The organism is Lachnoclostridium phocaeense (assembly GCF_959599685.1).
In the GTDB taxonomy this organism is placed as follows: Bacteria; Bacillota; Clostridia; order Lachnospirales; family Lachnospiraceae; genus Claveliimonas; species Claveliimonas monacensis.
The window spans coordinates 57,672-167,295 of record NZ_CAUGIN010000003.1; the positions used below are offsets into that span (position 1 = coordinate 57,672).

Annotated in this window: 98 protein-coding genes and 1 pseudogene (1 of these 99 running past the window's edge); 86 read left to right on the plus strand and 13 right to left on the minus strand. The window is 50.2% G+C overall.

Features of this window, described 5'->3' with window-relative positions; all coding sequences use genetic code 11:
* From Q5911_RS02005 to recN, 20 genes are all read left to right on the plus strand, one after another.
* Positions 1 to 785: the 3' portion of an ABC transporter substrate-binding protein gene (locus Q5911_RS02005; protein WP_303180582.1), read on the plus strand. Its footprint begins 529 nt before the window's first position; the window shows 785 of its 1,314 coding nt (coding positions 530-1,314); the start codon falls outside the window, past its left edge; it ends in the stop codon at positions 783 to 785.
* Between the two features lie 84 nt (positions 786 to 869).
* Positions 870 to 1,805 carry a radical SAM protein gene (locus tag Q5911_RS02010; RefSeq protein WP_303180584.1) on the plus strand — a complete coding sequence of 312 codons (936 nt, stop codon included), beginning with the start codon at positions 870 to 872 and terminating at the stop codon, positions 1,803 to 1,805.
* Between the two features lie 11 nt (positions 1,806 to 1,816).
* Positions 1,817 to 2,707, plus strand: a complete 891-nt coding sequence (locus Q5911_RS02015) for a carbohydrate ABC transporter permease (RefSeq protein ID WP_303180586.1) — start codon at positions 1,817 to 1,819, stop codon at positions 2,705 to 2,707.
* A gap of 11 nt (positions 2,708 to 2,718) precedes the next feature.
* A complete protein-coding gene (locus tag Q5911_RS02020) occupies positions 2,719 to 3,528 on the plus strand; it encodes a carbohydrate ABC transporter permease (protein ID WP_303180588.1) in 810 nt (269 codons plus the stop codon).
* A 169-nt stretch (positions 3,529 to 3,697) separates the two neighbouring features.
* Positions 3,698 to 5,653, plus strand: a complete 1,956-nt coding sequence (locus Q5911_RS02025; protein WP_303180714.1) for a molybdopterin-containing oxidoreductase family protein — start codon at positions 3,698 to 3,700, stop codon at positions 5,651 to 5,653.
* Positions 5,643 to 6,524 (plus strand): hypothetical protein, encoded by an 882-nt coding sequence (locus Q5911_RS02030; RefSeq protein WP_303180590.1) that lies wholly within the window; start codon positions 5,643 to 5,645, stop codon positions 6,522 to 6,524. The genes Q5911_RS02025 and Q5911_RS02030 overlap by 11 nt, the downstream gene beginning before the upstream one ends.
* Positions 6,524 to 7,132 carry a molybdenum cofactor guanylyltransferase gene (gene mobA, locus Q5911_RS02035; RefSeq protein ID WP_303180592.1) on the plus strand — a complete coding sequence of 203 codons (609 nt, stop codon included), beginning with the start codon at positions 6,524 to 6,526 and terminating at the stop codon, positions 7,130 to 7,132. The genes Q5911_RS02030 and mobA overlap by 1 nt, the downstream gene beginning before the upstream one ends.
* A complete protein-coding gene (locus Q5911_RS02040) occupies positions 7,125 to 8,333 on the plus strand; it encodes a molybdopterin molybdotransferase MoeA (protein WP_303180593.1) in 1,209 nt (402 codons plus the stop codon). The genes mobA and Q5911_RS02040 overlap by 8 nt, the downstream gene beginning before the upstream one ends.
* Positions 8,315 to 8,752 (plus strand): molybdopterin-guanine dinucleotide biosynthesis protein B, encoded by a 438-nt coding sequence (gene mobB, locus Q5911_RS02045; RefSeq protein ID WP_303180595.1) that lies wholly within the window; start codon positions 8,315 to 8,317, stop codon positions 8,750 to 8,752. Before Q5911_RS02040 ends, mobB begins: the two co-directional genes overlap by 19 nt.
* Positions 8,753 to 8,846: 94 nt before the next feature.
* A complete protein-coding gene (locus Q5911_RS02050; protein WP_303180597.1) occupies positions 8,847 to 10,451 on the plus strand; it encodes a peptide chain release factor 3 in 1,605 nt (534 codons plus the stop codon).
* Positions 10,452 to 10,574: 123 nt separating this feature from the next.
* Positions 10,575 to 10,958, plus strand: a complete 384-nt coding sequence (locus tag Q5911_RS02055) for an Asp23/Gls24 family envelope stress response protein (RefSeq protein ID WP_033125536.1) — start codon at positions 10,575 to 10,577, stop codon at positions 10,956 to 10,958.
* Positions 10,959 to 11,357, plus strand: a complete 399-nt coding sequence (gene nusB, locus Q5911_RS02060) for a transcription antitermination factor NusB (protein WP_303180600.1) — start codon at positions 10,959 to 10,961, stop codon at positions 11,355 to 11,357.
* 23 nt (positions 11,358 to 11,380) lie between these two features.
* A complete protein-coding gene (xseA, locus tag Q5911_RS02065; RefSeq protein ID WP_303180602.1) occupies positions 11,381 to 12,616 on the plus strand; it encodes an exodeoxyribonuclease VII large subunit in 1,236 nt (411 codons plus the stop codon).
* On the plus strand, positions 12,601 to 12,840 hold the full coding sequence (gene xseB, locus Q5911_RS02070; RefSeq protein WP_076777493.1) for an exodeoxyribonuclease VII small subunit: 240 nt from the start codon (positions 12,601 to 12,603) through the stop codon (positions 12,838 to 12,840). Before xseA ends, xseB begins: the two co-directional genes overlap by 16 nt.
* Positions 12,827 to 13,732, plus strand: coding sequence for a polyprenyl synthetase family protein (locus Q5911_RS02075; protein WP_076777492.1), 906 nt, complete (start codon positions 12,827 to 12,829; stop codon positions 13,730 to 13,732). Before xseB ends, Q5911_RS02075 begins: the two co-directional genes overlap by 14 nt.
* A gap of 12 nt (positions 13,733 to 13,744) precedes the next feature.
* Positions 13,745 to 15,643, plus strand: a complete 1,899-nt coding sequence (gene dxs, locus Q5911_RS02080) for a 1-deoxy-D-xylulose-5-phosphate synthase (RefSeq protein WP_226393995.1) — start codon at positions 13,745 to 13,747, stop codon at positions 15,641 to 15,643.
* Positions 15,644 to 15,679: 36 nt separating this feature from the next.
* A complete protein-coding gene (locus Q5911_RS02085) occupies positions 15,680 to 16,489 on the plus strand; it encodes a TlyA family RNA methyltransferase (RefSeq protein ID WP_226393996.1) in 810 nt (269 codons plus the stop codon).
* A gap of 3 nt (positions 16,490 to 16,492) precedes the next feature.
* A complete protein-coding gene (locus tag Q5911_RS02090) occupies positions 16,493 to 17,323 on the plus strand; it encodes an NAD(+)/NADH kinase (protein WP_303180606.1) in 831 nt (276 codons plus the stop codon).
* A 4-nt stretch (positions 17,324 to 17,327) separates the two neighbouring features.
* Positions 17,328 to 17,777 carry an arginine repressor gene (argR, locus tag Q5911_RS02095; protein ID WP_076777488.1) on the plus strand — a complete coding sequence of 150 codons (450 nt, stop codon included), beginning with the start codon at positions 17,328 to 17,330 and terminating at the stop codon, positions 17,775 to 17,777.
* Between the two features lie 27 nt (positions 17,778 to 17,804).
* On the plus strand, positions 17,805 to 19,478 hold the full coding sequence (gene recN, locus Q5911_RS02100; protein WP_076777487.1) for a DNA repair protein RecN: 1,674 nt from the start codon (positions 17,805 to 17,807) through the stop codon (positions 19,476 to 19,478).
* Between the two features lie 144 nt (positions 19,479 to 19,622).
* On the opposite strand, the gene Q5911_RS02105 is transcribed toward recN, so the two are convergent.
* The 4 genes from Q5911_RS02105 to Q5911_RS02120 are packed head-to-tail and all read right to left on the minus strand — an operon-like array spanning position 19,623 to position 29,372.
* A complete protein-coding gene (locus Q5911_RS02105; RefSeq protein ID WP_303180610.1) occupies positions 19,623 to 21,077 on the minus strand; it encodes a glutamate synthase subunit beta in 1,455 nt (484 codons plus the stop codon).
* A gap of 21 nt (positions 21,078 to 21,098) precedes the next feature.
* Positions 21,099 to 25,619 (minus strand): glutamate synthase large subunit, encoded by a 4,521-nt coding sequence (gltB, locus tag Q5911_RS02110; protein ID WP_303180613.1) that lies wholly within the window; start codon positions 25,617 to 25,619, stop codon positions 21,099 to 21,101.
* A 33-nt stretch (positions 25,620 to 25,652) separates the two neighbouring features.
* Complete coding sequence (gene asnB / locus Q5911_RS02115) at positions 25,653 to 27,233, minus strand: asparagine synthase B (RefSeq protein ID WP_303180615.1); 1,581 nt, start codon at positions 27,231 to 27,233, stop codon at positions 25,653 to 25,655.
* Between the two features lie 45 nt (positions 27,234 to 27,278).
* Positions 27,279 to 29,372 carry a glutamine synthetase III family protein gene (locus tag Q5911_RS02120; RefSeq protein ID WP_303180617.1) on the minus strand — a complete coding sequence of 698 codons (2,094 nt, stop codon included), beginning with the start codon at positions 29,370 to 29,372 and terminating at the stop codon, positions 27,279 to 27,281.
* A gap of 478 nt (positions 29,373 to 29,850) precedes the next feature.
* Here Q5911_RS02120 and Q5911_RS02125 point away from each other — a divergent pair, with 478 nt between their 5' ends.
* The 10 genes from Q5911_RS02125 to rpsU all read left to right on the plus strand — a co-directional run bounded on the left by Q5911_RS02125 (position 29,851) and on the right by rpsU (position 43,116).
* On the plus strand, positions 29,851 to 31,077 hold the full coding sequence (locus tag Q5911_RS02125) for a glutamine synthetase family protein (RefSeq protein WP_330391081.1): 1,227 nt from the start codon (positions 29,851 to 29,853) through the stop codon (positions 31,075 to 31,077).
* A gap of 36 nt (positions 31,078 to 31,113) precedes the next feature.
* Positions 31,114 to 31,695 carry an ANTAR domain-containing response regulator gene (locus Q5911_RS02130; protein WP_076777482.1) on the plus strand — a complete coding sequence of 194 codons (582 nt, stop codon included), beginning with the start codon at positions 31,114 to 31,116 and terminating at the stop codon, positions 31,693 to 31,695.
* A gap of 92 nt (positions 31,696 to 31,787) precedes the next feature.
* Positions 31,788 to 32,855 carry a SpoIVB peptidase gene (gene spoIVB / locus Q5911_RS02135; protein ID WP_303180621.1) on the plus strand — a complete coding sequence of 356 codons (1,068 nt, stop codon included), beginning with the start codon at positions 31,788 to 31,790 and terminating at the stop codon, positions 32,853 to 32,855.
* A gap of 114 nt (positions 32,856 to 32,969) precedes the next feature.
* Entirely contained in the window at positions 32,970 to 33,761 is a 792-nt protein-coding gene (gene spo0A, locus Q5911_RS02140; RefSeq protein WP_076777480.1) for a sporulation transcription factor Spo0A, read from the plus strand.
* A gap of 75 nt (positions 33,762 to 33,836) precedes the next feature.
* On the plus strand, positions 33,837 to 35,273 hold the full coding sequence (glgA, locus tag Q5911_RS02145; protein ID WP_076777479.1) for a glycogen synthase GlgA: 1,437 nt from the start codon (positions 33,837 to 33,839) through the stop codon (positions 35,271 to 35,273).
* A 109-nt stretch (positions 35,274 to 35,382) separates the two neighbouring features.
* Complete coding sequence (locus Q5911_RS02150) at positions 35,383 to 36,033, plus strand: vitamin B12 dependent-methionine synthase activation domain-containing protein (RefSeq protein WP_303180716.1); 651 nt, start codon at positions 35,383 to 35,385, stop codon at positions 36,031 to 36,033.
* On the plus strand, positions 36,030 to 38,417 hold the full coding sequence (locus Q5911_RS02155) for a homocysteine S-methyltransferase family protein (protein ID WP_303180624.1): 2,388 nt from the start codon (positions 36,030 to 36,032) through the stop codon (positions 38,415 to 38,417). The genes Q5911_RS02150 and Q5911_RS02155 overlap by 4 nt, the downstream gene beginning before the upstream one ends.
* A 125-nt stretch (positions 38,418 to 38,542) precedes the next feature.
* On the plus strand, positions 38,543 to 40,057 hold the full coding sequence (locus Q5911_RS02160; RefSeq protein ID WP_076777477.1) for a 4Fe-4S dicluster domain-containing protein: 1,515 nt from the start codon (positions 38,543 to 38,545) through the stop codon (positions 40,055 to 40,057).
* 124 nt (positions 40,058 to 40,181) lie between these two features.
* On the plus strand, positions 40,182 to 42,818 hold the full coding sequence (gene alaS / locus Q5911_RS02165) for an alanine--tRNA ligase (RefSeq protein WP_303180626.1): 2,637 nt from the start codon (positions 40,182 to 40,184) through the stop codon (positions 42,816 to 42,818).
* 121 nt (positions 42,819 to 42,939) lie between these two features.
* Complete coding sequence (gene rpsU / locus Q5911_RS02170; RefSeq protein ID WP_004054229.1) at positions 42,940 to 43,116, plus strand: 30S ribosomal protein S21; 177 nt, start codon at positions 42,940 to 42,942, stop codon at positions 43,114 to 43,116.
* 40 nt (positions 43,117 to 43,156) lie between these two features.
* Here the strand turns inward: rpsU and Q5911_RS02175 are convergent, their stop codons facing one another.
* On the minus strand, positions 43,157 to 43,741 hold the full coding sequence (locus Q5911_RS02175) for a Maf family protein (protein WP_226394005.1): 585 nt from the start codon (positions 43,739 to 43,741) through the stop codon (positions 43,157 to 43,159).
* 132 nt (positions 43,742 to 43,873) lie between these two features.
* On the opposite strand from Q5911_RS02175, the gene Q5911_RS02180 reads away from it, so the two are divergent.
* The gene (locus tag Q5911_RS02180; protein WP_226394006.1) at positions 43,874 to 44,416 is read left to right on the plus strand and encodes a prolyl-tRNA synthetase associated domain-containing protein; all 543 of its coding nucleotides are present in this window, start codon (positions 43,874 to 43,876) and stop codon (positions 44,414 to 44,416) included.
* 25 nt (positions 44,417 to 44,441) lie between these two features.
* Here Q5911_RS02180 and Q5911_RS02185 read toward each other — a convergent pair whose 3' ends face one another.
* A complete protein-coding gene (locus Q5911_RS02185; protein ID WP_303180635.1) occupies positions 44,442 to 45,587 on the minus strand; it encodes a DUF4317 domain-containing protein in 1,146 nt (381 codons plus the stop codon).
* A 146-nt stretch (positions 45,588 to 45,733) separates the two neighbouring features.
* On the opposite strand from Q5911_RS02185, the gene Q5911_RS02190 reads away from it, so the two are divergent.
* Both Q5911_RS02190 and Q5911_RS02195 read left to right on the plus strand, forming a co-directional pair.
* Positions 45,734 to 46,930: a D-alanyl-D-alanine carboxypeptidase family protein gene (locus tag Q5911_RS02190; protein WP_303180637.1), complete on the plus strand. Its 1,197-nt coding sequence runs from the start codon at positions 45,734 to 45,736 to the stop codon at positions 46,928 to 46,930.
* A gap of 119 nt (positions 46,931 to 47,049) precedes the next feature.
* A complete protein-coding gene (locus tag Q5911_RS02195; protein ID WP_303180640.1) occupies positions 47,050 to 47,925 on the plus strand; it encodes a metallophosphoesterase in 876 nt (291 codons plus the stop codon).
* On the opposite strand, the gene Q5911_RS02200 is transcribed toward Q5911_RS02195, so the two are convergent.
* A complete protein-coding gene (locus Q5911_RS02200) occupies positions 47,922 to 48,800 on the minus strand; it encodes a DegV family protein (RefSeq protein ID WP_226394010.1) in 879 nt (292 codons plus the stop codon). The genes Q5911_RS02195 and Q5911_RS02200 overlap by 4 nt on opposite strands.
* A gap of 167 nt (positions 48,801 to 48,967) precedes the next feature.
* Here Q5911_RS02200 and Q5911_RS02205 point away from each other — a divergent pair, with 167 nt between their 5' ends.
* The 5 genes from Q5911_RS02205 to Q5911_RS02225 all read left to right on the plus strand — a co-directional run bounded on the left by Q5911_RS02205 (position 48,968) and on the right by Q5911_RS02225 (position 54,421).
* Positions 48,968 to 49,552 carry a TetR/AcrR family transcriptional regulator gene (locus Q5911_RS02205; RefSeq protein ID WP_303180643.1) on the plus strand — a complete coding sequence of 195 codons (585 nt, stop codon included), beginning with the start codon at positions 48,968 to 48,970 and terminating at the stop codon, positions 49,550 to 49,552.
* Between the two features lie 72 nt (positions 49,553 to 49,624).
* Positions 49,625 to 50,419, plus strand: coding sequence for a segregation and condensation protein A (locus Q5911_RS02210; RefSeq protein ID WP_076777468.1), 795 nt, complete (start codon positions 49,625 to 49,627; stop codon positions 50,417 to 50,419).
* A 1-nt stretch (position 50,420) separates the two neighbouring features.
* Positions 50,421 to 50,990, plus strand: a complete 570-nt coding sequence (scpB, locus tag Q5911_RS02215) for an SMC-Scp complex subunit ScpB (RefSeq protein WP_303180647.1) — start codon at positions 50,421 to 50,423, stop codon at positions 50,988 to 50,990.
* Positions 50,991 to 51,056: 66 nt separating this feature from the next.
* Entirely contained in the window at positions 51,057 to 52,310 is a 1,254-nt protein-coding gene (locus Q5911_RS02220; RefSeq protein ID WP_303180650.1) for a D-alanyl-D-alanine carboxypeptidase family protein, read from the plus strand.
* Between the two features lie 122 nt (positions 52,311 to 52,432).
* Positions 52,433 to 54,421 carry a 2-isopropylmalate synthase gene (locus tag Q5911_RS02225; RefSeq protein WP_303180652.1) on the plus strand — a complete coding sequence of 663 codons (1,989 nt, stop codon included), beginning with the start codon at positions 52,433 to 52,435 and terminating at the stop codon, positions 54,419 to 54,421.
* Between the two features lie 14 nt (positions 54,422 to 54,435).
* Here Q5911_RS02225 and pepI read toward each other — a convergent pair whose 3' ends face one another.
* Positions 54,436 to 55,329, minus strand: a complete 894-nt coding sequence (pepI, locus tag Q5911_RS02230; RefSeq protein ID WP_303180654.1) for a proline iminopeptidase — start codon at positions 55,327 to 55,329, stop codon at positions 54,436 to 54,438.
* Positions 55,330 to 55,595: 266 nt separating this feature from the next.
* Here pepI and Q5911_RS02235 point away from each other — a divergent pair, with 266 nt between their 5' ends.
* The 16 genes and pseudogenes from Q5911_RS02235 to Q5911_RS02305 all read left to right on the plus strand — a co-directional run bounded on the left by Q5911_RS02235 (position 55,596) and on the right by Q5911_RS02305 (position 69,547).
* The gene (locus Q5911_RS02235) at positions 55,596 to 57,383 is read left to right on the plus strand and encodes an aminopeptidase P family N-terminal domain-containing protein (RefSeq protein WP_303180656.1); all 1,788 of its coding nucleotides are present in this window, start codon (positions 55,596 to 55,598) and stop codon (positions 57,381 to 57,383) included.
* A gap of 28 nt (positions 57,384 to 57,411) precedes the next feature.
* Entirely contained in the window at positions 57,412 to 58,497 is a 1,086-nt protein-coding gene (locus Q5911_RS02240; protein WP_303180658.1) for a M24 family metallopeptidase, read from the plus strand.
* A 118-nt stretch (positions 58,498 to 58,615) separates the two neighbouring features.
* Positions 58,616 to 59,554 carry a MurR/RpiR family transcriptional regulator gene (locus Q5911_RS02245; RefSeq protein ID WP_076777462.1) on the plus strand — a complete coding sequence of 313 codons (939 nt, stop codon included), beginning with the start codon at positions 58,616 to 58,618 and terminating at the stop codon, positions 59,552 to 59,554.
* Entirely contained in the window at positions 59,547 to 60,776 is a 1,230-nt protein-coding gene (locus tag Q5911_RS02250; protein ID WP_303180659.1) for an NAD(P)/FAD-dependent oxidoreductase, read from the plus strand. The genes Q5911_RS02245 and Q5911_RS02250 overlap by 8 nt, the downstream gene beginning before the upstream one ends.
* A 33-nt stretch (positions 60,777 to 60,809) precedes the next feature.
* The gene (locus tag Q5911_RS02255) at positions 60,810 to 61,250 is read left to right on the plus strand and encodes a YcxB family protein (RefSeq protein ID WP_076777460.1); all 441 of its coding nucleotides are present in this window, start codon (positions 60,810 to 60,812) and stop codon (positions 61,248 to 61,250) included.
* Between the two features lie 26 nt (positions 61,251 to 61,276).
* The gene (gene cmk / locus Q5911_RS02260) at positions 61,277 to 61,933 is read left to right on the plus strand and encodes a (d)CMP kinase (RefSeq protein ID WP_281725582.1); all 657 of its coding nucleotides are present in this window, start codon (positions 61,277 to 61,279) and stop codon (positions 61,931 to 61,933) included.
* A 16-nt stretch (positions 61,934 to 61,949) separates the two neighbouring features.
* Positions 61,950 to 62,216: pseudogene (locus Q5911_RS14895) on the plus strand (4-hydroxy-3-methylbut-2-enyl diphosphate reductase); the annotation flags it as partial.
* Positions 62,197 to 63,297, plus strand: coding sequence for a 30S ribosomal protein S1 (rpsA, locus tag Q5911_RS02270; RefSeq protein ID WP_303180661.1), 1,101 nt, complete (start codon positions 62,197 to 62,199; stop codon positions 63,295 to 63,297). The pseudogene Q5911_RS14895 and the gene rpsA, both read left to right, overlap by 20 nt.
* Before the next feature lie 199 nt (positions 63,298 to 63,496).
* Complete coding sequence (gene rsxC, locus Q5911_RS02275) at positions 63,497 to 64,819, plus strand: electron transport complex subunit RsxC (RefSeq protein WP_076777457.1); 1,323 nt, start codon at positions 63,497 to 63,499, stop codon at positions 64,817 to 64,819.
* Between the two features lie 28 nt (positions 64,820 to 64,847).
* On the plus strand, positions 64,848 to 65,801 hold the full coding sequence (locus tag Q5911_RS02280) for an RnfABCDGE type electron transport complex subunit D (protein ID WP_226394017.1): 954 nt from the start codon (positions 64,848 to 64,850) through the stop codon (positions 65,799 to 65,801).
* On the plus strand, positions 65,801 to 66,385 hold the full coding sequence (locus Q5911_RS02285) for an RnfABCDGE type electron transport complex subunit G (RefSeq protein ID WP_303180663.1): 585 nt from the start codon (positions 65,801 to 65,803) through the stop codon (positions 66,383 to 66,385). The genes Q5911_RS02280 and Q5911_RS02285 overlap by 1 nt, the downstream gene beginning before the upstream one ends.
* Positions 66,386 to 66,397: 12 nt before the next feature.
* Positions 66,398 to 67,114, plus strand: a complete 717-nt coding sequence (rsxE, locus tag Q5911_RS02290) for an electron transport complex subunit RsxE (protein ID WP_303180664.1) — start codon at positions 66,398 to 66,400, stop codon at positions 67,112 to 67,114.
* A gap of 11 nt (positions 67,115 to 67,125) precedes the next feature.
* On the plus strand, positions 67,126 to 67,707 hold the full coding sequence (locus Q5911_RS02295; RefSeq protein ID WP_076777453.1) for an electron transport complex protein RnfA: 582 nt from the start codon (positions 67,126 to 67,128) through the stop codon (positions 67,705 to 67,707).
* Positions 67,708 to 67,720: 13 nt separating this feature from the next.
* On the plus strand, positions 67,721 to 68,512 hold the full coding sequence (locus tag Q5911_RS02300; protein WP_076777452.1) for an RnfABCDGE type electron transport complex subunit B: 792 nt from the start codon (positions 67,721 to 67,723) through the stop codon (positions 68,510 to 68,512).
* Between the two features lie 14 nt (positions 68,513 to 68,526).
* Positions 68,527 to 68,979: a DUF2752 domain-containing protein gene (locus Q5911_RS14995; RefSeq protein ID WP_442913468.1), complete on the plus strand. Its 453-nt coding sequence runs from the start codon at positions 68,527 to 68,529 to the stop codon at positions 68,977 to 68,979.
* Positions 68,980 to 69,019: 40 nt separating this feature from the next.
* Positions 69,020 to 69,547 (plus strand): hypothetical protein, encoded by a 528-nt coding sequence (locus Q5911_RS02305; RefSeq protein ID WP_303180665.1) that lies wholly within the window; start codon positions 69,020 to 69,022, stop codon positions 69,545 to 69,547.
* Positions 69,548 to 69,630: 83 nt separating this feature from the next.
* Here the strand turns inward: Q5911_RS02305 and Q5911_RS02310 are convergent, their stop codons facing one another.
* Complete coding sequence (locus tag Q5911_RS02310; protein WP_303180666.1) at positions 69,631 to 70,620, minus strand: FAD:protein FMN transferase; 990 nt, start codon at positions 70,618 to 70,620, stop codon at positions 69,631 to 69,633.
* Between the two features lie 209 nt (positions 70,621 to 70,829).
* Here Q5911_RS02310 and Q5911_RS02315 point away from each other — a divergent pair, with 209 nt between their 5' ends.
* The 16 genes from Q5911_RS02315 to Q5911_RS02390 all read left to right on the plus strand — a co-directional run bounded on the left by Q5911_RS02315 (position 70,830) and on the right by Q5911_RS02390 (position 85,973).
* Entirely contained in the window at positions 70,830 to 71,201 is a 372-nt protein-coding gene (locus tag Q5911_RS02315; protein ID WP_076777449.1) for a NusG domain II-containing protein, read from the plus strand.
* Positions 71,202 to 71,213: 12 nt separating this feature from the next.
* A complete protein-coding gene (locus Q5911_RS02320; RefSeq protein ID WP_076777448.1) occupies positions 71,214 to 71,708 on the plus strand; it encodes a Gx transporter family protein in 495 nt (164 codons plus the stop codon).
* 17 nt (positions 71,709 to 71,725) lie between these two features.
* The gene (ruvA, locus tag Q5911_RS02325; protein WP_076777447.1) at positions 71,726 to 72,340 is read left to right on the plus strand and encodes a Holliday junction branch migration protein RuvA; all 615 of its coding nucleotides are present in this window, start codon (positions 71,726 to 71,728) and stop codon (positions 72,338 to 72,340) included.
* 15 nt (positions 72,341 to 72,355) lie between these two features.
* Entirely contained in the window at positions 72,356 to 73,363 is a 1,008-nt protein-coding gene (gene ruvB, locus Q5911_RS02330; RefSeq protein WP_226394023.1) for a Holliday junction branch migration DNA helicase RuvB, read from the plus strand.
* Positions 73,364 to 73,430: 67 nt separating this feature from the next.
* Complete coding sequence (gene zapA / locus Q5911_RS02335) at positions 73,431 to 73,844, plus strand: cell division protein ZapA (protein ID WP_076777445.1); 414 nt, start codon at positions 73,431 to 73,433, stop codon at positions 73,842 to 73,844.
* A gap of 54 nt (positions 73,845 to 73,898) precedes the next feature.
* Complete coding sequence (locus tag Q5911_RS02340; RefSeq protein WP_303180668.1) at positions 73,899 to 76,109, plus strand: peptidase U32 family protein; 2,211 nt, start codon at positions 73,899 to 73,901, stop codon at positions 76,107 to 76,109.
* A gap of 8 nt (positions 76,110 to 76,117) precedes the next feature.
* Complete coding sequence (locus Q5911_RS02345) at positions 76,118 to 77,593, plus strand: FtsW/RodA/SpoVE family cell cycle protein (protein WP_303180669.1); 1,476 nt, start codon at positions 76,118 to 76,120, stop codon at positions 77,591 to 77,593.
* Positions 77,594 to 77,630: 37 nt separating this feature from the next.
* A complete protein-coding gene (locus Q5911_RS02350; protein ID WP_303180718.1) occupies positions 77,631 to 78,974 on the plus strand; it encodes a peptidoglycan D,D-transpeptidase FtsI family protein in 1,344 nt (447 codons plus the stop codon).
* A gap of 53 nt (positions 78,975 to 79,027) precedes the next feature.
* The gene (locus Q5911_RS02355) at positions 79,028 to 79,351 is read left to right on the plus strand and encodes a hypothetical protein (protein WP_076777443.1); all 324 of its coding nucleotides are present in this window, start codon (positions 79,028 to 79,030) and stop codon (positions 79,349 to 79,351) included.
* Between the two features lies 1 nt (position 79,352).
* Positions 79,353 to 80,366, plus strand: coding sequence for a DUF2953 domain-containing protein (locus Q5911_RS02360; RefSeq protein ID WP_303180671.1), 1,014 nt, complete (start codon positions 79,353 to 79,355; stop codon positions 80,364 to 80,366).
* 21 nt (positions 80,367 to 80,387) lie between these two features.
* Positions 80,388 to 80,798 carry a GerW family sporulation protein gene (locus tag Q5911_RS02365; protein WP_076777441.1) on the plus strand — a complete coding sequence of 137 codons (411 nt, stop codon included), beginning with the start codon at positions 80,388 to 80,390 and terminating at the stop codon, positions 80,796 to 80,798.
* Between the two features lie 340 nt (positions 80,799 to 81,138).
* Positions 81,139 to 81,324, plus strand: coding sequence for a 50S ribosomal protein L28 (gene rpmB, locus Q5911_RS02370; RefSeq protein WP_076777440.1), 186 nt, complete (start codon positions 81,139 to 81,141; stop codon positions 81,322 to 81,324).
* Positions 81,325 to 81,472: 148 nt separating this feature from the next.
* Positions 81,473 to 81,832 carry an Asp23/Gls24 family envelope stress response protein gene (locus tag Q5911_RS02375; RefSeq protein WP_076777439.1) on the plus strand — a complete coding sequence of 120 codons (360 nt, stop codon included), beginning with the start codon at positions 81,473 to 81,475 and terminating at the stop codon, positions 81,830 to 81,832.
* 44 nt (positions 81,833 to 81,876) lie between these two features.
* The gene (locus tag Q5911_RS02380; protein ID WP_442913469.1) at positions 81,877 to 83,535 is read left to right on the plus strand and encodes a DAK2 domain-containing protein; all 1,659 of its coding nucleotides are present in this window, start codon (positions 81,877 to 81,879) and stop codon (positions 83,533 to 83,535) included.
* Between the two features lie 98 nt (positions 83,536 to 83,633).
* A complete protein-coding gene (gene recG / locus Q5911_RS02385) occupies positions 83,634 to 85,664 on the plus strand; it encodes an ATP-dependent DNA helicase RecG (RefSeq protein ID WP_303180677.1) in 2,031 nt (676 codons plus the stop codon).
* A 63-nt stretch (positions 85,665 to 85,727) separates the two neighbouring features.
* The gene (locus Q5911_RS02390; protein WP_303180679.1) at positions 85,728 to 85,973 is read left to right on the plus strand and encodes an alpha/beta-type small acid-soluble spore protein; all 246 of its coding nucleotides are present in this window, start codon (positions 85,728 to 85,730) and stop codon (positions 85,971 to 85,973) included.
* A gap of 564 nt (positions 85,974 to 86,537) precedes the next feature.
* On the opposite strand, the gene Q5911_RS02395 is transcribed toward Q5911_RS02390, so the two are convergent.
* Genes Q5911_RS02395 through Q5911_RS02405 form a run of 3 tightly spaced genes read right to left on the minus strand, consistent with a single transcriptional unit; the run spans position 86,538 to position 88,866 of the window.
* Entirely contained in the window at positions 86,538 to 86,987 is a 450-nt protein-coding gene (locus Q5911_RS02395; protein ID WP_303180680.1) for a hypothetical protein, read from the minus strand.
* A 16-nt stretch (positions 86,988 to 87,003) separates the two neighbouring features.
* The gene (locus tag Q5911_RS02400) at positions 87,004 to 87,681 is read right to left on the minus strand and encodes a hypothetical protein (protein ID WP_303180682.1); all 678 of its coding nucleotides are present in this window, start codon (positions 87,679 to 87,681) and stop codon (positions 87,004 to 87,006) included.
* A 12-nt stretch (positions 87,682 to 87,693) separates the two neighbouring features.
* Entirely contained in the window at positions 87,694 to 88,866 is a 1,173-nt protein-coding gene (locus Q5911_RS02405; RefSeq protein WP_303180684.1) for a ParM/StbA family protein, read from the minus strand.
* A gap of 209 nt (positions 88,867 to 89,075) precedes the next feature.
* On the opposite strand from Q5911_RS02405, the gene Q5911_RS02410 reads away from it, so the two are divergent.
* The 7 genes from Q5911_RS02410 (at position 89,076) to recD2 (ending at position 97,558) form a co-directional block, all read left to right on the plus strand.
* Positions 89,076 to 89,381 (plus strand): hypothetical protein, encoded by a 306-nt coding sequence (locus Q5911_RS02410; RefSeq protein WP_303180685.1) that lies wholly within the window; start codon positions 89,076 to 89,078, stop codon positions 89,379 to 89,381.
* A gap of 337 nt (positions 89,382 to 89,718) precedes the next feature.
* Positions 89,719 to 90,297 carry a single-stranded DNA-binding protein gene (locus Q5911_RS02415; protein WP_303180687.1) on the plus strand — a complete coding sequence of 193 codons (579 nt, stop codon included), beginning with the start codon at positions 89,719 to 89,721 and terminating at the stop codon, positions 90,295 to 90,297.
* A 121-nt stretch (positions 90,298 to 90,418) separates the two neighbouring features.
* Positions 90,419 to 90,688 carry a hypothetical protein gene (locus Q5911_RS02420; protein ID WP_303180689.1) on the plus strand — a complete coding sequence of 90 codons (270 nt, stop codon included), beginning with the start codon at positions 90,419 to 90,421 and terminating at the stop codon, positions 90,686 to 90,688.
* Positions 90,689 to 92,025: 1,337 nt separating this feature from the next.
* The gene (locus Q5911_RS02425) at positions 92,026 to 92,562 is read left to right on the plus strand and encodes a hypothetical protein (protein WP_303180691.1); all 537 of its coding nucleotides are present in this window, start codon (positions 92,026 to 92,028) and stop codon (positions 92,560 to 92,562) included.
* Positions 92,559 to 94,421 carry an AAA family ATPase gene (locus Q5911_RS02430; protein ID WP_303180693.1) on the plus strand — a complete coding sequence of 621 codons (1,863 nt, stop codon included), beginning with the start codon at positions 92,559 to 92,561 and terminating at the stop codon, positions 94,419 to 94,421. The genes Q5911_RS02425 and Q5911_RS02430 overlap by 4 nt, the downstream gene beginning before the upstream one ends.
* A gap of 116 nt (positions 94,422 to 94,537) precedes the next feature.
* Positions 94,538 to 95,146, plus strand: coding sequence for a hypothetical protein (locus Q5911_RS02435; protein ID WP_303180695.1), 609 nt, complete (start codon positions 94,538 to 94,540; stop codon positions 95,144 to 95,146).
* Between the two features lie 114 nt (positions 95,147 to 95,260).
* Complete coding sequence (gene recD2 / locus Q5911_RS02440; RefSeq protein WP_303180697.1) at positions 95,261 to 97,558, plus strand: SF1B family DNA helicase RecD2; 2,298 nt, start codon at positions 95,261 to 95,263, stop codon at positions 97,556 to 97,558.
* A gap of 67 nt (positions 97,559 to 97,625) precedes the next feature.
* Here the strand turns inward: recD2 and srtB are convergent, their stop codons facing one another.
* Positions 97,626 to 98,417: a class B sortase gene (srtB, locus tag Q5911_RS02445; protein ID WP_303180699.1), complete on the minus strand. Its 792-nt coding sequence runs from the start codon at positions 98,415 to 98,417 to the stop codon at positions 97,626 to 97,628.
* Positions 98,418 to 98,602: 185 nt separating this feature from the next.
* Here srtB and Q5911_RS02450 point away from each other — a divergent pair, with 185 nt between their 5' ends.
* The 9 genes from Q5911_RS02450 (at position 98,603) to Q5911_RS02490 (ending at position 109,483) form a co-directional block, all read left to right on the plus strand.
* Entirely contained in the window at positions 98,603 to 100,084 is a 1,482-nt protein-coding gene (locus tag Q5911_RS02450; RefSeq protein ID WP_303180701.1) for a hypothetical protein, read from the plus strand.
* A 360-nt stretch (positions 100,085 to 100,444) separates the two neighbouring features.
* On the plus strand, positions 100,445 to 100,978 hold the full coding sequence (locus Q5911_RS02455) for a hypothetical protein (protein WP_303180704.1): 534 nt from the start codon (positions 100,445 to 100,447) through the stop codon (positions 100,976 to 100,978).
* Between the two features lie 107 nt (positions 100,979 to 101,085).
* A complete protein-coding gene (dnaE, locus tag Q5911_RS02460; protein WP_303180705.1) occupies positions 101,086 to 104,928 on the plus strand; it encodes a DNA polymerase III subunit alpha in 3,843 nt (1,280 codons plus the stop codon).
* A 99-nt stretch (positions 104,929 to 105,027) separates the two neighbouring features.
* Entirely contained in the window at positions 105,028 to 105,519 is a 492-nt protein-coding gene (locus tag Q5911_RS02465; RefSeq protein WP_303180707.1) for a hypothetical protein, read from the plus strand.
* An 11-nt stretch (positions 105,520 to 105,530) separates the two neighbouring features.
* Positions 105,531 to 106,373, plus strand: a complete 843-nt coding sequence (locus Q5911_RS02470) for a single-stranded DNA-binding protein (RefSeq protein ID WP_303180708.1) — start codon at positions 105,531 to 105,533, stop codon at positions 106,371 to 106,373.
* A complete protein-coding gene (locus Q5911_RS02475) occupies positions 106,357 to 107,157 on the plus strand; it encodes a hypothetical protein (RefSeq protein ID WP_303180709.1) in 801 nt (266 codons plus the stop codon). Before Q5911_RS02470 ends, Q5911_RS02475 begins: the two co-directional genes overlap by 17 nt.
* Before the next feature lie 11 nt (positions 107,158 to 107,168).
* Entirely contained in the window at positions 107,169 to 108,623 is a 1,455-nt protein-coding gene (locus Q5911_RS02480) for a hypothetical protein (protein ID WP_303180710.1), read from the plus strand.
* Positions 108,624 to 108,743: 120 nt separating this feature from the next.
* On the plus strand, positions 108,744 to 108,911 hold the full coding sequence (locus Q5911_RS02485; RefSeq protein WP_303180712.1) for a hypothetical protein: 168 nt from the start codon (positions 108,744 to 108,746) through the stop codon (positions 108,909 to 108,911).
* 14 nt (positions 108,912 to 108,925) lie between these two features.
* A complete protein-coding gene (locus tag Q5911_RS02490; protein ID WP_303180713.1) occupies positions 108,926 to 109,483 on the plus strand; it encodes a hypothetical protein in 558 nt (185 codons plus the stop codon).
* The last annotated feature ends 141 nt before the right edge of the window (positions 109,484 to 109,624 follow it).

Consider the following 109,624-nt stretch of genomic DNA (forward strand, 5'->3'; position numbering starts at 1 on the left):
TAATAAGGATCGCGCAGAAGGCAACAGCCGACACAGATGGAGACGGCACAATTGACAGATACGGGATTGCACAGGGCTGGGGGCAGACCTTCTATCAGGATCTGAACTGGAACTGGTATTCTTTCCTGTATCAGGCAGGTGGCGATGTGTTTGATGATGATGGAAAATGTATTCTGGACAGCGAGGAAGGAATTGCTACTGCACAGTTTCTCTATGATCTAAAAAACACACAGAATGTACTGCCGGAAGACACAATGTCTCTCACAAATAATGAGGCATATGAAAAGTATTTCCTTACAGGAAATGCGGCTATCACATTTGTAAGCGGCGGATCCAGTGTGTTTGAACAGCTGGAATCTGCCGAAGATCCGTTTGAGTTTGGGTTCTCTTATGAGCTGAAAGGACCAAACGGTGATATGGGGGCCAGAGCAAGTGTTGATCAGCTCGTACTGATGTCAGCAGCGGAGAACAAAGATCTGGCATTTGACTTTATAAAATATGTGACAGGACCTGAGGGCGGAGATAAGTACCATGAATTGGCTAACGCCTATCCAAATATGGTAGATGAGGAATGGTACGGTGTGCCTGAGTTGGAGGAACCCTATACGCAGGCGGTGGAGACATCTATCCGTCCTATAAAAGCGGCAAGGCGCGCGACAGAAGTATACGATTATCTCTGGAAAGATCTTCAGGAAATGATGAACGGTACTATGACACCCGAGGAAGCAATGAAAGATGTTACGCAGTATGCAAATTCATTAGACTATAGCGCACCTGAAGAATAGTGAGATTGAATGAGGCAAAGGCGGGTAAGTCTTTGCCTTATTTTTATGGAAAGCCTGTACATTGTAATTTAAGGAGAATCAGACATGTACACTGAAGTATATATGGATATATTGAATAAATGCAATGCCAGATGTTTTTACTGTAAGACAGGTCAGAGTAATCTTACCGGATACAGCAGGAGGTTTCCTGCATACTATATGGATCTGGCAGATTTTGACAGACTTGTCACACATCTTCTGGATCATAAAATTATTACAAAGGACTGCCTTTTCAGAATTTATAACTGGTATGAGCCCTCACTGAATCCGCACCTTCCGGAAATAGTCAATTATATGTACGAAAGAGGCCTTCGCCTGGATATGAGCACGAACGCAGGACAGCTCCCGGATTTCAGCAGGATAAAAAGCTGTTCACATTATTATGGGATGCTGTTCTCCATGCCGGGCTTTAGTCAGAAGTCCTACGACAGAATTCATGGCTTTTCGTTTGAGAAGGTAAAAGATAATATAGAGAGGACCATGTACAGCCTGCGCAAGAAAGGGTTTAGAGGGGACGCTTACATCAATTATCATCTTTACCAGTTTAATATCGGAGAAATCTATGCTGCAAAGGAATTTGCCGACAAGCTGGGGATCCGTCTTCACAGTATCTTTGCCTATTTTAATGGAACCAAAGGCTTTCACGAATATGTGACGGGAACTATGAGCCGGGAAAAGATGAGCCGTTCATCTAAAGATCTGTTTTTTTATTTTATAGAGGATCTGTTGAATGAAAAAGAGAAATATCTGGAGATGTTTAAGGAGCCTCCCTCTATTACGCTCAGCGAGTATGGTAATATTCTGCCTGGAAGAGGGAGCAATGATGAAGATGCAGTAGCCAGCATTTTTGACATGAAAAGCTGCGAGGAAGTTGAGGAGCTCTACAGAAGACTTCGGAGAGAAAAAGAACCAGGGTCGGAAAAAATCGGGCTCTGGGCAATGAGCTACAAGCTGTCGATGAATCATCTGTTTGGGCTGTGAGGGAAGGTGCAATGAAACAGAAAAAACTAAAAAGAGATTACAGCGGATATCTGTATATTCTGCCATTTTTCCTGCTCACAGCCATATTTTGGTTTGTGCCGATTTTTATTTCCGGAGGATTCAGTCTGACAGAGTACAATGCCCTGACGACACCGCATTTTGTGGGACTGGAAAATTACAAATCTCTTTTTTTGGATAAAACATTTCAAAAATGTATCAAAAACACATTGATTTTTGTGGTTACAGTTGTCCCGGCACAGACAGTTCTCGGATTGTGTATTGCTGTGTGGGTTAACAAAAGAAGAAATACGTTTTTGGGGAAATTTGTAAGAAATGGAATGTTTATACCGAGTTTGGCCGCTTCCAGCGTGATCAGCATCGTCTGCAGGATACTGCTGAACAATGAGAGCTCACCGCTGTCGGGTCTGCTTGCTTTGTTTGGCATCAACAGTACGATGATTCTGGGATCCCGTGTCATGGTGCTTCCGGCGCTGATTATCATAGACACATTAATGGGACTTGGCTATTATATGGTTCTGTATCTAGCCTATCTGGTAGATATACCGGACAGCTATTATGAAGCTGCGAAGCTGGACGGAGCAACAGATTTTCAAATGATGACAAAATTGACAATCCCGCTGATGAAACCTACAATTATTATGGTGGTTTTCCTTGGAGTGATTTCCACATTCCAGTCCTTCGATCTTGTCTATGTCATGACAGGCGGCGGACCCGGCAATGCGACTACAATGACAGTCATGGTGTATTTGTATTTATACAGCTTTAAGTACGCAAAGATAGGATATGGAATGGCAATAGGAAATATTATGATTGTTATGGTGGGACTGCTTACTTTTCTGCAGCGCAGACTGATCAATAATAAAGAAACAGAACTATATTAGGAGGACAACATATGAAAAAAGTAGTAAACTGCTTTACAACAATCGTTGTTGTCGGGCTGACACTTATAATGCTTCTTCCTCTTGCCTATATGCTTATTGTATCTCTGCAGAAGACGTACTCTCCTTATCTGATCAGCTTCGATGTGACGACATACACTTTCGATAATTATTTGAAAATATTTGAGATAAGCGGATTTTCAAGATGGCTTGAAAACAGTATTTTTGTTTCTGTATCGGGAGTGATTCTGACGCTGTGCGTCTGCAGTCTTGCTGCATTTGCTTTTGCAAAGAAAAGGTTTCCCGGAAATGACAGACTGTTTTTTGTGTTTTTCCTCACTATGTGTATTCCGTTTCCGGCTACAGTAGTTCCGCTGTGGCTTATGACTGGATGGGCGGGAATGATCGATACATTCTGGCCGCTTATCCTTCCCATTCCCTCTATGCTGGGAGTTGTGCTGATCAGACAGGCGATCCTCTCGGTCCCAAAGGAGATGTTTGAATGTGCCAGGCTGGACGGCTGCAATGATTTCCGCATCTTTGCAAAGATCGTGACACCGATTATAAGGCCAATACTCATTACGGTGGGTATCCTCTATTTTTCCAGAAGCTGGAACAGTCTGCTGTGGCCGCTGATTGTGTCCAATACAGATATGACAAAAACGCTTCCAGTCGGATTGGCAGCTATCCAGGGAACTACGGATGTAAATTACGGAATTACGATGGCAGGCGCAATGATGAACTTCCTTCCGCCGTTCCTTGTCTATATATTTATGCACAGATACTTTTTGGCGGGAATCACCGGAAACGGATTGAAGAATTAAGGGGGAATAAGCTATGGCGAAAAATACACATTCAGTTATATGCAGATTTTGCGGAAGCCAGTGTCATCTTCTTGCCAGTACTGATGATGACAACCAAATAGAAAAAATCTTGCCTGATCCGGAATACGGAACCATCTGGTGTCACACGGGAAAAAATATTCTGGAAATGATGCGTCACAGGGAGCGGATTCAGACGCCTCTCAAAAGGACTGGAGAGAAAGGTGAAAACCAGTGGAAGCCAATAAGCTGGGAGGCAGCATTTGAAGAAATTGGGGAACGCTTCAGAAGATCTATTGACAAGTATGGCGCAGATTCTTTCCTTGGAATACGAGGATATAACAAGCCGTATTTTAATCCTATTTTTGAAAGATTTATCAATGTGATAGGAACAGTTAACAGTATGGGAGCGGCTAACATGTGTCATATGGCCGGAATGGGCGCAAGCCGGGAAACGTTTGGATTTGCGTCCAACCAGGCAATTACAGACGCTACCCGATTTATAATTCTCTGGGGCAGCAATCCATACAGTACAGATAAGAGGACTGCTCATAAAATCAAACTAGCCATGAAGAAGGGAGCTAGGCTGATTGTGATCGACCCATGCTGTACCCGCCATGCAAAGGAGGCGTATATGTGGCTTCCCATACAGGCTGGAACCGACATGCTCCTTGCGCTTGGTCTTATACATATCATTGTCGAAGAGGGATGGGAAGACAGGGAGTTTATTACCTCCTATACAGAGGGGTATGAGCAGCTTCAAAATCATGTCAGACAATATACACCGGAATATGTCGCAAAAAATACCGGCATCCCGGAAAAAATGCTCTATGATCTTTCCAGGATCATAGCGCTGGAAGGGCCTGGCGTTATTTTTCAGGGAAATGCACTGGACCATAATTACGATGGATTCCAGAAATGCAGAGCGATAAACATCCTTCTGGCAGTTACAGGAAATATAGACAAGGACGGAGCCATGACAGCAAGACCTGGAATGTCAGAGCGAAAAGCAAAGCAGTACAGGCAGATTGCCATGCCTGATATCTGCCCATTTAATGACCAGAAAAGGCGGGAAGCTATTGTGGGATATTCCTCGCATTATCTTGACCAGTTTAACGAATCAGGAGGATCAGACCTGGCAAGAGCTATATGTGAAGGAGAACCGTATCCCATCAGGACTGCTTATATACTGGGAGGAAATCCGGCTATGATATGGGAAAACAGAGAGGTGCTGGTGAAGGCTTTCTGTGAGTTGGATTTTCTTGTAGTGACGGATTTCTTTATGACTCCTACGGCAATGCTGGCCGACATTGTGCTGCCTGCTGCCATGTATCCGGAATATGAAAGTGTATATATTGACGGCAGCGACACAGTATTTTACAGTCCAAACATCTGTCCGGAGAGCAATCAGAAAAGCGATTATGAGATTATTAATGAGCTTGCAAAAAGCATGGGATACGGAAAGTATTTCTGGAACACGATGGATGATTACTGGAATGATTATCTGAATCCCTTTGATCTGTCCATGGAGGAAGTTAGAAGAAGGAAAATCATATCATGCCAGGATGATGCCAGAGCCCGACAATCAGAAACAGGACGATTGAGAAAGGAAGGATTTCCCACCGATAATGGAAAAATACATATCTATTCACGGCGAATGGAAGAGAAAGGGAATGATCCGCTCCCGGTTTACAGGGAGATGGTTCGTACCACAAGGGAATATCCATATATTTCTACAAACTACAAATCAGAATTCTTTTATCATACAGCAGGTCGGATGGTGGATGGTCAGAGAAAGCATGAGCCGGAGGCAGTTGCCCTTGTGAGCGGTGATATAGCCGAAGAGCAGAAGATACAGAACGGCGATATGATCGTAGTGGAGACGTCCTGGGGAAAGGTGGAGCAGGAAGCCAGGGTTGTAGAGGAAATGGCTAAATTGACAGTTGCCCTGGCGCATGGATGGTGGTATCCCGAGAAAGAAAAGTCGCCATTCAGACTGCGGGCATGCTCCAATAATATCGTACCTGACAATGCGCTTCGGGGACAGGAGCTTCCGTCTTTTACAACACGGGGAATCCCCTGCAGAGTTTACAAAAAATGTAGAGAGGTCAGCAGCCATGAAATATAATGAATTTGGAAATCCTGTAAATTATGATGATATTTATATAACTGAGAATAGCGGGTATAAGAAGGTATATATAGAGGTGGGGAATCCACCGGCTGTTCAGGATGCCATATCGTCGCTTCTTGCAAAAGAAATACTGAGCAGAAACGCAGAAATTGTATTTGAGATTGCAGATGCAGAAGGCTTTCAGACAGAGGAGCTTGTTTCCGCTCTTAAGCAATGTCCGTTGGAGATTGGTGTGACTGTCCGTTTATTTCTCCATGGATTTTCAAAATATTCTTATGAAAAAAGCGGCCTGTGCGATTTTGAGAGAGATAGAAGAGCAATAGAAGAAATATGCCGGAAATTATCTGAAGGAGAAGGAGGGGGCGATAAAAGTACGGCAAGAACGATAAAAACAGAGATACAATACCTTCTTTATCAGTTTAATATGATGGATGTAAGAAAAGCAGCTGCCTTTGCTGAGAATCTGGGAGCTTCTTTTTGCTGTGTTTATGCCAGCTTTCCATCTGACAAGAAGAAACGCCGGTATTTAGCTCTTGAGATGCCTGTAGAAGAAATGATACATGAGGCGGAGGGCTACTTTTTTACTTATCTTGATGATCTGGAAGACAGAGAAGTTTTATATAAAGAGTTCAGGGGGCCGCAGACAGTCCGCGTCAACAAAGAAGGGCACATTTGCCTGGAGTGGTATGATGAAAGTGCAGACAGGGAGCTTCCCCTGGAGAGTGTGAAGGAAGTGTCTGATTTGGACAGGGCTTTCAGGGATAATTTCGGTCGTGCGGCAGCTGTCAGGTATAGCGGTGACGTATGGCTGTGGAACAAAATGGCGCAGGCAAACAGAAATTATCTTTTTAGAATAGGTGTGAAATAATGGGAGAAGTGGCAGGATATATACTGGCCGGAGGAAAAGCGAAAAGATTTAAGGGTATAGACAAGATGCTGCTGAAATGGGAGGAAAAAACATTTGGAGAGCATATTGTTGAATCCCTGGACAGACTGGAAAGCATTTATGTGTCAGTGTCAAAGAAGCCCAGGAATATAAGGGGAGCAGCCGCATATGTGGAGGACATCTATCAGGGCACAGGTCCTGTGGGAGGGATCCTCAGCGGTCTGATTAGTTGTCCTCAGGACGCCCTTTTTGTAGTTCCTTGCGACACACCGGGAATAGATAGAACGCTGGTCGACAGGATGCTGAGTGAATATGGAAAATATGGGACTCCGGTTTTCCCTTGCATAGATAAAAGCCTACAGCCACTTCCTGCAATCTATACAAAAGCTATGCGTCCTGTCCTTGAAAGGATGGTACAGAGCGGAGAATATAAACTCCGCTCCTTTTTCAATATGGAGGAAATGGTCTGCTACAATGTACTGGATTTCAGAAAGGACGAAATATTTTTGTATAATGTGAACTCAGAGGAGGACTACGAACAATTGATGGAGAAAATGGATCGTGAAGGGAGAAGACAGAAGGATGGATAAGACAGTTACACTTAGTGAAGCTGAAGAGCTTTTAAACCAATGGATTGGTGCATTAAAGGGAGTGGAAACCATCGATTTGTCTATGGCCGGAGGACGTATCCTGGCAACGGACGTTACGGCTGATACAGATCAGCCGCCGTTTGCCAAATCACCGATGGACGGTTATGCAGTGCGCTCAATGGATATAGAAAATGCAAGCAGAGAAAATCCAAGCATGCTGCATGTTGTAGAGAAGGTATATGCCGGACAATTTCCTTCCCTTTCTGTGGGGGAGGGAGAAGCAACCCGAATTATGACAGGAGCACCTGTCCCGAAGGGCGCAGATACAGTTGTACGGCAGGAAGACACAGATTACGGCGAAGAGAAAGTGGCAGTTTATAAAAGCCAGAAAAAACATGAGTTTTATTGCTCTCAGGGTGAGGATTTTAAAAAAGGAGATATACTGATTAGGCGGGGGAGCCGGCTTGATGCTGTAAGAATTGGTATTATGGCAGGGGCAGGTATACCCTCAGCGACAGTCAGGAAAAAAGCCCGGGCAGCAGTTCTTACGACCGGCTGTGAGCTGTGCCAGCCTGGCCAACGTTTAAGAAAAGGACAGATTTACAATATGGGTTTGTATATGATTGCCCAGAGACTGCGGGAATGGGGAGTGGGGCCGGTTCTGTGCAAAGTGATCCAGGATGAGGAAAAGAAGCTGAGAGAATCCATAGAAGAGGCAGCAGAGCAGGCAGACCTCATTATCACAACCGGAGGCGTATCTGTGGGAGAAAAGGATATTGTAAAACAAGTTCTGGCAGCTATGGGGGCAAATATTGTTTTTGATAGAATTAAAGTAAAACCAGGTTCACCTTCTGCATTTTCTATGTATAAGGGATGCCCGGTCCTGAGTCTGTCGGGAAATCCATTTGCAATGACCGTACATATGGAGCTGCTTGTGAGAAGAGCCGTGGCCCTTTTGTATGATAGTAGGGATCTGCTTCCGGTTCTGGAAGAAGCGGAATTGTTGGAGGACTTCCCAAAGAAAAGCCTTCATGAGCGCTATGCAAGAGGCAGGGTGAAAAGTGGCCAGGTATGGATTCCCGCTCACAGGGAAAAGCCGGGAATACTGAGTTCTATGGAAAGCTGCAATTGTCTTGCCAGAATACCGGGAGAGGGAAAAGAAATGAAAAAGGGAGAAAAAATATGGATCCAGAGACTTTGAGTAAGCAAACCGTTGTATATTCAATAGCAGGATACAAAAACTCCGGCAAGACAACTGTAATGGAACAGGTGATCACAAAGCTCTCCGAGCGGGGATTTAAAGTTGCGTCGATTAAACATGACGGACATGATTTTGAAATTGACAGGGAGGGAACGGACAGCTTTCGACACCGCAGGGCAGGTGCATATGCCAATGCCATCTATTCGGCAGGCAAGTTCTGCATTGTAAAAACTGAAGAAGTGACTGCAGAGAAGCTGTGTTCTTTTTTCCCCGAGGCGGATGTCATACTGATTGAAGGATTAAAGAATAGCAGCTATCCTCAATATTTTTGTAATTATCCTACAGAAATACCTGACTCAGATGCGATTGTTAAAGAAATAGTTCAATTGCTGCAAAAGAACCATATTGAAAGAGATTAAAACGATTGCGCACACAGCATGACCTGTGGTAAACTGTTTATTCGGAGTAAAACGACTATCTGATGTAGATGAAATATAGAGGAGAGCTTATATCATGCCGGAATTGACAAAACAGATGAAAGATGAAATCAAAAGGCGCCGCACCTTTGCCATCATTTCCCACCCGGATGCGGGAAAGACGACCCTGACAGAGAAGTTCCTGCTGTACGGAGGAGCCATCAACCAGGCGGGAAGCGTAAAGGGAAAGGCCACAGCAAAGCACGCCGTGTCGGACTGGATGGAGATCGAAAAGGAGAGAGGTATCTCTGTCACCTCCTCTGTCCTGCAGTTTGAGTATGACGGATACTGTATCAATATTCTGGACACACCGGGACACCAGGACTTCTCGGAGGATACCTACCGGACTCTGATGGCAGCGGACTCAGCCGTCATGGTGATCGACGCCTCCAAGGGTGTGGAGGCCCAGACGAGAAAGCTGTTCAAGGTCTGCACTATGCGACACATCCCCATCTTTACCTTTATCAACAAGATGGACCGGGAGGCCATGGACACCTTTGAGCTGCTGGACGACATCGAGAACGAACTGGGCATCGCCACCTGCCCCATCAACTGGCCCATCGGCTCGGGAAAGAGCTTCAAGGGCGTGTACGACCGGAAGGAGAGAGAGGTGGAGCTCTTCTCCGACACAAAGAAAGGAACCACCCAGGGAGAGGTCAAGAAGGTGAAGATCGATGACCCGGAGATCACCTGGCTCATTGACGACAACCAGAGACTGCAGCTAGAGGAGGAGATCGAGCTCCAGGACGGAGCGGGCGCCGAGTTTGACCAGGAGCTGGTCAGCCGGGGCGAGCTGTCGCCGGTATTTTTCGGCTCTGCCCTGACCAACTTCGGCGTGGAGACCTTCTTGCAGCACTTCCTTGACATGACCTCATCCCCGCTTCCGAGAAAATCTGACAAGGGGGACATCGATCCCATGGAGGAGCCGGATTTCTCGGCCTTTGTGTTTAAGATCCAGGCCAACATGAACAAGGCCCACAGGGACAGGATCGCCTTTATGCGCATCTGTTCCGGCAAATTCGACGCCGGTATGGAAGTCCATCACATCCAGGGAGGGAAAAAGGTGCGTCTCTCCCAGCCTCAGCAGATGATGGCCAGCGAGAGAAAGATCATCGAGAACGCCTATGCGGGGGACATTATCGGCGTATTTGACCCGGGCATTTTCTCCATCGGAGATACCCTGACTGCCTCCCCGGAGAAGTTTGCCTTTGAGGGGATCCCCACCTTTGCGCCGGAGCATTTTGCGAGGGTTCGCCAGGTGGACACTATGAAGAGAAAGCAGTTTATCAAGGGGATCAGTCAGATCGCCCAGGAGGGAGCCATCCAGATCTTCCAGGAGTACAACACCGGTATGGAGGAGATCATCGTGGGCGTGGTGGGCGTCCTGCAGTTTGACGTGCTCAAGTACCGACTGGAAAATGAGTACAAGGTGGAGATCCGCCTGGAGACGCTTCCCTATGAGCACATCCGGTGGATCGAGAACGAAGAGCTGGATCTGGACCGCCTTGTGGGCACTTCGGACATGAAGAAGATCAAGGACTTAAAGGACCGTCCCCTGCTCCTCTTTATCAACGAGTGGAGCATCCGCATGACTCTGGACCGGAACGAGGGACTTGTCCTCTCGGAGTTCGGCCGCTCGTAGGAGGCGGAGTTCGTACGCGGAGGTTGTTCGCAGGAGAAAGTGTTGGCATTTGCATATAAATTTGTTATAATGTATATTAATAATGTAATGTGAATTTGTAACACATAGATGGAGGGCATTTTTATGGGAAAAGACGAGAGAAGTACCTATACAATAAAAGAAGATGAAAATCTCGGCGAAGTAAAGATCGCCGACGAGGTGGTGGCCATCATCGCCGGCCTTGCCGCCATGGAGGTGGACGGAGTGGCGTCCATGTCCGGCAATGCCACGAGAGAGCTGATCAGCAAGCTTGGCATGAAGTCCCTGTCAAAGGGCGTGAAGGTGGACGTGCTGGAGGGGATCGTCACAGTGTCCCTGAAGCTGAACCTGAAGTACGGCTACAATGTCATGGACATCTGCCAGAAGGTGCAGGAGAAGGTGAAGGCAGCCATCGAAAATATGACAGGCCTTACGGTTGCGGACGTGAATATCCGCATCGCGGGCGTGGATGTTCCGGAGGAAGCGTAAGTGAAGAGATCAGAGTCTAGGGAACATATATTTAAGCTGGTGTTTGGACTGGAGTTCAACGCCGAAGACGAGATGCCCCAGCAGCTGGAGCTGTATTTTGACCAGCTTGAGGAGGCGAAGGAAAAGGACAGGGAATATATCCAGAAGAAAGCCCAGGCTGTCGCTGAGCACAAGGAGGAAATTGATAAGCTGATCAACGAGCACACGACAGGCTGGAAGACCACCAGGATGAACAAGGTGGATCTTACGATACTGCGCCTGGCTGTCTATGAGATGAAGTGGGATGATGACGTGCCCGTGTCTGTGGCGATCAACGAGGCAGTGGAGCTTGCCAAGCGGTTTGGCGGGGACGAGAGCCCCTCTTTCATAAACGGCGTTCTGGCCAGGATCGCAGACTGAGACGAGAGGTGCATTGACAGATCATGGCGGGAAATGTTTATACAGTAAAACAGGTAAATGCCTATATCCGGAATATGTTCACCCAGGATTTCATGCTGAACCGTATTTACGTTAAAGGCGAAGTGTCAAACTGTAAGTACCACACGTCGGGTCATATATATTTTTCATTGAAGGATGAGTCCGGAACGATTGCCTGTGTCATGTTTGCAGGGCAGCGTGGAGGGCTCTCTTTTCGTATGGCGGAGGGACAGCAGGTGATCGTCTTCGGCTCGGTCAGCGTGTATGAGCGGGGCGGCACATACCAGCTCTACGCGAGGCAGATCCGGCTGGACGGAGAGGGCGTTTTATATGAGAAATTCCAGGCTCTGAAAAAGGAGCTGGAGGAGATGGGCATGTTTGCCCCTGAGTACAAGAAGCCCATCCCGCCCTTTGCCATGCGGGTGGGCGTGGTGACGGCATCCACAGGGGCGGCTGTGCGGGATATCATGAATATCAGCAGGCGCCGGAACCCCTATGTGCAGCTCATCCTCTACCCGGCCCAGGTGCAGGGTGAGGGGGCAAAGGAGAGCATTGTAAAGGGAATACGCATGCTGGAGCAGGCCGGCGTGGACGTGATGATCGTGGGAAGAGGCGGCGGCTCCATCGAGGATCTGTGGGCCTTCAACGAGGAGGTGGTAGCCAGAGCCATCTTTGACTGCTCTGTGCCGGTGATCTCCGCGGTGGGTCACGAGACAGACACGACTATTGCCGACTATGTGGCGGATCTGCGGGCTCCCACTCCCTCGGCCGCGGCGGAGCTGGCGGTGTGGGATATCCGGCTCTTTGACCAGCGCCTGCAGGAGACGGCTCTGCAGATGAACCGGCAGATGGACCGGGTGCTCCAGGTGAGCCGGCTGCGGCTTCAGAAGTACGAGGCCAGGCTCCAGTATCTCCACCCCGGCAACAAGCTGCGGGAAAAGCGCCAGATCCTGGTGGATCTGGAGGATGCCATGCGGCGTGATATCGAACAGAAGGTACAGAGGGCAAGACACCAGCTTGCCATTTATATTGAAAAAATGCGGGGCCTGTCCCCAGCCGGAAAGCTGAATCAGGGCTACTCCTATGTGGAGAAGGAGTCTGGAGGCAGCCGGGAGGCGGTAAAGAGCATCCGCCAGGTGGAAAAAGACATGGAGCTGCACATCTATGTGTCGGACGGTGTGATCCGGGCCAGAGTGGAGGATGTGCAGGATGAAGGAGGAACGGCATGGAAGAGAGAATAGAAGAACAGACGGCTCCCGTGGAGGACGAGAAGACACTGGAGCAGCTTTTCTCGGAGCTGGAGGCAGTGACGGGAGCGCTGGAGGCAGAGTCTTCCCTGGAAAAGTCCTTTCAGCTCTACCACAGGGGAATGGATATGCTGAAGGCATGCAGTGACAGGATAGACCGAGTGGAAAAACAGATACAGGTTCTGGATGAAAAAGGAGAGGCCCATGAGTTGCAGTAAGATAGATTATGAGAGAGAAAGAGACCGGAAGGTAGAGGAGATAGAAGACATACTTAAAAATTATCTGCCCCGGAAAGAGGGAATGCAGAAGGTCATCATGGAGGCGATGGAGTACAGCCTTATGGCAGGCGGCAAGCGGCTTCGCCCCATGCTGATGCAGGAGACTTACCGCCTGTTCGGCGGAGAGAGCGGGATCATTGAGCCATTTATGGCGGCTATAGAGATGATCCACACCTACTCTCTTGTGCACGATGATCTGCCGGCCATGGATAACGATGAGTACCGCAGGGGACGAAAGACCACCCATGTAGTCTACGGGGAGGATATGGGGATCCTTGCGGGGGATGCTCTTTTGAACTTTGCCTTTGAGACAGCGTCCCTGGCTTTTGAGCAGTATCCGGACAAGGCGCTGCTGGCAGGCAGAGCCCTCCGTGTCCTGGCCGGGAAAGCGGGCATCTACGGTATGATCGGCGGCCAGGTGGTGGATGTGAAAGAGACGGGACATGCCGTCTCCCGGGAGGTCCTGGATTTTATCTATGAACTGAAGACGGGAGCCCTCATCGAGAGCTCCATGATGATCGGAGCCATCCTTGCCGGAGCTTCGGATGAAGATGTGAAGAAGGTGGAGAAGATCGCCTCAAATATAGGATTTGCCTTCCAGGTCCAGGACGATATCCTGGATGTGACCAGCACAAGCGAGGTGCTTGGCAAACCGGTCCACAGTGATGAGAAGAACGAGAAGAGCACCTATGTGACCCTGGTAGGTCTTGCGGAGGCGGGGAGACTGGTGGAGTCCGCTTCCATGGAAGCGGTGGGGCTTCTTGGAGAGCTTCCCGGAGAAAACGGGTATCTGGCGTGGCTCATCGAAAAGCTGATCCACAGGGAAAAATAAGGAGCGACAGGTATGTTGTTAGATCGGATCGAGAGAGAAAATGATATTAAAAAACTGAAGCCCCAGGAGCTGGAGGAGCTGGCCGGCGAGATCAGGCAGTTCCTGATAGAGAAGATCAGTATGACAGGGGGACATCTGGCCTCCAATCTGGGCGTGGTGGAACTGACCATTGCCATGCACCGGGTATTCCAGCTCCCGGAGGACAAGATGATCTGGGATGTGGGGCATCAGTCCTACACCCACAAGATCCTGACCGGGCGCAGAGCCGGGTTCGATGATCTGCGCAAGTATGGAGGCATGAGCGGTTTCCCGAAGAGAAAAGAGAGTGCCTGCGACGCATTTGACACAGGCCACAGTTCCACTTCCATCTCAGCCGGACTTGGATATGTGCAGGCCAGGGACCTGCTCGGGGAAGACTACAGCGTCATCTCTGTCATTGGAGACGGAGCCATGACAGGCGGCATGGCCTATGAGGCGCTGAACAACGCGGCCCAGATCAAGACGAACTTTATCATTGTACTGAATGACAATTATATGTCTATCTCAGAGAATGTGGGGGGCATGTCCGATTACCTTGCCCGGCTCCGGACAGCCGACATCTATACAGGACTGAAAAAAGGGGTTACCAACACCCTGCACAGGATCCCGGTGGCAGGGGACTCCATTATCGAGCAGATCCGGAGAACCAAGAACAGCATCAAGCAGCTTGTGGTGCCGGGCATGCTTTTTGAGGATATGGGGATCACTTACTTAGGCCCCATTCCAGGACACGATATTCCCATGCTGTGCCGGGCCCTGCGGGAGGCAAAGAAGGTAGAGGGGCCTGTGCTCCTCCACGTCCTCACCCAGAAGGGCAAGGGGTACAAGCCTGCAGAGCAGGAGCCGGCCCGCTTCCACGGCACCGGACCATTTGACATTGAGACAGGGAAACCATTAGGGACTGCAAAAAAAGATACCTATACGGATATATTTTCGAAAGTAATCTGTGACATAGGGAAAAGGGATCCGAAAGTGGCGGTCATCACCGCTGCCATGGCTGACGGCACCGGGCTTTCCGAGTTCCGGCGCCGCTTTCCCAGACGGTTTTTTGACGTGGGGATCGCGGAGGGCCATGCGGTCACCTTTGCTGCCGGACTGGCGGCAGGGGGGATCAAACCCGTATTTGCCGTGTATTCTTCCTTCCTCCAGAGAGGATATGACCAGATCATACATGATGTGGGACTGCAGAATCTGCCGGTTGTCTTTGCGGTAGATCGGGCGGGTCTTGTGGGAAGCGACGGGGAGACCCATCAGGGGATCTTTGACCTGTCCTACCTGGGCGGTATTCCCAATATGACAGTCATGTCCCCCAAGAACCGCTGGGAGCTGGCGGACATGCTCCGCTTTGCCGTTGACTATGACGGTCCGGTGGCCCTCAGGTATCCGCGGGGCACAGCCTATGACGGCTGCGAGGAGTTCCGGGCGCCTATTCAGTACGGCAGGAGCGAGGTGATCTACGAGGAGGAGAGCATCGCTATCGTGAGTGTAGGACACATGTTTGAGGAGGCTCTGAAAACTCGCAGGCTCATCAAGGAGACGGGGTATAACTGCACCCTCGTCAACGCCAGATTCGTCAAGCCTGTAGATGAGCAGATGATCGAGGAACTGGCAAAAAACCACAGCCTGATCGTCACCATAGAGGAAAATATCCTCTGCGGAGGCTTCGGGGAGCGGGTGACAGAGTATGTCTCCGAGCATGATCTGCCTGTACAGGTGCTGAACCTGGCGCTGCCGGACGACTATATTGAGCACGGCAGCGTGGACGTTCTGCGCAGGGAGGTCCTCCTGGACGCCCCCTCCATGACAAAGCGCATTGTGACAGAGTATATTCTTGCTTGCACCCGGAAGACAGTCGGCAAGAGAGAAATATAAACAAACAGGATGATAGAAATAGACAGGAGAACAGCCATGAAAGAGCGTCTGGATGTATTGCTTGTGAAAAGGAACCTGGCCGGTTCCAGGGAGAAAGCCAAGGCCATCATCATGTCCGGCATCGTGTATGTGGACGGGCAGAAGGAAGATAAGGCGGGAACCACCTTCCCGGAGGACGTGCAGATCGAAGTCCGCGGCCATACCCTTCCCTATGTCAGCAGAGGAGGACTGAAGCTGGAGAAGGCACTGAAGTGCTTTGATGTGTCCGTGGAGGGCAAGGTATGCACGGATGTGGGATCATCCACCGGAGGATTTACAGACTGCATGCTGCAGAACGGCGCAGTCAGGGTATACGCCATCGATGTGGGACGGGGCCAGCTGGACTGGAAGCTCCGCCAGGACGAGCGGGTTGTCTGCATGGAGAAGACAAATATCCGCTACGTGAAGCCGGAGGACCTGGGTGAGCCTATCGACTTTTCCTCCATAGACGTGTCCTTCATCTCGCTCTCAAAAGTGCTGGGGCCGATCCGGGACTATCTGACGGACAATGGGCAGATCACAGCTCTCATAAAGCCCCAGTTTGAGGCCGGCAGAGAAAAAGTGGGAAAGAAAGGCGTTGTGCGGGACAAGAGTACCCACATAGAAGTCATTGACAATGTGATTGCCTACGCCCTGTCTATCGGATTCAGAGTCCTGGACCTGACATTCTCCCCTATCAAAGGACCTGAGGGAAACATTGAGTATCTGGTTCACCTGGAAAAATGCCAGCCACAGGAGGCGGCTGTAGAGGAAAAGATCGATGTGAAGACTGTTGTGTCAGAAGCATTTGAAGCACTGCGAGGTTAGAAGATGGAACGGTTTTATATAGTGACGAACGATGGGAAAGACAGGGATGGGCGTGTAACCGAGAAGATCCGGCGGATCCTTGAGGGCGCGGGCAAGACCTGCCTGTTCTCAAAAAGGGATGACAGAAAAAATATCATCCGGGAGTCTGTCCCGGAAGACGCGGACTGCGCCATTGTCATCGGCGGGGACGGAACCCTTATAGAGGTGGCCAGAATATTAAAAAGCGAGATCCCGATCCTTGGCATCAATATGGGAACGCTGGGATATCTGACAGAGGTAGACCCGCCCAGGCTGGAGGAAGCATTGGCCCAGATCCTGCAGGGCGACTACTATATTGAGGACAGGATGATGCTGGAGGGACATTTCCAGGGAATGAAACCGGATGTGGCCCTCAATGATATCGTCATCTCACGTAAGGGAAACCTGAGGGTCATACATTTTGATCTCTATGTAAATGGATCTCTTCTGAATTCCTATGAGGCGGACGGCATGATCATCTCCACCCCTACCGGTTCCACGGCCTACAATCTGTCAGCAGGGGGGCCGGTGGTGGAGCCCACGGCATCCCTCATCGTCCTCACACCCATCTGCTCCCACGCCCTGAATACAAGCAGCATTGTTTTGTCTGCGGATGACGAGATCGTTGTGCAGATTGGAATGGGGAGAAACGGAAGAGAAGAGGAAGTGTTTGCCACATTTGACGGCGCGGATGTGGTGGAGATGCGCACCGGAGACCGGATCCTGGTACGCAGATCAGAACACGTGACTAAGCTGATGAAGCTGAGCAAAGTCAGCTTTCTTGAAATCATGCGCAGAAAGATGAAAGGAAATTAGTACCATGAAGATCAACCGACACGCAAAGATTGTAGAACTCATCAGTAAATACAGGATCGAGACACAGGAGGAACTGGCAGAATACCTGAACAAGGAAGGATTTAAGGTAACTCAGGCCACTGTATCCAGGGATATTCGCGATCTGAAACTGACCAAGGTTCCCACGGATGACGGGAGACAGAAATATGCGGTCCACCAGAAGGGTGAATCGGAGATGAGCGAAAAATATATCCGCGTACTGAGAGACGGATATGCCTCTATGGATATGGCCCAGAATATCCTTGTGATCAAGACGGTAGTGGGCATGGCCAATGCTGTATGTGCTGCTCTCGATGCCATGAAGTGGAGTGAGATCATCGGGAGTGTGGCGGGAGATGACACCATTATCTGTGTGATCCGCAGTGTGGATGATACCATCGCCGTCATGGATAAGATCAGTAAAATCATTTCTTAAAGGCTTATAGAAGATACAGGAGGCTGTATGTTACAGAATTTACATGTGAAAAATCTCGCCCTGATCGACGAGGTGGAGATTGACTTCCAAAAGGGGCTGAATATACTGACAGGGGAGACCGGAGCGGGGAAATCCATCATCCTCGGTTCGGTCAGTCTCGCTCTTGGGGCCAGATATTCCACGGACATCCTGCGGAAAGGAGCGCAGTATGGATTTGTGGAACTGACCTTTACTGTTGAAGATAAAAAGCAGGAAGAGAGACTGAAAAAGCTGGATATTTTCCCGGAGGAGGGGACTGTTGTCCTGAGCCGGCGGCTCATGGAGGGGCGCAGCACCAGCAAGATCAACGGGGAGACGGTGCCCATCTCTCTTCTGAAGGAGGCGGCAGGGATCCTGATCGACATCCATGGACAGCACGAGCACCAGTCTCTCCTCTACAAGAAGAGACAGCTGGAGATCCTGGATGCCTTTGCCTCTGAAAAGATCCTGGAGGCAAAAGAGAAAGTCTTCGTCTCTTTCCAGGAGTACAAGAAGTGGAAAAAAGAGCTGGAGGAAGCAGATCAGGATGAGGCCGCGCGGGCCAAAGAGGCTTCCTTCCTGGAATTTGAAATAGGGGAGATCGAGGAGGCGGCTCTGCAGGACGGAGAGGACGAGGAGCTGGAAGAGAGCTACCGGCGCATGGTCAACAGCAGAAAGATTGTGGAGGGCGTCCATGAAGCCCACGGCTACACCAGCGAAGATGGGGATAGCGCAAGCGAGTCTCTGAGTCGCGCCATCAGAAGTCTTGCCGAAGCAGCAGGTCTGGATGAAGCTGCAAAGGAACTGTACGACCAGCTTTTGGAAGTGGACAGCCTTCTGAATGATTTCAACAGAGAGCTTGCAGACTACGAAAAGTCTCTTGACTTTTCTGACGAAGATTTTGCAGAGACTGAGAACAGGCTCAATGAGATCAACCGACTCAAGACAAAGTACGGCAGTACAATAGAGCAGATCAGGGCGTACTGTGAGGAGAAAAAGAGCCGTCTCCTTGTCCTGAATGATTATGACCGCTATCTTGAGGAACTGAAGGAGAAATATGAGCGTGCTCTCAAGCATCTGGAGAAGAACACAACAGTACTGACAAGACTCAGAAAGGAGCAGAGCCTTCTCTTTTCCGAGAAGATCACAGAGGGACTTAAGGATCTGAATTTTGCGGATGTGCGGTTCCAGATTGATTTTTCCAGTCTGCCGGAGTACACGGCAAACGGAAAGGATGACATCTCCTACATGATCTCCATGAACCCCGGTGAACCCCTGAAGCCGCTGGCTGAAGTCGCTTCCGGCGGTGAGCTGTCCAGGATCATGCTGGCCATCAAGACTGTGATGGCAGATAAAGATGAGATCCCCACCCTGATCTTCGATGAGATCGATGTGGGGATCAGCGGCAGAACGGCCCAGAAAGTATCCGAGAAGATGGCTGTCATCGGAAGAACCCATCAGGTCATCTGCATCACCCATCTGGCTCAGATCGCCGCCCAGGCGGATGCCCACTATCTGATCGAGAAGACAGTGGATGAGGGAAAGACCCACACAGATATCCGCCAGCTCTCCAACGAAGAGTCGGTGGAGGAGCTGGCAAGGATACTGGGAGGCGCAAAGATCACGGATACTGTCCTTGAGAATGCAAGGGAGATGAGAGAGCTGGCCCGCAGCGGGAAATAAAACAGTATCCAGAAAAAGGAAAACGCCCATCCGCTCGGCAAAGCAAGGTGGGCGTCTGCGTCATTCAAGACACAACTAACACTTTTCTTTAAGAGCTGCCATATCGGTTTTGAGCCGACAGGCAATACATCTTTGACACTTCTCTTACATATTCGTATATCCCATCAGATATTCATCCACTTCTCTGGCGCATTCCCGGCCTTCGGCAATGGCCCAGACCACAAGGGACTGGCCTCTGTGCATGTCGCCTGCGGCAAATACCTTTTCGGTGTTTGTCCTGTAGGAGGAGGGGGCAGTGGCGGCCACGCCTCTGGGTGTGAGGTCAAGCTGGAAGGCGTCTGACACGTAGGACTCACATCCGGTAAAGCCTGCCGCGATGAGGAGCAGGTCTGCCTCCAGTATCTCTTCGCTTCCCTCAATCTCTGTCATTTTTCCGTCCTTGAAGGCGAGCTTCACAGTTTTCACTCCTGTGAGCTGGTTTTTGTCGTCTGTCAGGAACTCCTTGATGGTCGTCTCGTAGATCCGGGGATCGTGGCCAAAGCAGTAGATGGCCTCCTCCTGCCCGTAATCGGTCTTGCAGACTTTGGGCCACTCCGGCCAGGGATTGGATGGGGTGCGCTCATCCGGGGCCTTGGGCATCATCTCGATCTGTGTGACAGAGGCGCAGCCCTGGCGGATGCAGGTTCCCACGCAGTCGTTGCCGGTGTCTCCACCGCCCACGATGATGACCTTTTTGCCCTTTGCAGACACCCAGGGAGTGCCGTCCAGCAGGTGCTTTGTGGCCCTTGTGAGGAAGTCCACAGCAAAGTAGATGCCCTCCGCCTGACGGCCTTCACCGTTTAGGTCCCTGGCTCTCTTGGAGCCGCAGCACAGGACCACAGCGTCGTACTCCTCCAGCAGCTTCTGTGCCGGGATGTCGGCGCCGATGTTGGCTCCGGTCACGAATTCTATGCCCTCCGCAGTCATAAGATCCACCCGGCGCTGCACGATGGATTTGTCCAGCTTCATGTTGGGGATGCCGTACATGAGGAGCCCTCCCACACGGTCCTCCCTCTCAAAGACAGTCACATGATGGCCTCTCTGGCCCAGCTGGTCGGCGGCTGCCAGGCCGGCAGGACCGGACCCAACCACGGCCACCTTTTTATCCGTGCGCACCGCCGGGATGCGGGGCTTCATATTTCCCTCAGCAAATCCTGTCTCTATAATGAAGAGCTCATTGTCGCGGATGGTGACCGGATCGTCGTTCATGCCGCACACACAGGCCTTTTCGCACAGAGCCGGGCAGACTCTCCCGGTAAATTCCGGGAAGCTGCTGGTCTTGCGCAGGCGGGAGAGGGCCTGGGAGTAGTTGCCGTGGAACACCTCGTCGTTCCACTCCGGGATCAGATTGTGGAGCGGGCAGCCTGTCACCATGCCCTTCAGCTGCAGTGCAGACTGGCAGAAGGGGACGCCGCAGTTCATGCATCGGGCCCCCTGGAGCCTTCTTTCCTCAGGGGAAAGAGGGGGGTGAAATTCATTGAAATTCCTGATGCGCTCCTCCGGAGCACAGGACGAATTATCCATTCTTTTATATTCTAAAAAACCAGTTGGTTTTCCCATAGTCAGTCTTCCTCCTTTGGACTATTTCTGGATCTCGTAAAATGCTTCCAGCGCCGCGTCTTCGTGGGAGAGACCCTTCTCCTCGTACTTGCTGATGGCGTGGAGCATGCGCTGGTAATCATTGGGAAGGATCTTTTTAAATCCCGGCAGGTAGTCTCCGAAATGCTCAAGGATATCCTTTGCCAGAGCGGAAGAGGTCTCCTTCTCGTAGTCCTTCAGTATATTTTTCAGCTCGGCGATGTCGTGCTTTTCTGTCACCTCAGACATGGTCACCATATCCTTGTTCAGCTTTTTGTAGAGCTGATGATCCATATCCAGCACGTAGGCTGTGCCGCCGCTCATGCCCGCGGCAAAGTTTTTGCCGGTCTTTCCAAGGATGACCGCGCAGCCTCCTGTCATGTACTCCAGCCCGTGGTCGCCGCAGCCCTCGGCCACCGCTGTGGCGCCGGAGTTGCGGACGCAGAAGCGCTCGCCGGCCACGCCGCAGACATAGGCCTTTCCTGATGTGGCGCCGTAGAGAGCTACATTTCCTATGATGATATTCTCGGAGGCCTTAAAGGTGCTGCGCCTGGACGGATACACGATCAGCTTGCCGCCGGACAGGCCCTTGCCAAAGTAGTCGTTGGCGTCCCCCTCCAGCGTCATGGTCAGACCCTTGGGGATAAAGGCGCCGAAGGACTGTCCGCCGCCTCCGGTGCAGTGTACCTTGAATGTGTCATCCTTGAGCGTATCCTTGAAGGTAGCCGTGATCTCGGATCCCAGGATGGTTCCCACAGAGCGGTTCACGCTGTTCACGCGGATGCTCTCGCTGTGCTTCCTGCCGGTCTTCAGAGCCTTTTCAAAGCGGGGCAGGAGAATGGCCTCGTCCACGGTCTTCTCCAGCTCAAAGTCAAATACATCTTCCGGGTTGAAGTGGACCGCGCTGCCCTCCGGTGCGGAGCAGAGGATCCTTGAGAGGTCTACCTTTTTCGCCCTAGGGATACTGCAGTTCTCACGAACCTTCAGGCATTCCGTGTGTCCCACCATCTCGGAGAGTGTGCGGAAGCCAAGCTTTGCCATGATCTCCCGCAGCTCCTGGGCCATGAAGAGCATGAAGTTCATGACGTACTCCGGTTTGCCCTTAAAGCGCTTGCGTAAGGCTTCATTCTGGGTGGCAACGCCCACAGGGCAGGTGTCCAGGTTGCAGACCCGCATCATCATGCAGCCCATGGTCACAAGGGGAGCAGTGGCAAAGCCGAACTCCTCAGCTCCCAGCAGGGCGGCGATGGCCACATCCCGGCCGCTCATGAGCTTGCCGTCCGTCTCGATGACCACACGGCTCCTCAGGTGGTTCTGTATCAGCGTCTGGTGTGTCTCAGCAAGGCCCAGCTCCCAGGGAAGCCCCGCGTGATGGATAGAGCTCTGGGGCGCGGCTCCTGTTCCTCCGTCGTAGCCGGAGATGAGCACCACCTGGGCGCCCGCCTTGGCCACGCCTGAGGCGATGGTCCCGACACCCGCCTCGGACACAAGCTTCACCGCGATCCGGGCCTTCCTGTTGGCGTTCTTCAGGTCGTAGATGAGCTGCGCCAGGTCCTCGATGGAGTAGATGTCGTGGTGAGGCGGAGGGGAGATGAGGGATACACCGGGGGTGGAGTAGCGTGTCTTCGCGATCCAGGGGTATACCTTTTTCCCGGGCAGGTGTCCGCCCTCGCCGGGCTTTGCGCCCTGGGCCATCTTGATCTGGATCTCCTTTGCGCTCACCAGATACTCGCTGGTGACGCCAAACCGGCCGGAGGCCACCTGCTTGATGGCGCTGTTCTTCTCTGTGCCCAGGCGCTCCGGCTTCTCGCCGCCCTCGCCTGAGTTGGATTTGCCTCCCAGACGGTTCATAGCGATAGCCATACACTCGTGGGCCTCCTCAGAGATGGAGCCGTAGGACATGGCCCCTGTCTTAAAGTGCTTGACGATCTCAGAGGCGGGCTCCACCTCGTCGATGGGGATGCCCCCGTCCTCCGGGAACTGGAAGGAGAGGAGCCCCCGCAGGGTGTGGGGACGGGTCTCGTCGTCCACCATGGCTGTATATTCCTTAAATCTCTCATAGTCGCCGTTCTGTGTGGCCTGCTGGAGGGCGATGATGGTGGCCGGATTGTAGAGGTGGTCCTCCTTGTCCCCGCCGCTCCGAAGCCGGTGGAAGCCGGTGCTGTCCAGGGTAGTGTCCACGCCCAGGTCCAGTGGGTCGAAGGCCTTGTTGTGGCGGGCGATCACGTCGTCATTGATATCCTTCATGCCGATGCCGCCCACCCGGCTGACTGTGTTGGTAAAATACTTGTCTATGACCTCCCTGCTGATGCCCACAGCCTCGAAGATCTGGGCAGACTGATAGGACTGGAGGGTGGAAATACCCATCTTGGCCGCGATCTTTACGATACCGTGGAGCACAGCCTCGTTGTAGTCGTGGATGGCTGTGTGGTAGTCCTTATCCAGGATACCCCTGTCTATGAGCTCGGAGATGCACTCGTGAGCCAGATAGGGATTGACAGCCCGGGCGCCGTAGCCAAGGATGGCGGCGAACTGGTGCACGTCCCTGGGCTCGCCGCTCTCCAGGATGATGGAGACAGCGGTCCTCTTCTTTGTCCGGATCAGGTGCTGCTCCATGGCGGAGACAGCCAGGAGGGAGGGGATGGCCACATGGTTCTCATCCACGCCCCGGTCAGAGAGGATGATGATGTTGGATCCCTTCGTGTAGGCCCGGTCGCAGCTGACAAAGAGCTGGTCCAGCGCCTTCTCAAGAGAGGTGTTCTTGAAATAGAGAAGGGAGACCACGGCGCTTTTAAAGCCCGGGCGGTCCAGGGACTTGATCTTCATCATGTCCACACCGGTGAGGATGGGGTTCTTCACCTCCAGCACAGTACAGTTGCCGCTCGCCTCCTCCAGCAGGTTTCCGTCTGAGCCGATGTACACCGTGGTGTCTGTGACGATCTCCTCCCGGAGAGAGTCGATAGGCGGGTTGGTCACCTGAGCAAAGAGCTGTTTAAAATAGTGGGAGAGAGGCGGATGCTTCTCCGACAGCACAGCCAGGGGAATGTCGGTCCCCATGGAGGCTGTGGCCTCGGACCCGTTTGTCGCCATGGGAAGGAGCACATCCTTCACGTCCTCGTAGGTGTAGCCGAAGACCTTGTAGAGCTGGTCCCTTCTCACCTGGCTGTGGACCGGCACCTTCCCGCCCGGGACCGGGATGTCCTTTAAGTAGAGCAGGTTCAGGTCCAGCCATTCGCCGTAGGGCTGGCGGGTGGAGTAGTACTCCTTGCACTCCTCGTCAGAGATAAGCTTTTTCTTCTTCGTGTCCACGAGGAGGATCTTTCCCGGCTGCAGCCTGGATTTCTCCACCACGTGCTCCGCCGGGAGATCCAGCACGCCCACCTCGGAGGAGAGGATGAGGTGCCGGTCGTCTGTGATGTAGTACCTGGAGGGACGAAGTCCGTTCCGGTCCAGCACAGCGCCCAGGATATCTCCGTCTGAGAAGAGGATGGCCGCAGGGCCGTCCCAGGGCTCCATCATGGTGGCGTAGTAGTGGTAGAAATCTTTTTTCTTCTCATCCATGTACCGGTCATGCCTCCAGGGCTCCGGGATGGTGATCATGACGGCCAGGGGAAGGTCCATACCGTTCATGTAGAGGAACTCCAGGGTGTTGTCCAGCATGGCGGAGTCAGAGCCGCTGCTGCCGATGACCGGGAGTACCTTGTCGATGTCGTCTGAGATGACAGAAGAGTGCATGGTCTCCTCCCTGGCCAGCATGCGGTCCGCGTTGCCCCGGATGGTGTTGATCTCCCCGTTGTGGAGGATCAGGCGGTTGGGGTGAGCCCTCTCCCAGCTGGGTGTCGTGTTGGTGGAGAAGCGGGAGTGGACCATGGCGATGGCCGTGCGATAGTCCGTATCCTGCAGGTCGTCGTAGAACCGGCGGAGCTGTCCCACAAGGAACATGCCCTTGTACACGATGGTGCGGGAGGAGAGGGAGGCCACGTAGGTGTCCTCGCAGCTCTGCTCGAACTCTCTTCTGGCGATGTAGAGACGGCGGTCAAAGTCGATGCCCTTCGGGCAGTCCGCCGGCCTCTCCACAAAGCACTGCATGATGTAGGGCATGCGCTCTCTGGCGTAGTCTCCCAGTATCTCCGGGTGGACCGGCACCTTTCTCCAGCCAAGCAGTCTAAGGCCGCTTTTTTCCAGAATGACCTCAAACATTTTCCGGGAAAAATTCCGCTTCAGTGTGTCCTGGGGGAAGAAGAACATGCCTACGCCATAATCCCTCTCATCTCCCAGGGAAATGCCTGCCTGTGCGGCGGCTTTGGAAAAAAAGGAGTGGGAAATCTGCGTCAGGATCCCCACTCCGTCACCAACCTGTCCAGTAGCGTCTTTGCCTGCGCGGTGTTCCAGTTTTTCTACGATCGTAAGGGCGTCATCCAGGATCTTGTACTCCTGGATGCCGTCTATACTGACAACAGCTCCGATGCCGCAGGCATCGTGCTCAAAACTGCTCTGATATAAATTTTGATTTTCCTGGTTCATAAGAAAACTCCTTTCGTATTGCGGCGCTTTTGTCTAAACGCCGCTTGCTCCGTAGTTGGAGAGTACTCTTGCGGAAGGATCATCCACATCGCAGCCCTCCCACTCCTTGTTGGGCATCCAGAAGTCCGTGATCATCTCAGACTGTCCGGGATAGTATTTCTCAAAAATCTCCCGGTACAGGAGGGACTCCTTTGTGAAGGGAGCTGCATGTGAATATTGTTTCCGTTTTTCTTCAAATTCTTCATCGAAATAGCAGCCCTCTGCGTATTCCTTCAGATAGTCCACCATGGAGTGGCCCACTGCGTCGGAGAAGGCGGCCTTCTCACGCATCAGGATGTCGTGGGGGAGATAGTCGCCCTCAAAGGCATGGCGGAGAAGATATTTTCCTTTGTTATAGATGTTCATCTTCTTAGATGGATCCACGCTCATGACGTAGGAGACAAAATCCAGGTCGCCGAAGGGAACACGTGCCTCCATGGAGTTCACGCTGATACACCGGTCAGCCCGGAGCACATCGTACATGTGGAGCTCGTGGACTCTCTTGACAGACTCCTTCTGGAAGGCCTCCGGTGAGGGGGCGAAGTCTGTATATTTGTAGCCGAAGAGCTCGTCTGAGATCTCTCCGGTCATGAGGACCCGCACATCTGTCTTCTCGTGGATGGCCCTGCAGAGAAGGTACATGCCCATGGAAGCGCGGATGGTAGTGATGTCAAATGTGCCGAGAGCTTTGATGACATCCGGCAGGGCATGAAGCACATCCTCCTTTGTGATGATGACCTCTGTATGGTCGCTGCCGATATAGTCCGCCACTTCCTTTGCGTACTTTAAGTCAATGGCGTCCTCGCTCATGCCGATGGCAAAAGTGCGGATGGGGCGGCCAAGGATGCGGGCTGACACAGTGCACACGAGAGAGGAGTCCAGGCCTCCGCTTAAGAGGAAGCCAAGGGGAGCGTCCGCGTCCAGTCTCTTGCGGATGCCTTCCACCAGCTTGTCGTGGATGTTCCTGCAGACCTCCTCCGTGTCATCCGTACAGACAGAGGAAACCGCAGTGATATCGCGGTAGCAGATGAATTCGCCGTCCTTATAGTAATGTCCGGGCGGGAAGGGCATGATCTTATCGGTCAGTCCCACCAGGTTCTTGGCCTCGCTTGCGAAAATAGCGGCGCCGTCTTTGTCATAGCCATAGTAGAGAGGGCGGATCCCGATGGGGTCCCTTGCCGCTATGTATGATCTCGTGTCGCCGTCAAAGAGGATGAGAGCGTACTCTGCATCCAGCATGCCAAACATGTCTGTCCCGTATTCCTTGTAGAGGGGGAGAAGGATTTCGCAGTCGCTGTCACTCTTAAAGCTATAGCCTTTCTCCTCCAGCTTTTTTTTCATTTTTCTGAAGCCATATATTTCTCCGTTGCATACAAGGGTATGACCGCAAAGGGAGAAGGGCTGCATCCCTTCTCCTGTAAGTCCCATGATCGCAAGTCTGTGAAAACCGAGAAGGCCGAAGCCGGTATCGATGATCCGGCTGTCGTCCGGTCCTCTCGAGATGGTGCGGTCAAATCCCTCCTTGAATAGATCGTGATCGGCACTGGGTGAACAGTACCCCATGATTGAACACATAGATGTTACCTCCGGGATTTGATTTTTATAAATCAGGCGCTCTGCCTAGATGATGCCAAAGAGCAGCTTTCCGTAAGTCGGGAATGGCCATACAGATGTGTCTGTCATGGTCTCCAGCAGGTCCATGTCGCCGCGGAGGGCGTCCATGGCCGGGATGACCATATCTCTGTAGTAGAAGGCCTCCTTCTCGAAATCGGAAATGGTTCCTGCCTCGCTGACAACCCTCTTCAATGTCTCCAGCTTCTCGTAGGCGGAAGCAGTGAGAGAGGAGATCTTCTTGACTGTGCTGTATTCATAGGATGTGTCGATCTCAGCTCCGAGAGAGCGCTTTGCGAGTACAGTATCCGTGAGTGAGTGTGCGTATCCACTGACTGCCGGGAGGATATCCCGCTCAGCCATCTCGGCCATGGTCAGGGCCTCGATGTGCAGCACCTTCACGTAATTTTCCATCATGATCTCATAGCGGGACTGCATTTCTTCCTCGCTGAACACCTTGTGGGAGGTGAACAGCTTCACGTTTTTCTCGTGGAGGAAGCAGGGCAGTGCATCCGGCGTGGTGCGCAGGTTCAGAAGACCTCTCTTTTCGGCCTCCTCAAGCCATGCGTCGTCGTAGCCGTTTCCGTTGAAGATGATCCGCTTGTGGTCCCGGATCGTATCCCGTATCAGGTCGTGGAGGGCGGTCTCGAAATCGTCCGCGCTCTCCAGGATGTCGGCGAACTGCTTCAGCTCTTCTGCCACCGCCGTGTTCAGGATCACGTTGGGGCCTGAGATGGAAGCGGAGGAGCCCAGCATACGGAACTCAAATTTATTTCCGGTAAAGGCAAAGGGTGATGTCCTGTTCCGGTCTGTGGAGTCCTTGGGGAACTTGGGAAGAACGTGTACGCCGACACGCATCAGCTCTTTTTCCTTTCCGTCGTAGGACTCTTCGTTTTCAATGGCCTTGAGGATTTCGGTCAGCTCATCGCCAAGGAACATGGAGATCACTGCCGGCGGCGCCTCGTTTGCCCCGAGTCTGTGGTCGTTTCCGGCTGAAGCGGCGGACAGGCGCAGGAGATCCTGGTACTCATCTACAGCCTTGATGACCGCGCAGAGGAAGAGGAGGAACTGAGCGTTCTCGGAGGGCGTGTCGCCGGGCTCAAGGAGATTGATGCCGGTGTCCGTGGAGATAGACCAGTTGTTGTGCTTGCCGCTTCCGTTGATGCCCTCAAAGGGCTTCTCGTGGAGAAGGCAGACAAGGTCGTGCTTCTTGGCGATCCGCTGCATCAGCTCCATCATCAGCTGGTTGTGGTCTGTGGCAATGTTGGTAGTGGTGAAGATGGGCGCCAGCTCGTGCTGTGCGGGAGCCACCTCGTTGTGCTCTGTCTTGGCCAGGATTCCCAGCTTCCAGAGTTCTTCATTGAGTTCCTTCATATATGCCTGGACGCGGGATTTGATGGTGCCGAAGTAGTGGTCCTCCAGTTCCTGCCCCTTGGGCGCCGGTGCGCCGAACAGCGTTCTACCGGTGTAGATCAGGTCTTTTCTTTCCTCATAATACTTTTTATCTACCAGGAAATATTCCTGCTCCGGGCCTACCGTTGTCTTTACGGATTTCACATCCTCATTTCCGAAGAGATGCACAACCCGGAGAGCCTGGCGGTTGATGGCCTGCATGCTCCGCAAAAGAGGCGTTTTCTTGTCGAGCGCGTGGCCGCTGTAGGAGCAGAAGGCCGTGGGAATGCACAGGACACCGTTCTTGATGAAGGCGTAGGCTGTGGGGTCCCAGGCTGTGTATCCTCTGGCCTCAAAGGTGGCCCGAAGTCCTCCCGACGGGAAGGAGGAGGCGTCCGGTTCACCCTGCACCAGCTCTTTGCCGGAAAATTCCATGATGACTTTTCCGTCCACATCCGGGCTGATGAAGCTGTCGTGCTTTTCGGCTGTTATGCCTGTCATGGGCTGGAACCAGTGGGTGTAGTGTGTGACTCCCTTTTCAATCGCCCAGTCTTTCATGGCGTTGGCGACTACGTTGGCAATATTTATGTCCAGGCTCCTTCCGTCTTTCATTGTACGCTGAAGCTGCTTGAAGGTCTCCTTTGGAAGGCGTTCCTTCATGACAGACTCATCAAAAACCATTGAACCAAATTTTTCTGCTGCTGTACTCATGACTCTCTGACTCCTTTTCATTTTAATTAGAATTAAAAAAACGGCAATGGAGACTCCTTCGTCCCAGTGTGGCCATCCCCGGGGCGAAAGAAGCGACTCCATTGCCGCATACAAAAAGTAAAAGAAAAAACGGCGCGCAGAAAAAAAGGGGTAATTTCTGCGACACCGTTGCCGTTCTTTGCCTGTAACTATACTGCCGGGGGAATGATTTGTCAAATGTTTTCTTGTATTTATTTCCGTACAATCCACAAGGACGTCCCCTCAAAAGTTGACATGGAAAAGGAAATCCGCTATATTTTTTACTGTAATGACATAGTGTGCAGGTGAAAATGCATATCCTGTGTCAGAAGAAATATGAGAGACAGAGAATATGGGCAAAGGCGTTCATCTGAAGGTAGAGAAAGTTCTCGCGTATGCGTATCTTTCTCTTTCAGAAGGCGCCTTTTTATCATATGCAGATATAAAAGGAGGATTGAATATGGATATGTATCAGTACGAAAAGGTTATGACATTCGTGGATGAGGAGGATGTGAAATTTATCCGGCTTGCCTTTTTTGACGCCTTTGGCGTGCAGAAAAATATTTCTATCATGTCCGGTCAGCTGGAGCGGGCCTTTAAGGAGGGGATCTCTTTTGACGCCTCCGCTGTGGCAGGCTTTGGCGGTGAAGTGAAGAGCGACCTCTTTCTCCACCCGGACCCGTCCACCTTTTCTATTCTTCCGTGGCGGCCTTCCACAGGCAGGGTGGCCAGGATGTACTGCGACATCCGTTACCCGGATGGAACCCTGTACGAGAAGGACAGCCGTTATATATTAAAGAAAGCCGTGGAAAAAGCAAAGGAGAAGGGGCTGAAGATCGATTTTGGAACGGAGGTGGAATTCTACCTTTTCCAGACGGATGAGAATGGGAATGCCACAAAGATCCCCTTTGACAGAGCCGGTTACATGGATGTGGCCCCGGAGGACAAAGGGGAGAATATCCGCCGGGAGATCTGCTTTACTCTCATCGACATGGGCATCGAGCCGGAGGCCTCCCACCACGAGGAAGGGCCGGGGCAGAACGAGATCGATTTCCAGTACAGCGATCCCCTCACTGCCGCAGACAATACGGCTTCCTTTAAATGGGTGGTGAGTACAGCCGCCATGGGCAACGGACTGTACGCCGACTTCTCCCCGAAACCTATCAAGGAATATGCGGGCAACGGCATGCATATCAATATGTCAGTGAGATGCGAGGATGGATCGGACTGCAATGGACAGTTTATGACAGGCATCCTGGAGCATATACGTGAGATCACCCTGTTCCTGAATCCTTCAGAGGACTCCTACCGGAGGCTGGGGGAGAAGAAAGCGCCCAAATATGTGACCTGGTCCCCGGAAAACCGCTCCCAGCTGATCCGCATCCCGGCCGTGAAGAGCGGGAAGAAGAGGATTGAGCTTCGCTCCCCCGATCCCACAGCCAATCCTTATCTCGCCTTTGCCCTTCTGATCTACGCCGGCATGGACGGCATTGAGAGAAAGCTGCCTCTTCAGAAACCGGCCAATGTCAATCTGTACACAGCAGACCACGATGTGACAGACCAGCTGAAAAAACTGCCAGAGAGCCGGGGGGAGGCCTGGGACGCGGCAGCTGCAGGCACCCTCGTGAAACGGGTGCTGCCGGAAAGCTATCTGGCTGCCTACAAGAACCCGCCTGAGACACACTGACAGATATATGGACAAAGATAAAGGAGTGGGAAGAACATGACAGCAGAAAAAGCGGCATACCGCGTACTGGTGGCTTCTGCGTCAGACAAGATGGCTTCCGTGGTGAAGGATGTGCTCCCCGGCCCTCAGTACAGAGATATCTCTTACGTGTCCACCATGGGGGATGCAAAACGGATGCTGGTCAGCCAAACTTACGATATCCTCATCATCAACACACCGCTGAAAGATGATTTCGGCATACAGGCAGCCGTTGACATAGCAGAGCAGCATGAGACAGGGATCCTGCTTCTGGTCAAGGCAGAGATGTACGAGCAGGTGTCCTCCCAGGTGGAGGACTACGGCATCGTCACCCTGGCAAGGCCCACCACGCGGCAGAGCCTTTACACATCCGTCAAAATGCTGAGCGCGGTCCAGATGAAGATCAGAAAACTGGAGAAAGAGATGCGCAGGATGAAGGAGCGGATGCAGGAACAGCAGACCATTGACCGGGCCAAATGGCTTCTCGTGGACCAACGGAAGATGAGCGAGCCGGATGCCCACAGATATATAGAAAAAGCAGCCATGGACCGGTGCGTGAAAAAGATCCGGATCGCGGAGGAGATCCTCAGGGAGAACTGACAGCCATTTATTACCAGTGTAAAAGTTTTCCTCCTTCGCATACTAACGATAAAACGCCTCCACATGAGGGGCGGCAGTATGGAGACGATAGTATGCGAAGATATTGGTACAGACGAATTTTGATCATGATCCTTGTGTTCACCATTTCGGTGGGAGGAAGCTGGTACCTGATCGAGGAGAGCAGGGCCAGTCTGGAAAAAGAAGTAAATGCGGACACTTCCGATGAGCTTTTGATCCCCGGAGGTATGCCTGTGGGGATCTATCTGGAGACAGAGGGAGCGCTGGTGCTGGGGACAGAGAAGATCGAGGGGGAGGATGGACAGGAGTATGAGCCGGCTGCAGATCTGGTACAGGAGGGAGACTATATCATTGGCCTCGACGATGAGAAGATCTCGAACAAATTCCAGCTGGTGGAGGCAGTGGCCGCATTGGACAAAGAGGAAGTGGTGCTGAAAGTGCGCCGGGATGAGCAGGAAATCGCCATCCGCATGAAGGCGGTCCGCTGCGGCAGGGATGAGTACAAGCTGGGGATCTGGGTGCGGGATAATGCCCAGGGACTTGGCACAGTCACTTTCCTGAATGCGGACAGCCAGTTCGGGGCGCTGGGGCACGGCATCAGGGATACAGATACCGGCCAGCTTCTGGACGCCTCCGACGGTCTTCTCTACACCACCAGCATCAAGGATATTAAGAAGGGAAAAGACGGGACCCCGGGAGGCATGGAAGGCGTGATCATCTACAACAATTACAATATTCTTGGAAGTATTAATGAGAACACAGAGGACGGCATTTACGGTACGCTGGACAGAGTGGATACCCTCTTCACAGACACCCGGCCTCTGGAACCAGCCGGCGACGAAAGTGAGATACAAGAGGGGGAGGCCGTCATTCGCTGTGCGGTCAGCGGCACGGTGGAAGATTACAAGATCCGTATTACAAAAGTTGACAGGAATGCCCAGGAAGCGAACAAAAAGATCATGCTGGAAGTGACAGATGAAAAGCTGCTGGAGCTCACAGGAGGGATCGTCCAGGGAATGAGCGGCAGTCCCATTATCCAGAACGGGAAGCTGATCGGAGCGGTGACCCACGTGTTTGTGAACAGCCCGGAGGAGGGATACGGCATCTTTATCCAGGACATGTTGAAACATATCGAAAGTTAAGAAAATAGTGGGAAGGTGTCGAGATCTTCCGACCCTAAATCCTTGATTTCGCATTTTTGTAATTCTATAATTTTCCTTGACAGTTTTTCAAGAATAGATAGGAGGATTTATGGAATGGGAGAGATTCGTGTAGCAATCGCCGACGACAACGAGAGAATTCTGGAGCTGCTTGGCGAAATCGTCAGCAGCGATAAAGACCTGAGCCTTGTGGGGAAGGCGGACAACGGTGAGGATATGTGCCGGGTGATCCGGGAAAAAGAGCCGGATGTTGTCCTTCTTGATCTGATCATGCCTAAAATGGACGGACTTGGCGTGATGGACGCCGTCAACCATGACAAAACTTTGAAAAAACGCCCGTATTTTATCATAGTCACAGCTGTGGGCCAGGAGCGGATTACAGAGGACGCTTTCAACAAAGGGGCCATGTACTATGTTATGAAGCCTTTTAAGAATGAGGTGATCCTGGAGCGGATCAAGCAGGTCACCCAGAAGGGGAGGACGAGCTATATCCACGGCCTGGATGCTGCTGCCCAAAGTCCGGAGCAGGAGGAGGCCAACCTGGAGACAAGGGTGACGGACATGATCCACGAGATCGGCATTCCCGCCCATATCAAGGGGTATCACTATCTGAGGGACGCCATTATGATGGCAGTGGAAGATATGGATGTGCTGAACGCCGTGACGAAAGTTCTCTATCCCACAGTGGCCAAGCATCACCAGACAACGGCCAGCCGGGTGGAGAGGGCTATACGGCATGCCATCGAGGTGGCCTGGAGCAGAGGAAAGCTGGACACTCTGGATGAACTGTTCGGATACACGGTGAGCAATGGCAAGGGAAAGCCCACAAACTCCGAGTTTATCGCGCTGATCGCAGATACACTGCGCCTGGAATATAAAAACAGATAACCCTTTTCATCTGAATAAAAATACGGTATAATAACTATATATACCTATATACCGTAAGGATGGGAGGAAAATATCATGAAACAAATACTTTTTGCAGCGTCCGAGGCCGTGCCTTTTATCAAGACAGGCGGACTGGCAGACGTAGTTGGATCTCTGCCGAAATATTTTGACAAAGAAAAATATGATGTCCGTGTCATGCTGCCGAAATATCTCTGTATGAAAGAAGAGTGGAGAAATCAGCTGCAGTACAGGACACATTTTTACATGGATCTGAACTGGCGTACAGAGTACGTGGGAATTCTCGAGCTGCAGTACGAGGGAATTACATTCTATTTTATAGATAATGAGTATTATTTCAGCGGGTGGGCGCCCTACGGCGACATGTATGCGGATATTGAGAAATTTGCCTTTTTCTCCAAGGCTGTGCTGAGCGCGCTTCCGGTGATCGGTTTCCGCCCGGATATCATCCACTGCCATGACTGGCAGACCGGACTGATCCCCATCTTTCTTGATAATTTCCGCTACGGAAACGAGTACTACCGTGGGATCAAGACCATCATGACCATCCACAACCTGAAATTCCAGGGCACCTGGGATACAAAGAGAGTGCAGGATATTACAGGCCTTCCTTCCTACTATTTTGTGCCGGACAAGCTGGAAGCATACAAGGACGCCAATTACCTGAAGGGAGGTATCGTGTATGCTGACCGCATTACAACTGTCAGCAGTACATATGCCGAGGAGATCAAGACACCGTTCTACGGGGAAAAACTGGATGGACTTATGAACGCCCGCGCAGGCAGCCTGTCCGGTATTGTGAACGGTATTGACTATGACGACTACAATCCGGAGACGGACAAACATATTGCCCGCAATTACTCTGTCAAGAATTTCAGGAAAGAAAAGGTAAAGAACAAGGTCGCTCTCCAGGAAGAGCTGAATCTCGAGCGGGACAATCATGTGATGATGATCGGTATTGTCTCCAGGCTGACAGATCAGAAAGGATTCGACCTGATCGACTGCGTGCTGGATGAGCTCTGTCAGGATGCCATCCAGATCGTGGCTCTGGGAACCGGGGAGGCAAAATACGAAAATATGTTCCGTCACTATGCGTGGAAGTATCCGGGAAAAGTTTCTGCCAACATTTACTATTCAGAGCCTATGTCCCACAAGATCTACGCGTCCTGCGACGCCTTCCTCATGCCGTCTCTCTTTGAGCCCTGCGGCCTGAGCCAGCTTATGAGCCTGCGCTACGGCACCCTGCCCATCGTCCGTGAGACCGGCGGTCTGAAGGATACGGTGGAGCCTTACAATGAGTACGAGAAGACCGGAACCGGCTTCAGCTTCAGCAATTACAATGCCCACGAGATGATGGCCACCGTCCGCTATGCGGAGCAGATCTTCTACGACCGCAAGAGAGACTGGAACAAGATTGTTGAGAGAGCCATGGAGCAGGATTTCTCATGGAACCATTCTGCAAGAGAATACGAGAAGCTTTACGACGAACTATAGAATGCATGACAGGATGATTTTAAGCTGCCGCACCTGTTTATCTGGCGCGGCAGCTTCTTTATTCTGACGCACAAGAAGACAAAAACAGAAAGGACAGAACATGAGCATGATGGACGCGAGAACCAAGGAGGCGGTCCGCTATCTGGGATTTGGGAGACAGGAGGCGGACGAGGCGACGCTGGCCATGGTGGCCCGCTCCTTTGAGGAGCTGAAAACCGCCGCCTCTCCCAGGATCGTCTGGCGTATCTTTGACCTGAATCCGGAGGGGGAGGATTCCCTCAATATAGGCGGGATGAAGATCCACAGCAAAAGCCTGTGCAGGAATATGAAAGGATGCTGTCAGGCAGTAGTCCTTGGAGCGACGCTGGGAGTCGGGGTGGATCTTCTCATGCGCCGTCAGTCCCTCACTGACATGGCAGGTGCTGTGGTGACCCAGGCCTGCGCAGCTGCCATGCTGGAGGAATATCTGGACGGGGAACAGGAAGAGATCGGCCGGGAGCTGGAGCGGGAGGGGAAATACCTGCGGCCCAGATTCAGTCCCGGTTACGGTGATTTCTCCATCACCCACCAGGAGCAGATCCTGTCCATGCTGGAGGCGCCAAAAAGGATCGGCCTTTCCATGACGGAAAGCTCTATGCTGACTCCGGTAAAATCCGTCACAGCTGTGATCGGAGTATCTGCCGAGCAGGAGCCCTGCCACAGGAAAGGGTGTGAGGCATGCGAAAAGAAAGACTGTATATATCGGAGGAACGAAGGATGATACTGGAAAGACTAGGAAAAGAGCTGCTTTTTTTTGACGGCGGCATGGGGACGCTCCTGCAGGAGAAAGGGCTTCGCCCGGGAGAACTGCCGGAAGTCTGGAATCTGGAGCACACAGAGGAGATCGTGGACATACACAGGCAGTATTTTGAGGCTGGCAGCGACATTGTCCTCACCAACACCTTCGGCGCAAACGCCCTCAAATTCCACAGCGGTGACTATGATCTGGAGGATATCATCACAGCAGCTGTGGTAAGCGCCAAGGAGGGGGCTTATCTTGGGGTTCGCGATGACAGGGAGGTCTATGTGGCCATGGATATAGGTCCCACAGGAAAACTCTTAAAGCCTCTGGGAGATCTGGATTTTGAGACCGCGCTGGCAGCTTTCGGGGAGGCCGCCAGGTACGGGGAGGCCGCCGGTGCCGATCTCATCCACATCGAGACGATGAGCGACATGTATGAGATGAAAGCCGCTGTGCTGGGGGCGAAAGAGAACACCTCCCTCCCGGTCTTTGCCACCATGATCTTTGACGAGAAAGGGAAGCTCCTGACAGGCGGAGATGTGGCAGCTGCTGTCGCCATGCTGGAAGGCCTCCGGGTGGATGCTCTTGGCATCAACTGCGGACTGGGACCGGAGCAGATGCTTCCCATCCTGGAGGAGATCATGAAGTATACCTCTCTGCCGGTAATCGTCAAGCCAAATGCAGGCCTGCCCAGACAGAGAGACGGCCGCACCGTGTATGATGTTGCCCCGGAGGAATTTGCCGCTTCCATGAGGCGGATCGTGGAGATGGGGGCCTGCGCGATCGGCGGCTGCTGTGGCACTTCCCCGGCTCACATCCGGCAGATGACCGGCCTGTGCAGGGGAATGGAAGCAGGGCTGCCTGCCAGGAAGACAGATACCATTGTCTCCTCCTACGGAAGAGCGGTGGTGCTGGGTGAGAAACCGGTGATCATCGGGGAGCGCATCAACCCCACAGGGAAAAAGAAATTCCGGCAGGCGCTGAAAGACCATGACATGGATTACATTCTGAAGGAGGCTGTTGCACAGCAAGAGCAGGGAGCCCACATCCTTGACGTCAATGTGGGACTGCCGGATATTGACGAGACAGCCATGATGAAGGAAGTGATCGGGGAACTCCAGAGCATCACAAGCCTTCCCCTGCAGATCGACACAGTAGAGCCTTCTGCCATGGAAGCTGCCATGCGGATGTACAACGGCAAACCTATGATCAATTCCGTCAACGGCAAGCAGGAGTCCATGGACCAGGTCTTTCCCCTTGTGAAAAAGTACGGAGGCGTGGTGGTGGGACTGACCCTGGACGAGGCGGGGATTCCTGCAGACGCCGAAGGGAGGGCGAAGATCGCCGGAAAGATCATAGCAGAGGCTGCCAAGTACGGAATCTTGCCGAAAGATATTGTCATCGATGTGCTGGCTATGACGGTCAGCTCTGACCCGGAGGGGGCTAAAACGACTCTGGAGGCCCTCCGCCTTGTGCGGGAGAGATACGGTGTCCGCACGGTGCTGGGTGTCTCCAATATATCCTTCGGGCTTCCCTGCCGCCCGGCCATCAACGCTCATTTCTATACCATGGCTCTTCAGAGCGGCCTTACAGCCGGGATCATCAATCCCGCATCAGAGGAGATGAGGAAATCCTACTATGCCTACTGTGCTCTGATGGGCTATGACAGCAACTGCGAGGATTATATCCGGGAGTTTGGGAATGCCCGGGCAGATCAGAGTGCCTCACCTGTGGCATCCTCCCTCACGTTGAAAGATGCGATCGAGAAGGGGCTGAAAGAAGACGCTTCCGCCCTCACCAGAGAGCTGGTAAAAGAGCGGGAGCCTCTGGAGATCATCGACAGTGAGCTGATCCCGGCGCTGGACCAGGTGGGGAAGGGCTTTGAGCAGGGCACTGTCTTTCTCCCCCAGCTTCTTATGAGTGCGGATGCGGCTAAAAATGCCTTTGCTGTGCTCAGAGACAAACTGGAGGAGAGCGGCAGCTCCGCAAAGAAGAAGGAGAAGATCATTCTGGCCACAGTCAAGGGAGATATCCATGATATTGGAAAGAATATTGTGAAAGTGCTCCTTGAAAATTACAGTTTCGATGTGATCGATATGGGGAAAGACGTTCCGCCTGAGGATATTGTCAGGCGCGCACTGGACGAGGATGTGCGTCTGGTGGGTCTCTCCGCCCTTATGACCACCACTGTGGGAAGCATGGAAGAGACTATCCGCCAGCTCCGGAAGGAGAAACCGGACTGCAAAGTGATGGTTGGAGGCGCTGTGCTGAACCAGGAGTACGCGGATATGATCGGGGCGGACTTCTATGGGAAAGACGCCATGCAGTCTGTCTACTACGCCCAGCGTCTGTTTGAAAAATAGGACGGAAAATGTTTCTTATTTTATACACGCTGTCTCCTTGACAGAAAATTAACATTTGGCTATAGTGGTAGTGTTAAATGACCCTTTTTGAGGGGGCAAGTTCTATTACAGGAGGAGACCGCTTTATGATGAGAGGATTGGATACAACGGTGAGGAGACTGCGCCGGAAAGTATTCGAGGAGGTTGCCAGGCTTGGATTTAAGTCCAACCCGGAGACATTGAACGATGACATGGAAGCCATTCCGTACAAAATGGTAAACGAGGACACAAAAATAAAATACAGGGAGAGTGTGTACAGAGCCAGGGCGATTGTCCGGGAGAGACTCCGGCTGGCCATGGGACTGTCGCTCCGTCCGGAAAATAAACCTGTCCATCTGACAGCAGGTGTGGAGGCCAGTAATATCTCCGATAAATATTATGAGCCGCCGCTTATGCAGGTTATCCCATCTGCCTGTGAGGCCTGTGAGGAGAAGGGATATGAGGTCAGCAATATGTGTAAGGGATGTCTGGCCCACCCCTGTATGGAAGTCTGCCCCAAAGGAGCGATTTCCTTTGTGAAGGGGAAATCCTATATTGACCAGTCCAAATGTATCAAGTGCGGCAAGTGCAAATCCGTCTGTCCCTACGACGCCATCGCCAAGAAGGAGCGTCCCTGCCAGAAGGCATGCGGCGTGGGTGCGATCACGTCCGACAAGATGGGCCGGGCCTACATCGACAGCGATAAATGCGTGTCCTGCGGCATGTGCATGGTCAGCTGTCCATTTGGCGCTATCTCCGACAAGTCACAGATCTTCCAGCTGGCGAGAGCACTGAAAGAAGGAGATCATATTATCGCCGAGATCGCGCCTGCATTCTATGGACAGTTTGGAGATAACATCACGCCGAGAAACCTGAAGGCTGCTCTCATGGAACTGGGCTTCAAAGAGGTGTATGAGGTGGCGCTGGGCGCAGATATCGGAGCTATTGCGGAGGCCCACCACTATGTGGAGAAGGTGACGACAGGAGAGCTGCCCTTCCTTCTCACATCCTGCTGCCCATCCTGGGCAATGCTGGCCAAGAAGTTCTTCCCGGATCTGATCGATGAAGTGTCCCAGGAGCTGACTCCCATGGTGGCCACAGCCAGGACTATCAAACAGGAGCACCCGAATGCCAAAGTGGTCTTCATCGGCCCCTGTGCGGCCAAGAAGCTGGAGGCCATGAGAAGAAGCGTTCGCAGTGATGTGGATTTCGTAGTAACTTTTGAGGAGCTTCAGGCCATGTTTGACGCAAAGGATATTGATCTCAGCCAGTATGCTGCCGAGTCCTCCTTCCACAACGCCACCGGAGCAGGACGTGGTTACGCAGTGGCAGGCGGCGTGGCTGACGCCATCAAAAAATGTGTCAATACCTACTATCCGGACGTGGAGGTACATATTGAGCACGCGGAGGGACTGGCTGACTGTAAGAAGATCCTGACCCTGGCCAAGGCAGGGCGGATGAACGGCTGCCTTATCGAAGGCATGGGCTGCCCGGGCGGATGTGTGGCCGGAGCAGGAACCAATATCCCGGTTGCAAAAGCGCAGAAGAAGATCCAGGATTTCGTAAAGGCATCCTCCAAACAGGTGCCGCCCAAGGAACTGGAAGAGATCGAGCTGAAATAAGACGGATAAGAGATGAGAGCGGAACAGCAGCCGCATGCGGCATAAGTCTGACAGGCCCCGGCGTTGACAAACGCCGGGGTTCTCTTTATAATTAGATGTTAGTTTGAAAAATTAGGAGGAAACTATGCAAAAATACGGTGTAAATGAATTAAGAAAAATGTTCCTTACATTTTTTGAGAGCAAGGAGCACCTTGCGATGAAGAGTTTCTCGCTTGTGCCCCACAACGATAAAAGCCTTCTTCTGATCAATTCCGGTATGGCGCCCCTGAAACCTTACTTCACAGGTCAGGAGATCCCGCCCAGAAAGAGAGTGACCACCTGCCAGAAGTGCATCCGCACAGGCGATATTGAAAATGTGGGAAAGACGGCCCGCCACGGTACATTCTTCGAGATGCTGGGCAATTTCTCCTTTGGAGACTATTTTAAGAAAGAATCCATTGCCTGGACATGGGAGTTCTTAACAGAAGTGGTAGGTCTTGACCCGGACCGCCTGTACCCTTCTGTGTATGTGGATGACGATGAGGCCTGGGAGATCTGGAACAAACAGATCGGGATTCCCGAGGAGCGCATCTTCCGTTTTGGCAAAGAAGATAACTTCTGGGAGCACGGAAGCGGACCCTGCGGTCCCTGCTCAGAAGTCTACTATGACCGGGGCGAGAAGTATGGCTGCGGAAAGCCGGACTGTACAGTAGGCTGTGAATGTGACCGGTATATGGAGATCTGGAATAATGTATTTACCCAGTTTGACAATGACGGCCAGGGCCACTATACAGAGCTGGAGCAGAAAAATATTGACACAGGAATGGGACTGGAGCGTCTTGCCTGCATCGTACAGGACGTGGACTCCATGTTTGATATAGACACCATCCGTGCTCTCCGTGAGCACGTGTGCCGCCTTGCAGGCAAAGAATATGAGAAGGATTACGCCACAGATGTCTCCATCCGTGTCATCACAGACCATATCCGTTCCGTAACCTTTATGATCTCCGACGGTATCATGCCCTCCAACAGCGGAAGAGGCTATGTGCTGCGCCGGCTTCTCCGCCGCGCCTGCCGTCATGGCCGTCTCCTCGGCATCCAGGGCGAATTCCTTGTGGAGCTGGCCCAGACCGTTATAGACGGATCCAAGGACGGATATCCGGAGCTGGATGAGAAGAAAGATTTCATCTTCAAGGTGATCACAAAGGAAGAGGAGCAGTTTAACAAGACGATCGACCAGGGACTTTCCATCCTGGAGGGCCTGCAGGCTCAGATGGAAGCGTCCGGAAGCACGGTCCTCTCCGGCGAGGAGGCTTTCCGTCTCTATGACACGTACGGCTTCCCTGTGGATCTTACAAGAGAGATCCTGGAAGAAAAGGGATTCTCCATTGACGAAGAGGGATTTGAAAAGGCAGCGAAAGCCCAGAAAGAGCGGGCGAAGGGAACCTTCGGCGAGACAAACTATATGGGCGCTGATGTGACCGTGTACGAGTCCATCGATCCTTCCGTGACCAGCACATTTGTGGGATATGACCATTTAACATACAGCTCTAAGATCACAGTCCTCACTACAGAGGATGAAGTCGTGGACGCACTCTCTGACGGCGAGAAAGGCACCGTGTTTGTAGATGAGACTCCGTTCTACGCTACAAGCGGCGGCCAGGAGGCGGACAATGGCGTGATCCGCACAGAGGACGGCGTGTTCCAGGTGGAGGACACCATCAAGCTCCTGGGAGGAAAGATCGGCCATGTAGGCCATGTTGTGAGCGGTATGCTGAAAGTGGGAGACAAGGTTTCCCTGGAAGTCAATGAAGAGAAGCGTGCGCTCTCCGCAAGGAACCACAGCGCAACACACCTTCTTCAGCAGGCGCTCCGCCAGGTGCTGGGAACACATGTGGAGCAGGCGGGATCTTCTGTCAACGAATACAGACTCCGCTTTGACTTTACCCATTTCTCAGCCATGACAAAGGAAGAGCTGAAAAAGGTGGAAAACATCGTCAATCAGCAGATCATGAACTGCCTGCCGGTAAAGGCTGAGAACATGCCCATCGAGGAGGCAAAGAAGACAGGAGCGGCTGCCCTCTTTGGCGAGAAATACGGCGACATCGTCCGGGTTGTGAGCATGGGCGATTTCTCCAAAGAGTTCTGCGGCGGAACCCATGTGGATAACACGGGTGTCATTACTGCCTTCAAGATCATTTCTGAGACAGGTGTGGCTGCCGGCGTGCGCAGGATCGAGGCCCTCACATCCAAGGGGCTTCTCCGGTACTATGATGAGCTGGAAGAGAAGCTGGAAAGGTCGGCAAAGCTCCTCAAGACCACACCGGACAAGGTGGAGGAGAGACTGTCCCACATGATCTCTGAAAACAAAGAGCTCCACAGCCAGGTTGAGAGCCTGAAGAGCCAGCTGGCCAAAGAGTCCATGGGAGATGTGACAGACCAGGTGACAGAGGTGAAGGGAATGAAGTTCCTGGCAGCCAAGGCACCAGGCGCTGACATGAACGGCCTCAGAGACCTGGGCGATCAGCTGAAGGAGAAGCTGGGAGAAGGCGTTGTTGTGCTCGCTTCTGATGCAGGCGGCAAAGTAAACCTGATGGCCACAGCCACAGACGGAGCTGTCAAAGCAGGAGCCCATGCAGGCAACCTGATCAAGGCCATCGCATCCTGCGTCGGCGGAGGCGGAGGCGGCCGCCCGAATATGGCTCAGGCAGGCGGCAAGAACCCGGCTGGCATTGATGAAGCCCTGGAGAAAGCAAAAGAAGTACTGGAAAACCAGCTCTAAAACGAAAAAAATGATTGACGTCCAGGAAAAATGTGCTATAATCTAATGTAGTGCAATAAATATACCCGAACAGTCGTATGATGCACAATATAGGGCTGGAGGGGAGGTTAGGTGTGAGACTATGTCAAATGTAATCGTTAAAGAAAACGAGACGTTGGACAGCGCTTTACGCAGATTTAAAAGAAACTGCGCAAAGGCTGGTATTCAGCAGGAAATTCGGAAAAGAGAGCATTACGAGAAACCAAGCGTAAGACGCAAAAAGAAATCCGAAGCTGCAAGAAAACGTAAATATAACTAATGTGCAAAATAAAGATGACACGCTTTTGCGTGTCATCTTTTTATATCTCTTCCATCTCTCTCAGCTCATGGTACAGCTTTGCGATGGGAAGTCCCACCACATTGTTGTAATCTCCCTGTATCTCCTTTATATGAACGGCAAAAGGCCCCTGTATCCCGTAGGAGCCTGCCTTGTCCATGGGATCGCCAGTCCGGATGTAGGAGAGCAGCTCTTCTCTGCTCACCGGGTAGAAAGTAACCTGGGTGCAGACGTGGAACGTGCGCGTATATTTCTTTTCGCCTTTCATCTGGATGAGGCAGACACCGGTGTAGACCTGATGTGTCCGGTCTGCCAGCATGGAGAGCATGGCCAGGGCCTCCTCCTGGTCAGTCGGTTTTCCCAGGATCTCGCCCTGGTAGGCCACCACGGTGTCCGCCCCGATGACAGTGAAGTCTTCCGTCATGGAGCCTAAGGACTTGTCAAAGATATCCCGGGCTTTCAGGGCTGCCAGTCCTTCCACGATCTTAGCAGGACTTTCTCCTTCGATCCTTTCTTCTGCGCCGGAAGGGCACACGTCAAAAGTAAATCCGGCCTGAGCAAGAAGCTCCTTTCTTCTGGGAGATGCAGAGGCAAGTATATATTTCACTGCTGATCACAACCTTTCCTTACTGTTTTTTGATACCGGCCGGGCAAAAATTATTCTCTGTCTTGCGAAAGACCGGGCCGGTGCACTATAATAGCTATTATAAGACAAAAATGAAATGGAGGAAAGACCCCTATGTATATCAGCGAAATCACAACCACTCCACCGGACAATGTGTCTGAGAGAGTTCCACTGGAACAGGAAGTGTACAAGGTTTTTAAAAAGCTTGGCATCCCCTATGAGAGAGTAGATAATGACCCTGCCTCTTCTATGGAGGAGTGCGCCGAGATCGGCGAAGTTCTGCAGGCTCCGGTGCGGAAGGATGTCTTTCTGTGCAATCAGAAAAAGACCTCTTTCTTCCTTCTTCTCATGCCTGATGACAAACCATTCGACACATCGTCCTTCAGCAAAAAGCTGGGCGTGTCCCACATGTCTTTTGCCCCGCCGGAGCTGATGGTGAAACATATCGGCTGCACGCCCGGCTCTGCCAGCGTGGTAGGTCTTCTGAATGACGAGGACGACTATGTGCAGCTCATCATCGACAAGGAGGTGGCGCAGGCAGAGTGGTTTGTCTGCAATACAGGCATCAACACTACCCACCTGAAATTTAAGACCCAGGATCTTTTAAAGAAGTTTCTCCCCTACACCCATCACAGGCCAAGAATCGTGGAACTCTAAAAAGGTTCATACAGCAGGGAATCCGTTATCCTTCTATCCCTGTCTCCGGGTCCATCCTGACTTCAATGCCGTTGACTTCCACCTGGTCATCCACAGGGATCACCAGGCATTTCCGCCCGTCTACGATCCTGACGTCCACCAGGTCTGTCCGGTCCGGATTGACATTGATCACAATGTCCGGGGTCTTGATGTTAAATTTCTTTGTGCTGGCAATGTTGGAGGCCAGAAGCGAGGCCTTTTCGCCCACTGTCTCGTCAAATTCCCGGTCGAATCCTTCCAGGTTCTCCTCCGGCACGCCGCTCAGAGAGAACAGACGCCGGACTTCCAGCTTGCCCAGCTCCAGGGGGTCCAGCTCCTCTTTATTCTCCTCGATCAGTGTGTTCAGATTTTCATGGATGTTGCGGATCACGCTGTAGGAGCAGTCCTCGCCCAGTGTGTCCGCGATCATGGCCTGGAACGACTCTTTCTGCGTACCGGCGCTTAAGACCTGGCTGCATCCCAGTACCTGGGTGAGAAAGACTTCCTGCAGCTCCTCCGGCTTCTTGGAGTAGTAGAGAAGGCTGTGCACATCTTGGGCCCTGTCATTGAAAGCGGGGAAGAGGAATCCACTTATCGGGTCGTTTACGATCCAGTCCCGGATCCGGTCCTCGATGCTGTTGTGCTCTGCGTTGTAGCAGAGCCCTGCTTTGGACAGAGAGACCGGACAGATGCTGCACAGTATGTAATCATAAACCGTGTCAGAGGCGTCGTACATCTCCATTCCGTCAGACGCCTTTCCCGGCACGTCGTAAGCAGCGTGGATGAGAAGGATCAGATAGTGCTCCCCAAAATCATAGTTCTCGATCACCTTGTCATAAAATTCAGCGACAAGCATATCATCCGTGAGTTTGCCGTCCTTGAGCTGCATCAGGAACTCCTGGGCGCCGCCTTTTAACTCTTCATCCAGCGGAAAACTCATGTTGAGAAGATTCTTCCCCACTGTGCCGGACAAAGTCCTCTTAAACAGGTCAAAATACTTGAATTCTTCCTCCTCGGGAAGGGAGAGGAAGGCCTCCTTAAATTCCAGTTTCTTTTCCTTGTCTCCGTCCACGTAGCAGCCGCAGATGCGTGTGATAGCACAGTTCTGCGGTGAAAACTGCTTCCGGATTTCCAGAACTTCTTTTTTATTCATGAAATACCCCTTTTCTTTATAAAATCAGCCGTCATCTCTCTTCTGCGAGATAAATTCCGGAGTAATTATTTTAACACAGATGGGAATAAGTGAAAAGAATAAAAATATATTAGTAACAGACGATATATGCAAGGAGAGATGTGCATATGAAGCGATTTTTGACAGCTCTTCTGTGCGGGGCGCTGCTCCTTCAGCCTGTCCTTATCAAGGCTGCCCCCGAGGCCGGCACAGAAGCCGGTGCAGAAGAGCCCCATACAGCCGGACCGGAGGTGAGCTCACCCTCCGCGTTTCTGGCAGAGGCATCTACAGGGAAAGTGATCTACGAGAAGAACGCGGATGAAAAGCGTCCTCCTGCCAGTGTGACCAAGATCATGACCCTGCTTTTGATCTTTGACGCCCTCTCGGAGGGTAAGATTTCTCTGGCAGACCAGGTCACTGTATCCGAGTATGCGGCCTCCATGGGAGGATCGCAGGTGTTTCTGGAACCTGGTGAAGTGCAGACCGTGGACACGATGATCAAGTGCATTGCAGTGGCCAGCGCCAATGACGCCTGCGTGGCCATGGCAGAACATGTGTGGGGCAGCGAGGAGGAGTTCGTCAGGCATATGAACGAGAGGGCTGCCGGTCTGGGGATGGAGAGTACCAGCTTTGTCAACTGCAATGGCCTGGATGCCGACGGGCATCTGACCACGGCGCGGGATATTGCGGCCATGTCCAGAGAACTGATCCTTACATACCCGCAGATCCGGGATTACGCCTCCATCTGGATGGAGGATATTACCCATACTACAGCAAAGGGAAGCAGCACGTTCACGCTGGCAAACACAAACAAGCTGATCCGCCAGTACGCCTACGCCACCGGCCTTAAGACCGGTTCCACAGACGACGCCGGCTTCTGTGTGTCCGCCACAGCCAAGAAGAATAATATGGAGATGATTGCAGTGGTCATGGGAGCCGAGACGTCCAAAGAGCGGTTTAAAGATGCAGTGACTCTTCTGGACTATGGTTTTGGAAGGGCTGTGAAATATGTGGATGAGGGAATACAGGCGCTGGATCCTGTGGATGTGGAAGGCGGCCGGGAGAGGCAGGTGCCTGTCCGGCAGAAGGAGCCTTTTCAGTATGTGGACACCGGCGGGGCTGATCTGGCGGCCATTGAAAAAAAGTATGAGACAGAAGAGAAGCTGAAGGCCCCTGTAAAGACCGGGGACTTTGCCGGGAGCGTCGTGTACTCTCTGGATGGCACCGAGATCGGCAAAGTGGACATTGTGGCGGCAAAAGACGTCCCCAAAGCCAGCTACCTGAACTGCCTGGAACAGACGCTGGAGCTGTTCTTTCCGGCATAGTAAACAGTGAAAGGATAGGCGGGAGCTGCGGAAGATAAGTTGCAAAATATCAGTACAGACTATATAATCATTACCAGAACTGCCCGAATGACACAGGGCATACGACGGAGGAAAGGAAAATGTGGAAAAAGCCTTTGGCCCTGCTTGGCACATCCGCCCTCATATGCGCCGGGGAGATGGCAAGAGAATTATCAACCTTCCGTGTGAGGCGCTACAGGATGGAAGTGCCGGGGATAGAAAGAGGAAGAGAGATCAGATGTCTCTTTCTCTCTGACCTGCACGGAAAAGAATACGGAAAAGAGAATAAAAAGCTTCTGGAGCAGATCGAGAAGGAGCGCCCGGACTTTATCCTGGCAGGAGGCGACATGCTGACCCGGACACAGCCGGAGACCGACCAGACAGCTATCGCCCTCATGCGGCGCCTTGTCTCTGTGGCGCCCGTCTGTGCGGCAAACGGGAACCATGAACAGAAGATGAAGGAGAACAGGGAGCTGTACGGAGACAGATATGATAGATACCGGGACGCACTGAAAGAGGAAGGGATCCGTGTCCTGGAAAATGAGACCTGCCTGTTCCGGAAGGGTGGCTTTTTGGCCTCTATCACCGGCCTTGAGATCCCGCTTTCCTGCTACAGCCACTTCGGCAGAGAGGAGCTGCAGGTGGAGGAAATCAATAAGAGAGTCGGAGAGCTGCCCAAAGAAGGATACCGCATACTTATGGCCCACACGCCGGCCTATATGGATACATACTGGGAATGGGGAGCGGACCTTGTCCTTTCCGGGCATCTTCACGGCGGCGTGGTGCGCCTGCCTGTCCTGGGAGGGGTTATCACACCTCAGATGCAGCTCTTTCCCAGGTATTCGGGGGATATGTACACAAAAAAAGACGGGCAAAGCTGCGTGGTCAGCCGGGGGCTGGGTACCCACACAGTCAATGTCCGTCTCTACAATATGGCAGAGCTTGTCTGCCTCTCACTCATCGGAAAACGGGATTAAGGCCGGTGCACCCGGAACACACCTACTCCCAGAGCCCCTGCCCCTGTATGGCAGCCAATGCTCATGGTGAGAGGGTAGTGGACGATCTCCATGTCCGGGAAATATTCTCTGTATTTTTCTTTCCAGAATAAAAAATCCTCCTCGCTCATGGCCGTCTCAGCCATGCCCAGCTTGAGGACACCGGCGTCCCTCAAGTGGGAAAAGCGGGTGTCTATGTCTTTTTCTACCGCCTTGCACATGGTGCGGAAAGCAGCCTTCATGCCACGCACTTTGGCGAAAGCATCCAGCTTGTCTCCCTGGATCGTGAGGACGGGCTTTAAGTTCAACACGGTGCCCACCGCAGCCGCAGCAGGAGTGATGCGTCCGCCCCGTTTCAGGTACTTCAGCGTGTCCACGGCAATGTAGATACTGGCGTCCAGCGCCTCCTCTTCAAGATGCTCCTTGATCTGGCGTCCTGTCTTTCCTTCTTCCGCCAGAAAGTGGGCATCCAGCACGGACTGGGTCTGGGTTACGGAGATCCGGTGGTTGTCCACCACATGCACACGCCCCTCAAACTCTCCTTCAGATGCAAGAGCCAGCGCGCTTGCACAGGAAGTGGAGAGGCCGCTGGACATGGGAATATATACCAATTCTTTGTAATCCCGCAGAAGGGAGGACCACATATCCATCACATCCCCGGGGGAGGGGAGAGAAGTGCTGACAGCGGCATCGGAGGCAAGCTGCCGGTAAAACTCTTCGGCTGTAATACTTTTTCCCTCATAAAAAGTCTCACCATCGATCAGGACAGGCATAGGGATGATATGGATGTCGGGAAAAGGCTCGCATCCCGGCATGATCCCGCAGTTGCTGTCCGTCATAATAGCAATGTCTGACATAGTATTCTCCTTTGCAGTTCCAAGATATAGCTTTACAAAACATAAAATATCTTACACATTGACCGATATTTTAACAGATGTTAAAATATTATAGCAGATGGTTTAATAAAACTCAATTACAGACCAATCTGTTTTGTCAGTTATTTATACAGTTTGAGGGAAATGTTATGGAAGACAGACGCATCACCAAGACAAAGAGAAATCTGAAAGGCACGCTTATCTCCATGCTGCCGGAGCAGCCTTTCGAGCAGATCTCCATTACGGAGCTCTGTGCAAGGGCAGAGATCAGCCGTATCACCTTTTACTCCCACTACAGTGATAAATATGCTCTGGTGGACGAGATCTTCCAGGATATGGTTGCCCTAGGCACGGAAGACTATGAGAAAATGCAGCAGGAGAACAATCCGGGCCGGGATGAGGTGATCAGCTACTGCAATATCCTGGACGCCATTATGGAGCTGTACTACAGCCACTATGATTTTTTTCGCTATACTGCTCCGGAGCACAATCCCTACCTGGCTTTTGCCTTTTACAGCATTGTCCTTGAGACAGTAGAAGATCACACAAAGCGGATGAAAAACCGGAGCCGTCTTCGGTTCTCTCCAAAGCAGATCGCTGGTTTTCTCTGTTATGGCATCATCGGCTTTTTCAACGAGGGGCACGCAGAGAAGATTCCTGTGGACAGACTCAGGCGGGAGGCAAAAGAGTTGCTCATGGGCGTACTGCGGTCCAGGGTGCTGATCCAGCTTTAGAAAAACTGTTGAGAAAAGCGCAAAGGTCATATATAATAGTAAAGCTAAGTTCAAAAAGAGCGGAGGGTGTCTGTGGGATTAGAGGTAAAGCTGCAGGTGTTTGAAGGTCCTCTGGACCTTCTTCTGCACCTCATTGATAAAAATAAAATAGATATCTACGACATTCCTATTGTGGAGATCACGAATCAGTATATGGAATATATCCGCGCCATGGAACAGGAAGACCTGAACGTGATGAGCGAATTCCTTCTCATGGCTGCCACGCTGCTGGATATCAAGTGCCGGATGCTTCTTCCCAAGGAAGTGAATGAGGAGGGGGAAGAGGAAGATCCACGGCAGGAGCTGGTGGACCAGCTGCTCCAGTACAAGATGTACAAATATATGTCCTATGAACTGCGGGACAGGCAGGTAGAAGGAGAACGGTCCCTGTACCGGGAGCCGGATATACCGGAGGAGGTGCAGGACTATGTGGAGCCGGTGGATCTGGACAGGCTTCTGGACGGACTGACACTGTCAAAGCTGAACAGGATCTTCCGGGAGATGATGCGCAGGCAGACGGAAAAGATCGATCCCATCCGAAGCCGTTTTGGAAAGATCGAGAAGGAGGAGGTCTCTCTGCCGGAGAAGCTGGGCTATGTGGAGGAGTACGCTGGGGCCCACCTCTCCTTCAGTTTCCGACAGCTGCTCTCAAAGCAGGGGTCCAAGGTGCAGCTGGTAGTCACCTTTCTGGCTGTGCTGGAGCTGATGAAGACAGGCAAGATCAAAGTTATGCAGGAGCAGCCTTTTGACGATATCCTTATCACCTCCATGATATGCGGCAAAAAGGAGACACAGAAAGAAGAGCAAAGGGAAGAAGGGGAAGTGTAAAGTGGAGATCAGCAGATTAGAGGGGATCATAGAGGCGATCCTTTTTACGATGGGGGACTCGGTAGAGCTCTCCAAGATCGCGTCAGCCATTGGCCATGACGAGGAGACGACCCGGAAAGTGATCCACAATATGATGGATAAATATGAGACCGATGACAGAGGGATCCACATCATCGAACTGGAAGACTCCTTTCAGATGTGCACAAAGCCCCAGATGTACGAGTACCTCATCAAGGTGGCAAAGCAGCCAAGAAGATATGTGCTCACAGATGTACAGCTGGAGACTCTCTCTATCATTGCCTACAGGCAGCCGGTCACCAAACTGGAGATCGAAAAGATCCGTGGCGTCAAGTCAGACCACGCAGTGAACAAGCTGGTGGAGTACGATCTTGTGTGTGAGGTGGGAAGGCTGGATGCGCCAGGCAAGCCCATTCTGTTTGGAACGACAGAAGAGTTTCTGCGGCGTTTCAGCATCCATTCTCTGGAAGATCTTCCGGGCCTCAATCCGGAACAGCTCGAGAATTTCAAGCACGAAGCGGAGGAGGAAGCTCAGCTCAAGCTGGACGTATAGACATATTTCCCGGACAGAAGACATACATATAAGTTAACTGTCTATGTTCTTCGGGTCGTGATATATATGATAAAACGAAAAAAGAAAGCCGGTCTTTTTCTGGCATCTGTTCTTCTCACCCTGGTCCTGGCGGCCTGCCCTTGCATCTGCCGGGCGGCTTCTCAGACGGATGAAGAGGAGACGCCGGAGGAACTGGCACAGCTCTACGCCCGGTCGGCGGTCCTTATGGATGCTGACAGCGGGCGTGTTTTATTTGAGAAAGACGGGAAGACAGCCCGGCCTATAGCCAGTACCACAAAGATCATGACATGTATCCTGGCACTGGAGGAAGGAAAACCGGATCTGGTGTGCTCCGTGTCAGAAAAGGCAGCTTCCCAGCCGGAAGTCCGCCTGGGTGTGCGGGAGGGAGAGACCTATCTGCTGGAAGATCTACTTTATTCCCTCATGCTGGAATCCCACAATGACAGCGCAGTGGTGATCGCGGAAAACACAGCCGGGAGTGTGGAAGCGTTTGCCGGGCTGATGAATAAAAAGTCAGAGGAGATCGGCTGTCAGGACACCTATTTTATCACTCCCAACGGGCTGGATGCGTCCGACGAAGGGGGAACCCACTCTGCAACGGCAGAGGATCTGGCCCGGATCCTCAGATACTGCATCATGGAATCGCCAAAGAGGGAGGCATTTCTTACTGTCACAAGAACAGACAGCTACTCTTTTACAGACCTCTCAGGGCAGAGGAGCTTCTCGCTTCAGAATCACAATGCCTTCCTCTCCATGATGGAGGGAGCGCTCACCGGGAAAACAGGCTTCACGGCGGATGCCGGCTACTGCTATGTGGGAGCCCTGGAAAACGGCGGGCGCACCTTTATCGTAGCGCTTCTGGCCTGTGGATGGCCGAATAACAAAGGGTACAAGTGGGAGGACACAAAAAAGCTGATGCAGTACGGAATCAATCATTACCAATATGAGACCATTACTCTGGACCAGTCTCTTCCTTCTCTTCCTATATCCGGCGGAGCGCCGCCCTCCGGAAGCCTGGGCAGTGATGCACTGGCCCTCCTGTCCTCTGAACCGTTTCAAAAAGAGCTTCTCATGGCAGGCGAGGAGGCTGTCACCGCACAGGTCAAACTCCCGGCAGAACTGGATGCGCCTGTGGAAGAGGGACAGGAGGTGGGGGAGATTCTTTACCGCATAGGAGAATTCGAGGTGGGGCGGCAGAAAGTGGAAGCAGCCATCAGTGTGCCGGAGAGAGACCTTCTGTGGTGCCTGGATCAGATCATTGTCCGGTTTTTTGCAGGAAAGAATAAAATAAGTCAATAAAAATGATTAAATTTGTCACTATTATTTTGGGTATATGTGTGATAGGATAGACGAGTATTAAAAAAGAACAACAAAGTTGATAAATATTCAGCTTTTGTGCTGCTGAAAGGAAGAGATGGAACATGAAAAATTTTGAGAAGTATGAACGGCAGTATTTTATGCCGCCGGAAGTCACCTATGACTGGGTGAAAAAAGAATACATAGACCAGCCGCCTATCTGGTGCAGCGTGGATCTGCGGGACGGCAACCAGGCTCTTATCGAGCCCATGAGCCTGGATGAAAAGCTGGAGTTCTTTGAACTGCTTGTCAAAGTGGGATTCAAGGAGATCGAGGTGGGCTTCCCGGCTGCCTCCGAGACAGAGTATAACTTCATGCGCGCTCTGATCGAGCGGAATATGATCCCGGATGACGTGACGGTCCAGGTACTGACCCAGGCCAGGGAGCACATCATCAAGCGGACCTTCGAAGCTGTAAAGGGAGCGCCTCACGCGGTGATCCACCTTTACAATTCTACGTCTGTAGCGCAGAGAGACCAGGTGTTCAAAAAAGATAAAGAGCAGATCAAGAAGATTGCCATAGACGGAGCAGAGCTTCTGAAGAAGCTGGCAGACGAGACAGAGGGGAACTTTACTTTTGAGTACAGCCCGGAGAGCTTTTCGGGTACAGAAGTAGACTACGCAGTGGAAGTGTGCAACGCTGTCCTGGACGTGTGGAAGCCCCAGGCAGACAACAAGGCGATCATCAATATCCCCACAACTGTGGAGAACGCCATGCCCCACGTCTTCGCTTCCCAGCTGGAGTACGTGCACAAACATCTGGCCTACAGAGAGAACGTGATCCTCTCCCTTCACCCCCACAACGACAGAGGCTGCGGCGTGGCCACAGCTGAGCTGGGTATCCTGGCAGGGGCGGACAGGATTGAGGGTACGCTCTTTGGAAACGGAGAACGGACAGGAAATGTGGATATCATCACTCTTGGTATGAACATGTTCTCCCACGGCGTGGATCCGAAGCTGGACTTCTCCAACATGGAGGAGATCAAAGAGGCCTATGAGCGTCTGACAAGGATGACGGTGGATGTGCGCCAGCCCTATGCAGGCGAGCTTGTCTTCACTGCGTTTTCCGGATCTCATCAGGATGCCATCGCCAAGGGCATGTCCTGGAGAGAGGAGAAGAAGTGCTACAAGTGGACAGTACCCTATCTGCCCATCGATCCCCAGGATGTGGGAAGACGGTATGACTCAGACGTTATCCGCATCAACAGCCAGTCCGGAAAAGGCGGCGTGAACTACATCCTGAAGCAGAGCCACGGCATCAATCTTCCGGAGAAGATGCGCGAGGAAGTAGGCTACCTTGTAAAGGGCGTTTCCGACAAAGCCCACAAAGAGCTGACGCCGGAGTGGGTATACCAGATCTTTACAGACAACTATGTGAATGCCAAGACCATCTTCTCCATCGATGAGTGCCATTTCCGCCAGGCGGACGGCATCATCGCGGACGCCACCATCCACCACGGCAACGACGAGCAGGTGGTGACCGCCTCCGGAAACGGCCGCCTGGACGCTGTCAGCAACGCTATCAAGCAGTACTTCAATATCAGCTACGAGCTGCGCTACTACGAGGAGCATTCGCTCACAAGAGGATCTTCCTCCAAGGCGGTAGCCTACGTAGGGATCGTCTCCCAGGAGAAGACCTTCTGGGGCGTTGGGATAGACGCGGACATCATCCGAGCCTCCATTGAGGCCCTCATCGTGGCTGTGAACAAGATAGAGGAGCTCAGCACTGCGGAGCCGGTGAAGGATGCCCGCATGATCGAGATCATGAACTACATACAGGCCAACTACATTGACGTGACACTGGATGACCTGGCAGAGAAGTTCTATCTCTCCAAGCCCTACCTCTCCAAGTATATCCGGGAGAAATCAGGGATGACCTTCGGTGACCTTGTAAAGAAGATCCGCATGAAGAAGGCAAGAGCGCTCTTAAAGAGCAGCAGCATGACAGTGGAAAATATTGCCCTGTCTGTTGGGTATCAGAATGTGGAGCATTTTAACCGTCTCTTTAAAAAAGCATACAATATGACGCCGGTACAGTTCCGGAACATGAAATAGAAAAAAACGGCTGCTTACACGCAGCCGTTTTTTTCTGTCTGATCCAGCCATTCTGCAAGAAGGCGTATATATTTTTCAGTGTCATCCACAAAGCACATGTGGCGGCATCCCTCAAAGAGTTCCCACCTTGCGTCTGGTATGCGGTCATACATAGTCTTGGCAATAAGAGGCGTACAAAGGTCATCTGTACCGCTGATAATGAGAGCCGGACAGCTGATCCGGTCCAGCTTGTCCGTGTACTCCCAGTTCCCAAGGGAACCTGTGGGATTATACTCGTTAGGGCCCCAGCCGTAAAGATAGGCCTCCTTCCCGGTCCTTTTGGGTCTGCTCAAACATTCTGGCACATCGCCGAAGAGAGAATCACAATGGCGCTCCATAAAACGACTGTTGGCAGCCAGGTATCCGGGCGAATCAAAATGGCCGGTCCGCTCTGCTTCTGCGATGGCCTCCTGGTCCTCCTCTGAAAGCAGGCGAATCATCCGGTGCTGTTCCCTTGCCCACAGACTGGCAGAAGGAAGCGTACTGGAGAGGATGACTGAGGCAACGCCTTTGGGATGATAGTCGCAGAGATACTCGATAGCCAGCATACCGCCCCAGGACTGCCCCAGAAGGTGGACTTCATCCAGACCCAGGTGTTTTCTCAGCTCTATCAGCTCGTTGTCCCAGGTCTTCTGGCACCAGAGTTCCGGGTGACCTTCCACATAAGAATTTCCACATCCAAGCTGGTCGTAGGAGATGATGGACCGACCGGTGTCTGCCAGGACGTCCAGCACTTCAAAGTAATTGTGAGTAGATCCAGGGCCGCCGTGAAGAAGGAGAAGAGGCTTTCTTTTGTCTCTGCATTCACCGACGATCCGATAATAGGTCTGATACCCCAGATAAGGCATATATCCTTCTGTGATCTTCATGTCATTTACCTCCTGATGATCTGTCTGTTCAGTACAGCATAAGAATAGCATAAAAGGATTTTGTTTGACAAGGCATGACAAGGGGATCTGATCCATAAAAGTCAATGTTTTCAAAAATTTTGGGCGGCGGTTTTGAGTTTACAAACCATGGTTTATACTGTAAAATAATCCCGTCCGCGCCTGGTGCGCCTTTGAAGGCCGCCCTGCGGGGACAGATAGTGGATTGATAATTAATGCAAAATTATAATAATGGAGGCGAAAAGGTCATGGATATAACCGAGAGAGTTCGGAAACTGCACGAGATTATGTGTCAGAACAAGGTGGATGTCTACATCGTGCCCACGGCTGATTTCCATCAGAGTGAGTACGTGGGAGAGTACTTTAAGATAAGAGAATTTCTCACCGGATTTACCGGATCTGCGGGCACGGCCGTCTTTACAGCGGACGAGGCTTATCTCTGGACGGACGGCAGATATTTTATCCAGGCTGCAAAGGAGCTGGAGGGGACGCCGGTCAGGCTCATGAAGATGGGCGAGCCTGGAGTGCCGGACATTGAGCATTTCTTAAACGACAGTCTTCCGGAGAGGGGCGTCATCGCCTTTGACGGAAGATGCGTTTCCCTGGGTGACGGGAAGCTCTACGAGCAGATCGCCGCTAAAAAGCAGGGATCTGTCTTTTGCGAGAGGGATCTGGCGGCGGACATATGGGAAGACCGCCCGGCTCTCTCAGAGGAGCCGGCATGGGAGCTTGCGCTCCAGTATGCGGGTGAGGACCGCGGCTCAAAGCTTGAGAGGATCCGCGGGTTTATGCGGGAGGTGGGAGCGGACTGCCATATCTTGACCACGCTGGATGATATATGCTGGACGCTGAACATCCGAGGAAACGATATCGAATTTTTCCCGCTGGTGCTATCCTACGCAGTGATCGGGATGGATCGGATGGATCTCTATGCAGACGCGTCCAAGTTTTCTGATGAGCTGCGGCAGAAGCTGGAGGGGGACGGCGTTGTGTTCCACCCCTACAACGACATCTATGAGGATGTGAAGAAGCTGGACGAAGGCGCTACTGTCCTCATCGACCCGGCAAGACTGAACTACGCGCTCTGGAAAAACATACCCGGGAAGATGGGAAAGGTGGAGATGCGCAACCCGGAGATCCTCTTCAAGGCCGTCAAAAATCCCACGGAGATCGACAATATCCGTAAAGCGCAGCTCAAGGACAGCGTTGCCCACGTTAAATTCATGAAATGGGTCAAGGAGAACTACGACAAAGAGGTGATCACAGAGCTGATCGCCTCCAGGAAGCTGGATGAACTGCGGGCGCAGCAGGGAAATTTTATCCGTCCAAGCTTTGAACCTATCGTATCCTTTGGCGAACACGGGGCCATCGTGCACTATACATCCTCGCCAGAGACAGACGTGCGCCTGGAAGGCGGAAGCTTTCTTCTGACCGACACGGGCGCGGGCTTTTATGAAGGATCTACCGATATCACGAGGACCTACGCTCTGGGCGACGTGACGGACAAGATGAAGGAACACTTCACGCTGACGGCTATCAGCAACCTTCAGCTTGCATCGGCAAAATTTTTGTACGGCGCCACCGGGATGACGCTGGACATGCTCGCCAGAAAGCCGTTTTGGGACAGGAACCTGAACTTCAACCACGGGACGGGCCACGGCGTCGGTTATCTTCTGAACATACACGAGCCGCCTACAGGCTTCCGCTGGCAGTTCCGGGCAGGTGAGATTCAACCCTTTGAGGATGGCATGGTGGTCACGGATGAGCCAGGTATCTACCTGGAGGGCGAGTACGGGATCCGACTGGAGAATGAGCTGCTGACACGGAAGGGGCTTTGGAACGAGTACGGGCAGTTCATGTATTTTGAGACAATCACATTTGTCCCGATGGATCTGGACGCCATCCTGCCGGGTATGATGACAGAAGAGGAGAGACGTCTTTTGAACAACTACCACAGTGCGGTGTATGAGAAGGTTTCCCCTTTCCTCGACGAGGAGGAGAGGGCATGGCTTAAAAATTACACAAGAGCTGTGTAGGCAATAATAATAGAGAGGTGTGTATGGTATGAACAAGGGAAGAATTGAGAAAATCTTAAAGTCAATGGAAGAAAACAACATTCCTCAGATGATCATCTCTGATCCGGTAGCGATCTTCTACCTGACAGGAAAGTGGATCCATCCGGGCGAGAGGATGCTGGCTCTGTACCTGAATGTGAACGGGAACCACAGGATGATCATCAACAAGCTGTTTCCCCAGGAGAGGGATCTGGGCGTTGAGCTTGTGTGGTACGACGACGTGGAGGATGCGGTGGAGATCCTGAGCCGCTGCGTGGACAGGGATGCCGTCATGGGCGTGGACAAGAACTGGCCAGCCAGATTTCTCCTCCGCCTCCAGGAGCTGGGCGGCGGAAGTAGCTTTGTCAACGCCTCCTGGATCGTTGACCAGGTCCGCATGATCAAGGATGAGGAGGAGAAGCAGCTGATGCGGATCTCCTCCCGGGTCAACGACAGCGTGATGGAGAAGGTCATTCCCCTTGTGGCAAAGGGGCTGAGCGAGATGGAGCTGGATCACAGGGTTCGGGAGATTTACAAGGAGGCAGGCTGTGAGGGCGTGTCCTTTGACCCCATCACCGCCTACGGAAAGAACGGGGCGGACCCCCACCATGCCACAGATGACACAAAGGGAAAACGGGGCGATTGCGTGGTCATCGACATCGGCGGCTTCAAGGACAACTACGCTTCTGACATGACAAGGACCGTTTTCATCGGAGAGGTGTCAGACCGGGCGAGGGAGATCTACAACATCGTCCTGGAGGCCAACCTGAGGGGGATCGCCGCCGCGAAGCCGGGCAACCGGATGTGCGACGTGGACCTTGCCGCGAGAAATTACATCGAGGAGAAGGGCTACGGACAGTACTTCACACATCGCACCGGACACTCTATCGGTCTGGAGGACCACGAATTCGGCGACGTATCATCTGTCAACACAGACATCATCAGACCGGGACAGTGCTTCTCCGTGGAGCCGGGCATCTATCTGCCCGATGAGGGTATCGGCGTGCGCATCGAGGATCTTGTCCTCATTACAGAGGACGGCTGCGAGGTGCTCAACCGCTTTACAAAGGATCTGATCGTTGTGCCGGAAGAGTAAGGATTTCTACTTGCGGACCGGACCGACAGGATTTATAATAGTACAGTGAATATACACAGAGGACAGGAACCGGAGGTTCTATGTCCTCTTGTGACTATAAAGAAAAGGGACCTGTAAAATGGGAACAAACAACGAATTACTGCAGAAAATTGATGATGGTTACGCAAAATTCAGCAAGGGACAAAAAAAGCTGGCGGATTATATCCGCAGGGATTACGACAAGGCTGCCTTCCTCACAGCAGCCAAAATGGGACAGGTAGTGGGAGTCAGCGAGTCTACCGTAGTACGCTTTGCTACAGCCCTTGGGTACTCCGGCTATCCGGCTTTTCAGAAGGCCCTTGAGGAGATGGTCCGCACCCGCCTGAATTCCATCCAGCGCATGGAAGTGACCTACGGGCGTATCACCCAGGGAGAGATTCTGGCTTCTGTCCTTCAGTCTGATATCGAAAAAATCAAACTTACCATGGAAAGTATTGATCACGAGGCGTTCGAGCTGGCTGTGGAAACCATCCTAAAGGCAAGAAAAGTGTATGTGGTGGGTATACGGAGCTGTGCGCCTCTGGCCAGTTTCTTAAGCTTCTACCTCAATCTGCTCTGTGAAGATGTGACGGCTGTGAGCACCAACAGCTCCAGTGAGATCTTCGAGCAGCTCATCCGCATCGGCGAGGAGGATGTGATTATCGGCATCAGCTTTCCGAGGTATTCCATGCGAACCCTGAAGGCGCTGGAGTTCGCCAGCAACCGGAAGGCAAAGGTCATTACCCTGACAGACAGCATCCACTCACCCATGAATCTTTACTCCTCCTGCAACCTGATCGCCAGGAGCGACATGGCCTCCATTGTGGACTCTCTGGTGGCCCCCTTAAGCGTGGTCAATGCACTGGTGGTTGCTCTGTGCATGAAAAAGCAGAAGGAGGTGGTCTCCACTCTGGAAATGCTGGAGGAGATCTGGGACGAATATCAGGTGTACAGCGGGGATGAGCTGGACAAGGTAAGCGGCAAAGTGGAGCTGTCTCCAGCAGGAAGAAATGAGGACAAAGAGGCAAATCATGAGTAAAGTTCTGATCATCGGCGCCGGCGCGGCCGGCATGTATGCGGCTCTTGCAGCTGTCCGGCAGGGACATCAGGTCCACCTGTTCGAGAAAAACGACCGGGCGGGCAGGAAGCTTTTTATTACAGGCAAGGGACGGTGCAACCTGACAAATGACTGCGATACAGAAGAGATGCTCCAGGCGGTAAAGAGCAATCGGAAATTTCTCTACAGCAGTTTTTACACCCACACAAACCAGGATGTGATCCGTTTCTTTGAGGAGAACGGCATGCCTGTAAAGACAGAGAGGGGCGGGCGCGTCTTCCCCTCTTCCGATCACTCCTCTGACGTGATCCGCATCCTGGAACAGCAGATGAAGGCTTTCCAAGTACACCTTCATCTCCACGCTGAGGTAAAGAGTCTTCTTGTGGAGAACGGGCAGGTCGCCGGTATTACCCTCGCTGATGGCAGGGAGGAAAAGGGTGACGCCTGTATCGTGGCAACAGGCGGATTTTCCTATCCCCTGACAGGATCCACGGGGGACGGATACCGGTTTGCCCGGGATGCGGGACATAAAGTAACCCCTCTTTTCCCTTCCCTTGTGCCGGTGGAAGCCAAAGAAAAGTGGGTGGGAGATCTGATGGGGCTCTCCCTGAGAAACATACAGCTGACTGTGAAGGACGGTAAGAAAGAGGTGTACCGGGATTTCGGTGAAATGCTCTTTACTCATTTTGGCCTCAGTGGCCCTGTCATCTTGAGCGCCACAAGCGAAGTGGGGCCGAGGCTGGAGAAAGGTCCCCTGACCTTCCACATTGACCTGAAGCCCGCCCTCTCCCAGGAGCAGCTGGACCAGAGGATACTCAGAGATTTCGGGGAACAGAAGAACAGACAGTTCAAGAACTCCCTGGGGAAACTTCTCCCCTCCAAACTGATCCCTGTGGTGGTGGAGCTGTCAGGCATCCCTCCGGAAAAGAAGATCCACGATATTTCCCGGGAGGAGAGAAGAGCCCTTGTATGTCTGATCAAGGATCTGACGGTGACGGTCGTGTCCCTGCGGGGCTGGAGCGAGGCCATCATTACGAAGGGCGGCGTCTCGGTGCGGGAGATCGATCCGGCCACCATGGAGTCAAAAATAACAAAAGGGCTCTATTTTGCGGGGGAAGTGCTGGATCTCGACGCGGTGACGGGAGGATTTAATCTTCAGATCGCCTGGTCCACTGCCTACATGGCAGGGAGCAGCATCCCCTAGCACAAAAGAATCTACAGGAAAAGGAATGATATTATGGAACCAATATACTATATGGAATACAGCGAATCTTTCAAAATTGTGAACGAAATGTACACGGCTCTCTATAAATACAGAAACACAAAAGCCTGGGGGCCCTTCAAGATCCAGGACATCAGGACAAAGGCCTACGAGGGTGCAAAGAAACGCTGGGCGGAGCTGAAGAAGATCAGCCGGAAAGAGCGTCTTGTGAAAGTCAGCTTCTATGAGGATCGTTTCACCTGCGTGACGGGGGATGTTACTCAGGAGTTTACCTACGATGAGATAGAAGGCATATACGAGACAGATACCACCCTTGCTCTGGTGGCCGGAAAGAAAAGGAAAAAAGACGGGTTCATCGCTCTGAAAAAGGGAAGCGTAAAGGGACACAGCCTGGCGGACCTGAAAGAATTCCTTCTGAAAAAATGCACAAAGGCCGGCAGCGTAGAGCATCTCTAAAACAGACAGAACAAGGAGCAGAAGTTATGGGTTACAATATAGCGATCGACGGACCGGCAGGTGCGGGAAAGAGCACCATCGCCCGGCTTGTGGCAAAAGAAAAAGGATATATCTATGTGGACACAGGAGCCATGTACAGGGGACTGGCAGTACACTTTCTGAACAGAGGTATCTCCCCTGAGGAGACAGATAAGATCAAAGAAGCGTGCCGGGATGCGGAAGTCTCCATCGGCTACGAGGACGGACAGCAGCAGATCTACCTGAACGGAGAGAATATCACTTCCAGGCTGCGGCTTGAGGAAGTGGGGAATATGGCTTCCAAAAGTTCCGCCATCCCGGAAGTGAGGGAAAAGCTGCTCTCCCTGCAAAGAGAGCTGGCCCGCAGACAGGATGTGGTGATGGACGGAAGAGACATCGGCACATGTGTCCTGCCGGACGCAGACGTGAAAGTCTACCTGACGGCCAGCAGCCGGACCAGGGCAAAGAGAAGATATGATGAGCTGACTGAGAAAGGGATCCCCTGTGATCTGGCACAGATCGAGAAAGACATCATCGACAGGGACACAAGAGATATGAACCGGGAGATCTCCCCTCTGCGTCAGGCAGAAGACGCTGTGCTGGTGGACAGTTCGGACATGACTATAAGGCAGGTGGCAGATGCCATTCTCGCTCTCTGCCGCTGAAATATACGCAGAACTCCAAACGACATATAATTACATTAAATTCAAAGATTTAGTTGAAATTATCTCGAAAAAGGGGTATGATATAACTGTTTTAGATACGATTTACTGTGCTGTAAAACGGCATTGTGGATCATGCATGTAACAATACGTACTACATACAGACACTTGACGATTTTGATATGAATCAATTAAGGTCCGTGGAAACAGTAGGTATTACAGCAGGGCATCCACGCCCAACAAAATAATTGAGGAGGTTCAAAATAATGTCAGAATTAACTTTTGAACAGATGTTGGAAGAGTCTTTTAAGACAATACGTAACGGGGAAGTGGTAGATGGTACAGTCATCGACGTAAAGCCTGATGAGATCATTTTAAATATAGGTTACAAGGCAGATGGCATCATTACAAGAAGCGAGTATACCAATGAGCCTAACGTGGATCTGACTACGATCGTAAACCCGGGCGATACTATGACAGCAAAGGTATTAAAAGTAAATGACGGCGAAGGTCAGGTGCTGCTCACTTATAAACGGCTTGCGGCTGAGAAGGGAAATGAGCGTCTCAGAGAAGCATTTGAGAACAAAGAAGTGCTGAAGGCTCCCGTTACCCAGATCCTCGGCGGCGGACTTTCCGTTGTGATCGATGAAGCCAGAGTATTTATCCCTGCAAGCCTGGTTTCCGATACTTATGAAAAAGATCTGAACAAATATCAGGATCAGGAGATCGAATTTGTTATCAGCGAATTTAATCCGAGAAGAAACCGTATCATCGGTGACAGAAGACAGCTCCTCGTTGCAAGAAAAGCAGAGAAGCAGAAAGAGCTGTTCGAGAAACTGCAGGTTGGCGACAGGATAGAAGGTACAGTCAAGAATGTGACAGACTTCGGCGCCTTTATCGATCTTGGCGGCGTAGATGGGCTGCTCCACATCTCTGAGATGTCATGGGGAAGAGTGGAGAATCCGAAGAAGGTATTCCAGGTTGGCGAGAAGGTAACTGTTCTCGTGAAGGATATCCATGACACGAAGATTGCGCTCAGCCTGAAATTCCCGGAGACCAATCCATGGGCAAACGCAGCGGAAGATTACGCTGTGGGCAAAGTCATCACAGGCAAAGTTGCCCGTATGACAGACTTTGGCGCTTTTGTTGAGCTTGCACCGGGAGTAGATGCTCTGCTTCACGTTTCACAGATTTCCAGAGCTCACGTTGACAAACCTTCTGATGTTCTTACAGTCGGACAGGAGATCACAGCTAAGATCGTAGATCTCAACGAGGAAGAGAAGAAGATCAGCCTGAGCATGAAAGCTCTTGAGAGTGCACAGCAGGCAGAGGAGACATCAGCTGAAGCCGAGACAGAAGAAGAGTAAAGCGTATTTTCGCACAAATATATAATGTATAAAAAGATGGAGACTATGTTATAGTCTCTTTCTTTTCATGTGCAGTATTGTTAAAAATGCGACAAGATGTACTTCGAAATATACAAGAAAAATGCCGGAAAAACTAGAAGAAGCCGGGTTTTTCTTGTATAGTATATACAGATTATAGTAGGAAGGAAGGAAAAAAGAGATGGCATTGTTGACATTTAAGGGTGGTATACACCCGGATGATGGCAAAAGTCTGGCAAAAGACAAGGCTATTGTTGAAATTAAGCCAAAGGGAAACCTGGTTTATCCGCTTTCTCAGCATATTGGCGCCCCGGCCTCTCCAGTTGTAGCAGTGGGCGATCATGTATTAAAGGGACAGAAGATCGCGGAGGCCGGCGGATTTGTATCTGCCCCCATCTATGCGTCTGTCTCAGGGACAGTCAAAGCGATCGAACCCCATTTCAACCCCACAGGGGCAAAAGTAAACTGTATTGTCATTGAAAACGACGGTGAGTACACAGAAGTGGAGTACGCTCCGGTGAAACCGCTCGGCGAGATGACAAAAGAGGAGATCTTGAACGCCATCGGCGAAGCCGGTGTTGTCGGTATGGGTGGCGCAGGTTTCCCGACAAGGGTAAAGCTCTCACCGAAGGAGCCTGAGAAGATCGACTATATTATTGCAAACTGTGCAGAGTGCGAGCCCTATATTACAGCAGATTACCGCAGGATGATGGAGACACCGGAACTGCTGGTCGGCGGTATGAAGGTAGTCCTTTCCCTGTTTGACAACGCAAAGGGTATTTTTGCAGTGGAGGACAACAAGCCTGACTGTATCGCAAAACTAAAAGAACTGGTAAAAGATGAGCCCCGTATGGAAGTGATGGCGCTGAAGACAAAGTACCCCCAGGGAGCTGAGCGTCAGTTGATCTACGCTACCACAGGAAGAGCCATCAATTCCTCCATGCTTCCGGCGGACGCAGGCTGCGTTGTGGACAACGTAGAAACTATGATCAACATTTACCAGGCAGTTGTAAAAGGGCTTCCTTCTATGGAGCGTATCGTGACAGTCAGCGGAGATGCTGTAAACGAGCCGGGCAACTTTAAAGTACTGTTTGGTACAAACCAGGCAGAGCTGGTGGAGGCTGCCGGCGGATTTAAAGGGGAGCCGAAGAAAGTGATCTCCGGCGGTCCTATGATGGGATTTGCCATGTTCACACTGGACACTCCTGTCACAAAGACTTCTTCCTCCATTCTCTGTCTTTCCAGAGATGCGGTGGCAGAAATGGAGCCTTCAGCATGTATCAACTGCGGACGCTGTGTGGATGCCTGCCCAAGCAGACTGATCCCCTCCAGACTGGCAGACTACGCAGAGCATCACGATGAGGAGAAGTTTGAAAAGTTCAGCGGACTCGAGTGTGTGGAATGCGGCTGCTGCAGTTATGTATGCCCTGCAAAACGTCAGTTAAAGCAGTCCATTGGTTCTATGAGAAAAATTGCGCTTGCTAACCGCAAGAAAAAGAAATAAAGAATAAGAGAGGAAGAGGTGAACAAACGTGGAGAATTCATTTAACATTTCATCTTCACCACATATACGTTCCAAAGTGACCTCCGGCAATATCATGCTCATGGTAGTCATTGCACTGCTTCCGGCAACTGCATTCGGAGTGTACAACTTTGGACTGCCCGCCCTGATCATGATGGTCAGCACAACGGCGGCGGCTGTGCTTACAGAATATATCTATGAAAAACTGATGCATAAAAAAGTCACGATCGGAGATTTCAGTGCGGTTGTCACTGGTATGCTCCTTGGTCTTAATATGCCTCCTACAGCTCCCTGGTGGATGGGTGCTCTGGGCAGCGTATTTGCCATCCTGATCGTAAAGCAGCTTTTCGGCGGACTTGGACAGAACTTTATGAACCCGGCTCTTGGTGCCAGATGTTTCCTTCTTCTGTCCTTCACCGGCCCCATGACAAGCTTTGTCTATGACGGTGTTACAGGACCCACACCGCTTTCCTATGTGAAGAGCGGAGCTCTGGATCAGGTCAACACTATGGACATGCTGATTGGAACCATTCCCGGAACCATCGGTGAGACATCTGTCATCGCCATTATCATCGGCGCGATCTTCCTGATCCTGATGGGCGTTATTGATCTGCGCATACCGGGTACATACATTGTGACCTTTGTGATCTTTGTCGGTATCTTTGGTCATGTGGCACATCCGGAGATCGGATTTTTTGATCCCACTTACCTGACAGCCCATCTGTGCGGCGGCGGTCTCATGCTGGGCGCCTGGTTCATGGCGACGGATTACGTCACATCCCCCATCACCAAGAAGGGGCAGTACCTGTACGGTATCTGCCTGGGTGTTCTGACAGGTCTGTTCCGTATCTTCGGCGGATCTGCAGAGGGTGTTTCCTATGCCATCATCATCAGTAACCTTCTGGTTCCGCTGATCGAGAGGGTTACTCTTCCAAAACCGTTCGGTAAAGGAGGAGAGAAATAATGAATAAGATCATCAAAAATACAATTATTCTTACAGTGATTACACTGGTATCCGGCCTTCTTCTCGGACTTGCCTACGAGGTGACAAAAGCTCCCATCGCACAGTCCCAGGAGAACGCGAAGAAAGAGGCATGGCAGGCTGTGTTCCCGGATGCGGACCTGGATGCCTTTGAACAGATGGATGTTGATACTGATATCGCTTCCCAGGCTGCGGCTGATCTGGGGGTTGACGCTACAGTTGATGAGGTCTGCGCAGTAGACGGCGGCGATGCAGGTTATGTTGTCACCGTGACAGACGGTGAAGGTTACGGCGGAGACATACAGGTCGTTGTGGGTATCACGTCAGACGGAACAGTCAGCGGTATTTCCTTCCTCTCCATCAGCGAGACGGCAGGACTTGGCATGAACGCCACAAACGAGTCCTTCTACGGACAGTATGTAGGTGTGCAGACAGAGAAGTTTGCAGTTTCAAAAGACGGCGGTGATGGGGAGCCGATCGATGCCATCAGCGGTGCCACCATCACATCAAGGGCAGTGACAGGTGCCGTTAACACAGCGCTTGCTTACTTCCAGAATGCGTTTTAGGAGGTAGTAAAGATGAATACATGTGTTGAGAGACTGAAAAATGGTCTTATAGATGAAAACCCTATTTTCGTTCTGATGCTTGGTATGTGTCCCACGCTTGCGGTGACAACCTCAGCTATGAACGGTATCGGTATGGGACTGTCGACCACAGCCGTGCTTGTTATGTCCAACATGCTGATTTCCATGCTGCGTAAGATCATACCGGATTCTGTCCGTATGCCTGCGTTTATCGTAGTCGTGGCATCCTTTGTGACAATTGTTGATTTTCTCATGGAAGGTTTTACACCAGCTCTTTACGACTCTCTGGGGCTTTATATTCCCCTGATCGTCGTAAACTGTATCATCCTGGGCCGCGCGGAGAGCTACGCTTCCAAGAACAAAGTTCTTCCATCCATCTTTGACGGACTGGGCATGGGGCTTGGATTCACGGTAGGACTTGTGGCGATCGGTCTTGTGCGTGAGATTATCGGTGCAGGCCAGGTTTTCGGCTATCAGATCCTTCCGCTGGCAGATGAGGCTACCGGAGCTGCCGGATACACACCTGTCACGATCTTCATCCTGGCTCCTGGCGCGTTCCTTGTACTTGCTTTCCTTGCGGCTATTCAGAACAAAGTGAAGATCAACATGGAGAAGAAGGGCAAAGATGCTTCCAAGATCCAGTCTGGCTGTGGCGCAGACTGCGCTACATGCGGCGGATGTCCGTCAGCAGCCGGAAAAGATAAGGAATAGGAGGGTGAAAGATGGATTTAGCAAATTTAGTATTAATAGCAGTCGGTTCTGCGCTTGTCAGCAACGTAGTGCTCAGCCAGTTCCTCGGAATCTGTTCCTTCCTCGGTGTATCCAGAAAGATCGAGACTTCCGTTGGTATGGGTGGAGCCGTTATCTTCGTTATCACCCTGGCATCTCTGGTGGCAGGACTTCTGCATCAGTTTATCCTGCAGCCGCTTGGTTTTGAATATCTGAACACCATTGTGTTCATTCTTGTCATCGCGGCTCTTGTACAGATTGTAGAAATGTTCCTGAAGAAATTCGTTCCGTCGCTTTACAGCGCTCTGGGCGTTTATCTTCCTCTGATCACGACAAACTGTGCCGTTCTCGGTGTTGCTCTTAACAACGTACAGGATGGATACAACCTGCTTGAGAGTGTTGTAAACGGTTTTGCCACAGGCGTCGGCTATCTGATCGCCATTGTCCTGCTGGCTGGTATCAGAGAGAAAATGGAATACAACGATATCCCGGAATCCTTCAAGGGAATGCCGATCGTTCTTCTTACATCCACACTGATGGCGATTGCGTTCTTCGGATTTTCAGGACTGATATAGGAGGAAAAAAACTATGAGTATAACAGGAATTATCTTGGCTGCAGTCATTGTAGGCGGTACTGGTTTATTCATCGGTATTTTCCTCGGACTTGCAGACAAACAGTTTGCAGTAGAAGTAGATGAAAAAGAAGAGCAGATCCTGGGCGTGCTGCCGGGCAACAACTGCGGCGGATGCGGATACCCGGGATGTTCCGGACTTGCAGCGGCCATCTCAAAAGGAGAAGCTCCGGTTAACGCCTGTCCTGTAGGCGGTGCCCCTGTGGCAGCCAAAGTAGGCGAGATCATGGGAGTGGATGCTGGTGAGCAGATCCGGGAAGTGGCATTTGTAAAATGTGCAGGAAACTGTGAAGTAGCGAAACAGACATACAACTATAATGGTGTACATGACTGTATCATGGTTAACATGATGCAGAACGGCGGACCGAAAGGTTGTACGTTCGGATGCCTCGGCGAGGGTTCCTGTGTGCAGGCCTGTCCCTTTGACGCCATCCATGTGGTGGACGGCGTGGCTGTCGTTGACAAAGAAGCCTGCAAGGCCTGCGGCAAATGTATCGCCGTATGTCCGCGTCATCTGATCGAGCTTGTTCCGTACGAGCAGAAGCATCTTGTACAGTGCAGCTCCAGGGACAAAGGTAAGGATGTCATGTCTGTATGCTCCGTGGGATGTATCGGATGTAAGATGTGTGAGAAGGTCTGCGAGTTCGACGCTGTCAAAGTGGTAGACAATATTGCCCACATCGATCCTTCTAAGTGCACTAACTGCGGAAAGTGTGCGGAGAAGTGTCCGAAGAAAGTGATACTGTAAAAGGGTTTTACATGATGAAACATATCCGATCCAGTGCGAAGCTACTCTGGACAGATATAAAGAATATAAAATGGGCGGTTATTTGTATAATCGCCTGTTTTATATTTTTATATATTTTGTTCGGGAGCATATGTCCGATCGCAGGTCTGACCGGCTTCCCCTGTCCGGCCTGCGGCCTCACCAGGGCGGGATTTTTGGTCCTCACTCTGGACTTTCGCGGCGCATGGGAGATGCAGCCCTTTATCTTCCCCATCATACTGTGGCTTACGGCAGCCTTTGTACAGAGGTACGTCTGTCTCGGGGCGCGTCTCTTTGGATGGATGAAGTGGGCGGGTATTCTCCTCATCTGCGGAATGATCGTCTTCTATGTCATATCCATGTGCAGATATTTTCCTGACAGAGCGCCCTATATTTACCATTCTGATAATCTCATCCAAAAGATTGTCATTTACAGACAATTATGGTAAAATGTGCACAAATCATCATGTGTCTCAAGGAGGAAACAAAATGGATAATAATTATAACAATCAGCCGGATAACGGACAGGACAATATATATTCCGGAAATGGAGACAGCGCGGGGAATACCCAAAATCAGCAGGAGCAGCAGTACACGGATCCCAACGCTGGATACAGCTATGGCGGCAGTCAGGGACAGGGAGGATACTACAGCCAGAGCGGCCAGACTCAGTACCAGGACCAGAGCCAGTATCAGTACCAGAATTACAATTACAGCCAGAACTATAATCAGCAGTATGGAGGAAACGGCGGTTACAATCCCCAGCAGTATGGCGGCATGGACACAAGCCCCATGTCTATGGGAGACTGGGTACTCACTATCCTGGCACTGATGATCCCCTGCGCAGGCATCATTCTCTATTTCGTATGGGCTTTTGGTAAAAACGGAAACATCAACCGCAGAAATTACTGCCGGGCTGCCCTGATCATCGAGGCGGTGGTCATTGTTCTTACCATTCTTGTCATGTTTGTCTTTGGAGCTGCGCTCTTCAGCGCTTACCCGACATATGGCTATTGATCTTAAGCCGCGATGGTACTTTGATGAACGATAGACTGCATATGAAAAAGGAACTTACTCAACCTGAGAAGTTCCTTTTTATCTTATTTCTGAAAGTTATTTGAGTAGGTAATCCGATTGTCCGTGTCCACGAATACGGCCTCCACATTCTCCAGCTGGTTGACAAGGTTCATGCCTTTTTCAGGACCCAGCAGAAAGCAGGTGGTGCTCAACGCATCGGCAGTGAGAGAGGAGTCAGTGATGATGGACACGCTAGCCAGACCATTATTGCAGGGATAGCCGGATGCGGCATCTAAGATATGGTGGTACAGAGAACCGTCCTTCTCAAAATATCTCTGGTAGGTTCCTGATGTGACAATGGATTTGTCATCAATCCTGACAGACGTAAGCGGGATGCCGCTCTTGTCAAAAGGCTTCTGAATGCCTATATGAAAGGGCGAACCATCCGGCTTGTCGCCCACTGCCAGCACATTGCCGCCCAGATTTATGAGAGCGTGGCGCACTCCCTCTCCCTTCAGGTACTCCTTCAGCCTGTCCGCTATGTATCCCTTTGCCACAGCTCCCAGGTCGATAGCTGCCGCAGGGTCCTGAAGGGTAACTGTGTTCCCCTCCACAACTACCTTCCTGTAATTCACATGAGTCAGCGCAGAGGCGATAGCTGCCGGATCCGGAGGAGCTGGTGCCTCAGCTTTAAAATCCCACAGCCTGGACACGGAACCGATGGTAATGTCAAAGGCGCCGTTTGAAAGCTTGCCGTAGTAGAGCCCCTTCTTGACAAGCTTGGCTGTGTCTGGAGACACTTCCACCGGATTTCCCTGGGCGTTGTTGATCCTGGAGACTTCGCTCTCCTCGTTGGTCCGGGAAAACATAGCGTCGTACTTCTGGCACAGCTCTTTGCATTCCTCCAGGATGTCCCGATCCTTTTTGTCGTAGATCTGCAGAGAGATCACACTGTCGAATAGTGTGTCAGTATATGTCATAGGTTCAGAGGAGACGGCCGAACAGCCAGATGTCAGAAAGACAGCCGCTGCAGCTGCCAGGCCTGCAATGGACCTTTTCTTGCGTAAAATCATATTTTCCACCTCATTTGTCAAAGTTGGGCCAGCGCTGCACTTTGCTGCTGCCCTGCAGGATCTGTTCTGTAAGCAGCTATACTGACCACGATGTGGTTATTATACCATGGCCGTGGCAGAACAGCCAGTCCGAACATGTGGTTGCATATCACAAAACGATATGATAGAATAGCACATATAGTATTTAGAAGAAAGCGAAAGCAGTAGACATGAGAAAACATCTGAAGGCAAAAGATATCATACTGATCATTCTCATCCTGGTGGTAGCCGCGGGAGCCTGGCTTCTCCATGAGGTGCTCAAGGACACAGGCAGCGGTGTGGCCGTGATCCGTGTGGATGGTGTGATAGAGGGCACTTATCCTCTCACGGAAGACCGGGAGATATCCATCAACGGAGGGTCCAACACGCTTCGGATCAGAAATGGAAGTGCCAAGATGATCGATGCAGATTGTCCGGATCAGCTCTGCGTGAATCAGCGCGCTGTATCTGCTGACAATGAGAGCATAATTTGCCTCCCCAACCGGGTGATCGTTGAGATCCAGTCCCGCCAGGAGAGCGAATACGACGCTGTCACAAATTAGGAGGTGCTGCTTTTGAAGACCAGAGTCGCTTATTTCGGGGTTTTCACGGCACTGGCCCTGATTTTCAGTTATGTGGAATCCCTTATACCATTCCAGATCGGTATTCCGGGAGTTAAACTTGGACTTGCCAATCTGATCATAGTGATCGCACTTTACAAGATGAGCCTCAGAGAGGCTTATCTTTTGTCTGTAACAAGAGTTGTCCTGGCCGGCCTTATTTTTGGCAGCATGTTCAGTATTCTGTACAGTCTTGCCGGCGCTCTGCTCAGCCTGACTGTGATGGCTCTTCTGAAAAAGAGCGGAGGCTTCAGTATTCTGGGAGTCAGCATCGCAGGTGGTGTCATGCACAATGTAGGTCAGCTGATCGTGGCCATGTTTGTGGTCCAGACCTTCAGTGTCTCTTACTATATTCCTGTGCTCCTGATAGCCGGGCTCATTACCGGGCTTGTCATCGGCATTGCCGCTGACAGCATGCTGAGACGCCTGACAGGCATTACATTAAACTGACAAAGGAGATAAGTCACATGATTTCATATATACGAGGCGAGCTTGCCGCAGTGGAAGAGGACAGGATCGTAGTGGAAGCCGGGGGCATTGGATACGGGATCTTTATGCCCGGCAGTGCCATCGGACGACTTCCTGCCATCGGCAGCCAGGTGAAGATCCATACTTATTTCAGCGTAAAGGAAGACAGCATGCAGTTGTTTGGCTTCCTCACAAGAGACGACCTGGAAGTGTTCCGGCTTGTCATAGGCGTCAGCGGCATCGGCCCCAAAGGAGGCCTGAATATCTTGTCCCAGCTGACCTCAGACGAGCTGCGTTTTGCTGTGTTCTCGGGTGATGTGAAGGCTATCTCGGCCGCTCCCGGCATTGGGAAGAAGACGGCAGAGAAGCTGATCCTGGAGCTGAAAGACAAGCTGAACCTGGAAGATGCCCTCAGTCACTCCCAGGAAGCGGACAGCGCGCCTGGCCCTGGAGCTGTTCTTTCCGGCTCTGTCCAGAATGACGCGGTGCAGGCTCTTGTGGCTCTCGGCTATGGAAGTACGGAGGCCCTGAAGGCGGTGCGCCAGGTGGAGATCACTGAGGACATGCAGGTGGAGGGCGTACTGAAGCGCGCTCTCAAATTAATGATGTTCTAAAAGCAGGTAGATGACATGACACGAAGAATTATCACAACAGAAAATCTGGAAGAAGATGTTAAGATAGAAAACAGTCTCCGTCCCAAGTATCTGAAAGATTACATCGGGCAGGAGAAGGCAAAGGCCACACTGAAGATCTATATTGAGGCGGCAAAGGCCAGGGGCGAAGCTCTGGACCATGTCCTGTTCTACGGCCCTCCGGGTCTTGGAAAGACTACGCTGGCGGGCATCATTGCCAATGAGATGGATGTTCACATGAAAGTCACCTCCGGGCCGGCCATTGAAAAGCCGGGGGAGATGGCTGCCATCCTGAACAACCTCCAGGAGGGGGATGTGCTTTTTGTGGATGAGATCCATCGTCTGAACCGGCAGGTGGAGGAAGTACTCTACCCGGCCATGGAAGATTACGCCATTGACATTGTCATCGGCAAAGGCGCCGGGGCCCGGTCCATCCGGCTGGATCTTCCCAAGTTTACCCTGGTGGGAGCGACCACAAGGGCAGGCATGCTGACAGCGCCGCTGAGGGACCGTTTTGGAGTTGTCCATCACCTGGAGTTCTACACAGTCCCGGAGCTTCGGACCATCATCATGAATTCGGCAGCTGTGCTGGGCGTGGAGATCGACGAGGCCGGGGCCATGGAGCTTGCCAGAAGATCCCGGGGGACGCCCAGGCTGGCTAACCGGCTTCTCAAGCGTGTGAGGGATTTTGCCCAGGTAAAATACGACGGCATGATCACTAAGGAAGTGGCGGACTTTGCCCTGGATCTTCTGGATGTGGACAAGTACGGGCTGGATCATATTGACAGAAATATCCTTCTTACCATGATCGAAAAATTTCAGGGCGGACCTGTGGGGCTTGATACGCTGGCAGCCTCCGTGGGGGAGGACGCTGGCACCATCGAGGATGTCTACGAGCCTTATCTTCTGAAGAACGGGTTCATACAGCGGACGCCTCGGGGCCGCGTAGTGACGGCTCTCAGCTATGAGCATCTGGGAATTTCACCTGAAAATATCGAAAAATAGTTGGTTTTTATATGTAAATAGTTTATAATGGATTGCAGGATAAACGTAAAAGGGCGGGAGGTCATTTATGGCATCATCAAAAAATTATACAGAAGTTCTTATAGGGGGGAAAGTCTTCACGCTTAGTGGATTTGAAAGTGAAGAGTATCTGCAGAGAGTGTCCACCTATCTGAACCATAAATTAGAAGAGTGTACGAACAGTGAGGGATACCGCAAACAGAGCGCCGAGACAAGGAGCATCCTCCTTGCGCTGAACATTGCCGATGATTATTTCAAGGCCAAGAAGCAGGGCGGCACTCTGGAGAGCGATATCGAGGCAAAAGATAAAGAGATGTACGATCTGAAGCATGAGCTCATTTCCGTGCAGATCAAGCTTGAAAACGCAGAGAAAGCTCTGGACCGCATGAAGGAAGAGAACAGAGAGCTTCAGATGAAGATCGTCAAGCTGGAAACAGAGATGAAGAACAATCAGAAAAAATAGGCTGTCATGTGACAGCCTTTTTAAATGCAGATCAAAGAGAGAGGAAAGACAGATATGCCATATCCGCATCAAACAGATAAAAAAGAACCAGGGCAGAAGGGCGGCCCCGTGGAGATCCTGTCTCCGGCCGGCTCGCTGGATATACTGAAGTGCGCCTTTGCAGCAGGTGCCGACGCAGTCTACGCGGGGGGAGCCTGTTTTGGAGCCAGGGCTTTTGCACAGAATTTTACAGAGGAGGAGCTGCTGGAAGGGATCGACTATGCCCACATCCACGGAAAAAAACTGTATCTGACAGTCAATACTCTTGTCAAAGAGCGGGAGTTTGACCAGCTCTACAACTATCTTCTTCCTTTTTACAGACAGGGGCTGGACGCGGTCATTGTACAGGACATGGGAGTGATGGAATTTATCCGGGAGCAGTTCCCGCATCTCCCCATCCATGCCAGCACACAGATGACTGTGACAAACGCCATCAGCGCATCCTTTTTGGAGCAAAAAGGAGTCACAAGGGTGGTGCCTGCCAGAGAGATTTCTCTTGGAGAGATCCGGCAGATCTCTGACAGGACGGATCTGGAGATCGAGAGTTTTGTACACGGAGCCCTCTGTTACTGCTATTCCGGGCGCTGTCTTATGAGCAGCATGATCGGCGGCAGGAGCGGAAACCGGGGCCAGTGTGCCCAGCCGTGCCGCCTCCCCTGGAGAGCGGAGCATGACAGAAAAGAGAGAGATCTTTTAAGCCTGAAGGATCTTTGTGCTATTGATCTCATACCGGATCTGGTCCGGGCAGGCATCACGTCCTTCAAGATCGAGGGGCGGATGAAGCAGCCTTCCTACGTGGAGACAGTCACTGCCATGTACCGGAAATACACAGATCTGTATGACAGCCTGAAAGAAGGAAAGCAGGATGACTTTCGCGTGTCGGCGGAAGACCGCAGGATACTCATGGAGGCCTACCAGCGGCGGGGATACACAGATGGATACTATACCCGTCACAACGGCAGGGAGATGCTTTCCCTGAACCGTCCGGCGCAGGCGCAGAAGAAGGAAACTGCCGTCAAAACCGGGAAAGAACAGCCATTGCAGAAAAAAATTAATGGGAAATTAATACTTTCCCCCGGAAAAAGTGCTACACTTATTTTATCTGCCGTCCTTACAGGGGGACGTGCGGAGGTAACTGTCACCGGCGACACCGTGCAGGAAGCCCTCAGCAGGCCTCTTTCCCGGGAACAGCTGCAAAAGCAGATGCAAAAAACCGGCAATACAGAATTTGCGTTCCAGGATCTGGACATCCGGACAGAGGGAGATATCTTCCTTCCCCTTCAGTCTCTCAATGCATTGCGGCGGGCAGGCCTGGAAAAGCTGAAAGACAGGATCACAGGCAGTTTCCGAAGAACAGACGATGTGCAGAAAGTGTCCTGCATTCCCTGCAGTGAGCCTTCGAAGGAGCGCCCTCTTGGAGAGATCCCTCTCTTTGTCGCCGCTATGTCTGCAGAGCAGGCATGGGCCGCTCTGTCCATCCCCGCTGTGAAAAGGATCTATCTCTCAGACACAGTCTGGGCCCAGGACGGTGCGCAGGAGCTTCTGGACAAGGCCAGAAGCCGGCAGGTGGAAGTGTATGTTTCCATGGCTGAGATTTACCGCAGGGAGGCAGAAGATTTTTACGGGAAACATTTGGACGCCATAGCCCGGAATTTCGACGGTGCCATGGTGAAAAATCTGGAGAGCCTTCTTCTGCTGAAAGAAAAAGGTTTCTCCAAGCCTGTGGACACCGGAGCTTCCGCCTATGCCTGGAACAGGAGGGCCTGTGCATTCTGGCGGGATCTGGGGGCAGACTTTACGGAGGCGCCGCTGGAGCTGAACGCGCAGGAGCTGGGGGATCTGGACAGGAGCAGGATGATCCTGCCCGTGTACGGGTATTTTCCGGTTATGGTCAGCGCGGGATGTATCCGCAAGCATACAAAGGCATGCACCAGAAAGGCCGGGTGGACCTCTGTGACAGACCGGTATCACAAGAAATTTATGGTGCGAAGTGAATGCCTTTACTGTTATAATATACTATATAACCCCGATCCTCTTGTCCTTTTTGGGCAGGAAAAAGAAATCCGGGCTCTGGCACCCGGCGCACTCCTCTGCGGGTTTACCTGGGAGAGCGGGGAGAGAACCCGGGAGGTGCTGGAAATGTTCCGCAAGTGGCACTGCGGCGGCCAGACGCCCCAGTGGGAGGAAGGATTTACCCGGGGGCATTTCAAACGGGGAGTAAAGTAGGTGAAACGTTGGTTAATATTATTGTAGAACTTTCAAAATATCTGATCATTATACTGATCATCATGTACACATACCTGTGCTTCACAATATTTGGCTACCATGATATGCAGAAGAAGCAGGAGATGCTGCGCAGGCAGAACATTCTCATGTTCCTTTTTCATCTCATCGCATTCCTGGTCCTGTACCTGGAGATGGATGATATCCGGATTGCAGGGCTGTATCTGGCCCAGGTTTTGCTTTTTGCTATGACGATCTTTTTATACACGAAGATCTATCCGAGAGTATCCCGGCTTGTGGTCAACAATATGTGCATGCTCCTGTGTATCGGGCTGGTGATGCTGACCCGGCTTGACTACGGCACGGCCATGCGGCAGTTTGTGTTTGCGGCTGCCGGCATTGCCCTGAGTCTTATTGTTCCTGTTATTATCCGGAAAGTAAAAGGCCTCGCCAAACTGCGGAAGCTGTACGCTATTGCCGGCATGGCTTCCCTTGCCATCGTGGCGGTGCTGGGGCAGGTGTCCTACGGAGCCAAGCTGGGATTCACCATCGGCTCTATCAGCATACAGCCCTCTGAGCTGGTGAAGATCATTTTTGTGTTTTATGTGGCGGCCAGCCTGAAGGAGTCTACCGAGTTTAAAAATGTGGTGGTGACCACCATGATCGCTGCCCTCCATGTTCTGATCCTTGTCATCTCCACAGATCTGGGAGCTGCCCTCATTATTTTTGTCGTGTATCTGGTCATGCTGTACGTGGCTACAAGACAGCCCCTCTACATGCTGGCCGGTATCGGCGCCGGGGCCTGTGCGTCGGTGGCAGGGTACTATCTGTTCTCCCATGTACAGACCCGTGTCAATGTGTGGAGAGATCCCTTTGCCACTTACGACAGCGGCGGCTACCAGGTAGCTCAGTCTCTGTTCGCCATCGGAACCGGAAGCTGGTTCGGCATGGGGCTGTGCCAGGGATCACCGGAGAGCATCCCGGTGCGGGACTCAGACTTTATCTTTTCAGCCATCGCGGAGGAGCTGGGGCTTATTTTTGCCCTCTGTCTCATCCTTATATTTGTGAGCTGCTATATCATGTTCCTGAACATTGCCATGCAGCTCCACAATCAGTTCTATAAGCTGGTGGCGCTGGGACTTGGAACCTGCTACATCTTTCAGGTATTTCTGAATATAGGCGGCGTGATCAAATTCATTCCGTCCACCGGCGTGACCCTTCCCCTTGTCAGCTACGGGGGAAGCTCCATGATCAGCACACTGATCATGTTCGCGATCATCCAGGGACTTTACATCTTAAGAGAGGACGAGGAAGAAAGCATTGAAAGAAGAAAGAAAGAACAGAAGCTACGAGCTCAGAAAAGAAGAAGAACGCCAAAAGAGGCGGCAGGAGCAGGCCTCTCTGAGCCGTCAGGGCAAAAAAGAGTTAAAACAGCGGGAAAAGAAAGAAAAAAAGAAAAAGCGGGAAGTAAACAAAGAGTTCGCTAGAGTGACCTATGCCTTTGTAGCTCTCTTCCTTGTGCTGATGGTCTATATCGGATATTTCAACATTGTGGAGAGCAAGGATATCATCAACAGCCCCTACAACCCAAGGCTGGACTCCATGGCAGACCGGGTGGTGCGGGGGAGTATCCTTGATAAGGACGGAAATGTCCTGGCTTCCACAGAGACAGCGGAGGACGGCAGCGAATACCGCAGCTACCCCTATGGAAGTCTCTATGCCCATGTAGTAGGGTATTCCAGCCAGGGGAAATCCGGGCTGGAGTCCACAGAGAACTTTGAACTGCTCACTTCCAACGCCTTTTTCCTGGAGAAACTAAGCAATGAATTCCGGGATGAAAAGAACATAGGTGACAATGTCGTGACCACGCTGGACACCAGCCTTCAGCAGGCCTCCTACAATGCCCTGGGTGACAATAAGGGGGCTGTGGTGATCTTGGAACCCACCACAGGGAAGATCCTTACCATGCTGTCCAAGCCGGACTTTGACCCCAACACAGTAGAACAGAACTGGGACGCTTTAAACAGCGACCCGGACAGCAGTCTTCTGAACCGCGCTATCCAGGGGCAATACGCCCCTGGATCCACCTTCAAGATCGTGACGGCCCTGGAATATATCCGGGAACATGCAGACTATGACAGCTATGTCTACACATGCAATGGTTCCATCACCTCCGATGGCGCGACCATTCCCTGCGCCGGCGGGCAGGTTCACGGGACGGTCAGCCTGGCAGACTCCTTTGCCTACTCCTGCAACTCATCCTTCTGTAACATCGGACTTTCGCTGGATATTTCCGGCTACCGGGACACAGCCGGAGACCTGCTCTTTAACAAAGCCCTTCCAGGCAACGACATCTCCCCGGTCAAGAGCAGCTTTTCCCTGGACGGGAACGCCTCCTCCTCAGAAAGGATGATGACAGCCATGGGGCAGGGGGAGACTCAGGTCAGCCCCTATCATATGGCGCTCATCACTTCCGCCATTGCAAACGGCGGCAACCTGATGCGCCCTTACCTGGTGGAGCAGGTGACGAACTATACAGGTTCCATCGTCCGTGAGGTCTCCCCTGACAGCTATGGATCCCTTATGACATCCCAGGAAGCGGCACAGCTGAAGTCATACATGCAGAATGTGACAGACTACGGCACAGGTTCCGTCTTTTCCGGAGCAGGCTACAGTGTGGCCGGCAAGACCGGGACGGCTGAGTACGCGGACGGCGACTCTTCCAAAAACCACTCCTGGTTCGTCGGATTTACAGATGTGGACAATCCAAGCCTTGCCATCTGCGTGATTGTGGAACAGTCTGACGGCGGTACAAGAGCAGTAGATGTTGCAAAAGAGATCCTGGACAGTTATTATTATAATCAGTAGCAGATCTGTGGAACCGTACCGGCTCGCAGATTGTATAAAGAGGACTTGTCGTTATGAAATTTGCAAAGCGTCTGTATCTGTCAGAGGGATTGGAAAAGAAGAAGGAGAAGGTGATCCGCCGTCTGCGCCGGGGAAAACTCCAGGTGCCGGTGTATCTGGTCGCCCTGTGCAACTATGGCCAGGAGCGTATGGAGATCCTTTCCTCCGCAGAACTTCTGCAGAAAGGTTACCCCTCTGAGGGACTTTTTATCGCAGGTATCGCCAGTGACTATGATGAAGCCCTGGAACTTGTCAGACAGATCACCCAGGAGACGATAGAGACAAACATGGGGACAGATGTCTGCGGCTACATACACTACAGGGAACAGGAAAAGTAATATGCTTCATATTTTATTGTTGATCTTAAAAATTGCAGGCGTCATATTAGCCGTCATACTGGGCATACTCCTATTAGTGCTATGTATCATTCTCTTTGTCCCTTTCTGCTATCAGGGGGCGGCAAAATGGGATGCGGGCAAAAAGGATTTCAAAGCCCAGGGACGGGTCACCTGGCTGCTCGGCCTGCTCGAGATACGGTTTGCATTCAAGGACGGCAGATCTTCTGTGAGGGGCAGGATCGCCTGGAAAAAGCTTGGCAGCTTCCGCACAGACAGTCAGGAAGAGGAGCTGTCGGTTTCCCGGGCACCGGAGCCGGAAAAGAGTACGGATGAAGTTCGACCGCAGAAGGAGGAAGAGTATGGAGAAGAACATGAAGAAAAACATGAAAAAGATCCGCAGAAGACTGAGACAATTGAAGAAGCGCCAGCAGCATCTGCGCCAGCTGAGAAGACAACTGAAACTTCTCGTGAAGCACATGAAGAAACTTATGCGCGGAGCAAAGAAACACGGGCCGGCGATGAAGAGGAGCACCATAAGATCCGCGAAGCGCTTGAAAAAATATACCGGCGGCTTCAGCAGGTCATTCAAAAGATAAAATGTACTTTTCGCAAGATCTGTGATAAAATAGACCTGTTCATGGAAAAGAAAGAGCAGGTATCAGATTTTTTAAGTGACGAGATCCATAAAAAGGCATTCTATATTACAAAAAAGGAAGTCATCCGGCTTCTCGTACATGTCCTTCCCAGGCATTTCAAACTTTCTCTGCGCTTTGGATTTGAGGATCCCTATCACACAGGGCAGCTGCTGGCAGGGATCGCGGTATTCTATCCTTTTCTGCCTGGAGAAGTACGCATCTCTCCCGACTTTGAGGAACGGATCTTTCAGGGCGCGGCGAAACTGGAGGGACGGCTTTATACAGCCAGTCTCGTCTTTGCGGTTTTCCAGCTGATCCGGCGCCGGGCAGTGCGGGAGACTTTCCGGGATATACGGGGATTGCTGCATGCGGAAGCATAAGAACATAGGAGGTTAACTAATATGGCTGACAATAATTTTAAAGGGACTGTGGAAGCTCTGTTTCAGGGGATGGACGCTGTCATTTCTTCCAGGACGGTGGTAGGAGACGCCATCCATATCAACGACACCATCATTCTTCCCCTCGTGGATGTGTCCTTTGCCGTTGGGGCCGGCGCCTTTAACGGGGACAAAAGCGGCGAGAAAAAAGAGAAAGGTGCAGGTGGTCTGGGCGGCAAGATGACTCCCAGCGCTGTCCTTGTCATCCAGAATGGCACGACGCGTCTTGTAAATATCAAGAACCAGGATACCATCACAAAAATCCTGGACATGGTTCCGGATGTGCTGGACCGTTTCACTTCCAAAGGAAATGGCAAGATGTCCGAGGAGGACCTGAACGATATTCTGGACGAAGCAGAAGAGGAGAAAAAGTAAGAACTGTAAGTTCTGCCCGGCTGCGGCAAGGCATAAGATAGAAAGAAGAAACCCTGTGCGGGGGAAATGTCTTTATGAAACGGGTAGCCGGCTTTGCCTTATTTTGGATCGCAGTTGGGGTTCTGATCAGCATCTGGCTTCCCAACTTGTTTGTGGAAGTCCTCTGTATTATCCTTTGTCTTCTGATTGCATATGAACTGTTTTTCTGCTGCAAAGATGACAAGTGAGAAATATTTTTGAAAATCAGAAAGAAATGCTTGCATTTTAGAACTTCTTCTGATAGAATGTGATTGTTGCGAGTCTGGAGAACAGACTATTATGAGCGTTAGGAGGTGCAGTCATGGCGAAATGTGCTATTTGCGAAAAGGGTGCTCACTTTGGAAACAGTGTCAGCCACTCTCATAGAAAGACACCGAAAATGTGGAAATCAAACGTAAAATCTGTACGTGTAAAAACAGAGAGCGGAGCAAAGAGAATGTATGTATGTACTTCTTGCTTAAAATCCGGCAAAGTAGAGCGTGCTTAATCAGCGAGTGAGAAAAGAGGGCTAATTTCCCTATACAGACATGGGAAGTTAGTCTTTTTTTGTTGTAAAACAATGGAAAACAGAGTATAATACCTTTGTTAAGCAGACTTATATCAAAGTATGAAAATAGAGCATTGGAGGGAACTATATGAAGGGAAGCATGAGCACAGATCTTGGTATCATCACAGTAAATCCTGAAGTAATCGCAAAATATGCGGGTACTGTTGCCGTTGAGTGCTTCGGCATTGTCGGCATGGCAGCGGTCAACGTGAAGGATGGCCTTGTCAGACTTCTGAAAAAAGACAGTCTCACTCACGGCATCCAGGTGACCATATCAGAGGATAACCGGATCACCATTGATTTCCATGTGATCGTGTCCTACGGTGTCAGCATTTCCGCTGTCACGGACAATCTGATCAGCAATGTAAAATACAAAGTGGAAGAATTTTCCGGCATGCCGGTGGATAAAATCAATATCTACATCGAAGGCGTCAGAGTCATCGATTAGTTAAGGAGGACTTTTAAGTGGCTACAAATTCTATAAGTGTGGATATGCTCGCCAGGATGTTTCTTGCCGGGGCGCAGAATATTGAGGCGAAAAAGGAATATATCAACGAACTCAACGTGTTTCCTGTGCCGGACGGCGATACAGGTACGAATATGTCGCTGACCATCATGGCGGCGGCAAAAGAAGTGACAGCTCTCGCTGACATGGATATGAAATCTCTGGCGAAGGCTATCTCATCTGGATCTCTTCGGGGTGCAAGGGGAAATTCCGGCGTGATCTTATCCCAGCTTCTGCGTGGCTTTACAAAGGCTCTGCGGGATGAGCAGGAGATCAATGTACAAAACCTTGCGGCAGCCTGCGAGCGTGCCAAGGACACAGCCTACAAGGCTGTCATGAAACCAAAGGAGGGGACGATCCTCACCGTTGCCAGGGGCATCGCTGAGAAGGCGAGTGAACTGGCTGAGACCACGGATGATCTGGAAGTGTTCATCCCTGCCCTGCTTGAGGAGGGAGATGCAGTCCTTGCAAAGACTCCGGACATGCTTCCGGTTCTGAAGGAGGCAGGTGTTGTGGACTCCGGCGGACAGGGACTTATGGAAGTCCTGAAGGGTGCCTACGATGCTTTCCTTGGCAAGGAGATCGATTACAGCACTCTCGCATCCGAGAGTGCCGGATCTGCCTTGGCCGGCCAGCAGAAAGTTTCCGCTGAGTCCGCGGCTGATATCAAGTTTGGTTACTGTACCGAATTTATCATTATGACAGAGAAAGAGTTCACAGAGACAGATGAGCATGAATTCAAGGCTTATCTGGAGTCCATTGGCGACTCCATCGTCTGCGTGGCTGATGAGGACGTGGTGAAAGTCCATGTACACACAAATGATCCGGGACTTGCCATTCAGAAAGCCCTCACCTATGGCCAGCTCTCCCGCATGAAGATCGACAACATGCGCGAGGAACACCAGGAGAAGCTGATCCGTGACGCTGAGAAGCTGGCAAAACAGCAGAAGGAAGCGGAGGAGAAGGCCGCTGCTGCGCAGCCCAGAAAGCCCATGGGATTCATTACTGTCTCCATAGGCGAAGGACTCAATGAGATCTTCCGTGAACTGGGTGCTGATTACATTATTGAGGGTGGACAGACCATGAATCCGAGCACAGAGGATATGCTCAATGCAGTGGATCATGTAAATGCGGACACAATTTTCATCCTCCCCAACAATAAAAACATTGTCCTGGCAGCCAACCAGGCCAAAGCTCTTGTGAAAGACAAGGAGATCATCGTCATCCCGACAAAGACCGTACCACAGGGGATCACAGCTATTATCAGCTTTATGCCTGAGGCCGACGGGAAGGCGAATGAGGAGGCTATGCTGGAGGCCATCGAACAGGTGAAATCCGGCCAGGTGACATACGCTGTGCGCGATACAAAGATCGACGACAAGGAGATTCATGAAGGCGATATCATGGGCATCGGCGATGCGGGTATCATTGCTGTGGGTACGCAGATCGAGGAGACCACACGGCAGATGCTGGATCAGCTGGTAGATGAGGACTCTGAGCTTATCAGTCTGTATTACGGCGAGGAAGTGAAAGAGGAGGAAGCGCAGCGCTTTGTGGCTGAGATCGAAGAAAAATATCCGGACGTGGATGTGGATGCACATTACGGCGGACAGCCCATCTATTATTATGTGCTGGCTGTAGAATAGATCCAAAGGATACGTTATAACAGGGAATAGCAGGCATGGGTTTTGCCTGTTATTTCTTTTGTCCGGAAAAATCAGATAGTAAAGCAGGAGATTGTCGTATGAATAAACTGACACCGGTCCATGAGCTGAAGGGGATCGGAGAAAAGACAGAAAAACTTTTTTTGAAACTGGGTATCCATACCGTGGGCGACCTGATCCAGTACTATCCAAGAGGCTATGATGTGTACGAGGAGCCGGTCCTGATCAGTGAGGTGGTGGAGGGAAAAGTCCAGACCGTCACAGGCGCTATTTTCGGCAGAGTGCAGGTGTCAGGGAACCGGTCCATGCAGGTTACGTCCCTCTATCTGAAGGGTATCAGCGGCACACTGAAAGTAGTCTGGTTCCGCATGCCCTTTCTTCGGAACACACTGGCAAGGGGCGGCGTCATCACCCTGCGCGGACTTGTGTCCCGGAAAAAGAGCGGCCTTGTCATGGAGCACCCGGAGATTTTCTACCCCTCTGCCAAGTATGAGGAGAAGCTCCATACCATGCAGCCTGTCTACCCGCTGACCAGCGGCCTCTCCAACAATACGGTCATGAAGGCAGTCCGCCAGGCACTGGATAGTCTGCCTCTGGAGCGGGAACTGCTGCCGGAGACGCTGCGGCTTAGGTATCAGCTGGCAGAGTACAATTATGCCCTGCGCGGCATTCATTTCCCTGAGGACAAGGAAGTGTACTTTCACGCCAGGAACCGGCTTGTGTTCGAGGAATTTTCCCAGTTTATCTGTTCCCTGCGGCTGCTGAAGGAGGAGACAGACCGGGCACGCAATGATTTCCATATCACGCCAAAGCCACAGGTAGACGCCTTTATCCGCGAACTGCCTTATCAGCTCACAAGGGCCCAGAAGCGGGTCTGGGATGAGATCCTTACGGATATGCAGAAAGATTTTTCTATGTCCCGCCTGGTCCAGGGAGACGTAGGATCCGGAAAGACAGTCATCGCTCTTCTGGCTCTTATGACAGCGGCACTGAATGGTTTCCAGGGCGCTCTCATGGCCCCCACCGAGGTGCTGGCCAAGCAGCACTACGAGTCCATCACCTCCATGCTGGAGGAGCACCACATTCCCATCCGGACTGAGCTCCTTACCGGCTCCATGACGGTAAAAGAGAAGCGGGAGGCCTACCAGCGGATGGAGGATGGGACCGCTCAGATCATCATCGGCACACACGCCCTCATCCAGAAAAAGGCAGGCTACAAGAATCTGGCTCTGGTTGTGACAGACGAGCAGCACCGGTTCGGAGTCAAACAGCGTGAGATGCTGGCCCAGAAGGGGCAAATGCCCCACATTCTTGTCATGAGTGCCACCCCCATCCCCCGGACGCTGGCCATTATCCTGTACGGAGATCTGGATATTTCCGTCATTGACGAGCTGCCCTCCGACCGTCTGCCCATCAAGAACTGCGTGGTGGACACAAACTATCGAAAAACGGCCTACCGGTTTATAGAAAAACAGGTGGCAGAGGGACGCCAGTGCTATATCATCTGCCCCATGGTGGAGGAGAGCGAGCATCTGGAGGTGGAAAATGTGACAGACTATGCCTCCATGCTCCAGGAGGAGCTGGGAGAGGGCATCGCTGTCGACTTCCTTCACGGAAAGATGAAGCAGGCACAAAAAGACGAGATCATGGAGCGTTTTGGCAGTGGAGAGATCCAGGTACTTGTCTCCACCACGGTCATCGAAGTGGGGATCAATGTGCCCAACGCCACCGTCATGATGGTGGAGAACGCGGAGCGCTTCGGCCTGGCTCAGCTTCACCAGCTGCGGGGCCGGGTGGGGCGGGGGAAATACCAATCCTACTGCATTTTTATGACCGGCTCCCACGATGAGGAGACGAAGAAGCGGCTGGACATCTTAAACAAGAGCAACGACGGCTTCAAGATCGCAGCCGAGGACCTGAAGCTGCGGGGACCGGGAGACTTGTTCGGCATCCGCCAGAGCGGTCTTATGAATTTTAAGCTGGGGGATGTCTTCCAGGACGCAAGGCTTCTCCAGATGGCCAGTGAGGCTGTCTCCTCCCCGGAAGCTGCCGATTCTGAATGGTTGAAAAAAATGGAAAAGCATGCAGGAAATGCTAGTGTAATATTATAAATCCTCCATATACTATCGGTGTAACAACAAAACAAAATGTTACAAAAAAGGAGGAGTATAAAAATGACTAATCGTTCATCTAACAAAGCAGCAGTACCTGAAGCAAAGGGTGCACTGGACAAATTCAAATACGAGGTTGCAAGCGAGCTGGGCGTACCGCTCACAGAGGGCTACAACGGTGACCTTACTTCCAGACAGAACGGATCTGTCGGCGGTTATATGGTGAATACTATATTCTCACAAGGACACACAGTATGTAACCGCGGAAATGCGCATAAATACGAATATTGTTTCGATGTTGCAATATAACAGCAATTGAAATATAAGGCTATAAGCACCCCATTTCATAAATGAGATGGGGTTTTTTTAGTGTAAAAATAGGTGACTTGTTGATTATGTATCATACTACCATTAAGAATATTGGAAGGAGGAAGGTGTCTTTCGGACACCAAAAAGTTACCGAATGAAAAGATCAAGGAAGAATTCTGGAAATATCACAATTGAAGCGAGCACACTGAATATATCCAAAACTATGAAGAATCGTTCTAAACAGATGCGCAGAAACGCAGATGAAGAGATGTGCTTTGACAGGGCTGCGGAATTGATCGCACGATTGGATCACGATGAAGATTTTGAGTAAGTAAGCTGGTGCCGGTTATGAGTAAATCACAAAGTATAGATCAGATTATGGAAAAAATCATAAAGACTTTTACCCCATCTGAAGTGGAAGAGAAACGGATACGAACCCGATTTCGGAAATATGACAAAACAGAACTGGAGCATCTATATAAGAATTTTGAGATATTCGGAGTTGAAGCAGTGCTTGAGTGCATGGTGAGCCAGGAAAAGGAAAAGAGTGAGGATATTTGATCCTCACTCAACCTGGTCATTCCAAAAGTCATCCAATATTGACTCATCAGGAGGCTTTATATGAAGCTTTGCCCGGTCTCCACAGGAGATTACTTTAGGCATCTTTGCAATCACATCATCCGACAATTTTTGTTCTGTAACAGCATGGCTTGTGTTAAGTAGGCTATCCATATAGCACTGCAGCTCCCGGACCGCCCTTTTTATATGCTCGGGATACTCCGCATCAAAATGGTTCAAGATAAGTAGAAGGTCAGAAATCCGATTATCTGTAAGGCTAACCCCCGATCCTGCCAAAACCATATCGCTTTTGTATGAAGTATATGTGGCATCATTTTCTACAGCAATAGTTACGAACATTGGCATTTGTTCTAGTATACAAGTCTTTTTGAGCTCATCTATCAAAGGTCGTATCTTTTCATCATATACATCCATCTTATTATAATAATCACCCATAATATCCCCCTTACATTTAACTCATCAGTTTGGCGAACGCAGCGTCAAAATCAAAATCATCGTTATCAGTGGTGGATCCATCTTCCTTTTGCAGCTCTGGATCCTTCGCTTCTTTCAAAATGTTCTCCCCGGAAAAATCTCGTTTCACAGGAGAGTCTGGTTTTTCAAGTTCTGAAGAGACGAGTTTCGTCTTATTGATCGGAGCCTGAATGGATAGATCTGACCGCTTCTCGTTTTTCATGTTCTGGCTGCGCCCTTTTGCAGAAGAACGAATATTCACAGCGTCCTTTTTCTTATCAAGTGGAATCTGATATTCAGGTATATCTGCAGTTGATCCTTCTTTTAATAATGGATACATTACCTCATCAAAGCATGCGTCAAGATAGGCCCGTTCCATGTACATCCGAAAAATGAGTTTGACTGCAAGGCCACGGTACTTATATCGGACTTGGCTTAAAAATCGGATCACGTCTTCGTCCGTTTTTGGAGACAAAGAAAAAGATGTCTGGTAATTCTTGATCTGTACCGGAGATGGTAATGGCCGGTTCGGTAGGGAGATGAGGAAAGACTCATCTCCCCGGACATAAGCTATGACAGCTCTTTTCATCTGGCGGCACATATCAAAATCTGGATGTACATAAAGGGCAATCAGATCCAAGTCACTACGCGGAACAAAGTTTATCCTGACATTCATAGAATCACTTCCTTACATCGCTGACTGAAACAGGGTAAAATAGTACCCACGCACATTTGTGAAGATATTGCTCAGGGAAGGATCGTTGGTATTACCCGGGATGATGGCCAGTCCTTCCATGTTACGAAATACTGCATTAAAGGGTTGAGCCCAGGCATCGTAGGTTCCACCGGTACAGATGATGTAATCTACGTCCGCAAAATAGTTATGGATACTCTTCATCTTTTCGATCATTTCTGTCATCACTTCTCTGGATTTATCAAGAAGGATGTTTTCAAAACTGTATGGCCTTCTGGTCATTTCCTTTCGGTTCACAACACGTACCTCCCCGCTATCTAGGTAGTTCTGCAGCTCAGGAACTGAAAGGCTCAGCCCAAAAGCCGCGTTGATATCCCGGCATGTACGTGCAAACACTTCGTGCATACCGTACTCTGAAAATGTCTGTGAGTCCACAACGGTTCCCCTTTTGACGATATATTCATCAGTTGTTCCAAATCCCGGATCAAAGACGATCACATTCTTCTCAAAGAGTGCTTTGGCATCTTTGATCCATTTACCTTCCGTGTCTTTTGCAGCCGAGATGAATGCACCGAGAGGCTGAGACATCACGTGAATATTTCCGGTATTGAGCGAAAAGGTAAACCTGGTCCATTTCCTTTTCCCAACCTTCAGCTCAAATTCATGGAAACCACTGATCGCTTCTTTGATATCCGCTGTGTCCCCTTCCAGATATCTGGGCGGAAGACCTGTTTGGATCTGGATCTTATCCGGAGACTCCGGCATTTTAGATGGATCCCCGTATTGGTTGCTCATAAGAGCCATTGCAATCCCGACCCGTGCAAGAATCAGGAACATGGTGGAAAAGTAGCGATAGCGACTGTAGAGCTCGGAGTCAGACTCCGGGATTTCAGAAGCATCCACCTCGTCGTATGCCAGAGAACCGACCACCCAGGTACCATTGGTACGATCCCTGTAACGGATATCGGTGTCGGATGACTCTTTCAGTACCAGCCTATCTGCAGGGACCTTTTTGGCATAAGCCGGGAAACAGAATACTTTATTAGGGGAGATACCCTTTACCGCTGAATAGCCAATGTCCAGACCGATCAGCCATTTCCCTGCTGGACAGGGAAACTCTCTTTCGTACAAGCAGGTCCTTGTCTTAAAATCTTTTGTTGTAGCCATAGTCATATTCCTCCTTTTATATCTTTTTATCCTTAATGAAGGATATAATTGCTTCTCTTATAGTATGTATAAAGAAAGAGGCGCTATTCTTTTTTACACTATTGTTTTTCTTCCCAGTTATCACCCTATTCCTGACTATAAAATGTGATGAAAGGAGAGCGAGAATTATATCACGATAGTCTAATTAGATTTAAATGGAGGATTTTAAAATGAGAAGAAGAATTGTTAGTGTAATAGCGGTGTTGGCATGTACAGCGGCAATCGGAACTTTTGTCGCATCAATAGGATGTACAAAAGCAACTGTAACAGAGAGAAAAGAAATGACTCCGCTTATAGAAGCAACTCTTACTCCGGAGGATATGAACTTATTTGCAGAATATATGGATCCGGAAATCCTGACAGAAGTCAACGAAGAGCTCGGCTCTGCAACACCCTATGAATTCCTCGACCGGTATATAGATAAGGATCCGGAGTTTGCAGAGGTATTAGAGAGGTACGGATACACAACAGAATAGAAGGAAAAGTCACGAAAAGCGGGACTTCTTTATGACTTAGACTATCAATAAAATGCAACTATCTACAGTTGCATTTTATTGTTTGAAGTATGTACGATCTTCATAGGAAAACAAAGGACTTAACAAGGCAGTAACATTGCTGAAGTAACTGAGATATGTACGATCATACAAATACATAAAGGGAATCCGGAGCAATCTGGACATTGATGTAAAAAAAAGATCTCTGTTATTTTGGACTCTATTCATACTATCCGTAGATATGTTTCCCAGAGGAAAGGAGGAAAGAAAGCATGTATCTGGGAGGATATATCAATAAAATAATTCAGGAGGAATTACGATGAATAAAGTGATTTTAATGGGCCGTTTGACGAGAGACCCGGAAGTGAGATACTCACAGGGAGAGAAACCACTGGCCATTGCCAGATATACCCTGGCCGTGGACAGGCGACTTCACAGAGATGGAGATCCGACGGCAGATTTTATCCGTTGTTTGGAATTTGGTAAAGGAGCAGAGTTTGCTGAAAAGTATCTTCACCAGGGAACAAAGATCGTTGTCTGCGGGCGTATCCAAACGGGAAGCTACACCAACAAGGACGGCGTAAAGGTATACACAACAGAGGTTGTAGTGGAAGAGCATGACTTTGCGGAGTCAAAAAATAATGGAAACACCGGACAGAATAGTGGAGAGGCAGTGCCGAATGGACAGAGTTCCGCACAGCGCAGAGCGTCTCAGGGAGCAGGACCTCAGAATAATCTAGGATTTCCTCCGGTACCGCCCCAGCAGACAGGTGAAAACAATTATACGCCTGACCCTTCAACAAGTTCGCAAGGATCACTTCCATGGCCGCCTGCAAACAGTGCTGATGGCTTTATGAATATTCCAGACGGATTTGACGAGGATCTTCCGTTCCATTAAGATACATGTTGCAGAAAAGGACTGACAGAAGTCAGTCTTTTTCTTTTAGTGCAAAAAAAGTGAATTACCGAAAGATATTACATACTAGTATTGAACATGACTTAAGCAAGGGAGGTCAAAAGTGTCAGGTAAGTATTATGTATCTAACGTATATAAGAATATTAAACCTGGTCCCGGTTGTAACGGATATTTCGATGCTGACTATATGGATCTTGTTACTGGAAAGGAAATCCGTTTTGTCAGGCAAAAGCTAAGAATAGGATCAATCGGTTACCCCAAAAGATTGGAGGGGACCCTTGATATCTTCCGGTTTGAGCACTACACAGAAGATGAAAGAGCTCTTTATGAATGGACAAAATCTCATGGAAAATTCGCTGAAATTGCTTGCTAATTATTAGACTGTCGCCATGACGTAAGCACAGGACTTTGACTCCTGCTTTCGTTGGTTCAGATCCAACCAGTCCAGTCTGGCTCCGTGGTCAAGAGGTTAAGATTCTGCCCTTTCACTGGGAAATACAGGTTCGATTCCCGTCGGAGTCATTGTAGGTCGGTAGATTAATCGGTAAAACTACGGTCTTCAAAACCGTAAGAAAAGCGTCCGAGCCGCTTCTGACCTGCTTTTTTCCACCAAGTAGAATATCGCCCATCCACTAGGAATGTTCTACAAAAACTTATTTTCGGAGAGATAACGCCATAGGTCGTGAGTAAGTGGTAGCCGGCAATTCTGAAAAGACCCTGGAAGTATAAGGAGCCCGAAGGGGACAGGTGGTTTTACAAGGGGTACGTAGCCGATGCGCACGAAGCGTATGATATGTGCAACAGCTCAGATGACGTATACATCGGCGGCACAATCAGCCGTGAAAAGCTGTTGCGCATGTCATCCACAAATGTGGTAAAGGTTAACTTTATATATGGAAAGGTAGGGCCGGGACGGTCCAAACCAATACGCTTGCGGAGATCCGGGGGAAACTGCTCCTTGTGGGTGTGACAATAACCGGGATCGTAGAAACAAGAAGTCACGACCTCTAAGCATTGCGTAGGGCGTGGTAGTTCAAAAGTGGAAGAGGTCTGAAAGAGCGACAGCGGGTTGCGGCTACGCTGATGGACGGTGGCGACTTATAGGAAGCAGACCATATCCCTGTGAGCTGTGTGGGACTATTCGGGGATGACGGTGGGAAAGACCATTTCTTTTGCAAAAGAATATCTGGACGTAAGCCGATGGATAAGTCGTGTCAAGTATATGGCAACTTTCATGTTGGAAACCACAATATGATTGCGGGACGCCGGACTTATATCGCAGTCCAGAAATCAACATTCAAAGTCGGCGGGTGGCACTACAGACAGGTGAAAGCCAGATGTTGATTAGCCCTGCACAGCCCTTGCAGACAGAAAATGGGCGGTGGATTAAGAGGTTGTAGGCGCACAGGAAGGACTATAATTCGATGCATATGCCGTGTCGCTGTTGCGGCAACGACCACAAGCAAAGCAGCTTGTGGTCAGCGGGACGCCGGGCTTATATCGTTATCCTTCCGTCATTTTCCGCTCTTGGCCATGCTGTCTGCTTGCAGGCGGCCTCTGGCCGGGTGGAAAAAGTTTTTGAGGAAGGAGTAATCCTTCCTTTTCTGTTTGCCCTGGGAAAATCCAATCTATCCCTAGAACAAATTTCCAGAGGAAAGGAGAATATAAATATATATCTGGATGTTCAATAGAATTAAAGGAGGATCTACGATGGGGTGGACGAGTTACCATGCGGTACATTATACAAAAAGTGGAAGTGTTGACCGAAAAAAAGAATGTGATAGTTACATAAGTAAGTATTGTGCAGGTGAGCTTCTTCGCGCTGTTATGTATGGAGCCGTGTATTACGCAGCTGTCAAGATGCCAAGCCTTGATGTGATAGGTGTTGTCATCCTAACAACTACTGATAAAAAAAACTACTGCAATATATCTATCAAGGTAATATCGGAAGACATGGGGCCTTGCTATTATGATTGTCCGCAGTCTATCCTGGAGCTGTTATCACCAACAGTCAATGAATGGGCGCGTTCATGGAGAGACAAATGTTATTCGCACAATGAAAAGCGGAAAACAATACAAAAGTTGAAGCTTGGATCGACCATTTTGGTGGATGACGTAAGATATGTTAAAAGTATTCCCTTTGGACATAAAAAGAGCTACTGGATCAAAGCCGGAACGCAGACATATCTGCCAATTGGAGCTATTATAGATAAAGGATATGCAGTTATAGAGGAGGGAATAGTGTGAAAATAAAGACAGTGGAAATACATAATTTCAAAGAGGTAGAGAACCTTGTGTTAGAGGTGGAACATCTCAATGTCCTGATCGGTCCATGCGGCCATGGGAAGTCATCCGTGCTGAACGCGATATTGTTCGCACTGACAGGACAGGGAAAAGAGACAGACATAGGCAATAAAGGGAAACAGGCTTCAATCCTTATCACCTTGGAGGACGATTCTACATTCGAGAGGACCAGAAAATTCGGAGGGACGGAAGTAAAATGTAACGGGAAAAAGACGACTCAGAAATCGCTTAATGAATACTTGAAGGAAAAACTAGGTGTTGACATCAGTCTTTACAAGCCTATGACCTGCGTAAACTTTTTCTCTGGATTGGACCAGAAGGGGCTCACGGATCTTTTCCTTTCTATCCTTCCATTGAAGATCAATTTCCCAAAGATGTGCGACCTGATATCGGATCTTACCTGCCGGCAGCTCGATGATGACCTGATCAATCTCCTTTGGAAGGAATTCCCGGGTTATCAGGAGAATATTTTCTATAGGGATCTTTATGATGAGGAAGGGCAATTAAGGAATGATATCGAAATCCCGTCTTTTGGGCTGGATGAGATTGAGAAAGCCTACAAACGATTTTTTGAGCTCAGGCGCATTGAAAAGAGTAAGCTTACCGATCTTCGTGCGAAAGCTTCGTTTGACAAAGCCCAGCTTCCAAAAGAAACGAAGGAGGAACTGGAAAAATCTCTCTATGAGATTGCCACAAAAGAGGGACAGCAGGCTGAGTCTCAGAGGCACATGGCGGATTATAATCGTAGGATGGAAGCAAGGAAAGATGCAGAGAGGCGACTTGAGAAACTCAAAGAAGAGCTAAAGAGCTATGAATCCGTGCAAAAGCCAGATACCGATGCTTTTAAGCAGGCAGAACAGCATAAAGCGCAGTTTGAAGCAGCCATCAAGAAAAGAAGTGGGTACATTGCTATTTTTGAGAGCAATATCGCTCTTTTCCAGAAAACTCTGGATTCGCTCAGTAAACCGGTTTGCCCGATCAGCAACAAGCTGATCTGTACGACGGATAAAAGCGTGATCCGGCAGGATATGGAGCTGGGACTCACAGAAAACAGGAAGGCCAAAGAGGAGGCAGAGGCTTTTATAAAAAGGTGCCAGGAGCAGATAGACATGCGCGATAAGATCATAGACGTGTATAACAAGGGTATCGTTCTCTGGACCAAAAAGGCAGGCCTAGAAAAACAGATAAAAGAATTTGTTCTCCCGGAGATCGGCGAAAAGCCGGAAGACCATCCTAGTATTGACTATTCCCAGGAAAAAGCGGAGTGGAATAGGAAGCTTCAGATCTATGCGGCGTATGAAAACGCGCGGCGAGTGGAAGAGGACCTGAAAAAGCAGGAGCATCTGGTGGACCTTTTAGAGTTTGCTGTCAGGGTACTGGACGTGAAAACGGGAGTTCGTTCCCTGATCCTCAAAAAAGCTCTTAAATCCTTCAACGCCCTTTGTAACGAGAAAGCCAGGCAGTTCCTGGATGGATTTTCCATTCTATTTGAGTGCGAAGAGGAGTTCCAGGTGATGATCAAGCCGGGAAAGGACAAGCCATGGGTCTCCATGTGGGAGACTTCGACTGGTGAGTTCACTTTCGTTTGCTACTTGCTGACCAAGATCATCAATGCGGCGGCTGGAGCCAGGTTCCTCATTATAGATAACTTAAATGAGCTGGATCCTGAATTCTTGAAAAGATTAGCAGAATTACTAAAAAAAGACAACGAATATGAAAATATATTCGTTTCCACAGTGAATACAGCGGATGCCATTCGTCTATTCACTGAAATGGACGATGTAAATATCATCCAGATGTAAGAAGAGGGAGCAATCCCTCTTCTTTTTGTCCTCTCTTCTGACACTCTACTAGTAGCGAGCCAACATTTTCATACCTGTTAAGGGGAGGATCAAAATATCAGAAAAGGAGTGTTTTTATGCAGGAGAGAAATTTTGTGTTTATCAGAGGCACAGTTGTGGGTATGCACGTTACGACCAGGAGTATATCTTTCCGTATTGCGACAGACAGCGGCGTGAAGGATACCATTTTCCCGTCGGTCATTTTTGATGACGCGAAGCTGACTAAGGATATCAAGATGAAGGATCGGGTGTGCATTGAAGCGCATATCCGTACAAGGCCCATCAGGCAAGATGATGGAAAGCGGATCTTTATCTCCGAATTTATAGGTGACAAGATTGAACCCGCTACACGTATCCTTGCTGACCTCGTGGATGGCCTCGATGAGAAGGACGGTGGGTATCCTGAAGACGAAAATGAAGTAATCCTGGCAGGCACCGTTACACATGTGTTTAATCCAAATTCCGGTTTATCCATGGTATCGGTCAATATTCCGGATACGAAATCCGGGCAAAGCAATTATGCAAGCGTTACCTGCTTCCGGAGACAGGCAAATGTTGCAAAAGACTTAAAAGAGGGAGACAAAGTCGCGGTGGCAGGGGTAATCCGGCCCACAGAGAGACGTGACCCTCGTGGTGAGATCAGGTTCAATGTTGTTGCAAAAGATATTGCCAGAGTAGAAGGATAGGCAGCCGTTCATAACGGCATTCAATTAAGGAGATCCTCGGTAGGTCTCCTTTTATTTGTCGCTTCAATCGACATTCTATGGTCAGATACAACTTAGGATGAGAGGAGGATGACAATGTCACATGACAGGAGTTTTGCCAGTGAAAATGACCTGGCAATTCAAAAAAACGGTGATTCCGTTTTCTATGGATATTTTAACGGTTATATATGGAGGAACGAAAAGACAGGCAATTGTTTTTTTAGAGTATGTACAAAGCAGGATTTGTTTTTGGAGGAATTCTACTCGCGGAAGATCGTAAGAAAGAATCGTGTGACACAGAATGCCGAAACCTGGTATACCGTTTCTTGTGACGGCACTCATACAGTTGTCCCGTTCTACGCGCTCAATACGCCGATACGTATGACTGGGCATTTTGTGACAGGGGCGGACCGAGGCTACGGCTGGGAATTTATGGTGACAGATATCGAAGAAGCAGCTGCAGAGGAAGCATTGACCATTGAATTCCTTGCAGGGAATTCATTTCAAGGTGTCAAATACGCGGATGCAGTAGATATCGTAAAGAACCATGGTGCGGACATTTTCGAGTTTGTCAAGAAAAAAGATGCATCGGTAATACTGCAGAAGGAAACAGGACTGTCTGCACAGGTGATCGAACATATGGTGAATACGATAAAGCGGACGGTATTAGAGCGGGAGCTCTATATGTTCCTCGCCCCCTATCACGTGTCATATGCGGCAATCCTGAAGGGCATTAAAAAGTGGGGGGACCAGGCAATTTTAGAATTCCATAAGGACCCATACGCAGCCGGGAAAGCATTAGGGATCAGCTTCTCAATTTGTGACAAGCTGGCCAAGACAGAAAACTTATCCAGCCAATTTGAGGGCAGGATACATCGGGCAACCATGGATGTCTTGGAGACATTGGAAAATAATGGGCATACTTGGATCGAGGAAGAAAGCTTTTTTCGTCTGTTCGAAAGGAAGGTCTCCACGGATGCCTACCCAGGTAAACCACGATTATCTGCCATGCTGCCGGTCATGAGATCCGATATCGTGTTCGGAGGAAACAGTCAGACGTCCATCGTATATGGAAAATTGATCAATCAGGCAGAGCGACGTATTGCTGACAACATCAAACGTATTACGCTCGCCAGCCATTATAGCGATCCAACCTATTTTGATGGGCTTGTTGATATAGTCCAGAATGAATGCCAGATCCAATACGGCCATGAACAGCGCAGTGGCGTCCAGTGTGTTCTCTCTAAAGGAGGGATTAAAATCTTGACCGGAGGCCCGGGAACCGGTAAAACAACGGTGATCAAGGGAATCATTTATGCGTATCGGAAGATGCACCCAGAAGGGATCATTAAGCTATGCGCACCTACAGGCAGAGCAGCACAAAGGATGTCCGAGGCCACTGGATTTGAAGCAACTACCGTCCATAGGCTACTGGATTACCGACCTTATGGAAATGAACTTGCCCATAAGGATGAATTCGACCAGATTGAAGCAGACTTTATCGTGATCGATGAAATGTCCATGATGGATACATGGCTCTTCGATAAATTGCTCCGGGCAGCTAAGTCTGAAACAAGGATACTACTAGTGGGCGATATCCATCAGTTGGAAAGTGTCGGGGCAGGGTCCATCCTACATGACTTGCTTGCTTCAGCAGGGAATGCGATCGACACTTGCATGTTGCACGAAGTGTTCCGGCAGAAAGGAGATTCCAGCATCATAGGAAATGCTTTGATGATCAATCGTGGGCTTTCATCTTTGAGTGAAGCACCCGATTTCCAGATTATCCAGACGGACAGTCCACAAGAAACACTGGACCAGGTACAAAAACTGTTGATTAAGTATTATAATCCATTCGATCCTTTTGAGACACAGGTCTTATGTCCCGCCAGGGAAGGTGTGTCCGGAGTCAACAACATCAATATTGTTGGACAGAGCCTACTGAACCCCGGGAAAAAGGGCTTGACCTATGGATCCATCCAGTTCCGGAAGAATGATAAGATACTCATGATGCATAATAATTATGACCCGGACAGGAATTATTATAATGGGGATATAGGGATTGTAAAGGATATCCAGGAGTCCGGGCTTGATGTGGAGATCCGGGGCATATCCATGCATATCACAAGGGATATCATGGACGATATGCGGTTGGCTTATGCAATGACGATCCATAAGAGCCAGGGCTCGGAATTTAAAAACGTGATCGTTGTCATGCCGGAAGAACCGAGGACTATGCTGGTAAGAAACCTGATTTATACAGCCGTGACACGGGCCAAAAAGCAAGTCATCATCCTGAACGAAAGACATGCCATGGAGCAGGCGATCCAGACAGACCGTTCAGGACAAAGAAGGACAAACCTGCAGCAATATATGAGGGACGTTCTAAAATAAAATGAAAAAAGAAGCGCTAAACCTTTAAAGTTAAGCGCTTCATCTTTTTATATCTCTATTTAACCGGTCAATATTCAGACTCAACAGCAGCCTGCCCGCCGGAAAGGAGCTCATCTACTGTCACGGTGTTTCCATTGTTGTCTGTAAATGCTGTAAGCTTTCCCTGTATGATAAACCTATGGGCTCTGTCAACTGTGCAAGTGGATAATGTGACTAACTGATCATCCGAGGTGACAGGTACACCAAGGTCATACATCTGCAGCTTTTCCATATCATCAAGATACACCTGGAACATCTCCGGTGTGCCGAGATTCAGTTCATAGGGCTCCGTCCCGTCTTTTACCTGCATGACGTGGCAGATCTGATATGTATAAAAGCCGTCCGGCACATAGATATAGAAGTAGGGGTGTTGCTGGGCATATTTTTTTTCCTTGTAAAGCAGGTTGTTTCCGAACATAGTCCCATTGTTCATGCGGTGTCCATACACGATCGTGTTTTTGTCCGACCAGTCCGGGCTATTATCACAGTGCATAAAAATTGAACCGTTGATATTATAGGAACGACTTAAGTCCCTTCTAAGGTAGTAAGAATTGTCGTCCCCCTGCACGACCGGATAATCCGCCCCAGTATCCATTCGGATCCAGCCTACAACATCAGGGTTTGCCGCAAGGAGCGCATTCCAGTCTATAGAGAAAGGCTCGTCACTTGCCGGCTCCTCCGTCGTGTACGTTTCCTTAACATCTTCGTATTTCTCTTTTCCATCTTCATAATCTCGAAAGATTTGAAAAGCGAAATACAGGCATACACAAGCTCCCAGTGCAAATAATACACTGAGGATTTTCAGAATTCTCTTTTTCATTAAAATTTGCGGCAATATTCCCACTTAATTAATTATGAGAGGTAGGGGTTGCCGCACCTCCTTTCCGCTAAAACTATTCCTCTTAGATAGTTTGTGTGATTCCCTGACAGATTCTTGCTCAAATGTCAGCCTCCACTTTTGTTTCTTTCAATCTATTTAATAGAAAAAGCTAAGGAGGCAGGTTTATGAGTCGGTTAAAGCAGGTCCTGGAGCAGAATTCACAGGCCCGGGAGAAAAGAACAAGGAAGAAAAGAACTGTGATGCCCGTGTATGACATACAGGGGAAAACAATCACGCCTGAAAAACGCAGGCGCACAAGACGGATGTCCATTATTACGATCCTTATTTCTATGATCGTGATCTTTATCTATGCCCCCGGGGTGTTTATGAAGGACAAAGCAGAAGATTCGCAGGATTACAATCCAGATATTACTTATGACACAGCTGCTGTACGGTCGTCCAACAATGTACTGAGGGATAATCCTGACGAGGACTTTGATGGAGATGGGATCCAAAATTCTGAAGAGACCTCTCTGGGGACAGACCCGTGGAGAATTGATAGCGATCAGGATGGTGCGACAGATTATTATGAGGTCCATGTCAGCGACACGGATCCCTTGCAGCCTGATGAACTGCTGGAGAACGAGCAAAAGAACGATGATGAAGCGAAAGGAAACCGTCTTGGCACGCCTTATAAGATCGGCAATGTGATCTTATGGGCAGATGATTATGCCTCTAAAGCTTATGGAAGTGTGGTAGAGACATTGAACGGATATCGATTCTGTGGCTTTTCTGGATATGCACAATTCCCGGAAGAGGAGGGTAACTATGCATATCGGGTACAGAATGGAATCCATTCCCTGCTACCTTATCGGGAAGAAGAAAATGTATGGGAAGTACATAGCGGCGATATGGTAGAAATTCATAAAGAGCCCCTTGAGAAGACTGTTGCATTCAATCTCTTCGGATTTACTTTTTACGGCGGCAGTAATTGGGCAACGGAGATCCTGGCGACAATCCTGCCGGATGCAGGTTTCATAACAGCCACTAGTATGATGGCAATCGATGCGGATCCTGATACCAAGGAGAGCACGATCATAGATATCACCTTACCTAAATATGATCCTTCCGATGGAAGCCGTTTTATGATGAACAGTAACACTTTGAACGACCTGCTATTTGTACAAGAAGCGGTTACAGAGGATGGAAACTGCGTTGCTGTTTCACTTTTCAATAGTAAGAAGGGAGAATATATAGGGATTATCTATGGACTTACCGCTGACGGGGATCTACTGGTTGCGGATCCAGATACCATGGAACCATCTGGCGTTATCAAAGTCACGGAAAAAGCAAGGAAGATCCTTGACGAAAGCGGCGATATGGTATCAATGGAATATTTTGATTATTCGGGGTTTGGTTTCGATTCTCTTAATGGGGACAGGATCAGCTTTTTTGCAGCTACAGGAAACTCAGCCGATAGTAGCCTATTTGGAGGAACAGTTTCTAAAAAGGACACCGAAGCCGAAGCAGACTCGAATACAGATCAGTCTCCTGACAAGTCAGGTGAGGACTCAAGTGGAGAAGAAAATGAGGAAATAGATACATCGGAAGCTTCCAGTGATGAAGATAATTCTGAAAATATAGACAATAAAAGCGAGGATGAGTGAGGCGGCACAGTTGGATCTGATGGATAGCAGCCAGACAGTTATTATTCCTGATAAATTCCACTCTATGATCGAATTAGATAGACGAAGAAAGGAGTGGAAGAAAGAATGGCCTACTATTTTGAGCAAGAAGATGTACAGGACTTAAAAAGGGAAGTCAGTGCCATGCAGGCTGCGGAATATGTTGGATTGGAAATGCACAAAAGAGGCAGTGTCTATGAGATGCTATGTCCTAATCCGGAACACCATGACAGGCATCTTGGGTCCTGTGTTGGCATGCCAAACAAGGGCGGGCGGATCCATTGTTACGCAGGCGGCTGTGATCGGGACTTTTCTTCTCTGGATATCCTCCTTTGGAGTGGGTTGACCTACTATGAGGCAGTCTGTGCGCTTGCGGATCTGTCCGGTCGTGGATCAGACTTTGAAGCCAGTAAGAAGTCCAATGATAAAAAAGGAAAAAAGAAAATTCTTTCAGGCAAAGAAAAAGAGTTGCTTGGATTTAGGACCTACCCACGGATCAAGAATGTTAATGGCATTTTAGAAGAGAAACCAGATAAAGGGGAATTCCTGAAAGACCGTAAGGGGGATCTTATCTCCTATGATGCTAGTGGTCGGCCCTGGCAGGAGATGATGAGGGATCGGGAGACTCTGGATTGGATGATCCAAGGGAAAGCCATTGAGAAGATGTCTTGCACGATCTTTTCACGCTATCAGATCATGTTGATGCCGGATGAGGAATTCCAGGCTCAGCATTCCATTTCAAAAGCTGAAATTTCTGACGCACTTCTGTCGCTTTACAGAGACTTACTCCGAATCTATATGGAGCATGGAGGAACGGAATTGAGTCCGCAGGAAGTGCTTGAGGAAGCAGTCCGGAAATATAGTGCGTTTGCTTAGGCCAACAAAGAGACAGGAAGTACCTGTCTTTTTGTTTGCCCAAAAACTGAAAACTCTCTAATCAACCAGCATACTATTGTAAAACTTTATAGAAGGAAGGACTGAAGATGGCAGATACAGTAAAAGCATATGCTTTTTTACATAACCATACGGTTCATTCACTTTTGGATTCTCCTCTTAAGATCGAGGAATATGTCAAAAAGGCAGCCAAGATGGGGGCGCAGGCAGCTGCGATCACCGACCACGGGACATGTACGGGGTGGATTGATTTTATCCATACATGTGAAAAATACAAGATAAAACCAATCCCCGGTGTCGAAGCGTATGTCGGATCTAAGCAGAGGAGGCACCTTGTGCTTCTTGCCAAGAATTATACTGGTTATCAGGAAATTTCAAGGGCCATGACCATAGCAAACAAACAACAGGAAAAAAATGGTGGCACTTTCGTTCCTGTTATGGATAGGGATCTGCTTTGCGAGTGCTTTGGTCACGGGAATGTGATCGCACTGAGTGCGTGCGTGAGCGGCATCCTGGCAGGCGTGTACCTTGACGAAGTAAAAAAGAAAGAAAAGATCAAGAAACTTAAGGAAGAAGCAGCCGAATATGGCGAAGAACGCATGCTGGCATATAACGAAACGACGAAAAAGGCACAGGAACTTCAGAAAAGGATCCGGGAAGGTCAAGCTAGGAAAGATCTCATACAGGCTTTAGCTAAAAAAAATTACAAGACTCGCCTTCGTGGTCTGGAAACATTAAAAGCTGAAGTAGGGGAAGAGGACGAGGTATATAAACAGACAGCAGCTCTTCTTAAGACGGAGATGGAAGCCACCAGAAAAGCGAACGACGAGCTGCCAGAAGTCAAGAAAAGCCTAGCTTCCCTACGTAGAGAGAAGACCGAGATGACAAAGAAATTGTCTAAAGAGAAGAAAGATGTAGACCATTACAAAAAAATCATCGGTGAGATTTCTCAAATTTCTTCTTCGTTGAAAAGTAAAGAGGAAATCTATTCCTTGATCCTTGCTGAAGCGTATTGGTACCAAAAACGGTTCGGGGATGATTTTTATATAGAGTTGCAGTATCATGGGCTGGAAACTGAAAAAGAGGTCATGCCAATACTGGCAAGGGTTGCGGAGGAGGCAAACATACCGGTCGTTGCAACAAACGATGTACACCTCCTTGATAAGGAACAAGCGGCGACAAGAAGCCTTTTACAGACGATACGATTTTCTAAATATGCCGCTCCTGAGGCTGCGGACAAAGAATTATATTTAAAAAGCGATGAGGAGCTTGAAGGGGCATTAGGAAAAATACTAGGTCCTGATACTGTAAAGGAGGCGATGGAGGGTATCCAGGCAATCGCAGATCAATGCAATTTTAAACTCCCTGATACGTATCATTATCCAAAGTATTTGCAAGACGGGAATGCCAGTGCTGATAGTGCGGCCCTTCTTAGAGAAATGGTCTATCAGACGATACCTGATCGATACCCGGAAGGCTTTGCAGCCTATGACCGCCTTGAGTATGAACTCCAGACGATCATAGACCTTGGCTTTGCCGATTATCTTCTCATTGTGGCAGACCTGGTGAGCTATGCACGCGGGTTGGCGAAGGAGGACTCGTCTCATATCGGCTACAATGTTGGGCCTGGCCGTGGTTCCGGAGCCGGATCTCTTGTCAATTATCTGCTTGGCATCACTACATTGGACCCATTGAAATACGGACTTAAATTTGAAAGGTTCTTGAATCGTAATAGAGTAACCATGCCAGATATTGACACAGATTATAGCAATGAGGTTCGAGAAAAGGTCATTGCTTATGCCACGGAAAAATACGGAACGAATTCTGTCGCTTACATCCGTACTAATATGACTTTGGGGGCAAAAAATGCAGTCTTTTATGCAGCTACCTCACTAGCGATAGAAAAACACGGGAAACTCGTCAAAAATAAAGATAAATATAGGGAAGTAATAGCCAAAGGGAACGAGATTTCCAGTCTTATTCCGCACCAACCGGGTATCAAACTAAAGGATGTCCCTGACCTTCTTGACCTATTATGGCCTGACAAGGATTATGAAGTCATACTGAAGCGCGCGCTTCTCTTAGAGGGCTGCACGGTGAGCTTTGGGGTCCATGCGGCAGGAGTGATCATCGGAGACCAGGAACCGCTGATGGACCATATCCCTCTTATGTATAATTCGAAAAAAAAGATCTGGGCCGTGCAGTGCGACATGGTTGAAGCGGAGGAACTCCATTTGCTGAAGATGGACTTCCTTGGGCTTACCAACTTGGACATTATAACGGAATGTCTCAGAAGAGTTAAGAAGAACGCAGGCAGGACACTAGATCCGGACAGGCTGCCGCTCGAAACGGAAATCATTAATGATTTATTCGCGAAAGGGGATACCGGCTTTGTTTTCCAGTTTGAAAGCGTGGGTATGAGAAAGATGCTACGGGATTTTCAACCTAATTCCTTTGAAGATCTGATCCTCCTCGTTGCCGCTTACCGCCCCGGGCCGATGCGGTATATCCCGGACATGATAGCGATCAAGCACGGAAAAGAGGCACCGAGGTATATTGTGGAAGAGTTGAAGGAAATCCTGGAGCCTACCTACGGCTATCCCGTCTATCAGGAGCAGATCATGGACATTTTCCATAAGTGTGCCGGATTCTCGCTGGAAGAAGCGGATATCATCAGGAGGTACATGTCCAAAAAGAAGGTGGAGTCGTTCCAGACATATAGAGACAGATTTGTTGAAGGATTGACTGCAAAGGGATCATCCATGGAAGATGCAGTTGCTTATTGGGACTCCATTGTTGATTTTTCCAAATACGCATTTAATAAATCTCATGCCGCAGCTTATGCGAAGATATCTTATATAACGGGATACCTGAAGTACCATTATAAGACAGAGTACCTCTGTGCCTGCTTAAACCACTCAGAGGATGACAAGAAGCCATCACTGTTATTTGAATGTAAGCGGATGGGGATTCAGATCCTCCCACCAGACATCAATCGATCCAAGGCCACTTTTGAGGAAGACGGAGACAGGATCCGTTTTGGACTGAATGGGATCAAGGGGATTGCAAGCGCAGCTTCCGGGATTGTTATTGATCGGTCCCAAAACGGGGAGTACAAGTCATTTCAGGACTATATGGTCCGGGAACATAGTAATAAGGGCGTCACAGAAAAGCTTATCAAAGCAGGAGCCTTTGATCCATTTGGTTATAGCAGGAAATCGCTATTGGCGACCCTTCCTGAGCTTGCAAAAAAAATCCAGTCCGAAAAGAAAAAAGCAGTCCCGTATTTTGGTAAAATTTACGAGATGCAGATCAGGCAGAGCGCAAAAGACGACAATGAACTCCAAGAAGAGAAAAAGGTTCTGGGGACTTTCATCTCCAGCCACCCCATGGAGCAGTATGGTTTTCTCTATAGATCGGGAACTGTAATGCCGCTTGCGAATATCTCCGTAGGTTTTGGATGTTATGCAGGGATCATCACAGATTTCAGAGAGGCAAAGACAAAGAAAGATGGCAGCCTTATGGCGTTCTTTTCTCTGGAGGATCAGACCGGGGAAGTACCTGTCATCTGTTTCCCTAAAAAGTACAGGGAATTTTCCAAAATCCTTGAAGAAGGGAAAATAATAAAAGTTTTTGGTAATGTCGAGTATGAAAAAAGAAACCAGGAGACATCTTATAAACTCTTTATCCATACCGTTTATCCATGCACGCTGGCAATGAATCCATATTTCATCAGTACGATCACACGGGATATGGTGGATCGTATCCGACAAATCTTGAAGCCCTTTATATCTGAGGATGGTAGGCCGGTTATCGTGCATGATGCAGAAACTGGAGAGATAAGTTCGTTGGATATTCGACTTTCGAGGAATATAGAGCAGATCCAGCTTCCAGGGTTACTGATAAAAAAGCTAAATTACAAAATTATGTAAAAAACATGAACGATTGTTATAAGGCAAGAGACCGTTTAGGCGGTCTCTTTCTGCTTTTAAGCATACTACAGATAGAGAAAAGAGAGAGGAGCGGATTAGATGAGACTTAAACATATGCTCGCAGGTATGACAGCGCTGGCTATAACGCTAAGTTGCTCCGGATGCGCACTTGAAACAGTCCGTCCTGACACGGCAGATAAAGGCGTGTATTCGACACAGAACAGCATGTCAGCGGCGGAATATTCTATCTATATCAATAAGCAGATTACCGTGTACACAAACCAACTCACTACTCGTATGAGCATGATCCAGAACATGAAACAGGGCTCTGTCTATGAAAACGAAATCCAGATGGCAGAGAAGAGCCTTGAAATCATGGCAGACGTACTGGAGTCCGTAACAGTGACAAAACCGTCCTTTTATAGGGGCGATGACAGGGAGAAGGTCATATTGGCTATGGAAACAGCCAACGATAATATGGAGCTTTACACCGAGGGATTAAAAAACGGGGACGACGTGTCCGGTTTTGAAGAGCTGTTTCAGAATGATTTTAACGCCCTGACTGGCCTTGCGAATCTGTATTACGAATAGGGGGTATCGAAGTGGCACGGGAAAACACAGTTACGTTAACAGGTATGGTGGCGCAGGACCCAAGGCTCAGTAAAAATCCAGAAACAGATGAGTATATATTTTGCGCGATCCAGCTTCTCACTGTCAGGAAATCCTATGCAAATAGAGAATATCTCCTAAAGGGACTCATCCGGTCGGATCTGATCCGGGTACTTAGCAGAAACGAGGAGCTTATAAGACACTCCCTTTCTAACGTAAGTGCTGGAGAATTTATCATGATCAAAGGCACGCTTTGTACGAAAGAGATACCCCGTACTTTCATATGTCCAGAACCGGATTGTAATTATGAATATGTAAAAGAACAGGCGGTTTCCATATATATTGACCCAATCTTTTGCACAAAGATCCACGAGCCCATCTTGGATGAACAGGAAAGAGAGAGGTATCTTGATACACTGATCGAAGTCAGTAACGATATCAAAATATTTGGGACGTTATGCCGGACCCCGGAATACTATGAGACCGAGACACATCTGAGGCAATGCCAGTTTCAGCTTGCAACTAACAGGATCAGGCGGATCAGGGAGGACGGGCCAGACAAAAGAACGGATTATCCATGGGTCAAGGTATTCGGGGAAAGGGCGCTGGAATGTGCGCAGTCACTGAGAATGAATTCAACGATCTACATAAATGGGGCAATCCAGGTCCGTACCCCCGATCAGGTGATCATCTGTCCGAGATGCGGCAAAACATACCGGAAAAAGGTGACCACGATGGAAATCGTACCGTACCATATTGAATACATCAATAATTGCACGATCCCGGAAAGCCAGAGGGAAGAAGAGGAGGGACTGGATTTTGAAGAAAAACAATAATCTGCTTTCCAGGATGTCTATGGAGCAGGTATCCCCAGCTCCCAGAGCACAGGAACAGAATGGAAAGGTGGCTGAGTCTTATTATGAACCGCAAGACTCTTCCAAATGGTCGGAAAAGGACCTGGAGCTGGATGAAAAACTGAAGGAAGATACCGCTGCTTTGGAGCAGAAACGGTGGAAACTGTCTACCCGTATCATCAATATTCTATTGATCGCAGGGTGCATATACCTGGTCTTTTTGATATACGGCGTACTTGTGACAGAATACCAGTATGATTCATCGGGAGAGATTTACGCACAGCAGATGAGTGTTTCTGATATACGAAAAAAAAAGAATTATGAAACAATACTCGTGCAGTACGAGCAATGCCGTGTCTTATATGAGCGGGTCCTGCTTCTCGATTATCGGATGGAAGCAGGGCAGGAAGAACCTATGAACCTAGCGACGGAATATGAGGCGCTTCTTGATGAGGTGGAAGACCTCTCCATCAAAACTGATGCGCTTACGGTGGATTCTAAGTATTCACAGATAAGAGACATGATGGTCGAGTGGATCCGTGATGATATCGCGGTTTATCTCCAGAACATGTCCGCTTCTGTCTCTGAAAACGACTTAGAGACTGCGAATAAGGCGCTCCAGGACAAAGACCGGGTATATGACAATTTTTCACTGATCACGCAGAATATTGTAGCCACGGGGGAGCAGATCCGGGGCATCGACCTTTCTGATATCCGGGCCTGGACCCCGGAGGAATATATCGACCAGGAAATCAATGGGAACTAAGGAGTGATAAAGTGGAAAACGAAAAAGATATCTTACTGTCAAAATATCATGTCGCTGTCGCAATGGCCCAGGACCTTAAGGAGCAGTTGTCTAAAAAGCAGGAGCAATGGGAAAAACGTGAAGAGGACTTCAAGATAACGGAAAAACTCATCCGCGAGCTTTGTGAGAGCATCCTTGCTAAGGATCCGAAGGAGATGGTACTTGGGACGGATTATTCTTGGAGCTCCGTTCCTGTCAATGAGCTCATTGGGAAAGCCAAAAAAGTTTTCACTAAATATATTGAGACCCGTAAGGATTTTATGCGGAAGATCATGGAAATATCTGAAACAAGACGTGAGCAGGTCGAAAGCCTACAAGATCAGATCTCAGTTCTTATGACAAGACCGTCAGGCGTGGCTATCTCAAGGGATGAACTTGAAAAGCAGGTACAGGAAGAAAAAATGAAGAAGGAAGCTGTAAAAAAACTGACACCAGAAGAACAAAAAAAAGCGGATAGGGGAAACCTTTCCTTCATCGTAGAAGAGGACGCTGACTTGGATGCAATGGAAAATCTGGCACTAGAGGAAGCGGCAGAAGTGAATGCAAGTATCCAGATCACACCGAAAAGCATTCCCATAACCCCTGCCCGCAAGCAGGTGGAGCAACGCAGGGAGCGTAGGGAGAATGCGAAAAAAGCCCATATGATCGACTTGAAGGAATACGAAAACAAAATGGATGCCATTTCCTGGGATATCCTTAGGGTCATCGGAAAAGAGGGACTATCCGTCTATAACGAGATTGAGAAGAAGATCTTGGAGGAACATCCGGATTATAAACAGTCCAGGATCCGCATGACGATCGGGCAGCTCTTCAACATGCAGCTTGTCAATAAAGAACCGATCAGCAACCCGTTGAAGGCGAAGCTGTACGTATACCAGCTCACAGCCATGGGAAGCAGGGTGTTCCAAGACAAGTTCAAGTCCGCACCAGAACCGTCTGAAATGGATCAGATCATGGCAGAGCATGACAACTGCAACCATGGATACGGAATTAAGTTTATCGCTGAAATGCTCCGGGAGAGCCGGCAGTTCAGATCCGTTAATGAAAGGAACCGTAAGAATCCTATCAAGATTTCTACGGGAGTATCCTATATCCCGGATATCATCTGTACCGATAAAAATGGGAAGAGAATGTATATCGAGTATGAATGCATGAACTATACCCAGACAGATTTCAGCAGTAAATGCTCAAAGATCTGTAAGGTCACTGACGAACTGAATTATATTGCCCCCAATGTTGATACGGCTAAAAAGCTATATAATGCGGTCGAGAAATGGATTGAGAGTAGGGGGCGAAATAGCCTTTCGCATGTCACGGTAAGGATTACGACAGCACTTCAAATGAAGGATAAGGATATCCGTAAGAATGAAAACTGGAAGTATGTCTTCGAGCCAGGAAAACAGTCTGAGGGCGTTTGCAATTTCTAAGTATAGCAGGGAGAAATCCCTGCTATTTCTATGTAGCAGAGAGTTGGTTCTGTTCGTTCCCTTTTCTCGCAATCTATTTAAAGAATATGAACTATTCCGAATGGAAAGGAGGAACCAGTCATGAGCGATTTTATTGCTTTCAATATGAATGCGGTCAGTAATTTTTTATATGTCCTGACCAGCAACACCTGGTTTTTCATGCTGCTTCTGTCCGTGATCGGCACGATCACTATGCTTCTCAAAGAAGAAGTGGATGACGCTGTGAGAGAAGAACAGAACATCATCTAAAAGGAGGAAAACAAATGTCTGAAAACAGGAAAACACCACTTACTTACAAGCAGAACATGAGTAAGCGGGAGGTATTCGAAGTCCTGAAGGCAGTTGGGCTCCCCTTGCTGCTTTTGGGACTTGCTCTGTTCACGATCGGTAATTTTGCCGCCTTTGGAACCAAGATCATCTGCCCCTTGTCCGGGATCATGTGGCTTCTTGGCGTGATCGTAGCCTTTCTGATGCCTGCACAAAGGCGTGAGGTCCTTAATCAGACCATGGTCCTTTGCGCCATTTACTATCTAGCGCTCTTGGGCCTTAAGGCAGCCCTTGCGATCGCCTCGGGCGCGTCTTCTGAGATGATCGCAGCCAGCTATGACCAGGCTATCCCGACTGCTACTGGGAACGCGATCCCCGGATATCTGCAGAATATCCTCTGGTTTACATCGTTCGGAGTGCCGATCGGGCAGGTCAGCATGCAGGTGAAGCGCCTCTTCCAGTTCAAACGGAACCAGAACCTGACACGCACATTTGGACAGAAGAGAGGGATCCGCGATGGCGGGCGTAACCATACAAATTTTACAGAATCATAAGAGGTGATAGTTACTATGTTATCGTTATTTGAAATCAAGCGCCTCTTAAATCCGGAGAAAGAAAGCCTTCCAGGTGATGATTTCCGGATTATTCAAAGTTGGGCGGAATATGAAGACTCATCGAGGCCCCCAGATGAAAGG

Excerpts from the sequence above, each read along its gene's own strand:
- Q5911_RS02010 (WP_303180584.1), top strand. The coding sequence starts at position 870 with ATGTACACTGAAGTATATATGGATATATTGAATAAATGCAATGCCAGA.
- Q5911_RS02015 (WP_303180586.1), top strand. The coding sequence starts at position 1,817 with ATGAAACAGAAAAAACTAAAAAGAGATTACAGCGGATATCTGTATATT.
- Q5911_RS02020 (WP_303180588.1), top strand. The coding sequence starts at position 2,719 with ATGAAAAAAGTAGTAAACTGCTTTACAACAATCGTTGTTGTCGGGCTG.
- Q5911_RS02025 (WP_303180714.1), top strand. The coding sequence starts at position 3,698 with ATGCGTCACAGGGAGCGGATTCAGACGCCTCTCAAAAGGACTGGAGAG.
- Q5911_RS02030 (WP_303180590.1), top strand. The coding sequence starts at position 5,643 with ATGAAATATAATGAATTTGGAAATCCTGTAAATTATGATGATATTTAT.
- mobA (WP_303180592.1), top strand. The coding sequence starts at position 6,524 with ATGGGAGAAGTGGCAGGATATATACTGGCCGGAGGAAAAGCGAAAAGA.
- Q5911_RS02040 (WP_303180593.1), top strand. The coding sequence starts at position 7,125 with ATGGATAAGACAGTTACACTTAGTGAAGCTGAAGAGCTTTTAAACCAA.
- mobB (WP_303180595.1), top strand. The coding sequence starts at position 8,315 with ATGGATCCAGAGACTTTGAGTAAGCAAACCGTTGTATATTCAATAGCA.
- Q5911_RS02050 (WP_303180597.1), top strand. The coding sequence starts at position 8,847 with ATGCCGGAATTGACAAAACAGATGAAAGATGAAATCAAAAGGCGCCGC.
- Q5911_RS02055 (WP_033125536.1), top strand. The coding sequence starts at position 10,575 with ATGGGAAAAGACGAGAGAAGTACCTATACAATAAAAGAAGATGAAAAT.
- xseA (WP_303180602.1), top strand. The coding sequence starts at position 11,381 with ATGGCGGGAAATGTTTATACAGTAAAACAGGTAAATGCCTATATCCGG.
- xseB (WP_076777493.1), top strand. The coding sequence starts at position 12,601 with ATGGAAGAGAGAATAGAAGAACAGACGGCTCCCGTGGAGGACGAGAAG.
- Q5911_RS02075 (WP_076777492.1), top strand. The coding sequence starts at position 12,827 with ATGAGTTGCAGTAAGATAGATTATGAGAGAGAAAGAGACCGGAAGGTA.
- dxs (WP_226393995.1), top strand. The coding sequence starts at position 13,745 with ATGTTGTTAGATCGGATCGAGAGAGAAAATGATATTAAAAAACTGAAG.
- Q5911_RS02085 (WP_226393996.1), top strand. The coding sequence starts at position 15,680 with ATGAAAGAGCGTCTGGATGTATTGCTTGTGAAAAGGAACCTGGCCGGT.
- Q5911_RS02090 (WP_303180606.1), top strand. The coding sequence starts at position 16,493 with ATGGAACGGTTTTATATAGTGACGAACGATGGGAAAGACAGGGATGGG.
- argR (WP_076777488.1), top strand. The coding sequence starts at position 17,328 with ATGAAGATCAACCGACACGCAAAGATTGTAGAACTCATCAGTAAATAC.
- recN (WP_076777487.1), top strand. The coding sequence starts at position 17,805 with ATGTTACAGAATTTACATGTGAAAAATCTCGCCCTGATCGACGAGGTG.
- Q5911_RS02105 (WP_303180610.1), bottom strand. The coding sequence starts at position 21,077 with ATGGGAAAACCAACTGGTTTTTTAGAATATAAAAGAATGGATAATTCG.
- gltB (WP_303180613.1), bottom strand. The coding sequence starts at position 25,619 with ATGAACCAGGAAAATCAAAATTTATATCAGAGCAGTTTTGAGCACGAT.
- asnB (WP_303180615.1), bottom strand. The coding sequence starts at position 27,233 with ATGTGTTCAATCATGGGGTACTGTTCACCCAGTGCCGATCACGATCTA.
- Q5911_RS02120 (WP_303180617.1), bottom strand. The coding sequence starts at position 29,372 with ATGAGTACAGCAGCAGAAAAATTTGGTTCAATGGTTTTTGATGAGTCT.
- Q5911_RS02125 (WP_330391081.1), top strand. The coding sequence starts at position 29,851 with ATGGATATGTATCAGTACGAAAAGGTTATGACATTCGTGGATGAGGAG.
- Q5911_RS02130 (WP_076777482.1), top strand. The coding sequence starts at position 31,114 with ATGACAGCAGAAAAAGCGGCATACCGCGTACTGGTGGCTTCTGCGTCA.
- spoIVB (WP_303180621.1), top strand. The coding sequence starts at position 31,788 with ATGCGAAGATATTGGTACAGACGAATTTTGATCATGATCCTTGTGTTC.
- spo0A (WP_076777480.1), top strand. The coding sequence starts at position 32,970 with ATGGGAGAGATTCGTGTAGCAATCGCCGACGACAACGAGAGAATTCTG.
- glgA (WP_076777479.1), top strand. The coding sequence starts at position 33,837 with ATGAAACAAATACTTTTTGCAGCGTCCGAGGCCGTGCCTTTTATCAAG.
- Q5911_RS02150 (WP_303180716.1), top strand. The coding sequence starts at position 35,383 with ATGGACGCGAGAACCAAGGAGGCGGTCCGCTATCTGGGATTTGGGAGA.
- Q5911_RS02155 (WP_303180624.1), top strand. The coding sequence starts at position 36,030 with ATGATACTGGAAAGACTAGGAAAAGAGCTGCTTTTTTTTGACGGCGGC.
- Q5911_RS02160 (WP_076777477.1), top strand. The coding sequence starts at position 38,543 with ATGATGAGAGGATTGGATACAACGGTGAGGAGACTGCGCCGGAAAGTA.
- alaS (WP_303180626.1), top strand. The coding sequence starts at position 40,182 with ATGCAAAAATACGGTGTAAATGAATTAAGAAAAATGTTCCTTACATTT.
- rpsU (WP_004054229.1), top strand. The coding sequence starts at position 42,940 with ATGTCAAATGTAATCGTTAAAGAAAACGAGACGTTGGACAGCGCTTTA.
- Q5911_RS02180 (WP_226394006.1), top strand. The coding sequence starts at position 43,874 with ATGTATATCAGCGAAATCACAACCACTCCACCGGACAATGTGTCTGAG.
- Q5911_RS02185 (WP_303180635.1), bottom strand. The coding sequence starts at position 45,587 with ATGAATAAAAAAGAAGTTCTGGAAATCCGGAAGCAGTTTTCACCGCAG.
- Q5911_RS02190 (WP_303180637.1), top strand. The coding sequence starts at position 45,734 with ATGAAGCGATTTTTGACAGCTCTTCTGTGCGGGGCGCTGCTCCTTCAG.
- Q5911_RS02195 (WP_303180640.1), top strand. The coding sequence starts at position 47,050 with ATGTGGAAAAAGCCTTTGGCCCTGCTTGGCACATCCGCCCTCATATGC.
- Q5911_RS02200 (WP_226394010.1), bottom strand. The coding sequence starts at position 48,800 with ATGTCAGACATTGCTATTATGACGGACAGCAACTGCGGGATCATGCCG.
- Q5911_RS02205 (WP_303180643.1), top strand. The coding sequence starts at position 48,968 with ATGGAAGACAGACGCATCACCAAGACAAAGAGAAATCTGAAAGGCACG.
- Q5911_RS02220 (WP_303180650.1), top strand. The coding sequence starts at position 51,057 with ATGATAAAACGAAAAAAGAAAGCCGGTCTTTTTCTGGCATCTGTTCTT.
- Q5911_RS02225 (WP_303180652.1), top strand. The coding sequence starts at position 52,433 with ATGAAAAATTTTGAGAAGTATGAACGGCAGTATTTTATGCCGCCGGAA.
- pepI (WP_303180654.1), bottom strand. The coding sequence starts at position 55,329 with ATGAAGATCACAGAAGGATATATGCCTTATCTGGGGTATCAGACCTAT.
- Q5911_RS02235 (WP_303180656.1), top strand. The coding sequence starts at position 55,596 with ATGGATATAACCGAGAGAGTTCGGAAACTGCACGAGATTATGTGTCAG.
- Q5911_RS02240 (WP_303180658.1), top strand. The coding sequence starts at position 57,412 with ATGAACAAGGGAAGAATTGAGAAAATCTTAAAGTCAATGGAAGAAAAC.
- Q5911_RS02245 (WP_076777462.1), top strand. The coding sequence starts at position 58,616 with ATGGGAACAAACAACGAATTACTGCAGAAAATTGATGATGGTTACGCA.
- Q5911_RS02250 (WP_303180659.1), top strand. The coding sequence starts at position 59,547 with ATGAGTAAAGTTCTGATCATCGGCGCCGGCGCGGCCGGCATGTATGCG.
- Q5911_RS02255 (WP_076777460.1), top strand. The coding sequence starts at position 60,810 with ATGGAACCAATATACTATATGGAATACAGCGAATCTTTCAAAATTGTG.
- cmk (WP_281725582.1), top strand. The coding sequence starts at position 61,277 with ATGGGTTACAATATAGCGATCGACGGACCGGCAGGTGCGGGAAAGAGC.
- rpsA (WP_303180661.1), top strand. The coding sequence starts at position 62,197 with ATGTCAGAATTAACTTTTGAACAGATGTTGGAAGAGTCTTTTAAGACA.
- rsxC (WP_076777457.1), top strand. The coding sequence starts at position 63,497 with ATGGCATTGTTGACATTTAAGGGTGGTATACACCCGGATGATGGCAAA.
- Q5911_RS02285 (WP_303180663.1), top strand. The coding sequence starts at position 65,801 with ATGAATAAGATCATCAAAAATACAATTATTCTTACAGTGATTACACTG.
- rsxE (WP_303180664.1), top strand. The coding sequence starts at position 66,398 with ATGAATACATGTGTTGAGAGACTGAAAAATGGTCTTATAGATGAAAAC.
- Q5911_RS02295 (WP_076777453.1), top strand. The coding sequence starts at position 67,126 with ATGGATTTAGCAAATTTAGTATTAATAGCAGTCGGTTCTGCGCTTGTC.
- Q5911_RS02300 (WP_076777452.1), top strand. The coding sequence starts at position 67,721 with ATGAGTATAACAGGAATTATCTTGGCTGCAGTCATTGTAGGCGGTACT.
- Q5911_RS14995 (WP_442913468.1), top strand. The coding sequence starts at position 68,527 with ATGAAACATATCCGATCCAGTGCGAAGCTACTCTGGACAGATATAAAG.
- Q5911_RS02305 (WP_303180665.1), top strand. The coding sequence starts at position 69,020 with ATGGATAATAATTATAACAATCAGCCGGATAACGGACAGGACAATATA.
- Q5911_RS02310 (WP_303180666.1), bottom strand. The coding sequence starts at position 70,620 with ATGATTTTACGCAAGAAAAGGTCCATTGCAGGCCTGGCAGCTGCAGCG.
- Q5911_RS02315 (WP_076777449.1), top strand. The coding sequence starts at position 70,830 with ATGAGAAAACATCTGAAGGCAAAAGATATCATACTGATCATTCTCATC.
- ruvA (WP_076777447.1), top strand. The coding sequence starts at position 71,726 with ATGATTTCATATATACGAGGCGAGCTTGCCGCAGTGGAAGAGGACAGG.
- ruvB (WP_226394023.1), top strand. The coding sequence starts at position 72,356 with ATGACACGAAGAATTATCACAACAGAAAATCTGGAAGAAGATGTTAAG.
- zapA (WP_076777445.1), top strand. The coding sequence starts at position 73,431 with ATGGCATCATCAAAAAATTATACAGAAGTTCTTATAGGGGGGAAAGTC.
- Q5911_RS02340 (WP_303180668.1), top strand. The coding sequence starts at position 73,899 with ATGCCATATCCGCATCAAACAGATAAAAAAGAACCAGGGCAGAAGGGC.
- Q5911_RS02350 (WP_303180718.1), top strand. The coding sequence starts at position 77,631 with ATGGTCTATATCGGATATTTCAACATTGTGGAGAGCAAGGATATCATC.
- Q5911_RS02355 (WP_076777443.1), top strand. The coding sequence starts at position 79,028 with ATGAAATTTGCAAAGCGTCTGTATCTGTCAGAGGGATTGGAAAAGAAG.
- Q5911_RS02360 (WP_303180671.1), top strand. The coding sequence starts at position 79,353 with ATGCTTCATATTTTATTGTTGATCTTAAAAATTGCAGGCGTCATATTA.
- Q5911_RS02365 (WP_076777441.1), top strand. The coding sequence starts at position 80,388 with ATGGCTGACAATAATTTTAAAGGGACTGTGGAAGCTCTGTTTCAGGGG.
- rpmB (WP_076777440.1), top strand. The coding sequence starts at position 81,139 with ATGGCGAAATGTGCTATTTGCGAAAAGGGTGCTCACTTTGGAAACAGT.
- Q5911_RS02375 (WP_076777439.1), top strand. The coding sequence starts at position 81,473 with ATGAAGGGAAGCATGAGCACAGATCTTGGTATCATCACAGTAAATCCT.
- Q5911_RS02380 (WP_442913469.1), top strand. The coding sequence starts at position 81,877 with ATGCTCGCCAGGATGTTTCTTGCCGGGGCGCAGAATATTGAGGCGAAA.
- recG (WP_303180677.1), top strand. The coding sequence starts at position 83,634 with ATGAATAAACTGACACCGGTCCATGAGCTGAAGGGGATCGGAGAAAAG.
- Q5911_RS02390 (WP_303180679.1), top strand. The coding sequence starts at position 85,728 with ATGACTAATCGTTCATCTAACAAAGCAGCAGTACCTGAAGCAAAGGGT.
- Q5911_RS02395 (WP_303180680.1), bottom strand. The coding sequence starts at position 86,987 with ATGGGTGATTATTATAATAAGATGGATGTATATGATGAAAAGATACGA.
- Q5911_RS02400 (WP_303180682.1), bottom strand. The coding sequence starts at position 87,681 with ATGAATGTCAGGATAAACTTTGTTCCGCGTAGTGACTTGGATCTGATT.
- Q5911_RS02405 (WP_303180684.1), bottom strand. The coding sequence starts at position 88,866 with ATGGCTACAACAAAAGATTTTAAGACAAGGACCTGCTTGTACGAAAGA.
- Q5911_RS02410 (WP_303180685.1), top strand. The coding sequence starts at position 89,076 with ATGAGAAGAAGAATTGTTAGTGTAATAGCGGTGTTGGCATGTACAGCG.
- Q5911_RS02415 (WP_303180687.1), top strand. The coding sequence starts at position 89,719 with ATGAATAAAGTGATTTTAATGGGCCGTTTGACGAGAGACCCGGAAGTG.
- Q5911_RS02425 (WP_303180691.1), top strand. The coding sequence starts at position 92,026 with ATGGGGTGGACGAGTTACCATGCGGTACATTATACAAAAAGTGGAAGT.
- Q5911_RS02435 (WP_303180695.1), top strand. The coding sequence starts at position 94,538 with ATGCAGGAGAGAAATTTTGTGTTTATCAGAGGCACAGTTGTGGGTATG.
- recD2 (WP_303180697.1), top strand. The coding sequence starts at position 95,261 with ATGTCACATGACAGGAGTTTTGCCAGTGAAAATGACCTGGCAATTCAA.
- srtB (WP_303180699.1), bottom strand. The coding sequence starts at position 98,417 with ATGAAAAAGAGAATTCTGAAAATCCTCAGTGTATTATTTGCACTGGGA.
- Q5911_RS02450 (WP_303180701.1), top strand. The coding sequence starts at position 98,603 with ATGAGTCGGTTAAAGCAGGTCCTGGAGCAGAATTCACAGGCCCGGGAG.
- dnaE (WP_303180705.1), top strand. The coding sequence starts at position 101,086 with ATGGCAGATACAGTAAAAGCATATGCTTTTTTACATAACCATACGGTT.
- Q5911_RS02465 (WP_303180707.1), top strand. The coding sequence starts at position 105,028 with ATGAGACTTAAACATATGCTCGCAGGTATGACAGCGCTGGCTATAACG.
- Q5911_RS02485 (WP_303180712.1), top strand. The coding sequence starts at position 108,744 with ATGAGCGATTTTATTGCTTTCAATATGAATGCGGTCAGTAATTTTTTA.
- Q5911_RS02490 (WP_303180713.1), top strand. The coding sequence starts at position 108,926 with ATGTCTGAAAACAGGAAAACACCACTTACTTACAAGCAGAACATGAGT.